Source organism: Pseudomonas sp. LLC-1 (assembly GCF_002992185.1).
Taxonomy (GTDB): domain Bacteria; phylum Pseudomonadota; class Gammaproteobacteria; order Pseudomonadales; family Pseudomonadaceae; genus Aquipseudomonas; species Aquipseudomonas monteilii.
Genome location: NZ_LUVY01000008.1, coordinates 1 through 115,343, shown reverse-complemented (window position 1 = coordinate 115,343; position 115,343 = coordinate 1). Strand labels below are relative to the sequence as shown.

Sequence of the window (115,343 nt, the reverse complement as noted above, 5' to 3'; positions counted from 1 at the left end):
TTCGCGAAAACTCAAAGAAGACTTGATCCAACTTATTCCACCTTCCGCCGACGTTCAAGCCATAAGCATCCTAGGCTGGCCGGAGTATCCTGAAAATGGAAAACCATATGTCATTGGTGTGATGGATGAGTTTACGACCGGTTGCTTCGAGCAGGAAGTAAATCTAATCCAACCACGCCCAGACAATTGGTATGCTTTGGCCGAGAAGTATAAACCTGCTGCCTTCTTTATCGAAAGTGCTTGGAAAGGTAACCAAGGTAGCTGGCAGTTCCGTGTAGCGGAGTACTCGAATAAGCCCGGACCAGAAATAGCACTGATGTCTCAATATGCGAGGGAACGTGGCATTCCCATGGTATTCTGGAACAAGGAAGATCCAGTTCATCATGACAAGTTTATGTGCAGCGCTAAACTAGCCGATCACATTTTCACTACAGACGCTAATACCCGGCCGTCATACCGCAAGAAAACGGGCAATTCCAATATTCATGCACTTCCCTTTGCTGCGCAACCGAAACTGCACAAACCCGCACCGCTGGAGGGGCGTATTCCACGCGCATGCTTCGCAGGTAGCTGGTATGGTAATAGGCATGCTAAGCGTGGTCGCGCCATGCGCTGGCTGCTTCAGGCCGGTAATAAACATGGCCTAGATATCTATGATCGTAACTATGGGACTGGACTGTTCTCATTTCCGGATGAATACCAGGCAGGTATCAAAGGCAGTCTTCCATATAAAGAGCTGTGCGCTGAGTACAGTAGATACCGGCTTTTCCTGAACGTAAACTCGGTCACGGACTCTCCTACCATGTTTTCTCGGAGGGTTTTCGAGTTGATGGCCTGCGGAACTCCAGTGGTAAGTACCTATGCCAAAGGTATTGAAGAGCTCTTTGAGTCCGATGCCGTCTGGATGGTTAGCAGCGAGCAAGAAGCAGAGGAAGCGATCCACACTCTGCTAACTGATGACAAGGAGTGGCGCCGCCGTAGCCTACTCGGAATTAGAGAGGTGTTCTCTAATCACACATATGCGCACCGAATCAATAGCGTTTTCACGAGCGTTGGTTTGCCCGCAGTCAGCGCGATCAACCCCAAAATTCTTCTTATCGCAAAAGCCTATGAAGAAATTGATGTACATAGCCTAATAAAGCTTTGCGATCAACAAATCTATCGTGACTTCTCCATTATAATTGAGTGCCACGGCAATACAGAGCTTTTAAGCCTGCCAAAACCAAATGGAGTTGAGCTAGTTCCTCCAGGATTTTTCTCCAGCCCAGCATTTGAAACACAGGCAAGCCAATTTGACTCCATCGGCTGGTTGAACCCGCTTGCTGGTTATGGTCGTTATTATCTACGCGATTTGGCAAATGCGATGAGCTATCAACCCGAAGCCAAAGGGTGGGCAAAATCGCTCGACCGAGATGCATTCGACTTCAATCAACAGGCTCAACTGGACGGGGCTCTCTGGAGTCCTGAGGAATTTGTAGCAAACTGGCGCTTTGCAGAAGCCAACATACTTATTTCTTCGCCAGAGCTTTACTGCGCCGATAGCAAAGAATTTTACAGAGCAATTAGCAACCAGAAGGTATCGGGTCTTTAATCATGACAACCACAAAAAACTTTCTGGTCTGCGCCGCGCCTGACCTAAATTTTATCGACGGGTCATCTATCTGGGCTCAAACGATAACCTTAGCATTGGCTAGCACACCATTTGCTAACGTGGACTTCATTGCCAAAAGCAAGCCGGAGCGTGACGAGCTTTTCCAGCCTTTAGTTGATTGTCCAAGCATTAATATCATAGATGGCACTCTGCCTGGTTACTGGAAAGGCTCGTCCAAACGACGCCTTGACTTTATACAAATGGTGGATCTAGCCGCCAGATTGAGTAGCACCAAGCAGTATGATGTCTGCCTAGTCCGCGGGCTGGATATCGCTACAAACTTACTTAAACACCCTAAGCTTTTCAGTAAGACTTGGATTTACTTAACAGATATCCCACAAAAAATCTCTGCCTATAGTACTGAGCAGCGTGAAGTCATGCGTAAAATAGCAGGACAATGCGCTAGAATTCTATGCCAAACCGAAGGTTTCGCGTTGTTGTGGAAGCAATTGGCACCAGAGCTCAATGATGCCAAAATTTCGATTTACACGCCGGTAATCAATGATTTTGACACGCCTTCCACTCCAATAGCAGAGCGTGATCAACGCGTCATCTACGCTGGGAAATTTAAATCTCAGTGGAAAACTCTAGAAATGGCTGAAAGCTGGCCAGCCGTCCTTCAAAAAGTTCCAGGCAGTAAGTTTATTGTCATCGGGGACAAAATCCATAACGATGCATCGATAAAAGATTATTCAAATAGAATGAAGTCGGCATTGGAAGCTACCCATGCGCTTTCATGGCTCGGTGCAAAAAGTAGAGAGGATGTTTTTGCGCAGTTAAAAACCGCGCGCGTCGGCCTTTCGTGGCGTGCGGAGAGCATGAACGACACTGTAGAATATTCAACTAAGATCCTAGAGTATGGCGCGGCTGGGTGTGCCGCCATTTTGAACCGGAACCCGTTACACGAGCAGCTGCTCGGGTCTGACTATCCTCTATTCGCCAACGATCAAGCAGAATTTGAGATTCAACTAGCATCGGCTTTGCAAGACAATGAAAAAACCCAGTTAGCCGCTGATAGACTTCAAGCTCTAGCAGCCAAGCATACTTTTTCCGCTAGAGTATCCATGATTAATGACTGGATCACCTCCGACTCAATGGCTGCTCAAGTTGTACTCTCGCCTGGTAAAAAGATCAAAATTCTCGTAGCGGGCCATGATTTAAAGTTCTTCACGCCATTACAAAAAAAACTAAGTGCGACTGGCAGTTTTGAGTTCATTATTGATCAATGGCGCGGCCATGACTCTCACGATGAAAGTGAAAGTCGCCAGCTAATGCAACAAGCAGACATCATTTTTTGCGAGTGGTGCTTAGGAAACGTTAAGTGGTTCTCAAAAAATAAGCTTCCTCATCAAAAACTGATAGCCCGCTTCCATGCCCAAGAGGCAAAGCTTACCTATTTAGCCGAGTCCAATTGGGATGCGATCGATAAAATTGCTTTCGTGAGCGAACATACCCGCCAAATTGCGCTAAAGGTTTTCAAAGGCTTCCCAGTTGAAAAGACGAGCATTGTCTACAATTTCTTAGATGATCAGAAATTTACAAGGAAGAAAAAGACAGGAGATGCTGGCTTCACGCTGGGGATGATCGGAGTAGCGCCAATGAGCAAACGGCTTGATAAAGCCATTGACTTACTTGAAGCACTACTGAAGCTAGATAAGCGCTACTGCCTTAGAATCAAAGGCAAACATCCTTTGGATTATGGCTGGTTGCTGAAACGCAAAGAAGAACGCGAATATTACAAGTCAATTTTTGAGCGTATCAACAAAAGCTCCGAACTAAGACACAAGGTCATTTTCGATCCGCCTGGGGATAACGTAAATGACTGGCTTACTATGGTTGGGTATATTCTGTCACCTTCTGATGCTGAGTCTTTCCATATGGCCATTGGTGAAGGCATGCTAACTGGATCAGTACCAGTGGTATGGAATTGGACAGGTGCTGATCAACTCTGGCCCTGTGAACATGTAGTCGAATCTATCGATCAAGCTGTACAGCTTGTAGTAAAATTTTCTAGTGGCGGCCAACCGGACATTAGTGTCCTGGGGAACTATTCAGCAGGGACGATCTCCAATCAGTGGCATGCTGAACTAGATAAATTGATGAGCAAATCTAATGTACACTGATCAACTCCACAAATTAAAACTCAACCTTCAAGATGAGGCTTTCATTTTTATTGACCGAAACTATGCTCGCGTCAACAAAAATGACTACAAGTCACTAAAATCTGCTGCGTTTGATCACATACTGGAGCTTCGCGGATTTGAAAATCAAAAAATAAACTTAGAAACTTTTGACTGGATTGAAACCGGCAAAGATCGGAGTTGGTGGTGGCAAATTCAGTCCCTTCCTTTTTTGACATGGTTTATCTCAAGTTGCGACCTTCAAACACCGGAAGAAAAAGTTGAGCTTTTCAAATTTTGTGTTAGCAGTGTAATTAACTGGCGGCGTTCTGCGGAACATAACCCGAATTCGCCACTGGCTTGGCATGATCATGCGACCGCTTTTCGAATTCGAAATATCGTCAACTGGTTGGTATTTTGCTGGAACTCTGGATTCGAATCGCTTATTGCAGAGAACAATAGTGAGCTCAACATAGTCCAAGCCATCGAGTCTCATCTTTCATGGTTAGCAGACGATGTGAATTATTCCACCCATACTAACCATGGATTTGATCAATCTCTAATTAGCTATACTATATCACTTTATTTTGGCAATAGATTTGAAGCTTATCGTCAGCAGAGCCTAGTTAGACTGACAGACGAACTTAGTATTGCCTTCACTGACCAAGGCGTGCACAAAGAAAATAGCCCTGGCTATCAGAAGTTTATGCTTGCCAGACTTAACGGTCTCATTAATCTTCGGGGCCTTGGTGATGAGGCCATTTCAGTTAAAGCTGCAGATTATGTAGATAAAGCAAACAAATTTCTTGCTGCCATCACACTGCCAAATGGAATTCTCCCTATCATCGGAGACACACGCTGGGACGATCAGAGTGAGCCTGAACCACTCAGAAGCGAAGTCATAATCCATGATTACTCCAAGTCTGGCTACCTAGTAGCCAAAGGCAAAGACCGGTCTGAAAAAGAATTTTGCTTAATCTTTAAATGTTGCCACGACTCCAACTATCACCGTCATGACGACGATCTTTCGATCGTGCTCTATTACAATGGCAGTATTATATTTGGAGACGGCGGCCTATATAACCACAATGAAAAGGACGCTAAGCGAATTTTCATTAGGTCCCCTCTTGCTCACTCCACGCCAACACTCCCACTTAAGGCTCAAAGAGACAAGAATAAACTCAATGCAATGCCTAGCCTATCGGTGGACGACCAAGGAGTTTTCCATGGTACAAGCTACATGTTCGGCATAAAAACTGAGAGATCTATTGATATTTCTAAAATTCTTGATGGCGTGATTACAATTTGTGACAAAACAGAAGCGAAGAGCCTGCTGACTAGTAACTTCATGATCACGGATAATGCAGAAATAGAAAGCAAGGAAAATATCTTTTCTCTTGATTTTGGCACATGTCAAGTCACCGTAAAAGCAATAAATAGCGATAGCAGCACCGGCGTGCATCGCGGCTGGGATGAGTCAGATGTAAATAAGTGCGCAATATACTCCAAATACCTTGGCAAAGCCGAAGATGCCTCTCGAATTTGGTTTGCTTCTGCGACGCAGAACGTACTCGAAGTATCATTCAAATAAGATAGCCACAAGAATGAACAGCCCTTCAAAAATTGGTATTTGCGACGTTCGCTTCTTCCCTGCCAAAGGCAGCAAAAAGGCGATTGTTTTTTTGCCTTCTGCAAACGATAAAGGCATTCATCCATATTTCCCAAGGCTTAGCTGGCATAATGAACTTTCTCAGCAGGTAAACGTACTGTACATCAACGACCCTTTCCAGCATTTGGATGGATATAAAACGCCAATGGGTAGTTGGTATGTATCGCCAATCGGTGAGTTTGTTCTTCCAGAGGTCTCTTCGTCAATTCAAAGTTTTTTGTTTGAAAACGGTATTGACGAAGTTATATATTACGGCTCCTCAATGGGCGGCTACGCCTCACTAATACTGGCTAGCTTACATCCTGACTCGCATGCAATTGCTGAGTGCCCTCAGCTTTTTATGCTCAAGCATCCAGGCAGTCGATATGTTTCTGAAAACATCCTGAGTAAAGATAGAGCCATCGACTCAATAGAGCCCTTGGCTTACTTAAAAAATTCAAATCATGCCTCGATCAATATCGTCTGCTCGCTGCATGATTATCACTACAAGACTCATGTTGTGCCTTTCGCGGACATTATCTCTTCATTAGACCACTCTATTGGAGAGATTGATTTTACGATTTATAGCAAGCCAAGCTATAAAACAGGACATGTCGCATTAAACAAAATCGACGCATTCTCAATCATTGCAAAAACAATGAAATTTTAAATCAACCATCAACCCTCACTTAATGCATATATCATGAAAAAAAATCTTATTTCTGCAGTACTCATCTCGGCAACGTTGGTAGGTTGCGGCGACTCTAAAGAGCAACCCTCTGCTTCGACCACTGCGGCTCCGGCCAGCTCGATTGTGTCTTCTTCCGACGGAAGCCACCAGCTCACATTGAAAGATGGGGCAAAAATCTCCGTCAATGGCAAGCTCGTACGAAACGTAACCTTCACTAACGAGTCCGGTACGTTCCAGCGCTATATCTTTGATGTAGACGAAAAAACAATGTCAATTGAAGGGACCCTCTTTGCGGATATGGCGAAGTCTGGTTACAATAGAGTAATCAAGACCGACTCTCCCGAGGTCTATGCTGTACATTACCAGAAGAAAGGATTCCCGAGCGTTGGTGCAACTTACACTAGCTTAGAAACTAAGCAGCCGGACGAAAACTCCAAAACTCGACTGATGCTGCTCTGGAAAATCTAACAAGGTTCTGAATGCTTGGAGTCGACGCTTGTTTGACTCCAGGCTTCAAACTTCTGAGGATTACTCACTCAATGCACCATCTTTACCACTCTATCAAATCAAGTATCTTTTGGCTGCTTTCTGTAGGTAAAAAGATCACTCGAACGGTACCGCTCTATACCGCCGCCGTAATATCCGCGACTTTGATATCTCAAACATCGCTCTTGATAGCGTACTTTCTTCCCTTGAAAGTCATCATCCTCATCAGCTCAAGCTCAATCCCTCAGTACTTCCCAGACTCCTGGATTGCTTTCGGCCATAAAAACCTAGTTATAGCACTTAGCATCGCAACAGTACTATTTTATTTCCTGCACATAATTTCAGAATCCATTATTTCTCACCAGTCGGAAAAGGGCGCCCAGCGCTTAATAACTAAAAGCCAAAAAATACTATTGTTCAGCAACCAAAACGATCTCGCTTTTCAGTGCTACCAGCGCTACTCTAAAGGCTTGGCAGCCCTTATATTTATACTTTCATCTATTGCTTTAATGGCATGGGTAGACCCATTACTTTTGTCGATTCTATCGGCCTTTACAGCTTTGACATTAGCAGCGATGCTATTTCACTATACCAAACCAAGTATAGCTGCAAGCCTTTCCAACTCTAAAATCACAAAACTTGGAAATTTTATTTCAGCATCAGGCTTCCTCATCACCTTCGCCTACATAGTAACAAGCTTCCTAGTTAATGGAGCTGTTAATGCATTAACAGCCGTCATATCTATACTAATAGTGAGACAATCTTTTCAGCGGATAGCAAGCCTTACTTTCGATCTATACTTTTTAAACACACACCGCCTACAAGTTAACGCCCTTTTTTTTCATGCCCACACGCTCATCAGTTTACCGAATTCTCAAAATCAAGGCTTCTGGAGTCTTTTGAATGAGTCAAATAGAAACAACTGGATTCAAGAGATTTTAGCTGAAGTCTTAGAGACCTCTATTACAATTAATTCATCTCGCTGGCATCAAACTGCTTACAGCGACGTTGCCGCCATTGAAGCAAGCATTGGTAAACCAGAGCATCCGCTTGACAAGCGATTTCTTCTAAAACTTTTCAATGTCAACCGCAATGATTTAGCGGTCCAAGAGGCCACTGTACTTGCAGAGTGCAAAAAGTTAAACCTTCCCGCTCTACCATTAATTGGCGCAAGCACAATCCAAGGCCTTCACTGCCACGTATTTGAATGGCATGACGAGCAAAAAGTTTCTTCCGCTGATGTCAAACCAAAAGTTCTTGAGGCATTTGGCAAACTGCTATGCATAGAACCTCCAACACAGTTATCCTCACGTTATGTACGATCTAGACCTTTGCTCTGGCAGCGTTTAGATCAGACATTCATCAGCCGCCTTAAAATTGCGGCAAGAGACGAATACGAAGCTGGCTTAATTCAAGACCTCCACGAGCAATACGATTTGATCCAGGCTTGTCTACAGCGTTTGCCGCTGCAACTTATTAACCCGGACATCACCGCGGAGAGCGTTTTAGTAAATGCTGACGGGAAACCAGTATTTAGCCAATGGGGTAGGTGGAGCCTAGATCCAATTGGCGCATCTTGGCCAATTAACCCGATAGAGCTCAAGCAAATATCAAGCGCTTTAGTCCATGCCCGTACAGTTCGAGCATCTCTTGAATTTATTCTTGACGCCGAGGTAATCCTTTCTGCGTTAATGTATGCTTTTGAAAAAGCATGTAATCGCCAGCAAACTGAAACAGCAATTGGCCTACTACCAAAAATTCTGAACTCTACGCAAGAGATTAAGATGCTAGCAAAATGGACAACTGAGGGCATTGTCAGTTAACTTTTAAAAAACTCGAGCTCGATGGCCTGGCTACGCTGATCGAGTTCGATATCAAGGTGGCAGTGTTCGCCCGGTGCTTTTCGTCATTCTGTAAGCGCTCCATGCAACCTATGCGATCCATGACCCCCACCTACCACAAAGTGGGGGTCACGGTTACTGTGGCATCTCCGGTGAGCAGTTCTCCTCGGCACCAAAGTTTGCGCGTGCGGCAGCCGCAGCCACTATAAAGCTCCTGACCGTTGACCTTCGTAGTCTCGACCAGGCTGTAGATCCGGGCACTGCGGTAGGCTCCTTGGGTGCGTCACTGAACAGCCATGCCTTGCGACCAATGACAAATGGCCTGATCAAGCGCTCGACGAGGTTGTTGTTGATCGGCAAAAACCGGCCTCGATGCTAATCATCAATCGGCCCCTGTTGTTGCCCAAGTATTGCACAGCCTTGCAGAGTACACTTTGCGGCGTCACTTGAGACTGTGTCTTCTCCAGTCAGCCTTCCAACGCTATTTCGGTGGCATAAAAAAGGCCGAGGAAATCCTTGCCTGAGTTGCCCGCGCAGCACCAGCATTAAGCAGTTAATTTTCAGTGGTAGTTCTGAGACAACACACCAATTTCAGCACTTTGCGGGGAACACAACAACAAAGGCAGATGGAGAGCGTTCAAATAATGATATTATAAAAACAGCCCTCCCTTAACTGACCGAACACGGCGCCGACAAAAAATCATAAGGGCGCAAGCTTAATAAAACCCACACTAAACAAACCAAACAGCCTAACTTTGCCTCGCAGCCTGGGAAGAAGAATATAAGCCTCCGCTTGCCCCCGAGAAAATTGCATTAATCTTGCGAGTAAAATAACTATCAACATATATGTAATAGTAATGCGAGACCAACAAAGTAACTGGAAGCACCAGAGCAATACTGACGCAGGCTGCCTGAAGACCCGAAAAGTACAAGAATACATAAGGCCCAACAATGGCCAAAACAATCGAATGAAGCAAATAAACCGAAAAGGAAACTTTCCCAAGCCACTCAAACACAGGTGCGCCTAGCGATCTCAAAATCACACTTGATAGAAGCGTACTGTAGAGAAGAATAATAGCTCCAACCTGCGGATATAAACGAGCCCAATTTGTAACATACCCAAACTCTGACTTCATTAAGGCTGCGAACTTCACCAAGCCTTCGTAAGATGAGCTCATAGGATAATAACCCATGAGATAAAGAGAAGTCGCAACCAAAATTACACTTGAAAGCACACCAAAACGACTTGCAAGCTGGTCTTGTTTGAGCGTTGCCAGCACCACACCGGCTACAAACAAGGACATACTGCTTATCTCTCGATCCTGACTATGCAGAGTGCACATAAATATGATTACGCAAACTGCTCTCAGTACATTGATGTTCCCACCGAACAAAGCGATCACTGAGAAAACCAGAAAAGATCCGTACAGCTCAATACTGATGGTCCACAAAACATAATTATAAGTTGTATTTCCATATACAATTGACCCAAAAAGCCCTTGCCCCAAGGCCTGCCAAAAATCAGGTACAGCCTTTGTATATATCAAGGAAAATGGATTAGACACACCAAACTCTTGCGCCTTATAAGCCCCCAACGCCATGGCAATGTAACCTAACATTACGGCAAAGAAGACTGGGACATTTAGCCTGAAATAGCGCTTCACGGCAGCAGTTCGAATTGCGTTCAAGTTTTCCTTACGCTTCAACAAACCGTAAGACAAAACAAAACCACTCAGTATGAAAAACAACCACACAGCTGAGCCGCCTCGGTAAATAAAAGTCAGAGGACTATTAAATATCATTGCTTCAAGAGCAGATGGGTCTGACGTATATCGCGGTCCGGAGTGCACATAAGGCACAAACCACAGCAAACAATGTGACAAGACAACAACAATCGCCGCCAGGCCGCGCATACCGTCTAAATATGTGATCTTTCCTGTGTTTTCCATCTATCCCTTCCCCTCGATGTCGGCGCGAATGATACCGGGGGATACGCGAGCCGTCATTACCTGAGCTCGGCAATTCAGCTAATTTTCTCTTCAATCCAATGATTCGATTGCTGAATTTCTCGATCCGATGGCCTATTAGGCCAAACTTATCGATATGGGCATCGCTCTGCAAGGAGGTAGTCCCGATTTTGCCAGGTGGTGCTAGAAGGTGATCCTGCGTGAAGAATTTTCTGCTAATCCTGCAGAATTTCGGCTAAAAACCGGACAAATAGAAATCCGTAATAGCTATGGAACTCTGTCGAGGAAGCCCTCATAGCCACCACACAAAGTCGTCTTACGCCACAATGATACCAAGCCAGCCCCACCACAAGCTTATTAAGCCAGAAGCGGGGCTTAAATCACTCAATAAACCCTATCCCCCACCAACCGCTTCAAATACTGCCCATACCCATTCTTGGCCAACGGCTCAGCCAGCTTCAACAGCTGCTCCGCCCTAATCCACCCCTGCCTGTACGCCACCTCTTCCGGGCAAGCCACCTTCAGCCCCTGCCGCCGCTCAATCGTGGCGATGTACCCGCTAGCCTCCAGCAACGAGTCGTGCGTCCCGGTATCCAGCCAGGCATACCCGCGCCCCATGATCTCCACCGACAGCCGGTTCTGCTCCAGGTACACCCGGTTCAGATCGGTAATCTCCAGTTCACCCCGCGCAGACGGCTTGATGCCTTTGGCAATCTCGACCACGTCCTTGTCGTAGAAATACAACCCGGTCACGGCATAGCTGGACTTCGGCTTGGCGGGCTTTTCTTCCAGGCTGATCGCCTTGCCCTTTTCATCGAACTCAACCACGCCATAACGCTCGGGGTCATGCACATGGTAGGCAAATACGCTGGCGCCTTCGTCGCGGCCCATTGCATTGCGCAGCAACTGCTGGAAGTCGTGGCCGTAGTAGATGTTGTCGCCCAGCACCAGCGCCGACAGGTCGTTGCCGATGAACTCTTCACCAATCAGGAAGGCTTGTGCCAAACCGTCTGGCGAGGCCTGCACGGCGTAAGTGATGTTAATGCCCCACTGATGGCCGTCGCCCAGCAGTTGCTCGAAGCGGGGGGTGTCTTGCGGGGTGGAGATGATCAGGATGTCCTGGATGCCCGCCAGCATCAATGTGGTCAGCGGGTAGTAGATCATCGGTTTGTCGTACACCGGCAACAGCTGCTTGGAAATTGCCAGGGTCGCTGGGTGCAGGCGGGTACCCGACCCGCCCGCCAGAATGATGCCTTTACGCTTCATAGTGGTCATTTCTCGTGAATTTCCTTGAGCATGCGGGCCACTCCCTGGCGCCAGTCTGGCAGAGTCAGGGCAAAAGCCTTCTGCAGTTTGTTGGTATCGAGACGCGAGTTAGCCGGTCGCTTGGCCGGGGTCGGATAGGCATCCGTGGTCAACGGGTTGACCTGTTCGGCGTGGGCTTTCAGTGCCACGCCTTGGGCTGCTGACTGTTCCAGCACGTAGCGGGCGTAGCCGCACCAGGTGGTCTCGCCACCGGCCGCCAGGTGATACAGGCCAGCCAAAGCCGGATTGGCTCGGGTGGCGGTGATGGCGTGTGCGGTAATGTCGGCGATCAGTTCGGCGCCAGTCGGGGCGCCGAACTGATCGTCGATCACACCCAGGCTGTCGCGTTCGGCAGCCAGGCGTAGCATGGTCTTGGCAAAGTTGTTGCCGCGGGCGGCATACACCCAGCAGGTACGGAAGATCAGGTGCTGGCAGGCGGCAGCCTGGATGGCTTGCTCGCCCGCCAGCTTGCTTGCACCGTAGGTATTCAGCGGGCCGACAGTGTCGTCTTCGCGCCAGGCCTGGTCGCCCTGCCCCGGGAATACGTAGTCGGTGGAGTAATGCACCAGCAGTGCGCCGCAGTCGGCGGCAGCACGGGCGAGCACACCCACGGCCTCGGCGTTTACCTTGAAGGCTAGCTCGCGCTCGCTTTCGGCCTTGTCGACGGCGGTGTAGGCAGCGGCGTTAACGATTACATCGGGGGCATAGGCACGCACGGTTTCGGCCAGGCCTGGCAGGTTGGCCAGGTCGCCGCAGTGCGACTGGCTGCGGCTATTCAGCGCCAGCACCTGGCCCAGCGGGGCCAGGCTGCGTTGCAGCTCCCAACCTACCTGGCCGTCCTTGCCCAGTAGCAGAATTTTCATGCCGAGCGCCCTGCGTAGTTCTTTTCAACCCATTCGCGGTAGCTGCCAGACTGTACGTTCTGCACCCATTCCTGGTTGTCGAGGTACCAGGCAACGGTTTTGCGAATGCCGGTTTCGAAGGTTTCAGCGGGTTTCCAGCCCAGCTCGCGTTCCAGCTTGCGGGCGTCGATGGCATAGCGGCGGTCATGCCCGGGGCGGTCGGTCACGTAGGTGATCTGTTCGGCGTAAGGCTTGCCGTCGGCGCGCGGGCGCAGTTCGTCCAGCAAGGCGCACACGCGGTTGACGATTTCCAGGTTGGGCTTTTCGTTCCAGCCGCCCACGTTGTACACCTCACCGGTGGTGCCGGCTTCCAGCACACGCCGGATGGCGCTGCAGTGGTCCTTGACGTACAGCCAGTCGCGAATTTGCTGGCCGTCACCGTACACCGGCAGTGGCTTGCCGGCCAGGGCGTTGACGATCATCAGCGGGATGAGCTTTTCCGGGAAGTGATACGGGCCGTAGTTGTTCGAGCAGTTGGTGGTCAGCACCGGCAGGCCGTAGGTGTGGTGGTAGGAACGCACCAGGTGGTCACTGGCAGCTTTGCTGGCCGAGTACGGGCTGTTGGGCTGGTACTGGTGGGTTTCGGTGAAGGCCGGTTCGTCGGCAGCCAGCGAGCCGTACACCTCGTCGGTGGACACATGGAGGAAGCGGAACGCGTGGCGAGCCTGTTCGTCCAGGCCTCCCCAGTAAGCGCGCACGGCTTCCAGCAGGCGGAAGGTGCCGACGATGTTGGTTTCGATGAAGTCTTCGGGCCCATGGATCGAGCGGTCGACGTGGGACTCGGCGGCGAAGTTGACGATCGCGCGCGGCTGGTGCTCTTGCAGCAGGCGGGCTACCAGTTCGGAGTCGCCGATATCGCCATGCACGAAGATGTGGCGCTTGTCGCCCTGCAGGCTGCTCAGGGTTTGCAGGTTGCCTGCATAGGTGAGCTTGTCGAGGTTGACCACGGGCTCGTCGCTACCGGCCAGCCAGTCCAGCACGAAGTTCGCGCCGATGAAACCCGCACCACCTGTTACCAGAATAGTCATTGTTCAGTTCTTCCCAATTCCTGCTTTCAAACTTCACAGCGTTTGAAGTTCATGTGGGCGCTCCTGTGCCGGCAACGCCTGTTCTATTTGTCAGTACCGCGTTCAGGGCTCCAGCCGCCGGCGCTGGTACAGCCAGTCCACAATTTCCCCGCCGGGCACGTAGCCGCTCACGGTGTCGCGCAGCAACTGGCGCACGGTGGCAAAGTCATCCGTAGAGGTTGCGGCCCTCAGTGCATCCAGGCGTTGCTTCAGCACATCCCAGGGCAGGTAGTCTTCGTTGGCGCTCATGATCATGGGGTGGCGTGTGGCAATCACGTTGTCGCCAATCAACAATTCTTCGTACAGTTTTTCGCCTGGACGCAGGCCGGTAAAGTTGATGGCGATATCACCCAGCGGGTTTCGCTCGGAGCGGATGCTGAAGCCAGACAGGTGAATCATTTTTTCGGCCAGTTCCACAATTTTTACCGGCTCGCCCATGTCCAGCACGAACACGTCGCCACCCTGCCCCATGGAGCCGGCCTGGATCACCAACTGCGCGGCCTCGGGGATTGTCATGAAGTAGCGGGTGATTTTCGGGTGGGTCACGGTCAGTGGCCCACCGTTCTTGATCTGTTTGTGGAACAACGGAATGACCGAGCCCGACGAACCCAGCACATTGCCGAAGCGCACCATGGTGAAACGGGTTTTGTTCACCTGCGACACATTGCCGGTCTCGCCCATCAGCACCGGCGCCAGCTCGTTGCTGAGGGCCTGCAGCACCATTTCGGCCAGGCGCTTGGTGCTGCCCATGACGTTGGTGGGGCGCACGGCCTTGTCGGTGGAAATCAGCACGAAGTTGGACACGCCAGCCTGCAGCGCCGCCTGGGCGGTGTATAGCGTGCCGAATACGTTGTTCGACAGGCCCTCGGCAATGTTGTGCTCGACGATGGGCACGTGCTTGTAGGCGGCGGCGTGGTATACGGTATCGACCTGCCAGGCACGCATCACGTCCAGCATCTTGGCCTGGTCACGGACCGAGCCCAGTATCGGGATCAGATGCACGGCCAGGCCTTCGCGCAGGATACGTTGCTCCAGTTCGCCAGCAATGGTGTACAGGTTGAATTCACTGTGCTCGAACAGCAGCAGCGTACGCGGTGTTTGCCCCAGGATCTGGCGACACAGCTCGGAACCGATCGAGCCGCCAGCCCCCGTCACCATCACGGTCTGGTCGATGATGCAGTGCTGCAACAGGTCGCCTTGTGCCGGTACCGCGTCACGGCCCAGCAGGTCGGCGATGTCCACTTCCTGGATATCGTCCACCTTCACCCGGCCGCTGGCCAGGTCCATGAAGCCGGGCACACTGCGCACGTGCAGCGGGTAGCCTTCAAGCAGGTTGAGAATTTCGCGGCGGCGGCTGCGGCTGACCGAGGGCAGCGCCAGCAGGATTTCTTCGGCGCCGGTGTCATCGATCATGCGTTGCAGCTGTTCTGGCTGGTACACCTGCAGGCCGGCGATCACCCGGTCGGTGATGCTGGCATCGTCGTCGATGAACGCCACCGGACGCATGGCCTTGCCCATGCGCAGGGCCGCCACCAGCTGATTGCCGGCAGAGCCGGCGCCATAGACGGCAACCCGTGGCAGGCCGTCGTCGCGGTTGGCGAAAGGCACATGTTGCACGGCGGTGGCAAACCAGTCACCGAGGAAGTACTGGCGCATGGCCAGGCGCAGGCCGCCGACCATGATCAGGCTCAGCCACCAGTAGTTGAAGGTGATCGAGCGTGGCACCACGTTCTGGTGGTTGCTGGCCCAGTAAATGATGAAGCCCAGAATCAGCGCCGACAGGGTCACGGCCTTGATGATGGCGATCAGCGCATCATTGCCGAAATAGCGCATCACCGCCCGGTACAAGCCGAAGCGGATGAATAACGGGATGGAGATGATCGGCGCCGTGATGAACAGCCAGGTGTGGTCACGAACAGGATTGGCCAGGTCGTCGATACCCAGGCGCACGACAAACGCCAGCCACAGCGCGAACCAGACCAGAATCACATCAGTCGCTACCTGAATCAGCCGTTTGTGGCGCCGAGGTAGTCCAAGCAGTCTTGAGCGCAGCTTATCCATAGAACCTCTGAGGGCTTTCCAAAGTGACATGTCTACTGTCTTCGTCCTATCACTTTAGCTAGTGTTCGAGCTCACCGGCGCGCCAGCGCACGGCCAGATACGCCAATGGCAGGTAGGCGATGATAACGCCCCACACACCGTCCAGGCCCAGCAACAGCACACACAGGGCCACTGGCAGCAGCCAGAACAGGTTGAGCGCGGCCACCGCCAAGGTCACGGGCAGGTGCTTGCCAAAGTGACGAGAGGCAAACTGGTAGGCGTGGCTGCGGTGCGCTTCGTACACCTTGTCACCGCGCAGCAAGCGGCGGATCAGGGTAAAGGTGGCATCTACCACGAACACGCCCAGCAGAATCAGCCAGCACCAGAACAATTGCGGTGAGGCCCAGGCAGCCTGCAGCGACAAGCCCGCCAGCACGATGCCGAGGAAGCCGCTGCCGGCGTCGCCCATGAAGATCTTGGCTGGCGGGAAGTTCCAGAACAGAAAGCCCAGCGTCGCCGCCGCCAGCAGCAGTGGCAGCACCATCAACTGCGGCGCACCGGCCAAGGCCGATAGCAGCACCATGCCCAGGCAGGCGGTGACCGCTTCGATGCTGGCAATGCCATCGATGCCGTCCATGAAATTATAGAGATTGAGCATCCATACGGTGTAGAACGCCGCCAGAATGTAGCCGAACCACTGCAGGTCGAGGGTAAAGCCAAACACCTGCAGCGGCGCCAGACCACCCAGCCAGTACAGCATCCACACGGCTGCGGCGAAGTGCCCGAGCAGGCGCCAGCGAGCGGCAATGTGGCCGTGGTCGTCCATGAAACCGATGACCGCAATCAGCGCCCCCGCACCACCAATGGCCACCAGTGCCGCCAACGGCACGGCATCGGCCATGCCCAGCACCGGCAGGCTGGCCAGAAAGCTCAGCACAATGGCCACACCGCCACCCCGTGGGGTAGGCACAGTGTGAGAACTACGCGCATTGGGCACGTCGATGATCTGCTTGTTCAGTGCGTAACGCCGCAGCGCTGCGGTCAGAAGCAGAGATGCCCCTGCGACCAGGGGAATAAGCCACCATGCCATCATTTGTCTTGCTCTTTCAAAAAGTTGAGTGCCGTGGCCCGCAGTGCCTGGTCCACATCCAGCGGGGGCTGCCAGCCCAGCAGCGTACGGGCTTTGTCACTGTCTACCTGCAGCGACCCGCACAGCCGCTGAGCCAGGCCACCCTTGCCGGCTAGCGTTGCCGCCCCCTTCAACCAGGCGGCGGGCACCGGCAGCAACCTGGCGGGTTTGCCCAGTGCCTTGCCCAACCGTTGCAGCAACTCAGTGGTGGACAGGTCGTGGCCGTCGCTGGCCAGGAAGGTCTGGTTGGCGGCCGCCGGGTGGTCGATGCAGGTCACCAGCAGGTCCACCAGGTTGTCCAGCGCCACCAGGCTACGCTTGTTGTGTATGGCGCCGAACGGCAGCGGCACACCTTTGCTCAGCCAGTTCATCATGCTGCGGAAGTTGGCTTTCACACCTGGGCCGTATACCAGCACCGGGCGCACGATCACCACTTCCAGGCCGGTTTGGGCCGCCAGTTGGCGCAGACCGTCTTCGGCTTCACGTTTGGAAATGCCGTAGGGGTCCGATGGCGCTGGGGTTTCGTCAGCGGTGAAGGGCTGGCGGCCGTCTGTGGTTTCGCCATTCACCTTCACCGAGCTGACAAAAATGAAGCGCCGAACACCGGCCTGGGCCGCAGCACGGGCCAGGCTAAGGGTGCCCTCCACGTTTACCCGCCGGAACTCGGCCAGGGGGTCGGCGGCGGTTTCGTGCATGACATGCACGCGGGAGGCCAGGTGGATCACGGTATCCACCTGCTCGAAGTGCCCGGATGCCGCGTCCACCGCCGTCAGTTCGCTAAACGACCGGTAGTCGACACCTGCCAGCTGCTGGGCGGGCAATCGCCGCACCAGCGCGCGCGGTGCCCAGCGCGCACCTTCAGCGAGCCGCTGCAGCAACACCTTGCCAACAAAACCGCTACCGCCGGTGGTCAGGACGCCTGGGCGCTGGGCGTTGTCTTGCCCGGCCATCAAGCTCTCCCCACGTGGCCCAGCAGGCGGGTGAACACGCTGCGGTACTGGTCTGCCACCACCGACCAGCGGTAACGGCGGTTGGCAATTTCATGCAGGCGCGCCGACAGTTGCGCCCGCGCGGGCTCATCACCCAGCAGTGCCTGCACGTGCTTGCGTAGCGAGGCGCTGTCGGCAAAGTACAACGCCTGGTCCTCGGTGGTGGCGCGGTTGAACGACACGTCGAAAGCCACCACCGGCAGGCCCAGCCACATGGCTTCGACCAGCGACGGGTTGGTGCCGCCAGCGCTGTGGCCATGCAGGTACACCGTGGCATTGCTGCGCAGCGGGCTTAACTGCTCCACATCGTAGATCGGGTCCAGCAGGTGAATGTTGCTCACCCCCTCATATTGCTTGCGCAGTTGTACGCCGTACTCGCTGTGGTTCCAGTTGCCGATGATCGCCAACGGCATGCCAGACCCGGCAAAGGCCTCGAGAATGACGTGGATGTTGTTCTCCGGTTCGATACGACACACCGTGAAAGCGTATGGTGCCCCCAGGAACGGGTACGCCTGGCGCGCTTGCCCGGTTGGCTCACCCGCACGGGCCTGATCACCACCATAGGCAATCAGTTCGCTGGGCTTGTTGTATTCGGCGGTCACGTACTCCTGCAGCACCTTGTTGTCGGTGATGACCGCATGGGCAAAGCGCACGGCCACGGCTTCAGAGAGCTTCAGGAACCAGCGAGCGAAGTTGGACCATTTGGCGCGTTTCCACTCATAGCCGTCGATGTTCACCACGATCGGCTTACGCGTCAGCAGGCGCATGAATGGCAAGGCGATACAGCCGGAAACACCCAGGATCAGCATCAGATCGTGCTTGCGGTAGGCGTGCAGCATGCTCAGCACGTCGTACGGAATGCTTTGCACGCCATTGGCCTTGAGGTTCAGGTAAACCAGGCGGGCACGCTCGAAAAACTGCGGGCGCTCGGGGTAATGCGGTGCGCTGCAATAGACGGTGAGCTCGCAGTCACCTGGCAGGTTGCGCACCAATTGTTCGGTCAACGTTTCCCAACCACCGTATTGGGCGGGCAAACCTACCGTACCAATTACTGCAATCTTATAGGTCATCAAACACCATCACGATATTTTTCTGGAAGTTGGCGGTGGAAAACTCACTCGCTTTCATGCGTGCGCGCTCGGACAATGCCTGGCACAGCTGTGGGTCCTGCGACAAGTGCGCAACCGTACGCACCAGTTGTTGATGGTTTTTCGAGTCGATCTGATAGCCCTCTACCCCATCACTGACCAGCTCCACCGGGCCGCCTACCGGGGGCACGATAGTCGGGATGCCAAAAGCCATCGCCTCAAGTATGGTCAGGCCGAAGGTTTCTACCCACCCGTCGACATGGGACAGGTTCAGCACCAGGCTCGCCTCACGGTAAAACTTCGCCACGTCGGCACTGGCGGGGCTGAGCGTGAGATTTTTCGGCAACGCCTTGCTGGCGAAATAGACGTCCACTTCCTCCGGGCTGGCATTGAGTACCAGCGTGAACGTCAGTGCCGGGTCCGCAGCCAATGCCGTGGCCAGCGCAACGAACTCGTCCACCCCCTTGTAGCCCTTCAGTGACGCCAGCATCAGTACATTGAAACGGCCACCATGCAGGTGCTGGTATGGCGTGGCCATCGCCTGCTGCTGAAACGCCTCGGCAAGGCCGTTGTACACAGTCACCCCCGGCACCCCGGCTACACCTTCCTGTACCTGCAAGTACTTCGACACATAGACCACCTTGCTGGCACAGCCTGCGATCACCCGGCGCAAAAACGCCTTGAGCACCGCAGGCCGTATGGAGGTTTCATGCACGTGGTAAACCACCTTGGCACCACGCAGGCGGGCAGCGAGGGCAGCGCCAAACGGCAGCATGGTATTGACCAGCACAACCTGCCCCGGCCGCACTTTGTGTAGCAGGCTGAAGAACAGCGCCACTTGCGAACACGCGTAGGCCAGCAGGGTCAACCAGCGGTTGTCGAAGCGTTTGTAGGCGAACTTGCAGGTGCGCACCTGCAGTTCGTCGAGCACACCGTGGCCGCTGCTGCCCACATGCAGGGTGCAGTCAGCACCGCTTTGCTGCAGCGCATTGATGGTCTGGTTCAGTACCCGGGGGCTACCGCTGTAGTCATTCAGCAGATGGACAAAGTGCAACGTTTTCATGCCACCCCTTCTTCAGCGACGCGCGCCTTGATGAACTTGGCCGGCACACCACCGTAAATCGAGTTCTTGCGGTACACGCCCGCCGCTACCACCGCCCCTGCGGCGAACACGCAACCCTCCTCGATTACCGCGCCATCGAGCACGGTCACCTTGGCGCCGATCCAGCAGTTGCGGCCAACCTTGATGCCTTGGCGGGTTACGCCCTGCAGCCGAATGGGTTGCAGCGGGTCTTCGAAATTGTGGTTTTCCGAATGGAAGCTGACAAAGTTGCCGATGATGGTGTCGCTGCCAATCTCGATGCCACCGGCACAACCCAGGAAGCAACCGGCGCCCAGGCCGACGTTGTCACCTATCACCAGGCCCTTGCCGATGTTGGCCAGGCTGCCGGTGCATTCGATGATGATGTGCTTGTTCAACGACACGGCGGTGCCAAAGCGGATGCCGTCATTGGACAAGGCATCGACGAAGCAGCCCTGGTCGATCACCAGCCCCGGGCCATATTCGATCTTGCCCACTTCTTTCAGCGTCACCCCCGAGCCAATGAATGCCAGCCGCCGCCGGCGCAGGCGAATGACGCCGCGGCAGGCCATTATCAGCTTGGTCATGATCAGCCCCAGCAGATAGCCCGAAGAGATACGCCGGTCGATGACCATGGGGCGCTTCTTGATCAGCAACACCAGTTTTTCGAGCAAGGCATGCATCATTTCACGGCCCTCACCTGGGTAAACAAGGCTTTGACAAAGGCCGGGCTGCGGTAGGCCACGGCCTTGCGGATGGCGGCATAGACCAGGTACAGGTCAAGCAGGCCGCGCTGCAGCAGGCTGTGGGAATGGAAGCTGATACGCAGGCCGTGGATCATTTCCTCGAAGCGGAACAAGGCCCGCTCCGGGGTATCGGCACTGTGCTCGGACAGGTCGTGGGCTATTTCCACATCCAGCACGCAGGCTTTGGGGAAATACCCCTCGTAGCGAATGAAAAAGTCGGTATCGGTGGCATAGAAGCGCAGCCGCTCGTCATAGAACGGTTTCATGCGCTGAAAGCACTCGCGGGTGAAGATCAGCCCGCTGTTGATGCCCAGCAGGTTTTTCGACGCCACAAGGCCGGGGGCCACATCCGGCGTAAGGCGGCCCATGAACAACCAGCGCTGGCCGGGGCTGACCAATTGCCCATAGCTGACCAACCGGGGCATGAACACCCCCACCTGCTCGCCCTCCGCTGCGCTGCGCACCTGGCCAATCTGCGCCAGGCAACTGGACAGGCGTATGGTCGAGTAGTTGGTGTCGTCGTCCGAGATCATGAACAGCTCGACCCCGGAGGCGAATGCCTCCTTGGCCACCTGGTTGTAGATCACCGAAAGCCGTTGATTGTCCGCCTCGAACCAGCGTACGCCCGGGCACGGCTGCGCCACGCCGGGCGAGTTGTTCCAGACGTACAGTTGCAAGTCGATACCCTCATCATGCAGCAGTGCCTGTTGTGCGAGCAGCGACTGCAGGGCAATCGAGTCCTGGCTAGTTTTCCGATACAGAACGATCAGTACTGCCAAGCTCAACTTTTGTTCTTCTGTTTTCACCAATGATCACCATCACCACGATCGCGAAAATGTAAAGGACCACGCTGTTCGTATAGGACTGGAAAAAGAACGAGCTCAGGAAGAACGGGTAACTGGCAATCACGAAGTTGCCCAAACCGTTTTTCCACGCACTCGCATGTGGCCTGTCCCGGACGATGATCGCCACCAGCTTGTGATACCAAAGAATCAACCCGGCCATGATCAACGCCCCGACCCATCCGCAGGTGGCCAACAGGTTGAGCCAGAACGAATCGAACCAGTAAGGCTGGCCTGGGCCCACCGAGCCGAAGCCGTAACCCATGGGGTGCGCGTTCAGCACCTGGTACATGTGAAGCCACTGGCGTTCACGGTCCAACGCAGACAAATCCTGGGTGTAGCCCATCGACAGATAGGCGAAGATGGCAACAGTCAGGCCAACGAACTGCAGGTAGCCCAACAGCGAAATCAGCCAAGCCGTACGCAGCACACGGGCTACCACCAACATCGCGCAAATGCACACCAGGCCGATCATGGCCGTGCGTACCGAACCGATCACAATCAACCCGCACAGCAGCACAAACGCAGTGCCTAGCAACAGGCGCCGGGCAAGCGACCAGCTTCGCCCGCTGAGCAGCACGGCCAGCGTCATGGCGGCGGTGTTGAGAATGACTGCGGAAAACTCCAGGGTGCCGGTGAAAAAGCCGGAAACCCGCGGCAACCCATCACGCATCGAGTTGTAGGGCTGCAACTCGTAGCCTTTGGCGGAAAGCAGCGGCCAGTACCAGAACTGCTCGGCCGAAGAGATCGTCAGGTACTGGTACAACGCATACAGGCCGGTCAGTACGCTCATGGCCAGCACCGACCAGTACACATGGCGCAGCTTTTTCTCGGTCGACACCGCCTGCGCCCAGATGGCCACTGCCATACCGACGAACACTGGCACTGCCAATGCCCGGAACATGCGTACCGAACCTGCGCTCAAGTCGCCGAACAGCAGGTACAGGAAGGCGAAGAACAAGACGATCAGCAACGACCGCCCCACCTCGAGGTTGACCGTACCGCGCGCCGTAATGCTGGCCAAGGCACGCAGCAGCAGCCACATGATCATCAGCAGGCTGAGCATTTCGCGCCAACCGGCAAAGGCACTGCCCAGCCCCAGCGTCAGCACGGCAAAGTCGCTGAAGAACAACAGACAGAACAGCACGCCGATAAAGATCTTGATCACACTCACCCTCGCGCTCTGGCAAACCTGGCCAGCCGCAACAGCGTGACCTTGATCAGGATCTTGATGCGCGGCACCCAGGCGTAGGAAAGCAGCGCTCGCAACGCCAGGTTTGTGTCCGTACGGCACAGGGCGTCGAAGACATCCGCAGGGACCATGCTAGTGACCTTACCTGTCGGTTTCATGAAATCGAGGTTGCCCGACCACGGCAGCATGGCCGCCAGCTGGTTTTCGCTGTATTCACCCCGTTCGATGCAAGCCAGGTACCGCGCTTTCACCGCTTCTACCGAGTTCACCTGCTGCACGGCCTCGACCACCGATGCACTGGGCTGCGGCTGCTCGATGCTGGCCAGCAACTGATCGACGCTGGCCACCTTCAGGCTGTCGGCGGGGGAATAGCCCTGGATCGGCGCAACCAGCCCAACACAACGCCGGCCCTTGAGCAATTGCTCGGCGAACGCCGTGCCGCCGGGTATAGGGTAGCTGTCCAGGTAGAAGTCAGCTTTTTCGGCGAAAGCCAGGTAGTCCTTGTATGGCAGATGCCGGCGGATGAAAAAGCGCGTGGGGTAACGCAGTTTCACTGTCCACCACCAGGTGTTGGTCAGTGGGTTGGCACCAATGATCCAGCATTCGGCGTTCGGAAACCTGTCAAGAATAGCCGTGATCGACGGGCGCATGTCCAGGCCACCATGGGGCTTGTACTTGGCAGCAGAGGCTGCGCTGAACACCTTGATCCGCTCATGCGTGGGCACAGCATCCGGTACTTTTGCACCGCTGGTCTCGATCGGGATCGCCAGGAAGCTCTTCTGGCAGGTGAGGTGCTTTTTCTTGTCCAGATGGTGCCCGTAGGCGCTGATCTCGAAATACACATCGGCCACCGAAGCACCGAAGCTGAAGACGTGGTCTGCGTGGTTGACGAAATACACCGTCACCGCAGCGCCACGCTGCAGTTTCAGCAGGCCACACGCCACAGTGGTGATGATGTCGTCCGGGTGGATGTGCAGCACCACCTTGTCGTATTGGGCCAAGGTGTCGACGATGGATTGCAGACGGGCACACGGGTCATCGCCACGCGCCTGTTCGATATGGGCAAAAAAACCGGCCAGCCGTTCGAGCACCTGGGGTTTGGCGCTGCGTGTAACCAACAGGTCCACGGGCCCCTCGTGCATGTGCGCCAGGCGCTCCATCAGCCGGGTGTGCCCGCCTTGCAGGTAGGGCTCGCTGACCACATGCAGGCAGCCCCGCGACAGGCCATTGCTGGCCGGCACCGTGACCAGGCTGGCGCACTGGGCGGTCAGGTGGCGCTCCAGTGACGCTGCCTCGTAGATGTTCAAGTCCACGGCCCAGAGCAGCGCACCATAAACTTGCGCCTGAGCCAATGCCGGCCCGGGTGCGGCGTTCAGTATGCGTGCCTGCAGCTGCTCCACCACTTGTTTCATTGCTCAGCTCCGTGCCGAATCAGCGACAATCGACGGCAACCGGCGAAAGACCGCGAAATACATGACGATCGCGTACAACAGGTAGTTGACGGCGTAGGCAAGTGTGACCTTGTCATAACCCCAGAGTTGCGTGAGGTACACCGTCAAGGCGTAAAGCGAGAGCGTGGCGAGGATTTCCGTCACCAGGTACAGCCGCGTCAATGCCTTGCCCAGCATCAGGTAGGCCATCAGCCAACTGGCAATCTTCAGGCTGTCGCCCACCATCTGCCAGGCGAACAGTTCGCGCATTGGCAGAAACGAATCGGAAAACAGCACCTGGATGATGAAGTCGCGCAGCAGGTAGATAACCAGCCCGGCCAGAATGGTCATGGGCAGGATCAGTTTGTAGCCCTGCAAAATCTCCTTGCGCAGCTCGCCGGCATCCTTGATTTCGGACAACCGTGGCAGGTAATAAACCGCCAGGGTGGTGGTAATCAGCATCAGGTATGCCGAGCTCAGTCGCCACATGGCTTCCCAATAGCCCGCTTGCGCCCAGCCGAAGGTGTTACCCAGGTAGTCGCGCAGGAACACATGGCACACCGGCAGGGAGCAGGCCGTGACCACGGCCATCAACGCAAACCTCGACAACCGCGCCAACGCCTGGCGATCCAGCCGTCCAAAGAAATCGGCAAGCTGGAACCAGGGCGTACGCATGCAGATCAGCAAGGTAGCCACGAAACTCAGCGACTGGTACACCGCCAAGGCCACCAGCGCACCGTACAACCCAAGCTGAATGGTCAGTACACAGGTGACTACCAGCGAAATCAGGCTACCGAAGATGTTGGCCAGCACATAACGCGGCACATCCTTCTTGCCGTTGAGCACGCCAAGCAACAACGAGTTGAAGGCAAAAAACACCAGCGTGGCGGCAAACCACAGCAGCACTGTCGCCAGCGATTCATCGTTGAAGAACCAACCGGCCAGGGGCTTGCGCAGCACGATGATCAGCACCGCGAGCAGCAGCGAGACCAGTACCGACAGTGTACCGGCTGTTCTCCAGACCTTGCGTTGCTCTTCGGGCTGTTCGGCAAACTCCGCCGTGTACTTGGTTACGCCAGTGCTGACGGCACCGCTGGCCAAAGTGGTGAACATGGTCACCGCATTCTGCAGTTGGCCAATGGCCGCATAACCGGCTGGCCCCACATACAGGGCCAGCACTTTGTTCAGGCCAAGCAGGGTGGCCATCTTCACCGCAACCGCTATGGCATTGAGCAGGCTAGTTCTGATCAGGGTCATACCTGGCACTCAAGGACGCGAAAAGCTGTTGCAAGCGTCAATGACATGCTGGATAGAGTCCACAGTCAGGGTCGGGTCCATCGGCAGGCTCAGTACCTGCTCATGCAAACGTTCGGTCAGCGGTAGCGAAAGGTCGGCCAACTGCGGGTAGGCCTGTTGCCGGTGCGGCGGGATCGGGTAATGCACCAGGGTTTGTACCCCCTGTTGTGCCAGATGCTGCTGCAACTGCTCACGGCACTCGCTGCGCACCACGAACAGGTGCCAGGCGTGCTGGCCGGCGACGCCCGGGTCAGGCAACTGGATGGCCGGGTTGTCGATGCCGGCCAGGTACTGCTGTGCAACCTGCTGGCGCAGGCGGGTCTCGCTGTCCAGGTACGCAAGCTTCACGCTCAACAGCGCAGCCTGTAGTTCGTCCAGACGGCTGTTCACGCCCTGGTAAATGTTCATGTATTTCACATGCGAACCGTAGTTGCGCAGCGACTTCAGGGTCTCTGCCAACGCATCGTCGTTGGTGGTGACTGCGCCGGCGTCCCCGAGTGCCCCGAGGTTCTTGCCCGGGTAGAAGCTGAAGCCCGAGGCATCCCCCCAGGCACCCGCCCGCCGCCCGTCCAGCTCGGCACCGTGCGATTGAGCAGAATCTTCCAGCACCAGCAGGCCATGTTGCTTCGCGAACGCGTTGATCGCCGGCATGTCGGCAAGCCGGCCATACAGATGCACCGGCATGATCACGCGGGTGCGTGGAGTCAGTGCTTGTGCAAGGTTGTGCGCCCCCAGGTTGAAGCTGCCTTCATCAGGCTCAACCAGCACGGGCACCAGCTTGTTCTCGGTGATAGCCAGAATGGTGGCAATGTAAGTATTGGCGGGTACCAGCACCTCGTCGCCTTCGGCGATACGCCCCAACTGCTTCCAGGCACGCAAGGTCAGAATCAGCGCGTCCAGGCCGTTGGCTACACCAATGCAGTGCTTTACCCCACAGTAGCTGGCGAACTGGGCTTCGAACTGCTTGAGTTTCTCACCCATGATGTACCAACCCGAGTCGATGACCTCGGTGCAGGCATCGATCAATGCCTGACGGTATTGTGCGTTCACACCTTGCAGATCGAGAAACTTAACCATTGCGGTCTATCACCCTGATAATTTTTGCTGGATTCCCTACGACAACGGCATAAGGCGGGACGTCTTTGGTCACCACTGCCCCTGCCCCCACCATGGCGTACTCGCCAACGACGATACCTGGCAACAACGTGGCATTGGCGCCAATACTGGCCCCACGCTCCAGGGTAATGCCATTGAATTGCTCCGGATAAACCTTGGAGCGCGGCATCGCGTCGTTGGTAAACGTGGCATTGGGGCCGATGAACACGTCATCGGCAATGCGGGTACCGTCCCACAGATAAACGCCGGACTTGACCGTCACGTTATCCCCAAGCACCACATCACCTTCAATCAGGGTATGGGCGCAGATGTTGCAATTACGCCCGATTTTCGCACCGTTCATGATCACCACGAATTGCCAGACCCGGGTGCCTTCGCCGATAGCATCGCTTTTCACATCGGCCAGTTGATGAATGCTAGGCATTGCGCTTCAGCTCCGTGAACGTGGTGTAGTCACGAATGTAGTCACCCTCGTCGTAATGTGCGTCGGCCAACACCAACAGCACGCAGTCGGGGCTGAAATCATGCATTTCGTGCCAGACCATGGGCGGAATCAAAATGCCCTTGTTGAAAGCGTCCAGCCAGTGATCTGTGCGGGTGGTACCGTCATCCATGAGCATCCGGCAACGCCCGGACACGCAGATGGCCAGCTGGTTGAGTGCCTTGTGCGCGTGGAAGCCACGGGAAACCCCTGGCAGCGTCTCGGTAAGGTAGTACACGCGCTGTATGGCGAATGGCACATTGTCCAGGGCTTGCAGGGCCACCAACTGGCCACGGTGATCACCCAGCACCTTGAACAGTTCGATCTGGGCCAGCGCCCCTTCTTCGGCGGAGTTCAGGTGGTGCCGGAACGACGGGGCCTGGTTGTCTTTTTCACTGACGATGAGGCCGTCGCGCATTGGCCAGTCAATGGCCAGGTCAGGGTCATCCCAGTGAATACTGCCTTCGGCGTCCTTGTTGTACACATCCGTGGTTTTGTACAGAAAGTGCGTTTCGTCCTCCAGAGCAATAAAACCGTGCGCGAAACCTTCGGGAATCCACAGCATACGGTTGTTGCGCTCGGTCAACTCGACCCCTACCCACTGCCCGAATGTTGCCGAGCCTGGGCGGATATCGACAGCGACGTCATAGGCCGCACCGCGCACAACCCTGACCAGCTTGCCCTGCGCATGCGGTGCGCGCTGAAAATGCAGCCCGCGCAACACGCCACGATGGGACATCGAGTGGTTGTCCTGGACGAACGCACGGGGCTTGCTCAAGCCAAGCTCCAGCAGAGCGCCATGAAAGCGGGTTTCATTGAAGGTTTCCGTGAACCACCCGCGATCATCCTCGTACACGGCGGGTTCCACTATGACAACATCAGGAATGTTCGTTTGAACAAGCTTCATCGGTAAACCTTTGGCATGATTTTTTTGTGAGGGCCCGTCGCGCCGCCCCCTTTATTCCTGCAGTTTCACCGTTTACACGGCAAAAGTCTCTCGCTAAATGCGACCTGCGCGTTGCTATTCATTTTTGGGTCAGGCCCGGCGCCTTTGCAAATTCTGCATGGCATATTTCAGGGTTGCAATCAGGCAACCGAGGGCCAACCCAACAATTACACCCAAGGCAATGATCAAGTTCCGCTTGGGTTTAATCGGTACATCAGGCTGCTCTATGGTGCCGTCAAGCTGATAAACACTGACATGGCGCTGCGCCCCTACCATCCCTTGATAAAACTGCTGTTTGGTTTGCACTTCCCTGAGCTCGGGAATGAACGCATCTTCACTTTTACGCTGCTGCAAACTGGCAATTTCGGCGGCCAGCGCCTTGCTACCGCGCATGTAAGTCAGCTCGCCGTCCATTTTGCCAGACAGCGCCTTGGAAACTTCACCACTTATCAGCGGCGGGTTTTGCAGGCCAATGGCCGTTGCAATCTGCAACGCCTCCTGTAAACGGGTGATCTTGTCCTCACGTTGCTGCTGGCCGCTTTCACGCAGGTTGTCGAGTTCCAGTTGCAGTGCATTGGCACGTACCTGAGCCTCCCTGGTGGCATCGTGCAGGACTTCGGCCTTGGCGGCGGCGCCGGCCTTCTCGACATAAGCGGTTGCCCACTGGGACGCCACGGCAGGGTCACGCCCACGGAAGGCGACATAGGCGCGCGGAGGCTCACCCGCCAGTTGCACGACATCAAAAGAGCCATTGAACGCAGCATACAATGCCCCTTGCGCCCCTTGCCCCGCCACTGCGGAGGGCATGTAAACTTCTTTGAAAAACTGACGTCGCAGTGTTTCACCGTTCAGATGTTCAACGAAGATGTCAAAAACCTTACGCGACGTGAATGGCTCCAACCCAGTCTGCTTGGTGCGGCCATAGTTGAGATCGGCTATATCACTTGTCGCCGGTGCCGCCAAAAATATTTTGGCCTCATAAACGGGCTTGGCCAACAGCGCATAAGCCAGTGCAACTGCCGTGACGACTACCGTGACCAGAAAGATGAGTAGCTTTTGCCGCCACACCCCTTCCAGAAACTCCAACAGGTCAACTTCTTCACTATTGCAACTGCGGCGCTCAAGGTCATTGCGCATTTCTTGTGTTTTTCCTTGGGTCTGACTGCGTACACGGTTTCTGGCATACCAAAACATCACGAGCGACTGCATCGAACTCGGCAAGGCGCACGCCCTCATGAGGGTAGCGGCATTATGCCAACATCTTACACATCCAGCGCCAGGGTTAGTCGCAGTAGATAAACGCTGCCGGGATTAGTTCCCACCTTGCGTCGGCCAGCTCACCGTTGTCAGACCAAGGGTTCAGGGGACGAAGACCTCCAGACTTTCACCCGCCCGCTCTGCATGCTGCATCAAGGCCTTGTGCAAAGCAGCCTTTGCGCCCCTCTCACCATGCACCAACAGCACCCTGCCAGGCTGCACCTGACCACCCAGCGCAAACTGCACCAAACCTGCCTGATCAGCATGTGCGGAATACCCCGATAGCGTCATGACTTTCGCCCGCACGTCGTACATTCTTCCGTCCAGATCAATCTGCACGAACCCTTCCGCCCCCTCGCTAGCCTGAATCACCGCCCCCGGTGTGCCCTTGGCCTGATAGCCCACAAACATCACCTCGTGCCGTGGGTCCCCCAGCATGGCCTTGAGATAATTGACGATGCGCCCACCCGAGCACATGCCATTGCCGGCGATCACGATCGCCGGGCGCCCGGTGCTCTTGAGGTAGTTGACCACCTGCTGGTGGCGCGCATGGGTGTCTACATTGATCAGCTGGCTGAACCCCAGCGGGTCGCGTCCCTCGGCCAGGCGCGCCCTGGCTTCGGCATTCCAGTAGTCGTGCAAGTTCCGATACACGCTGGTGATGCGCTGAGCCAAAGGCGAGTCGAGGATAATGGGCAGTTGCGACCAGTCAATCGGGTCGCCATCGGGGCCCGGGCCGGCGCTACCCAGCAATGCCTTGCGATGAAGTATGCCTTCCAGCTCGTACAGCAGCTCCTGGGTGCGACCCAGGCTGAACGCCGGAATGAGGAGGGTGCCCTTGTCAGCCAAGGCACGATCGATGGCCTCTTCCAGCCGCTGCCTGCGGTCGCCGACATGCGGATGCAAGCGGTCACCATAGGTACTTTCCAGCACCAGCACGTCGGCGCGCTCTGGCGGCTGTAGCGGGCGCAACAAGGGATTGCCACACGCCCCCAGGTCACCAGAAAACACATAGCGGCTACTGGATTGCCCATGCTGCATGTCGCACTCGACATACGCCGAGCCCAGCAGATGGCCCGCGCGCTGCAAGCGAATGCGACAGCCAAGGCCTGGGCGCTCGACCAGCGTGTGCCACTGCTCGAACGGCAGGGGCACGATAAGGTCGCAGACGAATTCGAGGTACCGCGCCACCTGGGCAGGGTCACTGCTGACGCTCAGCTTGTAGGCGTCTTCCAGCACCAGCGGTAGCAGCTGTGCGGAAGGCTCACTGCAGAGGATGGGGCCGCGGTAACCGGCGGCCAGCAGCGCAGGGATACGACCAACGTGATCCAGATGCACATGCGTGATAATCAGGGCCTCGATGCCCTGCACGTCAAAGCCGAGCGGCGCAGCGTCTGCGCCTTGCGCTGCCTCGGCGCCCTGCTCCAGGCCGCAGTCGACCAGCAAACTGGTGAATGGGGCAAGATGCAGTTGGTGACAAGACCCGGTAACGCTGCGGGTACCACCGTGATGGGAAAGGCTGGGATAGTCCATGCTGCGCACACTCACCTGGGCCGAAAATGAAGTGCGCTATTACTCCACGACGACCAGTGCATGCATAGGTGACGCTTTCCTAAGCGAGCGTAGGAAATTTCCCTAGTTACCGCTCAGTGCCGCCTGCCGGGCAGACGCCCTGATCTTGCGCTTGCTGCGCTGCACGCCGTAGGCACCCAGCAATGGCCCGACTGCCAGGCCAATCACCAGCGCGGCCAGCACCAGCACGGCAACCGGCATTGCCGGGGCAGCCCAGCCGAACAGGACCAGCGACACGGTTTGCTGGTTTTCCAGCACGAAGAACAGCACCACGGCCGCCAACAGCAGCACGAATACCGCCGCCAGGGCGCGCTTGAGGTTACGCATCAGATTGCTCCTTGAGGGATCAGGTATGAACCTCATCATGCTCGTCTTCATTGACCCGATCGCGCAACTCTTTGCCGGGCTTGAAGTGCGGCACGAACTTGCCTTCGAGGCTGACCGACTGGCCGGTCTTCGGGTTACGGCCCACGCGCGGGGCACGATAGTGCAGCGAGAAGCTGCCAAAACCGCGGATCTCGATGCGATCGCCGGTAGCAAGGCATTGTGACATCTGCTCAAGCATGGTCTTGATGGCCAGCTCCACGTCCTTGGACGAGAGCAGCCCTTGATGGGTGACAATACGTTCGATCAGCTCCGACTTCGTCATATTTTTCCCTTCGTTATCAAGCAGCTAGATCATTGCTTAACCAGTTTGTAGCACGCCGGGAAGGTTTTGAACAGGGCGGTTCTTGACTTAATAAAAAAATTCAAGATTGAAGTTTTACAAGAATGGTCTAGCCAAAGGGGCCAACCAACACCGCCCAGCCAGGAGCAAGCCCCTTCATGCCAACTGCTGTCGAGCGCCTGCAGGTGAAAAACGCTTTCGCATTGCGAGCGCAGGCTTCTCCACCAACACCCACGACGCATACCCGGCAACCCAGGAAACGGGTACGGCAGCCAGCATCAACCAATAAGGCCCAGCCCACGGCATCGCCCCCGCCAGAAGCTGCTGGATCGGAAATGCATACAGGTAGATACCGTAGGAATAGTCCTGCACGACCGAAGGCAGCCTCAATTGCGGGCAGTAGGCGAAATAAAACGTGGCGTAAATGGTCAGGAGTGCGAACGTGAATACCTCAAAACGCCCACCTCTGCTCAGCAAGAACAAAGCGACGCAGGCAAACAACAGCCAACCTGCATGCGGAACAACCGCTCGGAACGAATAAAAGACCGACCCTGCCAGGAAACACACCACCAGCTTGAACGGGTACTCCGCAAAAGCCGGGTGCAGCGTATGCAACCCCAGCGCAACCAGCAGTGCCGCAAGCGCCAGCCCGCCTATTGGCCACCGGCAAAGCCTGGCCACAAGCACTAACGCGCCCAGCACCAGGTACATGCGCATCTCGAGCGGGATGGTCCACAAACTGCCATTGACCGAAACCCCTTGGAAACGCGGAGTAAAGGTCACCCCGGGCAGCACGAACTGGGCATCCTTGAAAATCAGCAACGGGCTATAGAAGTATTTAAAGACCTGACCTTGCGAGAAATACTCCACAAGCGTCAGCGAGGTAACGATAGGCCCCAGCACGAACGCCATCAGAAACAGGCACACCAGCAGGCCAGGCACGATCCTGAGTGCACGTGCCAGGTAAAACTCCTTGGCACTATTTCTTTCACCACTGGCAGCGATCAAGAACCCGCTGACCATGAAAAACACTTCCACACCCAAGCTGTGAACGGGCACCGGCAATCCCAGCTGCATCCCCGGGTCAGCACAACTCAGGCACTCCAGATACGAGAGCGCGAAGGAGTGCCCAACCACCACCGCGGTTGCCGCCAGCAACCTGATGATCAGGAAATTATTGTCACGCCCGCGACCTTTTATTACGTCGCCAAACATCAACATACCCAACCCACCCTCGACCAACCCGTTTCAGACACAAAAAAAGGGCGACCCGAGGGTCGCCCTTTTTTACCGATCAAACAGAACTCAGTTCTGCTTGGCCATTGCTTCGCGCAGCAGCGCAGCCATGGTGGTGTCGGCAGCCGCTTCCGGAGCGTTTTTCAGGCTCTGGATGGCTTCGCGCTCTTCAGCGTCGTCTTTCGATTTGATCGACAGGCTGATAACGCGGGACTTGCGGTCAACGCTGATGATCTTGGCTTCGATCTCTTCGCCTTCCTTCAGAACGTTACGCGCGTCTTCAACGCGGTCACGGCTGATTTCGGAAGCTTTCAGAGTGGCTTCGATGTCGTCGGCCAGGGTGACGATGGCGCCTTTGGCGTCAACTTCTTTCACGATGCCCTTGACGATAGCGCCCTTGTCATTGACAGCAACGAAGTTGGAGAACGGATCGTCTTCCAGCTGCTTGATGCCCAGGGAGATGCGCTCGCGCTCTGGGTCGACCGACAGGATGACGGTTTCCAGCTCGTCGCCCTTCTTGAAACGACGTACGGCTTCTTCGCCGGTTTCGTTCCAGGAGATGTCGGACAGGTGAACCAGGCCGTCGATGCCGCCGTCCAGACCGATGAAGATACCGAAGTCGGTGATCGACTTGATGGTACCGGTGATCTTGTCACCCTTGTTGAACTGGCCGGAGAAGTCTTCCCATGGGTTGGACTTGCACTGCTTGATGCCCAGGGAGATACGACGACGCTCTTCGTCGATGTCCAGAACCATGACTTCCACTTCGTCGCCAACCTGAACGACTTTCGACGGGTGGATGTTCTTGTTGGTCCAGTCCATTTCGGAAACGTGTACCAGACCTTCAACGCCTTCTTCCAGCTCAGCGAAGCAGCCGTAGTCGGTCAGGTTGGTAACGCGAGCCTGTACGCGAGTACCTTCTGGGTAACGGGCAGTGATAGCTACCCACGGATCTTCGCCCATTTGCTTCAGACCCAGCGAAACGCGGTTGCGCTCGCGGTCGAACTTCAGAACGCGTACGTCGACTTCGTCGCCAACGTTAACGATTTCCGATGGGTGCTTGATGCGCTTCCAGGCCATGTCGGTGATGTGCAGCAGGCCGTCGATACCGCCCAGGTCCACGAATGCGCCGTAGTCGGTGAGGTTCTTGACGATACCTTTGACTTGCTGGCCTTCCTGCAGGGTTTCCAGCAGGGCTTCGCGCTCGGCGGAGTTCTCGGCTTCCAGCACGCTGCGACGGGAAACGACAACGTTGTTGCGCTTCTGGTCCAGCTTGATGACCTTGAATTCCAGCTCTTTGCCTTCCAGGTGGGTGGTGTCGCGCACTGGGCGGACATCAACCAGGGAGCCCGGCAGGAACGCACGGATGCCGTTAACGTCGACAGTGAAGCCGCCCTTAACCTTACCGTTGATAACGCCCTTGACCACTTCTTCGGCGGCGAAAGCTGCTTCCAGAACAATCCAGCACTCGGCGCGCTTGGCTTTTTCACGGGACAGTTTGGTTTCGCCAAAGCCGTCTTCGACCGCGTCCAGCGCAACGTGCACTTCGTCACCGACCTTGATGGTCAGCTCGCCAGCTTCGTTGTAGAACTGCTCGAGCGGGATGACGCCCTCGGACTTCAGGCCAGCGTGTACGGTAACCCAGTCGCCGTCGATGTCGACAACGATACCGGTGATGATCGCACCCGGCTGAAGATTGAGGGTTTTCAGGCTTTCTTCAAAGAGTTCTGCAAAGCTTTCGCTCATTTTAATTCCTGTAAATTCGGGCGAAACAAACGCCCCTCGCCACATTCCAGACAATGTGGGTCTGTTTTAAGTAAAGGAAAGCCAGCAGGACGTTGACTGGTGCCCCTGCCTGCTCTCCTGGCTATCAGAGGAGGTCGCGCTGGGCGATCTCGCTCCTGATACGTTGCAACACCTGCTCGATGGACAACTCGGTAGAGTCCAACTGAATGGCATCGACCGCTGGTTTCAGCGGGGCCACTGCACGTTGGGTGTCGCGCTCATCACGCGCACGAATCTCATCCAGCAGACTCGACAGACTAACATCTTCACCCTTGCCCTTCAACTGCAGGTAGCGACGACGTGCACGCTCCTCCGCGCTGGCGGTAAGGAAGACCTTCAACGGCGCGTCGGGGAACACCACGGTGCCCATGTCGCGACCGTCGGCGATCAGGCCCGGCGCCTCGCGGAACTCACGCTGACGCACCAGCAGTGCATCACGCACCGCCGGCAGCGAAGCCACCATCGACGCACCCGCACCTACCGTTTCGGTACGGATGACGTTACTGACGTCTTCACCCTCAAGGATGATCTGTTGCAGCTTACCGGGCTCGGCGGCGATGAACTGCACATCCAGATGGGCGGCAAGCTTGGTCAGCAGCTCTTCGTTGGTGAGGTCGACGCCGTGATTACTGGCATTGAACGCCAGCAAGCGGTACAGCGCACCCGAATCCAGCAGCTTCCAGCCCAGCTCGCGAGCCAGCAGGCCGGCGACCGTGCCCTTGCCCGAGCCACTAGGCCCGTCGATGGTGATAACCGGTGCCAGCGAATTCACGACTTGCCCTCTTCCGCCACGCGGATACCCACTTCGGCACACAGCGCCAGGAAGTTGGGGAACGAGGTGGCGACGTTGGCGCAGTCATGGATGCGGATGGGCGCGCTGGCGCGCAGCGAGGCCACGCTGAAAGCCATGGCAATGCGGTGGTCACCGTGGCCATGCACTTCGCCACCGCCCAACTGGCCACCGTCGATGATGATGCCGTCCGGGGTCGGTTCACACTTGATGCCCAGGGTGATCAGGCCGTCAGCCATCACCTGGATACGGTCAGATTCCTTCACCCGCAGCTCTTCGGCGCCACGCAGCACGGTACGCCCTTCGGCGCAGGCGGCGGCCACGAACAGCACCGGGAACTCGTCGATGGCCAGCGGCACCAGTTCTTCCGGGATATCAATGCCCTTGAGTCTGGCGCCACGCACACGCAGATCAGCCACCGGCTCGCCGCCGACTTCACGCTGGTTTTCCAGGGTAATGTCGCCGCCCATCAGGCGCAGGATGTCGATCACGCCGGTACGGGTCGGGTTGATGCCTACGTGCTCCAGCACCAGCTCGGAGCCCTCAGCGATCGAAGCTGCCACCAGGAAGAACGCTGCCGAGGAAATGTCGGCCGGCACTTCGATGCGGGTAGCGGTGAGTTTGCCACCGGACTGCAGCGAGGCAACCGGGCCGTTCGACTCGACCGCATAGCCAAAGCCGCGCAGCATGCGCTCGGTGTGGTCACGGGTTGGCGCAGGTTCGGTGACGGTGGTCTTGCCTTCGGCGTACAGGCCGGCCAGCAACAGGCACGATTTGACCTGGGCGCTGGCCATCGGCAGCGTGTAGGTCAATGCCTTGAGCTTGCTGCCGCCGCGAATGGTCAGCGGTGGGCGGCCTTCCGGACCTGTCTCGACCACGGCGCCCATTTCGCGCAGCGGGTTGGCCACACGGTTCATCGGGCGCTTGGACAGCGAAGCATCGCCTGTCATGGTGACGTCGAACGGCTGGCCGGCCAGCAGGCCCGACAGCAGGCGCATCGAAGTGCCGGAGTTACCTACATACAGTGGCCCGGGTGGTGGCTTGAGGCCGTGCAGGCCAACGCCGTGAATGGTCACGCGACCGTGGTTGGGGCCCTCGATGACCACACCCATGTCACGGAATGCCTGCAGGGTCGCCAGCGCGTCTTCACCTTCGAGGAAGCCTTCGACTTCGGTGGTGCCTTCGGCCAGCGAGCCGAGCATGATCGAGCGATGGGAAATCGACTTGTCGCCCGGTACGCGAATACGCCCGTTCAGGCGGCCACCCGGTTGGGCCAGGAAAATCAGATCGTTGGCGTTCATAGCGTCCACATAGGCCCGGCGGGCCAGGATTTTACTGAAATGCTCGCGGGCAACCCGTGCGCGGGTGAATACACCCAGCAGCTGGTGCCCGTCCCCTTCAGCGATCGCGTCGCGCAAGGCGTCAAGATCGCTGCGATATGTATCTAGCGTGCGCAGGACAGCGTCGCGGTTGGCGAGGAAGATGTCGTGCCACATGGTCGGGTCGCTGCCAGCGATTCTTGTGAAATCGCGGAAACCTCCCGCAGCGTACCGGAAGATCTCGAGGTTTTCATTGCGTTTGGCCAACGAGTCGACCAGGCCAAAGGCCAGCAAGTGCGGCAAGTGACTGGTGGCTGCCAGCACTTCATCATGGCGCTCGACCGACATGTGCTCCACATCGGCATCCAGCGCACGCCACAGGCGATCCACCAGGGCCAACGCGGCCGGGTCGGTTTCGGCCAGCGGCGTGAGGATGACCTTGTGGCGGCGGAACAGGGCAGCGTTGGAGGCCTCTACCCCGCTCTGCTCGGAACCGGCGATGGGGTGGCCGGGGACGAAGCGCGGCAGACGCTCACCGAAGACGGCACGCGCTTCACGGACGACGTTGCCCTTGGCGCTACCGACGTCGGTGATGATCGCGTCACCCAGGTCGAGCTGGGCCAGGCGGGCCAGGACTTTTTCCATGGCCAGGATCGGTACGGCCAGCTGGATGACATCGGCCCCCACGCAGGCGGCAGCGAGGTCTTCTTCGCAGCGGTCGACCACGCCCAGGGCCACGGCCTGCTTGCGCGAGGGGGCGTCCAGGTCGACACCGACCACTTCGCGGCACAGGCCGCTTTCACGCAGGCCCTTGGCGAAAGAGCCGCCGATCAGGCCGAGACCGACCACGACCAGGCGGTTGATGATGGGTGCGGGTTTGGTTTTTGCTGCATTTACCACTGGTGCGAACCCTGTTCTGAAATCTGGACAGTCCGTGAGACCGCTGGGGCTGCTTTGCAGCCCATCGCAGGCAAGCCAGCTCCTACAGGGACCGCGCAAACCTGGAGACTTGCGCTGTACTTGTGGGAGCTGGCTTGCCGGCGATGGGCCGTGCAGCGGCCCCGGCAACCTTGAATCAAAGCACCGCCTTCGGATAAGAGCCCAGCACCTTCAGCGCCACAGCCTCCTGGCTGATCTGCTCCAGCACCGCCTTGATCAGCGGGTCGCGGTGGTGGCCAACGAAGTCGATGAAGAACACGTAGGTCCACTTGCCGCTGCGCGACGGGCGGGTCTCGATGCGGGTCAGGTCGATGCCGTTCTGGTGGAACGGCACCAGCAGCTCGTGCAAGGCACCGGGCTTGTTGCTCATCGAAACGATGATCGAAGTCTTGTCGTCGCCGGTCGGCGGCACTTCCTGGTTGCCGATCATCAGGAAGCGCGTGGAGTTGTCCGGGCGGTCTTCGATCTTCTCGGCCAGGCGAGTCAGACCATACAGGTTGGCCGCCATATCACCGGCGATCGCAGCCGAATTCCACTCACCCTTGACGCGCTTGGCGGCCTCGGCATTGCTCGATACAGCCACGCGCTCCACGTTCGGGTAGTGCGCGTCCAGCCACTTGCGGCACTGCGCCAGCGACTGAGCGTGGGAGTAGATACGGGTGATGCTGTCGGTCTTGGTATTTTCACCCACCAGCAGGTGGTGGTGAATACGCAGCTCGACTTCGCCGCAAATCACCATGTCGTGCTCAAGGAAGCTGTCCAGGGTATGGCTGACAGCGCCTTCGGTGGAGTTTTCCACCGGCACCACACCAAAGTTGACAGCACCGGCCGCCACTTCACGGAACACTTCGTCGATGGCCGCCATCGGGCGACTGATCACCGCGTGACCAAAGTGCTTCATGGCCGCCGCCTGGGTGAAAGTACCCTCAGGGCCGAGGTAAGCGATTTTCAGCGGCTCTTCCAGGGCCAGGCACGAGGACATGATTTCGCGGAACAGCCGCGCCATCTCTTCGTTGCCCAGCGGGCCTTTGTTGCGCTCCATCACGCGCTTGAGCACCGCCGCCTCACGCTCAGGGCGGTAGAACACCGGCTTCTCGCCTTCTTTCAGCGAGGCGGTCTTGACCCGGGCCACTTCTTCGGCGCAACGGGCGCGGTCGCTGATCAGCTCGAGGATTTTCTCGTCGAGGCTGTCGATGCGTACGCGCAGCGCTTTGAGCTCCTGTTCGGACATCAGCCGTGCTCCTTCTCGAATTCAGCCATGTAGCCCACCAGCGCTTCCACTGCTTCCAGGCCCAGGGCGTTGTAGATGGAAGCGCGCATGCCGCCCACCGAACGGTGGCCCTTGAGGTTGAGCAGGCCACGGGCATCGGCACCGGCGAGGAAGGCCTTGTCCAGGCGCTCGTCAGCCAGGCGGAACGGCACGTTCATCCACGAACGGGCGTTGTGGCTGATCGGGTTGGTGTAGAAGTCGCTGTTGTCGATGAAGCCGTACAGCCGCTCTTTCTTGGCGCGGTTGCGCTGTTCCATGGCGTCGACGCCACCCTGCTCTTTCAGCCACTCGAAGACCAGGCCCGAGAGGTACCAGGAGTAGGTGGCCGGGGTGTTGTACATCGAACCGTTGTCGGCCGAGACCTTGTAGTCGAGCATGGTCGGGCAGCTGCTGCGGGCGTGGCCCAGCAGGTCTTCGCGCACGATGACCACTACCAGGCCGCTTGGGCCGATGTTTTTCTGCGCACCGGCGTAGATCAGGCCGTACTGCGACACGTCGATGGGGCGCGAGAGGATGTCAGACGACATGTCGACCACCAGCGGGACGTCACCGGTTTCTGGCACCCAGTCAAACTGCAGGCCACCGATGGTCTCGTTGGATGCATAGTGCACGTAGGCGGCGTTTTTGGTCAGGTTCCACTCGTTCTGGCCCGGGATCGCCAGGTAGTCGTAAGGCTTGGCGCTGGCGGCGACGTTGACATTGCCAAAGCGGCGCGCTTCTTCGATGGCTTTTTTCGACCAGATGCCGGTTTCGATGTAGTCGGCAGTGCCGTTTTCCGGCAACAGATTCAGCGGGATTTCAGCGAACTGCTGGCTGGCACCGCCCTGCAGGAACAGCACCTTGTAGTTGGAGGGGACGGACAGCAGGTCACGCAGGTCCTGCTCGGCCTTTTCGGCGATGGCCACGTAGTCGTCGCTGCGATGGCTCATTTCCATCACCGACAAGCCCTTGCCGTTCCAGTCCAGCATTTCGGCCTGGGCGCGCTGCAGGACAGCGTCAGGAAGCGCGGCAGGGCCTGCGCAGAAGTTAAAGGCTCGTTTGCTCACATCCACTCTCGCTCTAATAGATCTAAACAGCTAGTTCTGCGGGAACCCTGTGGGAGCGGGCTTGCCCGCGAACACCGGCGAAGCCGGTGCCATACACCGCGGCGCCTCATTCGCGGGCAAGCCCGCTCCCACAGGGCCAGGCAATGCCCGGCCTATTCAGTCAAACGGGGCGACCTTGGTCGCCCCGCTCGGGTTTACGCTTGCTTACTCCTGCGGGGCCTCTTCGGCGCCAGCAGCTTCTTCGTTGTCTGGCGCCTCGGCCTCGACACCCTCTTCGTCCGTCTCGATCACATCGTCGAGGTCGTCCTCGGAAGGCTCCTGGATACGCTCCAGGCCCACCAGCGTCTCGTCGGTAGCCAGCTTGATCAAGGTCACGCCCTGGGTGTTACGGCCCAGGCTGGACACTTCACCCACCCGTGTACGCACCAGCGTACCCTGGTCGGAGATCAGCATGATCTCTTCGCCTTCCTGCACCTGGATGGCGCCGATCAGCAGACCGTTGCGCCCCTTGGTACCCATGGCGATCACACCTTGGCCACCGCGACCGCGACGCGGGAACTTGGACAGCGGGGTGCGTTTGCCGAAACCACGCTCGGACGCAGTCAGGATCTGCGCACCCGATTCCGGGATCAGCATGGAAATGATCTGCTGCCCCTTGCCCAGCTTCATGCCACGTACGCCACGGGCGTTACGGCCCATTTCGCGCACCACGCTTTCAGCGAAGCGGATCACCTTGCCGGCGTCGGAGAACATCATGACTTCCTTGGCGCCGTCAGTAATGGCGGCAGCGATCAGGGTGTCACCTTCTTTCAGCTTGAGGGCAATCAGGCCGTTGGAGCGCGGACGGGCGAACTGCACCAGCGGGGTCTTCTTCACGGTACCCGAAGCGGTGGCCATGAAGATGTAGGCGCCAGTCGGCTCGGCCACCCACTCAGGGGTATCGCCGTCTTCTTCGTCGACTTCCTCGGCCTCGACCACTTCGCCTTCGAGCACGGCGTCTTCCGCCTCGTCCAGCTCTTCTTCGGCGCCGGCGCTCTGCTGCAAGGCTTCGAGGTCGATCTGCAGCATGGCGGTGATGCGCTCACCCTCCTCCAGCGGCAGCAGGTTGACCAGCGGGCGACCACGGGCAGCGCGGGACGCTTCAGGGATGTCGTAGGTTTTCAGCCAGTACACCTTGCCCTTGCTGGAGAACAGCAACAAGGTAGCGTGGCTGTTGGCGACCAGCAGGTGCTCGATGTAGTCCTCGTCCTTCACCCCGGTGGCCGACTTGCCTTTGCCGCCACGGCGCTGGGCCTGGTAGGCGGACAGCGGCTGGGTCTTGGCGTAGCCGCCGTGGGAGATGGTGACCACACGCTCTTCTTCCGGGATCATGTCGCCGTAGTTGAGGTCGTGGCGCGCATCAAGAATTTCGGTACGTCGGGCATCGCCGTATTCGGCGCGGATGGCTTCCAGCTCTTCGCGGATCACTTCCATCAGGCGCTCGGCGCTGCTGAGGATGCGGATCAGCTCGCCGATCTGCTCGAGGATTTCCTGGTACTCGGCCAGCAGCTTCTCGTGCTCCAGGCCGGTCAGGCGGTGCAGGCGCAGGTCGAGAATGGCCTGGGCCTGCTCCGGCGACAGGAAGTACTTGCCGTCATGCAGGCCGTATTGCTCTGGCAGGTCTTCAGGGCGGCAGGAATCGGCGCCGGCGCGCTCGACCATGACCTGCACGGCACTGGATTCCCACGGCGTGGAAACCAGGGCTTCCTTGGCTTCGGACGGCGTCGGCGAGGCCTTGATCAGGGCGATGACCGGGTCGATGTTGGACAGCGCAACCGCCTGGCCTTCAAGGATGTGGCCACGTTCGCGGGCCTTGCGCAGCTCGAACACGGTGCGGCGGGTCACCACTTCACGGCGGTGACGGACGAACGCTTCGAGCAGGTCCTTGAGGTTGAGCAGGCGCGGACGGCCATCGACCAGGGCCACCACGTTGATACCGAACACACTCTGCAGCTGGGTTTGCTGATAGAGGTTGTTGAGCACCACCTCCGGCACCTCGCCGCGACGCAGCTCGATGACGATGCGCATGCCGTCCTTGTCGGACTCGTCGCGCAGCTCGGTGATGCCTTCGATCTTCTTCTCTTTTACCAGCTCGGCGATCTTTTCGATCAGGCGCGCCTTGTTCAGCTGGTACGGCAACTCGGTCACGACGATCTGCTGGCGGCCGCCGGCCTTGTCGATGTCTTCGATTTCGGAGCGGGCACGCATGTAGATGCGGCCACGGCCGGTACGATAGGCCTCGATGATGCCCTGGCGACCGTTGATGATGCCGGCAGTCGGGAAGTCCGGGCCCGGGATGTGCTGCATCAGCTCATCGATGGTGACTTCCGGGTTGTCGATCAGCGCCAGGCAGCCGTCGATGACTTCACCGAGGTTGTGCGGCGGGATGTTGGTCGCCATGCCCACGGCGATACCGCTGGAACCGTTGACCAGCAGGTTGGGAATACGGGTTGGCATGACCGCCGGGATCTGCTCGGTGCCGTCGTAGTTGGGCACCCAGTCGACGGTTTCCTTGTGCAGGTCGGCCAGCAGCTCGTGGGCCAGCTTGGTCATGCGCACTTCGGTGTATCGCATGGCTGCGGCGTTGTCGCCGTCCACCGAACCGAAGTTGCCCTGGCCGTCGACCAGCAGGTAGCGCAGCGAGAACGGCTGGGCCATACGCACGATGGTGTCGTAGACCGCAGTGTCGCCGTGCGGGTGGTACTTACCGATCACGTCACCGACCACACGGGCGGATTTCTTGTACGGCTTGTTCCAGTCGTTGCCCAGTTCGCTCATCGCATAGAGAACGCGACGATGCACGGGCTTCAAGCCGTCACGCGCATCGGGCAGCGCTCGCCCGACAATCACGCTCATCGCGTAGTCGAGGTAAGACTGTCTCAGTTCGTCTTCGATATTGACCGGGAGGATTTCTTTGGCCAGTTCGCCCATGAGAAGCCTGATTCCTTTTTCTGGTGAAACTTCGCAGCTCCATCAAGGGCCGAACGAAGCTCGCCGCCGCAGCGCATAAGGGTGCGACGACTTACGACAAATCAATGAGTTGTGCCATGGATCTGCGCAATGAAGGCCGCCGTGATGGGCGGTCTTGGAAACTGCCGGATGTTATCACAAAGGCGGGGGCGGTGGGGAGATCTGTACGGCGGTGCACGGTCATTGTGGGAGCGGCCTTGTGTCGCGAAAGGGCTGCGCAGCAGCCCCGGCAATTTTTGCGTCTTCGCCAAGATCCCGGGGCCGCTTTGCGGCCCAATCGCGACACAAGGCCGCTCCCACAAGGTACGCGTTTTTCAGGCTATCAATGCAACCGCTTGCGGCACATCAACTGCGCCAGTTTGGCGGCATCCGGGCGTTCGACAATGCCTCGCTCGGTCACGATCACGTCGATCAGGTCGGCCGGAGTCACGTCGAACACCGGGTTGAACACCTCGACATCCGGCGCCACCCGGGTACCCGCTATGTCCAGCAATTCGTCGGCGTCGCGCTCTTCCAGCGGAATATCCTCGCCAGTGGCCAGGTTCAGGTCGATGCTGGTGCTCGGCGCCACCACCATGAAGCGCACACCGTGGTGCATGGCGCTGACCGCCATCTGGTAGGTGCCGATCTTGCTGGCCACGTCGCCATTGGCAGCGATGCAGTCCGCGCCCACCACCACCCAGGTGATGCCTTTGGTCTTCATCAGGTGGGCGAGCGCCGAGTCGGCGCACAGGGTGACCGGGATGCCCTCGTTGGCCAGTTCCCAGGCGGTCAGGCGCGAGCCTTGCAGCCAGGGGCGGGTTTCGCCGGCATACACCCGCTCGACCATGCCTTCGAGGTAGCCGGCGCGGATCACCCCCAACGCGGTACCAAAGCCGCCGCTGGCCAGCGCACCGGCATTGCCGTAGGTGAGCAGGGTCTGGGCATTGCCCTGGTGACGACGAATCAGTTCGATGCCTTGCTGAGCCATGGTCAGGTTGGCTTCACGGTCGCTTTCATGGATGGCCACGGCTTCGGCCTCCAGCGCTGCCAGCACGTCTTCATCCGGGCGCAGGCGCTGCAGGCGCTCGCGCATGCGGTTCAGCGCCCAGAACAGGTTGGCTGCGGTGGGACGCGCCTCGGCGAGGCAGAGGAAGTCCTCTTCAAGGTCCATTTCCCAATCGCCACCTTCGGCCAGCCGCTCCTCAAGGGCCAGCACCAGGCCGTAAGCGGCGGCAATACCAATGGCCGAGGCGCCGCGCACCGCCATGTCACGGATCGCCGCCGCCACCTGCGCGACATTGTCGCAGGCCAGCCAGCGTTCATCCGAGGGCAGCAGGCGCTGGTCGAGCAGGTGCAGGACGCCGCCCTGCCAGCGGATCCCGGTCACCTGCTCCGCCGCCAAAAGTCGCTCGCGCATCGCCTCTCCCCGTCGTTCGGATATCAAAAGCCGGCGATTATAGCGACCCTCGGGGCCGAGCGCTCGGGTATACTCCGGCGCAATTTTGCGAAGTTTCAGAGGACTGTTCAATGAGCAACGTCGACCGCGCCGAAATCGCCAAGTTCGAAGCGCTGGCCCACCGCTGGTGGGACCGCGAAAGCGAGTTCAAGCCGCTGCACGAAATCAACCCGTTGCGCGTCAACTGGATCGACGAACGCGCCAGCCTGGCCGGCAAGAAGGTGCTGGACGTCGGCTGCGGCGGCGGTATCCTCAGCGAAGCCATGGCCCTGCGCGGCGCCACGGTGACCGGTATCGACATGGGCGAAGCCCCCTTGGCCGTGGCCCAACTGCACCAGCTGGAGTCCGGCGTGCAGGTGGAATACCGGCAGATCACCGCCGAAGCCCTGGCCGAAGAGATGCCTGAACAGTTCGACGTGGTCACCTGCCTGGAAATGCTCGAGCACGTGCCCGACCCGTCCTCGGTCATTCGTGCGTGCTACCGCATGGTCAAGCCCGGCGGCCAGGTGTTCTTCTCCACCATCAACCGCAACCCCAAGGCTTACCTGCTGGCCATCGTCGGCGCCGAGTACATCCTGAAGATGCTGCCGCGCGGCACCCATGACTTCAAGAAGTTCATCCGCCCATCCGAACTGGGCGCCTGGAGCCGCGCTGCCGGCCTTGAAGTCAAAGACATCATCGGCCTGACCTACAACCCGCTGACCAAGCACTACAAGCTCAACAGCGACGTCGACGTCAACTACATGATCCAGACCCTGCGCGAGGAATGAGCATGCGTTTGCGAGCAGTACTCTTCGACATGGACGGCACCTTGCTGGACACGGCGCCAGACTTCATCGCCATCTGCCAGGCCATGCTCGCCGAGCGCGGCCTGCCGGCCGTTGACGACAACCTGATCCGTGGCGTGATCTCGGGCGGTGCCCGCGCCATGGTAGCCGCCACGTTTGCCATGGACCCGGAAGCCGAAGGCTTCGAGGCCCTGCGCCTGGAGTTCCTGGAGCGCTACCAGCGCGACTGCGCGGTGCACAGCAAGCTGTTCGACGGCATGGCCGAGTTGCTGGCCGACATCGAGAAAGGCAACCTGGTGTGGGGCGTGGTCACCAACAAGCCGGTGCGTTTCGCCGAGCCGATCATGCAGCAGCTGGGCCTGGCCGAGCGTTCGGCATTGCTGATCTGCCCGGACCATGTGAAAAACAGCAAGCCCGACCCCGAGCCGCTGATCCTGGCCTGCAAAACCCTGGACCTGGACCCGGCCAGCGTGCTGTTCGTCGGCGACGACCTGCGCGACATCGAGTCTGGCCGCGATGCCGGCACCCGCACGGCGGCGGTGCGTTACGGCTATATTCATCCAGAGGACAACCCTAACAACTGGGGTGCCGACGTGGTGGTGGACCACCCGCTGGAACTGCGCAAAGTGATCGACAGCGCGCTGTGCGGCTGCTGAACCCCGCCAACGAACACGAAGGACCTACCATGTTCGACTACACCGCCCGCCCCGACCTGCTGCAAGGCCGGGTCATCCTGGTTACCGGTGCCGGCCGCGGCATCGGTGCCGCTGCCGCCAAGGCCTACGCCGCGCTGGGCGCCACCGTGCTGCTGCTGGGCAAGACCGAGGCCAACCTGAACGAGGTCTACGACCAGATCGAAGCCGCCGGGCATCCGCAACCGGTGGTCATCCCGTTCAACCTGGAAACCGCCCTGCCCCACCAGTACGACGAACTGGCGGTGATGATCGAGGATCAGTTCGGCCGCCTGGACGGCCTGCTGAACAATGCCTCGATCATTGGCCCGCGCACGCCGCTGGAGCAGTTGTCGGGCGACAACTTCATGCGCGTGATGCACATCAACGTCGATGCCACCTTCATGCTCACCAGCACCCTGCTGCCGCTATTGAAACTGTCGCAAGACGCCTCGGTGGTGTTCACCAGCAGCAGCGTCGGGCGTAAAGGCCGTGCCTACTGGGGCGCTTATGGCGTTTCGAAGTTTGCCACCGAGGGCCTGATGCAGACCCTGGCCGACGAGCTGGAAGGCGTGGCGCCGGTGCGCTCCAACAGCATCAACCCGGGCGCCACGCGCACGGCGATGCGCGCCCAGGCCTACCCCAGCGAGAACCCGCAGAACAACCCGCTGCCCGAAGAGATCATGCCGGTGTACCTGTACCTGATGGGGCCGGACAGCACCGGAGTAAATGGGCAGGCGTTCAACGCCCAGTAGGTTTTTAGCCTGACCCGGCCCTATCGCCGGCAAGCCAGCTTCCACAGGATTACCACAGGCTCAGGCACTGCGGGGTCTCTGTGGGAGCTGGCTTGCCGGCGATAGGGCCGGTACAGGAGAGCAGATCAGCCCGCTGCCAACGCCGGGCGCAGGCGGCCCTGCTGGCGCCCTTCCAGCTGCATGCACCGCTCCAAAAACAGGAACATGCAGTCGTAACTCTTGCAAATCGCCCTGCGCAGCTCGGTGCGCAGCCCCAGCGTCGGGTTCTCGCCCGCCAGCGTACAGATGATCTCCAGCGCCTCCCACGGGTGCGCGTCGTCATACTGGGCATGCATCTTCAGCCACTTCATCGCCCGCTTGCGCTGGTCCTCCGGGAAACCCAGTGCATAAGTGTCGGTCGAGCACACCACCGCCGACCACTCCCCGGTAGCCCCCTCGATGGCGTAGTTGGTCGCTGCCATGGAAATGGCCAGGTTCTCGGTAGCACACACACGCCAGCACCAGTCGTTCAAGCCGTTCAGCTCGGGCGGCACTTCCTGGGCCTGCAACTCATGCAGGTGTACGCCATGCGCCTGACACCAGTTCACCCAGTAGTCGGCGTGGTTCAGCTCAACCCGGATATTGCGCATCAACCAGCGCCGCGCCATGTCTTCGCCCTGGTGCCGCCCATAACGGGTCTTGGTCAGGTTGTGGGCCATGTACAGCGAAAACTGCTCCACCACCGGCCAGCCACCGATCAGGTACTGGCGAATGGTCGACTGCTTGAGCTGGCCATCGCGCAGGCGCGCATAGAACTCATGCTCGACCACCCGGCGCTTGCTTTCGCGACAGTCTTCAATCAGTTGCTGGGCCCACTGGGGGTAGCTGGCGGGGTCCATCAAAGGCCCGATACGAACGAATGCATCAATCACTTTCAGCTCCTTGATCCTTGTGATTTCTAGCTAGCGAAACGTGCCAGGTGCGCGCTGCAACAGAGGCCGGGCGGCGATCCGTTGGCGCTGCAGACTGTCACAGGTGAACACCTGCGGGCGTTCGATCAGGTAACCCTGGGCGTAATCCACGCCTATTTCCTGTAGGGCCTGCTCGATCAAGGGTGTTTCGACGAACTCGGCGATGGTGCGTTTCCCCATGACATGGCCGATATGGTTGATGACCTCGACCATGGCCCGGTTGACCGGGTCGTCGAGCATGTCCTTGACGAAACTGCCGTCAATTTTCAGGAAATCCACGGGCAAATGCTTGAGGTAGGCGAACGAAGACATGCCAGCGCAAAAATCATCGAGCGAGAAGCGGCAGCCCAGCCCCTTCAACTCGTTGATGAAGCGGATGGCGCTACCCAGGTTGGCAATGGCGCTGGTTTCGGTGATTTCGAAACAGATCATCCGCGGCGGGATGGCGTATTCGACAAACAGCCGCTGCAGGTACTCGAGAAACTTGTCATCGCCGATGCTCGACCCTGACAGGTTGATCGCGCAGATCGACAGCGGCCCTTCACGCCCTTCGTCCAGGCATTGGCGGATGACCTGGAACACATTGCGCACCACCCAGCGGTCCAGCGCGGTCATCAGGCCATAGCGCTCGGCTGCCGGAATGAAGCTGCTGGGCAGAATGGTACGGCCACTTTCGTCGTGCAGGCGCAGCAGGATTTCGATATGGCCCGGGCCTTCGAACGTTTTCAGCGGGGCAATTTCCTGGGCGTACAGGCAGAAGCGGTTTTCTTCCAGGGCCACATGCAAACGCTGGATCCAGGCCATTTCACCAAAGCGCATGGACAGCTCGCTGTCATCGGCGTGGTACACCTGCACGCGGTTGCGCCCCTTTTCCTTGGCCATGTAGCAGGCCATGTCGGCAGCGCGCAGCGAGGTTTCGAGGGTACCGGGGGCCTGGGCCATGTGCACCAGGCCAACACTGACCGTGGTGACGAACGGCCGCCCCTTCCACACGAAATGCAGGCTCTGCACCATCTGGCGTAACTGTTCGGCAATGCGCTCGGCCTGGTCGGGCGGGCAGTTTTCCAGCAGCACGCCAAATTCGTCACCCCCCAGCCGCGCCAGGGTATCGCCTTCACGCAGGCCGGATTGCAGCACGGCGCAGATGTGCCGCAGCAGCTCGTCACCGGCGGCGTGGCCGCAGGTGTCGTTCACCAGCTTGAACTGGTCGAGGTCAAGGAACATCAGCGAATGCCGCCCAGCCTGGCGCGCCAGGCCATTGAGCGCCTGCTCCAGGCGATACTCGAACTCGCGGCGGTTGGCCAGGCCGGTCAGGGCATCGTGAGTGGCCTGCCAGGACAGGTTGGCGATGTACTGGCGTTCCTGGGTCATGTCATGCAGTACCAGTACGATGCCGCTGACCTGGCCATCGCTGACGATGGGCGAACCTACCAGATTGATCGACACGGTACTGCCATCCAGGCGCTGAATCAGCCGGGCGTGCTCCGCGCCGCCTTTGAGGCTACCGCTAAGCACCTGCTCGACCAGGCTGCTGCCATCTTCTTCAGCCTGCTCATCCACCAGGCTGAACAGCGCTGACAACGGCAGGCCCTGGGCTTGACCAGACTGCCAGTGGGTCAGTTGCTCGGCGGCCGGGTTCATGTAGCCGATGCTGCCCTCCACATCGGTGGTGATCACCGCATCACCAATGGCCTGAAGGGTGATCTGTGCCCGCTCCTTTTCCTCCTGCAGCGCACTGGCGAAGGCTTGGCGCTGGGCCAGCAGCTTGCTGGAGCGGCGCCAGGCGATGGTAATCAGGAACATGGCCGTCAGCAGGTTGGTGATCAGCAACACCCGCAACAGCATCCGCGAGCCTTCACCCAGCGCATCACTGAACGCCTTGGCGGCGGGTGTGACACCCTCGTTGATGGTGACGATACGGGCTTTCCAGGCACTCACTGCCTGGGCGTCTACAGAGCCAGTGGCAAAGCTCTGGCGCATCTCGCCAGCCAGCACATCGAGCTTGGCCAGGTAATCGTCGCCGATGTCCCAGTAGTCGATGGCTGTCTGCATATAGCTGATGTTGCGGAAATTGCGGTAGAACCAGATGATCCGCTCGACATCGTCGGGGTGGTTGCCGCCCTGCAGCACCGCCCGGCGAGCGGCATCCAGATCAGGGTTGGGCTGGTCGAGCACCTCGCGCAACTGGTGGTCACCCTGCGGCACGGTAATGGCTTGGCGATAGCGCTGATAGGTGCTGTCGTCGCGGGTTTCGGCGTACAGGTTAAGGTAGTAGATGGCGTCTTTCTGCGCCTTGGACCACAGGCTTTCGCCCGCGACATAGGCGCGCACGGCCGACAGCGTATAAAGGCTGAGGCTGCCCAGCGCCACCTGGAAGACCACAACGGCGATGAAGGGCCAGGTGATGCCGAGCAACTTAGGCGCTTCTAGAGTGCGATGTCCCTTCATGGATTCCCTGTCACAGAGCAGATAAGGCGCAAATCAACCCAGACAAGCACAGCGTAGGCCATTTGCCATCGTTGTGGAGGGGATTTTTATGACAGGGAATCGGGGGATTTGTACAGTTTGAACGTCAGCTCTGCTGCAGGTGCCCATAAAGCTTGGCATACAACCCACCTTCGGCAATCAGCTGCTGGTGGTCGCCATCTTCGGCGACATGCCCACCATCGAATACCAGCACCCGGTCGGCCTGTTTCACCGCCGACAGGCGGTGGGCGATGATCAGCGTGGTACGGCCGCTGAGGAAGCGCGCCAATGCCTGATGCAGGTTGTACTCGGTGGCCGCATCCAGCGCCGAGGTGGCCTCGTCGAGAATCACCACCTTGGGCTCGGCCAACACCATGCGGGCGATGGCCAGGCGCTGACGCTGGCCGCCGGACAAGCGCACGCCAGAGCGCCCCACCACACTGTCCAGGCCCTGCGGCAAGGCCGCAATGGTGGCATCCAGCTGAGCGATACGCAGCGCTTGCCAGCAAGCGTCGTCGCTGCAGTCGCGGCCCATGGTCAGGTTGGCGCGCACGGTGTCGTTGAACAGTGACGGGTGCTGCAACACCACCGCCACGTTTTCACGCAGGGTTTCCAGGCCGATTTCCTGCAGGCTGGCACCGCCAAAGCGGATGGTACCGGCCTGGGCGCTATAAAGGCCCAGCAACAGCTGCACCAAGGTGCTTTTGCCGCCGCCACTGGCACCGACAATTGCCACCTTTTCACCCGGGGCGATGGACAGGTCCAGGTTATCCAGCACTGGCTCGTCGGCATAGGCAAAACGCAAGTCGCGCACCTCGATGCCCACCGTGTCGCGCCCGGCGAACGGGTCGCAGGCGGCCGGGTATTGCGGCTCGTCAGCACGCGCCAGCAGCTCGTTGAGGCGGCTCAGCGCACCGCCAGCGGCGTAGTAGGCGTATTGCAGGTTGAGCAGCTGTTCCACCGGGCCGATCATGAACCACAGGTAGCTGAACACCGCCAGCATCTGGCCGATCGACAGGTCGGAGAACAGCACGGTGAGCATGGCTGCTGCCCGGAAAATGTCGATGCCGAACTGGAACAGCAGGCCACTGGCACGGCCACTGGCATCGCTTTTCCACTGCGAATCCACGGCGTAGTCGCGCACTTCGCGGGCACGCAGGCCAAGGCGGCCCAGGAAGTAGCCCTGGCGGTTGCCGGCACGGATTTCCTGAATGGCATCGAGCGTTTCCGCCAGCGCCTGGGTAAAACGCGCGGTGCTGTCGTTTTCGAGCTTTTTCAGGTGTTTGACGCGCTTGCCCAGCTGCACGGTGAAGTAGATCACCAGCGGGTTGAACAGCAAGATCAGCAACGCCAGCTGCCAGTGCATCCAGATCAGGATCGCCGCCGTGCCGGTCAACGTCAACATGGCCACCAGGAAACGGCTGAGGGTTTCGCCCACGAACTTGTCGAGGGTGTCCAGGTCGGTGACCAGGTGAGTGGTTACCGTGCCGCTGCCCAGGCTTTCGTATTCCTTCAGCGAAATGCGCTTGAGCCGCTCTATAAGGCGAATTCGCAGGCGGTAGACGATGTCTTTCGCCAGGCCGGCAAACAGCTTGGCCTGGATCACGTTGAACGCCAGCGCCGCCAGGCGCAGGCACAGGGTGAGCACCAGCATCAGGCCGATGTAGCCGGCTGCCACCTGCCAGCTGGACGGCAGCAGGTGGTTCATCCACTTCAGCGCGGCATCGCCGTGGCCCAACAGCACTTCATCCACCAGCAACGGCAGCAGCAGCGGAATGGGCACGCTGCAACACGCCGCCAGCACAGCGATGAGGTTGGCGGACCAGAGGTTTTGCTTGTGGTGCAGGGCCAGGCGGCGGATTTCCGCCCAGCTCAGCCGATCGGCCGCAGTGTATGGCTTGCCCGGTACCGGGTCGGGTGACCCAGGCACATCAAGCACAGGCGGCCTGCTGCAGCCAACGGCCGAGCAAGGGTTGCAGGCGCTCCAGCGGCTGGTAGCCGTTGGTCAGCAGGGCCAGTTGGCCGTTGCGCTCGGCCAGCAAGGTCGGGAAACCGGCGATACCCAGGTCCTGGGCCCAGCTGAAGTCGGCCGCAGTGGCCGCACGGGTGTCGGCACGGGCGAAGGTTTCGGCGAACACGGCACGGTCGAAGCCTGCCTGTTCGGCCAGTTCGACCAACTGCGGCGCGGTGGTCACATCCACGCCCTGCTCGTAGAACGAACGCTGAATCAGCGCCAGCAGCGGCCAGACGCGCTCGGCGTCCAGCTCGCGGGCTGTGACCAGGGCACGGCAGGCCGGTTCGGTGTCGTAGACGAAGCCGTCGGGCATGGCCCCCTCGAAGCGGAACGGCTGGCCGGTGGCATCGGCCACCGCCTGCCAGTGTTCGAGGATGTACTTGCGGGTAGAGCTGTCCAACGCACTGCCACCGGTGCGCAGCCCGCCCACCACCAGACGGGTGGCGATACCGGCCTCACGCGCCTGGGCGATCAGGGCCGCCGCTACTGGCGCGAAACCCCAGCACCAGGAGCACATCGGGTCCATCACATAGATCAGGCGTGCAGACATGCATCAAGCCTCGGCTTTGTAGTTGTAACCGATCGGGTGCGGCAGGTTGCGGGCCTTGGCCAGCTCGATCTGCTTCTGCCGGTCGATGGCACTGCGCCGGGTCTTTTCGCTCAAGGTGTCCCAGCAATGCGGGCAGCTGACCCCTGGCGAATAGTGCTCGGACGCGCGTTCCTCTGCATTGATCGGGTGGCGGCAGGCGTGGCACTGGTCGTACTCGCCTTCGCTCAGGTCATGGCGCACCGTGACGCGGTTGTCGAAGACGAAGCAGTCGCCGTCCCACAGGCTTTCTTCCTGAGGCACTTCCTCGAAGTATTTCAGGATGCCGCCCTTAAGATGATAGACCGCCTCATAGCCTTCACCGAGCATGTAGCTGGAGGCTTTTTCGCAACGGATGCCGCCGGTGCAGAACATGGCGACCTTCTTGTGCTTGCTCGGGTCGAAGTTGGCCTTGATGTACTCCGGGAACTCGCGGAAGGTCTCGGTCTTGGGGTCGATGGCGCCTTTGAAGGTACCAATGGCCACTTCGTAGTCGTTGCGGGTGTCGATCAGCAGCACTTCCGGGTCGCTGATCAGGGCGTTCCAGTCCTTGGGCTCGACATAGGTGCCGACCGCCTGGTTGGGGTCTACGCCTGGCACGCCGAGGGTGACGATTTCTTTCTTGAGCTTGACCTTGGTGCGGTAGAACGGCTGTTCGTCGCAGTACGACTCTTTGTGGTCGACATCGACCAGACGCGGGTCGTTGCGCAGCCAGGCCAGCAGGCCATCGATGCCTTCGCGGGTGGCCGACACGGTGCCGTTGATGCCCTCGTGGGCCAGCAGCAGGGTGCCTTTGACGTTGTTGTCGAGCATGGCCTTGAGCAGCGGCTCACGCAGCTCGACGTAGTCTTCCAGGGTGACGAACTTGTACAGCGCCGCGACGACGATGGCTTGGGACATGAAGCAAGATCTCCAGGTGGTTGCCCTCGTAAGGGGCGGACCGGGTTACACAATAAACAAGGGGCCGCTGCGCGCCCCATCGCCGGCAAGCCAGCTCCCACAGGTACTGCACCGTTTTCAAGAAGGGTGCTCTACCTGTGGGAGCTGGCTTGCCGGCGATGGGCTGCACAGCAGCCCCCTTTGGGATGAAGCGGATTCTACCAGAACAACAGAAAGGTTTCAGTGCCCGCCGCCCGCACACACCGGCGAGGCCGGTGCAACGCCGACCTTGGCCCACTCTTCGGCGGTGTAGGTGTGGATGGCCAGGGCGTGAATTTCGCCCATCAGCTCACCCATGGTGGCGTATACCTTCTGGTGGCGCTTGACACTGTTCAACCCGGCAAACTGCTCGCTGACGATCACTGCCTTGTAGTGGGTCTCCTGACCACGACTGTGCATGTGGCTTTCGTTGAGCACTTGCAGGTGTTCCGGCACCAGGGCCGCCAGTTGCTGTTCAATGCGCTGCTGCATGGTCATTGCGGCGTACTCACTTCTTAGCCGGAGCGGCGGCCTTGCCAGCGTTCGGGTCCAGCTCTTTGGTCATGTCTTCCAGCAGCTTGTTTACCACCGGTACTGCGGGTTCCAGGCTCTGCTGGGTCAGCTGGGCCGACTGCTGGGTGACCTTGGGCATTTCACGCAGCACTTTCTTGCCCAGCGGCGATTCGTAGAACTTGACCAGGTCTTTCAGTTCCTGCTCGGTGAACGTCTGGGTGTACAGGTCGACCATCTTCGGCTTCAGCTTGTTCCAGCCGATGGCGTTGTCCAGTGCGGCGTTGGCCTTGGCCTGGTAGCTTTCCAGCACCGGCTGCTTGGCGGCCGGGGCCTTGGTCTGGGCGAAGCGCTGGGCGAACATCTGCTGCACTTGCATGTACACCGGGGTGCCCAGCTTGTCGGCGTTGGCCAGGGTCAGGAACTTCTCGGCAGCAGCGTTATGGCTGGCGGTGGCAGCGAGCACCTGGCCGCTGGCGCAAACCAGGGCAACGGCGGCACAAAGGACACGGAGACGGGTCATTGCATTTCCTTCAAAGAGAGGGAGGCGGGTACCTCAGAGTAGAGCATTCTGCGCCGTGGTGGCGATGTGCTCAAGTGGCACGACGAGCGACGGAACCGCTCTGTCGATTCAGGGCCTAAACTGCGAATTCGAACTACACAGGAGTGAGTACAGAATGAGCCGTATCGAGACAGACAGCCTGGGCCCGGTCGAAGTTCCGGAGGACGCCTACTGGGGTGCGCAAACCCAGCGTTCGCTGATCAACTTCGCCATTGGCAAGGAACGCATGCCCCTCGCGGTGCTGCACGCCCTGGCGCTGATCAAGAAGGCCGCTGCACGCGTCAACGACCGCAATGGCGACCTGCCGGCCGACATCGCCCGGCTGATCGAACAGGCCGCCGACGAGGTGCTGGACGGCCAGCATGACGATCAGTTTCCGTTGGTCGTCTGGCAGACCGGCAGCGGCACCCAGAGCAACATGAACGTCAACGAAGTGATTGCCGGGCGCGCCAACGAACTGGCCGGCAAGGGCCGTGGCGGCAAGGCGCCGGTGCACCCCAACGACCACGTCAACCGCTCGCAAAGCTCCAACGACTGCTTCCCCACCGCCATGCACATTGCTGCAGCCCAGGCAGTGCATGAAAAACTGCTGCCGGCCATCATCGAACTGTCGTCGGGCCTGGCCGAGTTGTCGGCGCGCCACCAAAAGCTGGTGAAGACCGGCCGTACGCACATGATGGACGCCACGCCGATCACCTTCGGCCAGGAGGTTTCCGCCTTCGTCGCCCAGCTCGATTACGCCCAGCGTGCCATCCGCGCCACCCTGCCAGCAGTCTGCGAGCTGGCCCAGGGCGGCACCGCCGTGGGTACCGGCCTTAACGCCCCGCATGGCTTTGCCGAGGCCATCGCTGCCGAGCTGGCGGCGGAATCCGGCCTGCCGTTCGTCACCGCGCCAAACAAGTTTGCCGCCCTCGCCGGCCACGAACCGCTGACCAGCCTGGCGGGCGCGTTGAAGACCCTGGCCGTGGCCCTGATGAAAATTGCCAACGACCTGCGCCTGCTCGGCTCCGGCCCGCGTGCCGGGCTGGCCGAAGTGCGCCTGCCAGCCAACGAACCCGGCAGCTCGATCATGCCGGGCAAGGTCAACCCTACCCAGTGCGAGGCGCTGTCGATGCTGGCCTGCCAGGTACTGGGCAACGACGCGGCCATCGGCTTTGCCGCCAGCCAGGGGCACTTGCAGTTGAACGTGTTCAAGCCGGTGATCATCCATAACCTGTTGCAGTCGATCGAGTTGCTGGCCGATGGCTGTCGCAACTTCCAGGAGCACTGCGTGGCGGGTATCGAGCCGGATGCCGGGCAGATGGCTACGCACCTGGAGCGCGGGTTGATGCTGGTGACGGCACTTAACCCGCATATTGGCTATGACAAGGCGGCGGAGATTGCCAAGAAGGCTTATAGCGAGGGCAAGACCTTGCGTGAGGCTGCATTGGAGTTGAAGTACCTGACCAATGAGCAGTTCGACCAATGGGTAAGGCCGGAGAACATGCTGGCACCGGGTGGCAAGGGCTAAGTTCTTTATTGCCTGTACTGGCCCTATCGCCGGCAAGCCAGCTCCCACAGGTACCCCACAATATTCAGGCCTGTGGTGATCCTGTGGGAGCTGGCTTGCCGGCGATAGGGCCAGTACAGACGATCAATGAGCCTGAGCCAACCGAGCCTTGCGGGCCCGCCACCCGGCCACCAGCGACGGCCCCAGCGCCACCAGCGCCGAGCCGAACACCACCGTCACCGCCCCCACATACCCCAGGGCATTGATGTCCTCAGCCTGCACATACTCAGGCCACACCAAGGCCGCCACAGCCACCGCAACAAAGGTCACCAGCGGCGTCAGCGCCAGCGTGGCACTTACCCGTGATGCCTCCCAATGCGCCAGCGCTTCGGCAAACGCGCCATAGGCCACCAGCGTGTTCAGGCAGCAGGCCAGCAGCAACCAACCCTGCACCGGGGTCAGTTGCAACGCCTCCAGCGGGTGCACCCAAGGCGTCAGCAGGGCGGCGCAACTGAGATAAATCACCATCATCACCTGCTGCGAATGCCACACGGTCAGCAACTGCTTCTGGCTCAGTGCGTAGAACACCCAGATGCTGGTGGCCAGCAAGATGGTCAGCACGCCGGTGGTGTAGGTGCCCAACGAAGTCAGAAGCTCTTCCAGGCGCTGGTTGAAGAACAACCCAAAACCCGCCAGCAGAATCAGCAAGCCCACGCCCTGCCCCAGGCTGAAGCGCTCGCGGAACACGAACACGCTGGCCACCAGCAACAACACAGGGCCGATCTGCACCACCAGCTGCGCAGTACCCGGGCTAAGCAGGTTGAGGCCGATCAGGTACAGCACGTAGTTGCCCATCAAGCCAAGTACGGCGACCACTACCAAGCCTTTGCCCTTGGGCGCCAGTTTGCTGAACGACGGCAAGCGCCGCTGAGCTGCCAGCCAGGCGAACAGCAAGCCACCGGAAACCAGCAGGCGGTACCAGGTGACGGTGACCGGGTCGACCACTTGCAGCACCTGCTTGAGCTTGATCGGCAAAATACCCCAGAGCAGCGCCGTCAGAAGTGCCAGGAACAGGCCATAGCCCCAGCGGCCGGAAGTGGTACGCATAAAGTCCTCGATCAAGCCCGTGGTGGGGGTGATTGAATTCTACGGGGTTGAAGGACTGAGGCGTGGGCGGATGCCGAGAAAATAATTCATCAGGTCATTCTTCCGGGGCATGGCTTGGCAGGTGAGGTGCCTGTACCGGCCTCTTCGCGGGCACGCCCGCTCCCACAGGGACTCCACAACATCCAGCTTTGTGGTAATCCTGTGGGAGCGGGCGAGCCCGCGAAGAGGCCAGTCCAGGCAGCTGAGAACTTCAGCTATTTCTTGTCCTTGGCAAACGCCGCCTCAAGCGCCTGGTTGATGGTGCGCAACACCTTCACCCGCGCCCAGCGCTTGTCGTTGGCCTCCACCAACGTCCACGGCGCGATCTCGCTGCTGGTGCGGTCGACCATGTCGCCTACGGCCTGGACGTAGTCGTCCCACTTGTCGCGGTTGCGCCAGTCGTCCTCGGTAATCTTGTAACGCTTGAACGGGATCTGCTCACGCTCTTCGAAGCGCTCCAGCTGGGTCTGCTGATCAATCGCCAGCCAGAATTTGACCACCACCACGCCGGCATTCACCAACTGCTCTTCAAAGTCGTTGATCTCGCTGTAGGCGCGCATCCAGTCGGCCGGGCTGCAGAAGCCCTCCACCCGCTCGACCAGCACCCGGCCATACCAGGACCGGTCGAAAATGGTGAACTTGCCGCGTGCCGGAATATGCCGCCAGAACCGCCACAGGTAAGGCTGCGCGCGTTCTTCTTCGGTGGGTGCGGCAATCGGCACGATACGGTACTGCCGTGGGTCCAGCGCCGCTGCCACTCGGCGGATGGCGCCGCCCTTGCCGGCGGCGTCGTTGCCTTCGAACACCGCCACCAACGCGTGCCTGCGCATGTGCTTGTCGCGCAGCAGGCCGGCCAGGCGGGCCTGTTCGGTGACCAGCTGTTCCTGGTAGTCGGATTTGTCCAGCCGCACGGTCATGTCCAGGGCACCGAGCAGGCTGCGCTGGTCGATGCTACGGCCCAGCGGGGCGACGTTGCCCTGGTGCTTGCCCTTGGGGTTGTTGGCCAGCGCGGCTTGCAGGCTTTCCAGCAGGATGCGCCCTACCGCCAGGCTACGGTAGTTCGGGTCGACGCCCTCGATGATATGCCACGGCGCGTAGTCGCGGCTGGTGCGGCGCAGCACGCGCTCGCCAAAGCGCACGAAACGGTCGTAGGTTTCGGACTGCTGCCAGTCCAGTGGGCTGATCTTCCAGCTGTGCAGCGGGTCGTCCTTGAGTGATTTCAGCCGCGCCTTCATCTGCTTCTTGGACAGGTGGAACCAGAACTTGATGATCAGCGCACCTTCATCGCACAGCATCTGCTCCAGGCGCTCGGCGCCCATGATGGCCTGGTCGAGCACGGCATCCTTGAATACCCCGTGCACCCGCCCCTGCAGCATCTGGCTGTACCAGTTGCCGAAGAACACGCCCATCCGCCCCTTGGGGGGCAAGGCCCGCCAATAGCGCCAGGCCGGCGGGCGAGCCAGCTCTTCGTCGGTCTGCTGGTCGAAGGTGAGCACATCGATCATGCGCGGGTCCATCCACTCGTTGAGCAGTTTTACCGTCTCACCCTTGCCGGCACCTTCGATGCCGTTGATCAGCACGATCACCGGGAAGCGCGCCTGCTGTTTGAGTTCGTACTGGGCTTCGAGCAGGGCCTCGCGTAAAGCGGGTACCTCGGCGTCGTAAGCCTCCTTGTCGATGCTGTGGCCGATTTCGGCGGATTCGAACATGCACTGGCTCCTTCAATGGATAAGCAAGACTAGCGGATTTGTGGGCCGCCTGTGCCTGCGCAAAATCATCAGATGGCATAAAATCCCGCCCATCTGCTGCAACCGAGCCAACCATGTCCACCCTCTTCCAGCACGCCCAGATCGACTGGGACGACCAGGGCCGCCCCCACTCGCGGCAATACGACGACGTTTATTTCGCGGTCAACGAAGGCATCGAAGAAACCAAGCATGTGTTCCTCGGCCAGACCCGCCTGGCCGAGCGTTTTGCCAGCCTGGCCCCGCACGCCTGCCTGGTGATCGGCGAAACCGGCTTTGGCACTGGCATGAACTTTTTCTGCGCCTGGCAGCTTTTTGAAGAGCATGCCCACAGCAACGCGCGCCTGCACTTCGTCAGCGTCGAAAAATACCCACTCAGCCTGGCTGACATGGCCCGCGCAGTACACCTGTGGCCTGAGCTTGCCGCCTACACCGAACCGCTACTGGAGCAGTACGTGGCGGTGCACCAGGGCTTCCAGCAATTCACCTTCGCCGAGGGCAGGGTCACCCTGACGCTGCTGGTCGGTGATGTACTGGAACAGCTGCCGCAGCTCGATGCGCAGATCGATGTGTGGTTCCTCGATGGTTTCGCCCCGGCGAAGAACCCCGACATGTGGACCCCGGAGCTGTTTGCGCAACTGGCGCGGCTGTCGCACGCCGGCACCGTGCTGGGCACCTTCACTACCACGGGTTGGGTGCGCCGCAGCCTGGTCGAAGCCGGCTTCGCCATGAAGAAGGTGCCGGGCATCGGCAAGAAGTGGGAAGTGATGAGCGGCGCTTACGTCGGCCCCCGGCCCGGCCCCAATGCGCCTTGGTATGCGCGCCCGCCCGCCATTCCAGGGCCACGTGAAGCGCTCGTGATCGGAGCCGGGCTCGCTGGCAGCACAACCGCGGCCAGCCTGGCCCGACGTGGCTGGCAGGTGACCGTGCTGGAACGCCACGATGCGCCGGCCCGGGAAGCCTCGGGCAACCCGCAGGGAGTGCTGTACCTCAAGCTGTCTGCGCATGGCACCGCGCTGTCGCAAATGATCCTGTCCGGCTTCGGCTACACCCGTCGCCAGCTCGAGCGCTTGCAGCGTGGCCGTGACTGGGATGCCTGCGGGGTGCTGCAACTGGCCTTCGACAGCAAAGAGGCCGAACGCCAGGGCAAGCTGGCTGCCGCTTTCGACCACGCCTTGCTGCACACACTGGCGCGCACCGAGGCCGAAGCCATTGCCGGTGTGGCCCTGCCGGCCGGCGGCCTGTTCTACCCCGAAGGCGGTTGGGTGCACCCGCCGGCCCTGTGCCAGCAGCAGTTGCAGCACCCGGGGATTCAACTGGTGACACACCAGGAAGTGCTTGAGCTGCGCAAGGTGGATGGCCAGTGGCAAGCCTGGGCGGGTGAGCGCCTGCTGGCCAGTGCGCCTGTGGTGATCCTGGCCGGTGCCGCCGACGTTCGGCGTTTCGAGCCTTGTGCACAATTGCCGCTCAAGCGCATTCGCGGGCAGATTACCCGGCTGCCGGCCACCGCCAGCAGCCGCATGCTCAGCACCGTGGTATGCGCAGAGGGCTATGTAGCGCCACCCCGCGAGGATGAGCATACCTTGGGCGCAAGCTTCAACTTCCACAGCGAAGATCTGGCGCCGACGGTTGCCGAACATCAGGGCAACCTGGCAATGCTGGACGAGATTTCCGTCGACCTGGCGCAGCGCTTGGGTGTGGCCGAGCTGGACACCGAGCAATTGCAGGGGCGTGCGGCGTTCCGCTGCACCAGCCCGGATTACCTGCCGATCGTGGGGCCGGTGGCTGATGCGCAAGGGTTTGCCGAGGCCTATGCGGTGCTGGCCCGCGATGCGCGGCAAGTGCCGGATGTGGCCTGCCCTTGGCTGAGCGGGTTGTACGTGAACAGCGGGCATGGCTCACGCGGGTTGATCACGGCGCCATTGAGTGGCGAGCTGGTGGCAGCCTGGATATGTGGCGAGCCATTACCGTTGCCTCGGGTTGTTGCAGAGGCTTGTCATCCGAACCGGTTTGCGCTGCGTAAGCTGATCCGCGGAAAGTGACCGGGTTACATATAACAGATTGTTCTAAAACTCTCACAAAGCACACAGGTCAGTTCCTGAAGGTGCCCTGATCCGGGGCACCCCCTCCCCAACGGAAAAACCGGTAAGGACCTATGTGCGGATTAGCAGGAGAGTTACGTTTCACCCCCCTCGACCAAGCCCCTCGCCCAGCCGACCTGGCTGCGGTAGAGCGCATTACCCATCACCTGGCCCCGCGTGGCCCGGATGCCTGGGGCTTCCATAGCCAGGGTCCGATCGCCCTGGGCCACCGGCGCCTGAAAATCATGGACTTGTCCGACGGCTCGGCGCAGCCGATGGTCGACAACACCTTGGGCCTGTCACTGGCCTTCAACGGTGCCATCTACAACTTCCCCGAACTGCGCCAGGAATTGCAGGACCTGGGTTATACCTTCTGGTCCGACGGCGATACCGAGGTGCTGCTGAAGGGTTACCACGCCTGGGGCGCGGCGTTGCTGCCCAAGCTTAACGGCATGTTCGCGCTGGCCATCTGGGAGCGCGACAACCAGCGCCTGTTCCTGGCCCGCGACCGCCTGGGCGTCAAACCGCTGTACCTGTCGCGCAACGGCGAACGCCTGCGCTTCGCCTCGACCCTTCCGGCCCTGCTCAAGGGTGGCGACATCGACCCGGTGCTCGACCCGGTGGCGCTCAACCATTACCTGAACTTCCACGCCGTGGTACCGGCACCGCGCACCTTGCTGGCCAATGTGCAGAAGCTGGAGCCCGGCACCTGGATGCGCATCGACCGCCATGGCGAAGTGGAACGCCAAACCTGGTGGCAGCTGAAATACGGCGCCAACCCGGACGAGCGCGAGCTGGACCTGGAAGGCTGGACCACCCGCGTGCTCGACGCCACACGCGACGCTGTGGCCATCCGCCAGCGTGCTGCGGTAGATGTAGGCGTGCTGCTGTCCGGCGGGGTCGACTCCAGCCTGCTGGTCGGCCTGCTGCGCGAAGTGGGCGTGGACGAGCTGTCGACGTTCTCCATCGGCTTTGAAGATGCGGGCGGCGAGCGTGGCGACGAGTTCCAGTATTCCGACCTGATCGCCAAACACTACAGCACACGCCACCACCAGCTGCGCATTGCCGAACACGAGATCATCGACCAGCTGCCGGCCGCGTTCCGCGCCATGAGCGAGCCGATGGTCAGCCACGACTGCATCGCCTTCTACCTGCTGTCACAGGAAGTGGCCAAGCATTGCAAGGGCGTGCAAAGCGGCCAGGGTGCGGACGAGCTGTTCGCCGGCTACCACTGGTACCCGCAGGTGGACGGCGCCGACGACGCCTATGCCGCCTACCGCGACGCGTTCTTCGACCGCAGCCACGCCGAGTACCGTGACACCATGCAGGCGCCCTGGCTGCTGGAAACCGACGCTGCCGGCGACTTCGTACGCGAACACTTCGCCCGCCCCGGTGCCCGGGATGCAGTGGACAAGGCCTTGCGCCTGGACAGCACCGTGATGCTGGTGGACGACCCGGTCAAGCGCGTGGACAACATGACCATGGCCTGGGGCCTGGAGGCACGCACACCGTTCCTCGACTACCGCCTGGTGGAATTGTCGGCGCGCATTCCGGCGCGCTTCAAATTGCCCGATGGCGGCAAGCAGGTGCTCAAGCAGGCAGCGCGACGGGTGATCCCGCATGAGGTGATCGACCGCAAGAAGGGCTACTTCCCGGTACCGGGCCTCAAGCACCTGGAAGGCGCCACCCTGGGTTGGGTGCGCGAGCTGCTGACCGACCCCAGCCAGGACCGTGGGCTGTTCAACCCGGCCATGCTCGACCGCCTGCTCAGCAACCCGCATGGCCAGCTGACACCACTGCGCGGCTCCAAGCTGTGGCAACTGGCGGCGCTTAACCTGTGGCTGAGCGAACAAGGAATCTGACCGATGAAAGCCCATGAAATCGCTTACGGTCAGCGCCTGTTGCGCGGCCAGGCGCCGTCCTACGAGCGCCTGCAGGCGCGCCTGGCCGGCGACGGCAGCCAGCCCCACGACCAGCCGCGTGCCGTGCATTGTGGCTGGGGCCGGCTGCTGATCGGCCACACCTACCCCAACCCGGTCAGCCTGGCGAACGACCTGCTGGACGAACGCCCCGGCGAACGCGATATCGCCCTGTACGTGGCCGCGCCACAGCAGTTGCTGGCCCAGGCGCCGCAGCAGCTGTTTCTCGACCCGTCCGACACCCTGCGCCTGTGGTTCACCGACTACCGCCCGGCGCAGCGGGTGTTCCGCGGTTTCCGCGTGCGCCGGGCGCAAAACCCCGCCGACTGGCAGGCCATCAACACCCTTTACCAGGCGCGCGGCATGTTGCCGGTCGACGCCGAACTGCTCACCCCCCGTCACCTGGGCGGCCCGGTTTACTGGCTGGCAGAAGACGAAGACAGCGGCGCGGTGATCGGCAGCGTCATGGGCCTGAACCACGCCAAGGCCTTCGACGACCCGGAGCACGGCAGCAGCCTGTGGTGCCTGGCAGTGGACCCACAGTGCACCCGCCCCGGCGTGGGTGAAGTGCTGGTGCGCCACCTGATCGAGCACTTCATGAGCCGGGGCCTGGCCTACCTCGACCTGTCGGTGCTGCACGACAACCGCCAGGCCAAACGCCTGTACCAGAAACTGGGCTTTCGCAACCTGCCCACCTTCGCGGTCAAGCGCAAGAACGGCATCAATCAGCAGCTGTTTTTGGGCCCGGGCCCTGAAGCCGAGCTGAACCCCTACGCCCGCATCATCGTTGACGAAGCCCTGCGCCGGGGCATCGACGTGCAGGTAGACGACGCCGCTGGCGGCCTGTTCACCCTGAGCCTGGGCGGGCGGCGCATTCGCTGCCGCGAATCGCTCAGTGACCTGACCAGCGCCGTGACCATGACCCTGTGCCAGGACAAACGCCTGACCCGGCACGCGCTGCACAACGCCGGGCTGCAGGTGCCGGCGCAGCAGCTGGCGGGCAATGCTGACGACAACCTGGCGTTTCTCGACGAGCATGGCGCAGTGGTGGTCAAGCCGGTGGATGGCGAGCAAGGCCAGGGCGTGGCGGTAAACCTGACCTGCATCGACGACATCACCCGCGCCGTGGCACACGCCCGCCAGTTCGACAGCCGCGTGCTGCTGGAGAGCTTTCATGCCGGGCTCGACCTGCGCATCGTGGTGATCGGCTACGAAGTGGTGGCCGCTGCCATCCGCCACCCGGCCCAGGTACTGGGCGACGGCAGGCATAGCATCCGCCAGTTGATCGATGCCCAGAGCCGCCGTCGCCAGGCGGCGACCGGTGGTGAAAGCCGCATTCCGCTGGACGATGAAACCGAGCGCACGTTACGGGCGGCAGGCTTTGGCTATGACGACGTATTACCTACCGACCAGCGCCTGGCCGTGCGGCGCACCGCCAACCTGCACACCGGTGGCACCCTGGAAGATGTGACCGAACGCCTGCACCCGATATTGGCCGACGCTGCCGTGCGCGCTGCGCGGGCACTGGAGATACCGGTGGTGGGGCTGGACTTCATGGTGCGCGATGCCGGGCAACCGGAGTACGTGATCATCGAGGCCAACGAGCGTGCCGGGCTGGCCAACCATGAACCGCAGCCTACGGCCGAGCGCTTTATCGACTTGCTGTTCCCGCATAGCCGGCCTTTGGCGTAACTGCTAATGGCCTCTTCGCGGGCAAGCCCGCTCCCACAGGTAAAGCGCTGCCCTCAGGGATTGTGAGGTCCCTGTGGGAGCGGGCTTGCCCGCGAAGAGGCCAGCACAGGAGTAAAGGAGTCCCAAACATGTCCAATCAGTATCCCGAACCCGATCTCGACTACCTCAAACGCGTGCTGCTGGAGATGCTCGCCATCCCCAGCCCCACCGGTTTCACCGACACCATCGTGCGCTACGTGGCCGAACGCCTGGACGAGCTGGGCATCCCCTTCGAGCTGACCCGGCGCGGCACCATCCGCGCCACGCTCAAAGGCCGGCAAACCTCCCCCGACCGCGCCGTATCCGCCCACCTGGACACCATCGGTGCCAGCGTGCGCCAGTTGCAGGACAACGGCCGTCTGGCCCTGGCACCAGTGGGCTGCTGGTCCAGCCGCTTCGCCGAAGGCAGCCGGGTCAGCGTATTCACCGATACTGGCGTATACCGTGGCAGCGTGCTGCCGCTGATGGCCAGCGGGCATGCCTTCAACACCGCCATCGACCAGATGCCGGTGAGCTGGGACCATGTGGAAGTGCGCCTGGATGCCTATTGCGCCACCCGTGCCGATTGCGAGGCGCTGGGCGTGAGCATTGGTGACTTCGTGGCCTTCGACCCCTTGCCCGAGTTCACTGAAAGCGGTCACATCAGCGCCCGCCACCTGGACGACAAGGCCGGGGTAGCTGCGCTGCTGGCGGCACTGAAGGCCGTGGTTGAAAGCGGTCAGCAACCACTGATCGACTGCCACCCACTGTTCACCATCACCGAAGAAACCGGCTCGGGCGCTGCCGGCGCCCTGCCCTGGGATGTCAGCGAATTTGTCGGCATCGACATTGCCCCGGTAGCGCCCGGCCAGGCCTCCAGCGAGCATGCAGTGAGCGTGGCCATGCAGGATTCGTCGGGGCCTTACGACTACCACCTTTCCCGGCACCTGCTGAAACTGGCCGGCGACCACGACCTGCCGGTGCGGCGCGACCTGTTCCGCTATTACTTCAGCGACGCCCATTCGGCGGTGACTGCGGGGCACGATATTCGTACGGCACTGGTGGCGTTCGGTTGCGATGCCACCCATGGGTATGAGCGCACGCATATCGACAGCCTGGCGGCACTCAGCCGCTTGTTGTCGGCTTACCTGCTGAGCCCACCGGTGTTCGCCAGCGATTCGCAGCCGGCCAATGCTTCGCTTGAAAGGTTCAGCCACCAGCTGGAGCATGATGCGCAAATGGAGAGCGACACACGGGTTCCGGCGGTGGACAGCCTGGTTGGCAATAAAAGCTGAGGACGTTTGGGGCTGCTGCGCAGCCCATCGCCGGCAAGCCAGCTCCCACACGGACTGCACAAAGGCCGGGCCTGTGGTGATCCTGTGGGAGCTGGCTTGCCGGCGATGGGCCGCAAAGCGGCCCCAAAATATCGAATGTTTCGCGTAGCATGCCTACACCTACTTCAGACAACGCCTACCATGCTGATCCCCTACGACCAACTGCAAGCCGAAACCCTGACCCGCCTGATCGAAGACTTCGTCACCCGCGACGGCACCGACAACGGCGACGATACCCCGCTGGAAACCCGTGTGCTGCGGGTACGCCAGGCATTGGCCAAGGGGCAGGCGTTCATCCTGTTCGACCCCGAAAGCCAGCAATGCCAGTTGCTGGCCAGGCATGATGTGCCCCGCGAACTGCTCGACTAGCAGGCCCGCGACGCGCCCCGGTACAGGCAACATCAGGCCTCGTTCTGCTTGGCTTCCTTGATGCGCTTGTACACCTCGGCCCGATGCACCGGCACCTCTCGCGGGGCCTCCACACCAAAGCGCACAATCCCTTCCCGGACATCCGCCACCATGATCCGGATGTCATCACCAATCACGATGATTTCGCCTACTTCGCGCCCTATTACCAGCATGTTCCGATCCTCCTGCCAACGGGAAAACCAGAGCCTGCCTCGTAGGCATTCGGCTACTCAATAGTTCCATCACTATTCAGAAGAGCCCTACATTGCCGGGTAACTTCTCCTACAGACCATTCATCGCGACTGGGCTTTTGCGCGCATTTTCACCGCCATTTCGGCCATCTCGTCATACAGCCGCTCAGGGGCCTGGCATTTCAGTTGCCAGGCTTGTCGACCTGCCTCGTGCGGCAGGATAAGGAACTCGCCAGCGGCGACCTGTTGATGGATGTAGTCGGCAATGTCCGCCGCGCTGATCGGCGAACCTTCCAGCAGCTTGCCAACCTGCGCTTTCATCGCCGGGTTCGGCCCACGGAACGAGTCCAGCAGGTTGGTCTGGAAGAACGATGGGCACACCACATGCACCGCCACCTCCAGCTGGCGCAGCTCCACCAGCAGGCTTTCCGACAGGGCCAACACACCGGCCTTGGCCACGTTGTAGTTGCTCATGCCCGGCCCCTGCATCAGCGCGGCCATGGAGGCGACGTTGATGATGCGGCCCTTGCTGCGCTCCAGCAGCGGCAAAAAGGCCTTGCAGCCCTTGACCACGCCCATCAGGTTGACCGCGATCTGCCAGTCCCAATCTTCCAGCGACAGTTCGGCGAAAAACCCGCCCGAGGCAACACCGGCATTGTTGACGATCACGTCGATGCCGCCGAACTGCTCGGTGCAGGCCTGGGCCAGGGCTGTCAGCTGGCTATAGTCACGCACGTCACAGCGCTGAACGAAACCATCGCCGCCCGCTTCGCGGACCAGCGCAAGTGTTTCGCGCAGGCCGGCCTCATTGACATCGGCCAGCGCCAGGCGCCAGCCCTCACACGCCCAGCGCAGGGCGATCTCGCGGCCGAGGCCGGACCCGGCGCCGGTGATCATGATGCGGTTTTGCATGGTGGCAGGCCTTGTTCCAAGTGGTTGTGCAGCGAGTCTAATCAAGACCAGGCGGACAGGCAGGGTTCATCAGGGTAGTGAATGGGTGGGCATGACTGCATGGTCAGTTCCGCCCGCCTGGCTGCACACAAATGGAATCTTTCCCGCGCGGCGCCGGTCCTTACTTACAAGAGGCCAGCAGTCAGAGGCCCTTGACCCTCAACCATGCAAGGATTCCGTCATGACCACGATTCTCATCATCATCCTGATCCTTCTGCTGATTGGTGGCTTACCGGTCTTCCCACACTCGCGCAGCTGGGGCTATGGCCCTTCGGGCATCGTGGGCGTGGTGCTGGTGATTCTGCTGGTGCTCCTGTTACTCGGCATGATTTGACCGCAGGGCGTGTGAGGCCAGTTGGCGATTGAGGTACAGCATCGCTTGGCGAAGTGCCTCCACGTCCCTTTTCAGGTTGACGGGTGCGAGCGTGTTGTCGGTACATCGGCGTTCCAGACGCTCGCACTGGTAAACCACCTCCCTGGCGCGGGCGATGCGCGCAGCCCCTTTGATGCGATGGGCGAGCACGCCCAAGGCTTCAACGTTCTCGTGTAACTTGCTCAGCTGCTGAAGGTCTTGAACGTTGCTGGTGCGCAACGCTTCCAGTAACGCGTGCAGTGCTGCCTTGTCGTAACCCACAAGGCGCTGCACATGTTCAATGTCGAGCACGGCAGGGCTGATCGGGGCCAACGTTTGCACCAGGCGCTTCAGGCTCAGCGGCTTCAACAGGCAGTCATCCATCCCGGCTGCCCGGCAACGCGCCCGAACCGCGGGCGTAAACGTAGCCGTCATGCCGATAACCCGGCACTGTGGCCGACCACTGCGCCGCTCGTGCTCCCGGATGGCGCGCGCCAGGGCATACCCGTCAAGCCGGGGCATGCTGCAGTCAGTGATCACCCCATCAAAATGACCACCAAGCCACAGGCGTAGCGCCTGCGCGCCGTCTTCGGCCAGTTGAACCTGATGCCCGAGGTGATCGAGCTGTTGTGACAGCAACAAGCGGTTGATCAACGCATCATCTACCACCAGTACACGCAACGACATGGATCAACGCCAACGACATGGCTTCAGGATCACGCAAAAGCACGTTCAGATCAGTTGATTACGGCGTGCGAAATCCGCCAGGTCAATGACCGAAGTGAGCCTGAGCTTTTCCAGCAGGCGGGTTTTGTAGGTGCTGATGGTCTTGTTGCTCAACAGCATCGCTTCACCGATAGCCTTGTTGCCATGACCACGGGCCAGGTACAGCAGCACCGTCAATTCACGGTCGGTGAGGCTGGCGATGCACTGGGCCTCGCTGGCGCGCAGGTCCTGCCTGCACACGGAGCTCATGGCCACTTCGGGGTAATAAGTGAAGCCCGACAGCACGGCAGCGACGGCCTTGCCCAGTTCGTCCAGGTCATCGGTCTTGGCCACATAACCTGCGGCACCGGCCTGCAGGCAACGCAGCGAATAAGCCTCGGCCAGTTGCGAGGTCAGCACCACGACCTTGCACGAAAGGCCGCAGGCCTTGATGCGGGCAATCACTTCCAGCCCGTCCAGGCCTGGCATCGCGATGTCGAGAATCACCAGGTCCGGCACCAGCTCGCGTACCAGGCGCACGGCGTCTATGCCGTTGTCTGCCTGGCCGACCACCTGCACACGCTGCTGGCGCAGCAGCATGCAGACGGTAGCGCGGATGAAGGGGTGGTCGTCGACCACCAGGGCTGTGTGCATGGGCGTCCTCGTCAAACGGTACGGCTAGGTCATAGTTCAGCATCGAAGACGACTGTGACCTGGCCCGTATAGGTGCTACCTGGGTGCGCCAGCATCAGCGGCACTTGGTCCTTGGGTACAACGAAATGCAACTGGCCTGGGCGGTTGAGGGTAGGCCCGGCCGACTCGAACGCTAGCGCCTGGGCCCGCCCGGTGGGCAGTGGCACCCGCTCCGCCGCCTGGCCTTGGTATTGAATACCGCCAGGCAGACTTAATGCGACCTGCACTGGCACCTCATCGCCATTGCCGTTCCTGATGCCACACCTGATATCAACCTCGTACTGGCATTTCTTGTAGGCTTTGAAAGGCCCGGTAGACCAGAGCCTGAACGGCATGTCTCGGTAGATGCGCTGAGGGGCACGACCACCGCCAAGCCATGCCAGCCACCCACCCGCTGGCTCCAGAACGGCACGGTCCGACCCAGGCGGGAAGCTGAACAGGAACAGGTGCTGGACATCGAGCACGAAGTCCAGGGTCAGGGTGCTCCCATTGAGTTGCGAGACATGATTGCCAAAATCGAAATCACCGCCAGGGCCTATGGTGTAGGTGACGCTACCCCGGTACATGCCTGGCGCCATCCGGTAGGGGGGCGGCATCGAGAGCCTGTAGACGATGCCCATCTCATCGGTATTTACCACCTGATGGTAGCTGGCGTCGCCGTCGTTGATGATGGAGTGACAAGGTGCTGGCGCAATAGGCGTATTGACGTTCCACAGATATCGTACAGTGCCAGAGCCTTGGGAATGCGCAGCCTCAATCGTACATCCCCCCCGCGGAGATGTATAAACAGGATTGAGTGAGGGTGCTGGTCCGCCCACTGCCTGGCTGACACCGCTGATCTCCAACTGGACGCGATGTGGCTCCCCCGTCTGCTCGTGGTAAATGTCCACTTCACGGCGAGAAGGCAGCTGTACGAAGTACTCGTCGCGCGTGTTCTGCGTACCACCGAATACCTCCTTGACGAACGTGATGGGTAAATCAACCACGCCAAACTCCGGGCATTGCTTTGGCCAGCGTTGGCAAAACAGCGCGGGAGGGGTGGTGTTCTCGAAGTGGCCCGAAGCCCCACCACGATATTGCGCCGAAATGGTGACTTGCAACGCCTGAGCCATGGGTAGCGCAAGCATCAGCGCAGCACCAAGAGCCAAGCGTTGCCAAGTGCCTGATATGCTCATCCTTCCGCCACCCATTGCTCACGCTGGTCACCCTGCAACATCTCGAACTGATGCACCTTGTCCTTCTGACCCTCGAACTGGCGACTACGCCCCGGTAGCAAGTGATGCTTGGTGGCCGGCTCGCACGCCTCCTGCGGCGCACGGCACTGACGGAAATGGTCAAGCACCACGGTGGCATTGCCCTCGTTGGCCACGGTCAACAACCCGCCCTCCCGCCTGACCGGCGTCTGGTAGTGCGCCTGCGCAGGCCTGACGAACAGCAGCGAACCAAAACCGGCCAGCAAGTTCACCCCCGCCCTGAGGCTGTCGCGGTACTGTTGCGCCTGCTGCTCATCCACGGCAAAGCCGTCACCCAGCTCCGGCAACACGGGCATGAAGCGCAGGCGGAAGTAGCGTTCCTCGGCCCGCGAGCCGCGATACAGCAGACGCACCGCCTGCATGCCCTTGGCCGGCACGATCAGCCGGGCGGGGCTGGCCACCAGGCCGCGTTGCTCCAGCGGCAGGCCTTCGGTGTCGATCTCCCGCGCTACACCGGCTTCGTCATACACCAGCTCGACGACGCTGACCTTGACGAACGCCGTGCTGTCGCCGCCATTGCGCACCTTCTTGAGCAAGGTACTTTTATTGCCATCAAGGTAGTCATACAAACCGCCGATATTGAGCTCGGGGGCGGCGGCGGCAGCCAGCGGCAGGGACAACAGTACGATGGCCAGTAACTGGGGCACTCTCATTGCAAAGCTCCCTGGGTCCATTGGGTTAGGGTATTGCTCAACGCAGCCAGAGGCCACGATAAAAGCAGTAGGAAATTTCTGAAAAATCGTGCGCAAACACACCTGCAAACGCTCACGGTGCTTGCTCCCCCGTCATGCCCACCGACGTCACATACTCGGGCAGGCAACGCTGATCGCCGGCCAGCAGCACGTCGCCCTCGCGAGGCAGTGCGGCCAGGTCCAGGCGCAGCAGGCACAACGACTGGCCACCCTGGCGTATGTCCAGGGTGGGCGTGCCGTGGCTCATTTCCACGGCGAAAAAGCCATCGGCCTCGCTGACACTGCGGCTGGCGTGGTTGACCACCTGGGCGCCGCGCAAAGGCTGGCCCTGGCCATCAAGCAAACGCCCCAGCACGGTCACCGTACGCAATACCCGCAACCGGCGGTATTCGATGCCCCCGCGGTTGAGGTGATAATCCATGCTCGACGGCTGGATCACCGCCGCCGTGGCGTCGCTACCGTCGAAATCGAACTGCACGTGCCCGGCCTTGTAAGGCGTTACCGGGATAATGTTGCGCCCTGGGTGCAAGTGGGCGCCCAGCGCATCGTCGGCACGCAACTTCAGGCCGTCGATGTCGCTGTCCACATCAACGATCAGTGCCGCCTGGTGAGGCAGGTACTGGCCACTGACGGCGGCTTTGCCGGCACCGATGGCGACCAGGCTCTCCAGGTTAAGGCCACCGCTGAATTCACCGTTGTACGAGGAACGCTGCACGTAGGCATCGCCATGCAGCACTTGGCTCTCGAACTGCGTATCGCCGCCCAGCCCGGCGCCATAGCGGTCGGCACTGAGGGTGGCGCCAATGCTGCGCAGAGGCCCAAGCTCGACGTCCTGCTGATAGCCAAGCGATGCATTGAGATCGCGGCCACCATCGCGTGAGGTGCGGCTGCCAACACTGGCCGAAACACGCCGCCCACTGCCACCCAGGCTCATGCTCAAGCTCAGGTTGACGCCACGGCTGCGTGCATCGCCGGTGGCGCTGTTGCCGGGACGATCGAACAGCGACAGGCGCCAGTTGGCGTCGGAGCCGAGCAGATGGCCAAAGTAGGACCAGCCCAGGTCGACACCGGTACCGGCGTCACCGCCACTGCTGTGGGACACACGCACACTGGCGGTGTTGCGTGGGTCCAGCCGGTGGTTAAGTGACAAGGACGATTGCGTCTGGCGCGTCTGAAACGGCTGCGTGGGCTGACCGTCGCGTCGGTCCCACTCGGGCCGGGCCAGCCAGCTGCGGCTGTGGCTGGCGACCAGCGAACCACTCGCATAGGCATGGATCAGTTGCAGGTCGTAGCCGTTGCCATGGCCTTGGGCCTGGAACAGGTTGCCATACACTTTGAAGCGGTCACGCACGTCCCAATCCAGCGACGTTCCGTACTGCATGGCATCGTCGATACGCTGGGCAGACAACCCAAGGACTGCGCGTGGGTGCAGCAGGTAGTTGGCCAACACACCGGCGGCCAGGGTGTCGTCTTTGTCATGCTGCCAGTTGCTGAACTGGCTGGTCTGCTGGCCGAGGTACAGGTTATAGCGCCAAGGGGCATCGGTGCTGCGCCAGTTGCCTGGCTTGTAGATGAATGCCTGGCTGCGCGAGCTTTCCTGACCATCTTCAACCAGGCGCACCTCGACTTCGTAAATGCCGCCCGGCAGCACCTTGGTATCGAGTGTCTGCAAACCGGGCTGCACGGGCTGGCTGTTGATCAGCACGCCGTTGCGATAAATTTCGGCGATTGCCGGGCGGTTGGGGGTGACATAGATCGGCGTGGCGCTGGGCGCGGCGCTGTCGATCAGCAAGCTGTCGCTGCTGCCGAACATCACCCCCACGGTAGTGTCGGGGCTGGCTCCCATCAGCCTGGGCTGACGGGTCAGCCCTTGGGCGCCCGGGGTGAAATACCCCAGGCGGTAAAAATGGTCCTCTACCAGGCGCTCACCATACAGCTGGTCGACCCGGTAGCGGGTTTCCTGGCGGTTGTCACTGCCACGGTCGAGTTGGCCTTCGGCCAAGGCGGTCCATTGCCCGACACTGCCCTGCCCTTGCAAGGCATAGCGGCCACTGGTTGCCTGGCCGTCATGCAGCAGGTTGAGCTGGTTGCGCAGCAGCAGGCCATGGCTGCCCTGTTCGGGCAGGCGGTGATAACGCTGCGCGGCGTCGGAAACTTCGGCCTGATCGGTCAGCAGGGAGAGTTGCGAGTTGACCAGGCTGTAATGCACTGCACGCAAGCCGTCGGGGCAGTCCGCCCGGCAATCGCCCAGGTCTCGGGGATTGTCCAGCCGCTCCCGCCAACGGCGGCGCAGGCTTTCGGGCTTTCGGCTTTCGAGGGTGTCGGTGAATTCAAGTAGCTGCACACGCTGATCGCGGTCGAGGACTACCATGGCGTCGCCCAAGTAGCGGCCATCCAAGTCAACCCGAACGGCCAATGGTACGTCGAAGAAGTGCGCCTCGAATTCCTTCGGCAATCCTTCGGCCGCACCCAAGGTAGCGCTCACTGCAGCGCCTGTTACGGACCATAGAGCAAGGATGGCCGCTAGCGTCAGCCGGTAGCGTGTGGCAGCGATGAAAGAGTGATCGGTCATGGGCATCGCTTGCAGGCAAGACCTGCCCGCCCCTCGCCAGAAGCGAAGGCCGGTGCAGGAAACATTGATGAACGCAGGGGAAGGAATCAGGGTGCAGTTTCGAAGATCATGCTCACCAAGCCCTGGTAGTTGCCTGGCTCATAACCGGTGGACGGTGCTGCCTGCGCCGCGATACTGAAACCGATGGTCGCGCCGGTAGCTGCTTGCGTAGCGCTGACAACTTCAGTTGGTGTTGTCTGCAGGACGGTGTCGCCCACCGTCACGTCCAGGCCGATGTTGTGGGTGCCGCTGGCAATCACTGCAGGCGATACCAGATAGGCACTGATCGGGCCGACGGTGCTTTTGACCTGCAGCTCCTTGCGGATCGGGTCGAGCTTTTGCTGATAGGAGTTCCAGGCCATTTCTTGCGGGTCGTTCATCCAGTTGCCGCCGACTGGCTCGACGAAGAAGGCATCGGTCGGCACCTGCGCGACGATCTGCACTTGCTTCTCGATAGGATCAACGGCAAAGGCGGCACCGGCAAACAGCAGGGTCAGGGGCAGGGCAAGCAGCGAACGTTTCACGGGGGACTATCTCCTTGACAAAGTAATGCCTACCGGACCTTTCCGGTGAGCAAGGAGATTGTTCAACTTTACAGCTCGCCGCTAACTAGGACCGTTCCGAACGGGCCTCGGAAATTTCCCAGCGGCTTGAATGACGATCAGCCAGAAACAACAACGCCCCGACTGGCGGGGCGTTGTGTATCAGCGTTCAAACGTTAGTGAGACACCGCCCCACTGGCGCCCAGGCCCGTTTGCGAACGCACGAACTGCGGGTAGAACAGCGCACGTTCGTCGTCAGCCGCCTTGGACTTGTCGGTGACCGAGAAGAACCAGATGCTGACGAAGGCAATGGCCATCGAGAACAGCGCCGGGTACTCGTACGGGTAAATCGGCTTCTCGTGGCCGAGGATCTGTACCCAGATGGTCGGGCCGAGGATCATCAGCGTCACCGCACTTACCAGCCCCAGCCAGCCGCCGATCATGGCGCCGCGGGTGGTCAGCTTTTTCCAGTACATCGAAAGCAGCAGTACCGGGAAGTTGCAGCTGGCAGCGATGGAGAACGCCAGGCCGACCATGAAGGCGATGTTCTGCTTCTCGAACAGGATACCCAGGCCGATCGCCAGCACACCCAGGGCGACGGTGGTGATCTTCGATACGCGGATCTCGTCCTTGTCGTTGGCCTTGCCCTTGCGCCATACGCTGGCGTACAGGTCGTGGGACACCGCCGAGGCACCGGCCAGGGTCAGGCCGGCAACCACCGCCAGAATGGTGGCGAAGGCGACCGCCGAGATGAAGCCCAGGAACACGCTGCCACCCACCGCATTGGCCAGGTGCACCGCTGCCATGTTGTTGCCCCCCAGCAAGGCGCCAGCGGCGTCCTTGAAGTCCGGGTTGGTGCTGACCAGCAGGATGGCGCCAAAGCCGATGATGAAGGTGAGGATGTAGAAGTAGCCGATGAAGCCGGTGGCGTACAGCACGCTCTTGCGCGCTTCCTTGGCGTCACTGACGGTGAAGAAGCGCATCAGGATGTGCGGCAGGCCTGCGGTACCGAACATCAGCGCCAGGCCCAGCGAGAACGCCGAGATCGGGTCTTTGACCAGGCCACCCGGGCTCATGATCGCTTCGCCCTTGGCGTGTACCTTGATGGCTTCGGAGAACAGGGTGTTGAAGTCGAAGCCCACGTGCTTCATCACCATCAGCGCCATGAAGCTGGCACCGGACAGCAGCAGCACGGCCTTGATGATCTGTACCCAGGTGGTGGCCAGCATGCCGCCGAACAGCACGTACAGGCACATCAGGATACCCACCAGGATCACCGCAACGTGGTAGTCCAGGCCGAACAGCAGCTCGATCAGCTTGCCGGCACCGACCATCTGGGCGATCAGGTAGAACGCCACCACCACCAGCGAACCGGACGCCGACAGGGTGCGGATTTCCTTCTGCCCGAGGCGGTACGAGGCCACGTCGGCGAAGGTGTATTTGCCCAGGTTGCGCAGGCGTTCGGCAATCAGGAAGAGGATGATCGGCCAGCCGACCAGGAAGCCGATGGAGTAGATCAGGCCATCGTAGCCAGAGGTGAACACCAGCGCGGAAATACCCAGGAACGAGGCGGCCGACATGTAGTCGCCGGCAATTGCCAGGCCGTTCTGGAAGCCGGTGATCTTGCCGCCGGCAGCGTAGTAGTCCGACGCCGACTTGTTGCGCTTGGAAGCCCAGTAGGTGATGCCGAGGGTGAAGGCGACGAAGGCCACGAACATGGCGATGGCCGAAACGTTCAGCGGTTGTTTCTGCACCTCGCCGGTCAGGGCATCGGCAGCCCACACGGCGGGTGCGAAGGCTCCGCAGGCCAGTACGGCCAGGGTTTTGGCGTGGCGAATCATTGTTGCGCCTCCTTCAGGATGGCCTTGTTCAGCTCATCGAATTCGCCGTTGGCGCGGCGCACGTAGATGGCGGTCAGGACAAATGCCGAAACGATCAGGCCGACGCCCAGGGGAATGCCCCAGGTAATCGACGACTCAGGGCTGAGCTTGGCGCCCAGTACTTGAGGACCGTAGGCGATCAGGAGGATGAAGGCGCAGTACAGGCCGAGCATGATCGCCGAGAGAATCCAGGCGAACCGTTCGCGTTTGGTGACCAGCTCCTTGAAACGGGGGCTGTTTTGTATCGAGAGGTAAATGCTGTCGTTCATTGTTTTTGTCCTAGCAGCACAGGTAGGGGATGAAACCCACGCCCTTACTTTATGCGGCTGTTGGACGGCAACCAGACGACCTTAGTCTTAGATGCAACGGTGTTTTACCGATTGCGTAACAAAGTGAAGACCCTTTCGCGGGCTCGCCCGCTCCCACAGGGACATCACTAGGCCTGAGGGCAGTGATATTCCTGTGGGAACGGGCAAGCCTGCGAAGAGCTAAAACTGGCCCTTGATAGTAATTACTTGCCAGTCCACTCCTTCACGCGATCAGGGTGCTTGGCCACCCAGTCCTTGGCCGCTGCTTCAGGCTTGGCGCCTTCCTGGATCGCCAGCATCACCTCGCCAATCTCGTCTTTGGACTGCCAGTTGAACTTCTTCAGGAACTCCGCCACTTCCGGCGCCTTGGTCGCCAGTTCCTTGCTGCCGATACTGTTCACGGTTTCCGCCGCGCCATATACGCCTTTCGGGTCTTCGAGGAACTTCAGCTTCCACTTGGCGAACATCCAGTGCGGTACCCAGCCAGTGACCGCAATCGACTGCTGCTTGGCATAGGCACGGCCCAGCTCCGCGGTCATGGCTGCACCGGAGCTTGCCTGCAGCTTGTAGCCTGTCAGGTCGTAGTCCTTGATGGCCTGGTCGGTCTTGAGCATTACGCCGGAGCCGGCGTCGATGCCGACAATCTTCTGCTTGAAGCTGCTGTCGGTCTTGAGGTCGGCAATGCTCACCGCCTTGACGTACTCGGGCACGATCAGGCCGATCTTGGCATCCTTGAAGTTGGGGCCGTAGTCGACCACGTTGTCCTTGTTCTTGGCCCAGTACTCGCCATGGGTGACGGGCAACCAGGCCGACAACATGGCATCGAGCTTGCCGGTTGCCACACCCTGCCACATGATGCCCGTGGCCACGGCCTGCAACTTGACGTCGTAGCCGAGCTTCTGCTTGATCACTTCTGCAGCCACGTTGGTGGTGGCCACACTGTCGGCCCAACCATCCACGTAACCGATGCTTACTTCTTTGGCCATTGCCTGTGCAGCGCTCATGGCCATTACCAGGGCGGTGCCCACACCCAGTAAACGCCGCATTCTTTTTATCGCAGCCATCAAAGCATCCCCTCGTCAGGTCTAGGAGATTCCATCATCTGCCTGCAACACCGGGCGACCTGATCCAGCTGCGACCTGTAGCCGCCCCATATGCGACAGCACTGTGCCATTAGCGCCATCGGCTTACACCGACCTGCGCGATCCTTGCATGCCAAAGCGTTGGCGCCGGGCTACTATCTACCCTTTTGCGCCTGACGATGGACCGCCCGATGCCCAGCTCTGCCCGCCTGCTGTTGCCGTTGTACCTGCTTGCCTGCCTGTTGGCCCTGCTCGGGCTTGCAGGGCTCTGGTACGGGCTTGGCAAGCCGGTGCACCTGCCGGATGCAGCCAGCCCGACGCACAAGTTGCAGTGCGCGTCCTACACGCCGTTCGACAAGGACCAGTCGCCCTACGACCAGCCGTTTCGCCTGCGCCCGGCACGCATGGACGCCGACCTTGCGTTGCTGGCTGAGCGATTCCAGTGCATCCGCACCTATTCCATGACCGGTCTTGAGGCAATCCCCGCGCTGGCGCGCAAGCATGGCCTGAAAGTGATGCTGGGTGCCTGGGTCAACGCCCACCCGGCCGATACCGACAGGGAAATCGACCTGCTGATTGCCGCCGCCAACGCCAACCCGGATGTGGTCAGCGCGGTGATCGTCGGCAACGAAACCTTGCTGCGCAAAGAGGTGACCGGCGCACACCTGGCCAAGCTGATCGCCCGTGTGAAAAGCCAGGTGAAGGTGCCGGTGACCTACGCGGATGTGTGGGAGTTCTGGCTGCAGCACCCGCAGGTAGCGCCGCAGGTGGACTTCTTGACTATCCACCTCTTGCCCTACTGGGAAGACGACCCACGCGGTATCGACGAAGCCTTGGCCCATGTGGCCGATGTGCGCAGGGTGTTCGGCACACGCTTCGCACCCAAAGACATCCTGATCGGCGAAACCGGCTGGCCCAGCGAAGGGCGCCAGCGGGAGACCGCAGTGCCCAGCCGGGTCAACGAGGCGCGTTTCATTCGCGGCTTTGTGGCCATGGCTGAGAGCAACGGCTGGCGCTACAACCTGATCGAAGCATTCGACCAACCCTGGAAACGCGCCAACGAGGGGGCCGTTGGCGGTTACTGGGGGCTTTACGATGCCGACCGGCAGGACAAGGGCGTGCTGGAGGGGCCGGTGAGCAACCTGCATTACTGGCCGCAGTGGTTGCTGGCCAGTGCATTGTTGATGCTGGCCATGCTGTTACTTGCCGGGCGCCCCGCAACGGTTCAGGCAGCCTTGCTGCTGCCATTGCTGGCGGCATTTGGCGCCGGATGCCTGGGGTTGTGGGGTGAGCTGATGCGCACCCATGCGCGTTTTGCCGGGGAGTGGATATGGGCGGTGGCGCTGGCCGGGTTGAACCTGCTGGTGCTGGCCCACGCGCTGCTGGCCCTGGCGCAGCGGGCCGGCTGGCGCGAGCGCTTGTTCGCCTGGCTACAGGCACGGGCAGGCTGGCTGTTGCTGGCGGCGGGCTTTGCTGCAGCGGTGAGCATGCTGGCGATGGTGTTCGACCCGCGCTACCGCAGCTTCCCCAGTGCGGCGCTGGCGTTGCCGGCGCTGGTCTATGTGCTGTGGCCGGTGCGGGCACGCCGGGCCGAGGTGGCGCTGCTGGCGTTCATTGTCGGGGCCGGCGTGGCGCCACAGTTGTTTGTGGAAGGATTGGAAAACCAACAGGCCTGGGCTTGGGCGGTGGTCAGTGTGCTGATGACGGCGGCTTTGTGGCGAAGCTTGAGGTTGCGCCCGGCTACCTGACCAGCCGCAACCCCGCCAGCACGAGCGCAAACACCGCAATGCTGGCGGTATACAGCACCAGCGCTGGTACCGCAAAGACCAGGGCCAGCACCGCCAGCCACCAGCCGGTGCGGCCGGTCACCACCTGCGCCAGTAACGCAAGGCCCAGCCCGGACCAGGCCATCACCTGATGGTGAATGCCCAACCCCAACAACGACCGCACCTCACACTGCCAGTACGCCGTCGGCACCGTGCACAGCCCAACCCACTGGCCATCCTCCATCAGCCCATAGCGCACGCCATAACTGGCCGCAAGCCACAGCCCCAGAAACAGCACAAGCAGCGCAGCCGGCAGCGTACGAGACATCCCGTTCTCCAATAGCGGTAATCGAAAGCATCCATGATCGCTTATGCCCCGATGTAAGGCAAAATCACAACCCTGCAGCTATGTTGCAGATAACCAGCACACCAAAGGCCACCGCGCCAGGCAACTTTGCCTGCGTTGATGTGGTCCTAGCCTGCACACCGCTCGACCTTGCGTTCTTTTGGGGGACTACATGCTTCGATCTTTGCGCCTCGCTGCCCTGCTCGGCAGCCTGCTCATGGCTGTGGCCGCTTCGGCGCGGGACATCGACGCCGCCAGCTACGGCTTCCCCTTGACCAACCCGTTCGAGGCCACCATCGCCACCACGCCGCCGGACCAGCGCCCGACCCTGCCCAGCGACGACGAAATCACCCAGTCCGACTACAGCCTCAACTTGCGCCCGGAGCGTGAGTTCACCCTGCCCGACAACTTCTGGGCAGTGAAAAAACTCAAGTACCGCCTGGCCCGCCAGGACCGCGAGGCGCCGCTGATCTTCATCATTGCGGGTACCGGCGCACCGTACACCAGCAGCATCAACGAATACCTGAAAAAGCTGTTCTACCAGGCCGGTTTCCACGTAGTGCAATTGTCGTCGCCCACCAGCTACGACTTCATGAGCGCCGCTTCGCGCTTTGCCACCCCCGGTGTCAGCAAGGATGACGCCGAAGACATGTACCGGGTGATGCAGGCCGTGCGCGCCCAGCACCCGCGCCTGCCAGTCAGTGACTTCTACCTCACCGGCTACAGCCTGGGTGCGCTGGATGCAGCCTTCGTCAGCCACCTGGACGAAACCCGCCGCAGCTTCAACTTCAAGCGCGTGCTGCTGCTGAACCCGCCGGTCAACCTGTACACCTCGATCAACAACCTGGACAAGCTGGTGCAAACCCAGGTCAAGGGCATCGACCGCAGCACCACCTTCTACGAGCTGATGTTGCAAAAGCTCACGCGCTACTTCCAGGACAAGGGCTACATCGACCTCAATGACGCCCTGCTGTACGACTTCCAGCAGTCGCGCCAGCACTTGTCCAACGAACAGATGGCCATGCTGATCGGCACCTCGTTCCGCTTCTCGGCGGCCGACATTGCCTTTACCTCCGACCTGATCAACCGCCGTGGCCTGATCATTCCGCCGAAGTTCCCGATCACCGAGGGCAGTAGCCTCACGCCGTTCTTCAAACGTGCCCTGCAGTGCGACTTCGACTGCTACATGACCGAGCAGGTGATCCCCATGTGGCGCGCCCGCACCGACGGCAACAGCATCCTGCAACTGGTCAATCAGGTGAGCCTGTATGCCCTGGAAGACTACCTGCGCAGCAGCGACAAGATTGCCGTGATGCACAACGCTGACGACGTCATCCTTGGCCCCGGCGACATCGGCTTCCTGCGCAAGGTGTTTGGTGACCGGCTGACCCTTTACCCCCATGGCGGCCATTGCGGCAACCTCAATTACCGCGTCAACAGTGACGCCATGCTGGAGTTCTTCCGTGGTTAACAAACTCCTCTTCGCCACTGCCCTGCTTGCCGCCGGCCACGCGCTGGCCGCCGAAACCGCCCCACGGGCCAGCGTGGTCGAAGCCGATCCTCCGGTGACTGCCGCACCGCTGGCGCCCGAAGCAGACGGCTTTCTCGACCCGCTGCGCGAGTTGAAATTCAACCCCGGGCTGGACCAGCGCGAGTTCGAGCGCTCTACCCTGGAGGCGCTGAACGTGTACGACCCGCTGGAGTCGATCAACCGGCGCATCTACCACTTCAACTACCGGCTGGACCAATGGGTGCTGCTGCCGCTGGTGAGTGGCTACCAGTACGTCACCCCGCGCTTCGTGCGTACCGGGGTGAGCAATTTCTTCAACAACATCGGCGATGTGCCGAACCTGTTCAACAGCGTGCTGCAGCTGAAAGCCAAGCGTTCGGCGGAGATCACGGCGCGGCTGATGTTCAACACCATCATTGGTGTGGGTGGGCTATGGGACCCGGCCACCAGCATGGGCCTGCCGCGTCAGAGCGAAGACTTTGGCCAGACCCTGGGCTTCTACGGCGTGCCGGACGGGCCTTACCTGATGCTGCCGGTGCTGGGGCCATCGAACCTGCGTGATACCACCGGGTTGGTGGTGGACTATGCGGGCGAGCAGGCCATCAATTACCTGAACGTGGCCGAAGCCAGCACCGACCACCCGGAAATCTTCGCCTTGCAGGTGGTGGACAAGCGCTATACCACCAAATTCCGCTATGGCCAGCTGAACTCGCCGTTCGAGTATGAAAAGGTGCGGTATGTGTATACCCAGGCGCGCAAGTTGCAGATAGCCGAGTAAACCTGCACTGGCCCTATCGCCGGCAAGCCAGCTCCCACAGGTTCACCACAGGCCCGGGTATTGGTGCGGACCTGTGGGAGCTGGCTTGCCGGCGATAGGGCCAGAACAGGCAACATCAAATCCCCAGGAACTGACACAACTCCCGCTTCTTCGCCAAGGCATCCCGCCGCCCAAGCTCGATCAGCTCACTGCAATAGCTCGCCTCGAACATCAAATAGCTCAACACCCCCGCCCCGCTGGTCCGCGTCGCCCCCGGCCCACGCAGGAACAAGCGCAACGCCGCCGGCAGCTCACGCCGGTGCCGCGCGGCAATCTCGTCCAGCGGCTGGCTGGGCGCCACCACCAGTACGTCGATCGGCGCCAGCCCCAGGCGACGGGCATCCAGGTGCGCCGGTAGCAACCGGCTCAAATGATTGAGCCGCTGCAGCAGTTCGATATCGTCTTCCAGGCTGTCAATGAACGTGCTGTTGAGCATGTGCCCGCCAATCTGTGCCAGGCTCGGCTGCTGCCCGCTGAACACCCGCTGGGTCGGCAACGGCGGCGCTGGCCGCTGCGGGTTGCCACTGACCCCGACCACCAGCACCCGGCTGGCGCCCAGGTGCAAGGCCGGGCTGATGGGCGCCGACTGGCGTACTGCACCGTCGCCGTAATACTCGTCGCCCAGTTGCACCGGGGCAAACAGCAGCGGAATGGCCGCACTGGCCAGCAGGTGGTCGATGGTCAGCGGCGTGGGTACGCCAATGCGGCGGTGACGCAGCCAGGCCTCGATGCTGCCACGGCCCTGGTAGAAGGTGACCGCCTGGCCAGACTCGTAGCCAAAGGCTGTGATTGCCACGGCGCGCAACTGCTCGGCGGCCAGGGAATGGCCGATGCCGTCCAGGTTCAGGTGTGCCTCCAGCAAGCCTCGCAATGGACTGCTGTCCAGCAGCGCCACGGGTGCCGGGCCACCAATGCCTAAAAGGTTGTGGCCAACGAAGCGACTGGCCTGGCGCACCACCCCGGGCCAGTCGCTGCGGATGACCAGGTGGCTGCGAAAGTTCTGCCAGAAGGTGGTAAGCCGTTGCACGGCGTCGTTGAAATGAGTGGCACCGCTGGCCAGGGTGACCGCGTTGATGGCCCCGGCAGACGTGCCGACAATGACCGGAAAGGGGTTGTGCGCACCGGCGGGCAGCAGCTCGGCGATGCCCGCCAGTACGCCGACCTGATAGGCAGCGCGGGCGCCACCGCCAGAAAGGATAAGACCGGTTACCGGGGGTGGGGCCATGGCATCCTTCCTGGTTCAGCTGCTTTCAGCGCTTTTTCTTGTCATAGAGCCGCGGCGCACCCTCAGGCCGCGACTTGAACCGGCGGTGCGCCCACAAGTATTGCTCAGGGCACTCGCGCACCACACTTTCAACCCACTGGTTGATGCGCAGGCAATCAGCCTCTTCACTCTCGCCAGGGAAGTCTTGCAGCGGCGGGTGGATCACCAGACGATAGCCGCTGCCATCCTCCAGGCGCTTCTGGGTGAACGGAATCACCTGCGCCTTGCCCAGCCGGGCAAACTTGGTAGTGGCGGTTACCGTCGCTGCCGGGATACCGAACAGCGGCACGAAAATGCTTTGCTTGGCGCCGTAGTCCTGGTCCGGTGCGTACCAGATCGCACGGCCCGAACGCAGCAGCTTGAGCATGCCGCGCACGTCCTCGCGCTCCACCGCCAGCGAGTCGAGGTTATGCCGCTCACGGCCACTGCGCTGGATGAAGTCGAACAACGCATTGCCATGCTCGCGGTACATACCGTCGATGGTGTGCTGCTGGCCCAGCAGCGCCGCGCCGATTTCCAGCGTCGTGAAGTGCACCGCCATCAGGATGGCGCCCTGCCCCGCCTGCTGGGCGGCCTGCAGATGCTCCAGCCCTTCGACATGGGCCAGGCGCGCCAGCCTGGCCTTGGGCCACCACCAGCTCATGGCCATTTCGAAGAAGGCGATACCGGTGGACGCAAAATTGGCCTTGAGCAAACGCTGCCGTTCGTCGACCGACAGCTCCGGGAAACACAGCTCCAGGTTGCGTGCGGCTATGCGCCGGCGCTCACCGGCAAAGTGATACATCACGGCACCCAACCCGGCACCGATTTTCAACAGCACCCGGTACGGCAACTGGACCACCAGCCACAGCAGGCCCAGGCCCAGCCACAGGCCCCAGAACTTGGGATGAAGGTAATAGGGACGAAAACGCGGGCGTTCCATTGAAGCATCCGGAAAGACAAAGGCCGCGCATTCTACAACGGATCAGTGCATGTTGCGGGCAACCGGTGTTCTCGTTATAAGTCAGGGCACTTTTTTCGCAACAAGCCGTCTATGCAGACCATGAGCCCAAACCACACACCCGACACCGCCTCCGTGTTCCAGCTCAAGGGCAGCATGCTCGCCATTACCGTACTGGAACTGGCGCGCAATGACCTTGAAGCCCTCGACCGCCAGCTGGCGGCCAAAGTCGCCCAGGCACCGAACTTCTTCAGCAACACGCCGCTGGTGCTGGCGCTGGACAAACTGCCAGCCGACGAAGGGGCAATCGACCTGCCCGGCTTGATGCGGATCTGCCGCCACCACGGCCTGCGTACCCTGGCCATCCGCGCCAACCGCATCGAGGACATCGCTGCCGCCATCGCCATCGACCTGCCGGTACTGCCGCCTTCCGGCGCCCGCGAGCGGCCACTGGAGCCCGAGCCCGAGGTGGTCAGAAAGCCCGAGCCGGCCCCGGCCCCGGCACCACCACCGGCACCCGAACCCGAAGTGCGCCCGACCCGCATCATTACCTCGCCGGTACGCGGCGGCCAGCAGATCTACGCCCAAGGTGGCGACCTGATCGTTACCGCTTCGGTCAGCCCGGGTGCGGAACTTCTGGCCGATGGCAACATCCATGTGTACGGCGCCATGCGCGGCCGCGCCCTGGCCGGCATCAAAGGTAACACCAAGGCGCGTATCTTCTGCCAGCAGATGACCGCCGAAATGGTCTCGATCGCCGGCCAGTACAAGGTCTGCGAAGACCTGCGCCGCGACCCGCTGTGGGGCACCGGCGTGCAAGTCAGCCTGTCTGGTGACGTGTTGAACATCACCCGTCTTTAACGGATACTTGCCAGCATTTTTAGAGCAACTTTTTTACCGTTGCCGTTATTTAAGCTATTTCAGTTATTTGCAGGGACCCGTGTCCCGACTATTTTAGGGGTGAAACACCTTGGCCAAGATTCTCGTGGTTACTTCCGGCAAGGGGGGTGTGGGCAAGACCACCACCAGCGCCGCCATTGGTACCGGCCTCGCACTGCGTGGCCACAAGACCGTCATCGTCGACTTCGACGTGGGCCTGCGTAACCTCGACCTGATCATGGGCTGCGAACGCCGCGTGGTGTACGACTTCGTCAACGTGGTCAACGGCGAAGCCAACCTGCAACAGGCCCTGATCAAGGACAAGCGCCTCGAGAACCTGTACGTGCTGGCCGCCAGCCAGACCCGTGACAAGGACGCGCTGACCCAGGAAGGCGTTGAAAAGGTGCTGATGGAGCTGAAGAAAGACTTCGACTTCGTCATCTGCGACTCGCCAGCCGGTATCGAGAAAGGCGCGCACCTGGCCATGTACTTCGCCGACGAAGCCATCGTGGTCACCAACCCGGAAGTGTCCTCGGTACGTGACTCCGACCGCATGCTGGGCATCCTGTCGAGCAAGTCGCGCCGCTCCGAAAACGGCGAAGAGCCGATCAAGGAACACCTGCTGATCACCCGCTACCACCCCGAGCGCGTGGAAAAGGGCGAAATGCTGAGCATCGCCGACGTCGAAGAAATCCTGGCGATCAAGCTCAAGGGCGTGATCCCCGAGTCCCAGGCCGTGCTGAAGGCTTCCAACCAGGGTATCCCGGTCATCCTCGATGACCAGAGCGATGCCGGCCAGGCCTACAGCGACACCGTCGACCGTCTGCTGGGCAAAGAGAAGCCCCTGCGGTTCATCGAAGTGCCGAAGCAAGGATTCTTCGCGCGCCTGTTTGGAGGCAAGTAAACCATGAACCTTTTTGACTTCTTTCGTGGCAGACAGAAACAGACCAGCGCGTCGGTAGCGAAAGAGCGTCTACAGATCATCGTGGCGCACGAGCGCGGCCAACGCAGCGAACCGGACTACCTGCCGGCGCTGCAGAAAGAACTGCTGGAAGTCATCCGCAAGTATGTGAACATCGGCAACGATGACGTGCATATCGAGCTGGAAAACCAGGGCAGCTGCTCGATTCTGGAGCTGAACATCACCCTGCCGGATCGCTGATTCAGCGACCTGGCCTGGATCATTGGGGCTGCTTTGCAGCCCATCGCCGGCAAGCCAGCTCCCACAGGGTCCGCGCTTTACCTGTGGGAGCTGGCTTGCCGGCGATGGGCCGCAACGCGGCCCCAATGGTTTTCCCCGATATCTCAGAGATACTGCAATGCCGCTGTCGAACATCCAGATCCTGCACGAAGACGCCGCCATCCTCGTGATCAACAAACCGACCCTGCTGCTGTCGGTGCCCGGCCGCGCCGAAGACAACAAGGACTGCCTGATCACCCGCCTGCAGGAAAACGGCTACCCCGATGCGCTCATCGTGCACCGCCTGGACTGGGAAACCTCCGGTATCATCCTGCTGGCCCGCGATGCCGACAGCCACCGCGAGCTGTCCCGCCAGTTTCACGACCGCGAAACCGAAAAGGCCTACACCGCGTTGTGCTGGGGCCAACCGGCGCTGGACAGCGGCAGCATCGACCTGCCGCTGCGCTACGACCCGCCAACCAAGCCACGGCATGTGGTGGACCACGAACAGGGCAAGCACGCACTGACCTTCTGGCGCATCGTCGAGCGCTGTGGCGATTACTGCCGGGTGGAACTGACGCCGATTACCGGGCGTTCTCACCAGTTGCGTGTGCACATGCTGTCGATCGGGCACCCGCTGCTGGGTGACCGGCTGTATGCCAACCCCGAGGCACTGGCGGCCCATGAGCGGCTGTGCCTGCATGCATCCATGCTGAGCTTTACCCACCCGGTGTCCGGGGAACGGTTGAAGTTCGAGTGCCCTGCACCTTTCTGATTTCTGCGTGGCTGCACCGGCCTCTTCGCGGGCTTGCCCGCTCCCACAGGAATACCACTGCATTCGGAACCTGTGCAGTCCCTGTGGGAGCGGGCGAGCCTGCGAAGAGGCAGACACAATTTGTCGACTTAATACGCTAAACTCGCGCCACTGCTGTCTGGAGTGAGCTATGCGCGACGTACTGAATTCTGGCCTTATCGACTTCCTCAAGGCCTCCCCCACGCCCTTCCACGCCACCGCCAGCCTGGCCCAGCGCCTGGAAGCGGCCGGCTACCAGCGCCTGGACGAGCGCGACAGCTGGGCCACCGTGCCTGGCGGCCGCTATTACGTCACCCGTAACGACTCCTCGATCATCGCCATCAAGCTGGGCAAGCAAGCCCCCCTGCTGAACGGCATCCGCATGGTCGGCGCCCACACCGACAGCCCGTGCCTGCGGGTGAAACCGCAGCCCGAGCTGCAGCGCCAGGGCTTCCTGCAACTGGGTGTCGAGGTGTATGGCGGTGCCCTGCTGGCGCCGTGGTTCGACCGCGACCTGTCGCTGGCCGGGCGCGTTACCTACCGCCGTGACGGCAAGGTTGAAAGCCAGCTGATCGACTTCAAGCTGCCGATCGCGATCATCCCCAACCTGGCCATTCACCTGAACCGCACCGCCAATGAAGGCTGGGCGATCAACCCGCAGAACGAGCTACCGCCCATCCTCGCCCAGGTGGCCGGAGACGAGCGCATCGACTTCCGCGCCCTGCTCACCGAGCAACTGGCCCGCGAGCACGAGCTGATCGCTGACGTGGTGCTGGATTACGAGCTGAGCTTCTACGACACCCAGGACGCCGCACTGGTCGGCCTGAACGGCGACTTCATCGCCGGCGCCCGCCTGGACAACCTGCTGTCGTGCTACGCCGGCCTGCAAGCCTTGCTGGCCGCCGACAGTGATGAAACCTGCGTGCTGGTGTGCAACGACCACGAAGAAGTCGGCAGCTGCTCGGCCTGCGGCGCCGATGGCCCGATGCTGGAGCAGACCCTGCAGCGCCTGCTGCCGGATGGCGACGCCTACGTGCGCACCATTCAGCGCTCGCTGATGGTGTCGGCAGACAACGCCCACGGCGTGCACCCCAACTACGCCGACAAGCACGACGGCAACCACGGGCCCAAGCTGAACGCCGGGCCGGTAATCAAGGTGAACAACAACCAGCGCTACGCCACCAACAGCGAAACCGCCGGGTTCTTCCGCCACCTGTGCATGGCTGAAGAAGTGCCGGTGCAGAGCTTTGTGGTGCGCAGCGACATGGGCTGTGGTTCGACCATCGGGCCGATTACCGCCAGCCACCTGGGTGTGCGCACGGTCGACATCGGGCTGCCGACCTTTGCCATGCATTCGATTCGTGAACTGTGCGGCAGCCATGACCTGGCGCACCTGGTGAAGGTGCTGACTGCCTTCTACCGTAGCCGCGAGTTGCCTTGATGTAGACAGGTCCGGCCCTATCGCGGTTTTATCCGCAAAGGGCCGGACCTGCTCAAGGTCAATCCCGCCTCGCTTGCCAAGCGCTATGCTTGATACATGGCCCCACTGCAAAAGGATTGCTGTCCATGTCCCCGTTTCTGTCCCTGTTCGTGCCGGTGTTCCTGTTCCTGATGCTGCTGACCATCGGCTTCAGCATGCGCGAACGCAATATCGGTGTACTGATGATGTGGATCGGCACCTTGGGTATCTTCGGCCTCACCTGCTGGAAGATCCTTGAGAAACTGCCGTCATAAACCTCTACACTCGGTCAATCGTTTGACCTGAGGTAGATTTGCCAGTGCCTGCCCTCCTGCGTTACCTGTTCCTGCTGCTGTTGCTGTTCATCACCCCGGTACAGGCGGCGGGCCTGCCTGGCCTGCTGGGTGGCAGTGCGCCTGCGCAACCGGAGGCCACCGAGCCGCTGGGCAAGTCGCTGGACGAGGTGATCAAGAACCTCGAAAACGACCAACAGCGGGCCAAGCTGCTGGCCGACCTGAAAAAGCTGCGCGACGCGACCAAGCAGTCGCAACCCAGCGTCGAACAGGGCGTGCTCGGGCTGATCGGCGGTGCCCTGCATGACTTCGAAAAACAGTTCAGCGGCGACGCCAGCCCGTTCCATCGCTGGGCGGCGGAAATCGAACAGGCCCAGGCGGAACTGACCGAACTGATGGTGCCGGTGCACCAGTGGCCAGCCATCCTGTTCGGCTTTGCCGCTGTCATTGCCGTGTGGAGTGTGCTGGCCTACGCCTTCAACTGGGTCGGGCACCGGATACGCCTGCGCTTTGGCCTGAGCGAAGAACTGCCGCAACACCCGCGCACCTGGGACCTGGTGCGCTTTGCCTTGCGCAAGCTCGGCCCATGGCTGGTGGCGCTGGTATTCACCGTTTACCTGAGCTTCGTGCTGCCGCCGTCGTTAGGCAAATCGCTGGCCATGGTGCTGGCCTACGCACTGGTCGTGGGCACTTGCTTCTCGGCCATCTGCGTCATCGCCTTCTCGCTGCTGGACGGCCCGCACCGCCACCGCGCCCTGCACATCCTGCGGCGCCAGGCATTCCGCCCGCTGTGGCTGATCGGCAGCTTCGCTGCGTTTGGCGAGGCCATGAGCGACCCGCGCATGCTGGTTGCACTGGGTACCCACCTGGCCCATGCCTTGGCCACCCTGGCCAACGTCATCGCCGCGCTGTGCACCGGGCTGTTCATCCTGCGCTTTCGTCGCCCCATCGCCCACCTGATCCGCAACCAGCCGCTGTCGCGGCGCCTGACCCGGCGCACCCTGAGCGACACCATCGAGATTCTCGGCAGCTTCTGGTTCATTCCGGCACTGATTCTGGTGGCCGTCTCGCTGTTCGCCACCTTCGTCTCGGCAGGCGACACCAGCACCGCCCTGCGCCAGTCACTGATGTGCACGGTGCTGGTGGTGGTGTGCATGGTGCTGAACGGCCTGGTACGCCGCCATGCGGCCAACCCCAAACGCGCCAACAAGCGCCAGGCCGTGTATGCCGAGCGCCTGCGCAACTTTGGCTACCTGCTGGTGCACCTGTTCATCTGGCTGGTATTCATCGAACTGGGCCTGCGCGTGTGGGGCCTGTCGATGATCAGCTTCGCAGAGGGCGACGGCCACGACATCAGCCTGCGCCTGCTGGGCCTTGCCGGCACACTGATCGTCGCCTGGCTGGTGTGGATCCTTGCCGACACCGCCGTGCACCATGCCCTGGTGCGCTCGCGTCGGGGCCTGGCCAACGCCCGTGCGCAAACCATGATGCCGTTGATCCGCAACGTGATGTTCGTGGTCATCTTCATCATCGCGGTGATCGTCGCCCTGGCCAACATGGGCATGAACGTCACCCCACTGCTGGCCGGTGCCGGTGTGATCGGCCTGGCCATCGGCTTTGGCGCGCAGTCGCTGGTGGCGGACCTGATCACCGGGCTGTTCATCATCATCGAGGACTCGCTGGCCATCGACGACTACGTCGACGTGGGCGGGCACCTGGGCACGGTGGAGGGGCTGACCATTCGTACCGTGCGCCTGCGGGACATTGACGGCATCGTGCATACCATCCCGTTCAGCGAGATCAAGAGCATCAAGAACTACTCGCGGGAGTTTGGCTATGCGATTTTCCGCGTGGCGATTCCGCACAGCATGAACATCGACCAGGCGATCACGCTGATTCGCGAAGTGGGGCAAAAGCTGCGCAATGACCCGCTGATGCGCCGCAACATCTGGTCGCCACTGGAACTACAAGGGGTGGAGAGTTTCGAGTCGGGGTCGGCGATTTTGCGGGCGCGGTTCAAGACGGCGCCGATCAAGCAGTGGGAAGTGTCGCGGGCCTTCAACCTGGCGCTGAAGCGGCAGCTGGATGAGGCAGGGCTGGATTTGGCGACACCACGGCTGTCGGTGCAGGTGGTGACTGCGGGTGGTGGTGGAACGGCGCAATCCGACGCCTCCAGCTAGGGCCTAACCCGCCACGGCACGAATGCGGATGGCATCATGCCGCCAATACTCCAGGTCACAGTCGATCAGGTGCCCATGCTGGTCGCTGTTGACCCGGGTGATGTGCAGCCCCGGGCTGCCCGCCGACACCTTCAACGCCCCCGCCGCCTCTACCGGCAACGCCGTCGGCAGGATCTCGAAACACACCTGCCCGTACCGGATGCCATACACCCGCCCATATATCTCGGTAAGCGACTGCGCCAGGTCCTGTTCGAGAATCCCCGGAAAGTACCGGGGGTTCAGGTAATGCTCGGCATACAGCACCGCCCGCCCATCAATCCGCCGTAACCGGCAGATACGCACCACACTGGACAAGGCCGGCAGCTGCAAGCGTGCGCAGATGGCAGCTGAGGCTGGCTGCAAGCGCGCCGACAGCAGCTCGGTACTGGCCACCCGCCCCTGGTCGCGCACCATGGCATGGAAGTGACTGCGCTCGATCAGGTCGTAGGTCAGCCGCTCGGGTGCAACGAACCAGCCGCGGCGTTCTTCACGGTAGATCAGGCCTTGGGCCTCCAGCTGCGCCAGCGCCTCACGCAGGGTGATGCGCGTCGTGTCGAACACCTCACTGAGTTTGCGCTCGGCCGGCAGCTTGCCCCCCGGGGCCAGCAGGCCGTGCTCGATCTGCTCCTGCAGGGCATGGCAGATGGCTGTTACCGCACGCGGTGGCATCGACTGCATCAAAGGTTACCTATCTGGACTAGTCCAGCCCCATAACAGGGCACCTGGAGAATAGTGCAAGCCTAGGCAGGGCTGATGAACATCCCGTGACAACGCTGCAACCGTGCCGTTGCCAGAATCGGGCCAGCCCAGCAAAACCGGGGGTTCACCATGGTCTACGCTGTAGAGCCAAGGGCCTTTGACACGCTGAGCGCGCCCTCCCCTACATCAAACTGTCACGCAAGCGGCCTACCTTGGCTCAAGGTTTGCTGACCTAGACCAAAGGTTCCAGGCAACGGCTTCACTCATAACAACGATCGTAAAAAGGCACCCACCCAAGGAGCTACGGATGAAAAAGTTGTTCATGGCGTCACTGCTCGGTTCGGCCATCGCGTTCTGCACCTCGGCCATGGCCGCGGACCTCAAGGCCCTGGAAGACGCCGCCCGCAAGGAAGGCACCGTCAACAGCGTGGGCATGCCCGATGCCTGGGCCAACTGGAAAGGCACCTGGGAAGACCTGGCCAGCAAGTACGGCCTCAAGCACAGTGACACCGACATGAGCTCGGCGCAGGAAATCGCCAAGTTCGAAGCCGAGAAGGACAATGCCAGCGCCGACATCGGCGACGTGGGTGCCGCCTTCGGCCCCATCGCCGTGACCAAGGGCGTCAGCCAGCCGTACAAGCCCAGCACCTGGGACCAGGTACCGGAATGGGCCAAGGACAAGGACGGCCACTGGGCGCTGGCCTATACCGGCACCATTGCGTTCATCATCAACAAGGACCTGGTGAAGGAAGGCGAACGCCCAACCTCCTGGCATGACCTGGAAAAAGGCAAGTACAAGGTCGCCATCGGTGACGTCGGCACCGCCGCACAGGCCGCCAACGGTGTACTGGCGGCGGCCATTGCCTACAAGGGCGACGAAACCAACGTGGCGCCGGGCCTGCAGCTGTTCACCAAGCTGGCCCAGCAGAAGCGCCTGTCGCTGGCCAACCCGACCATCCAGACCATCGAGAAAGGCGAGGTCGAGGTCGGCGTGGTGTGGGACTTCAACGGCCTGAGCTACCGCGAGCAGATCGACCCCAAGCGTTTCGAAGTGCTGATCCCGTCGGACGGTACGGTGATCTCCGGCTATACCACCATCATCAACAAATACGCCAAGCACCCCAATGCGGCCAAGCTGACGCGTGAATACATCTTCAGCGATGCCGGGCAGATCAACCTGGCCAAGGGACATGCCCGGCCGATCCGTGCCGAGCACCTGACGCTGCCGGCGGATGTGCAGGCCAAGTTGCTGCCGAACGAGCAGTACAAGGCCGCGCAGCCGATCAAGAATGCCGAAGCCTGGGAAGCCACCTCGAAGAAACTGCCGCAGATGTGGCAGGAGCAAGTGATCATCGAGATGGAGTAAGGGGCCGGCTTTTGTAGTGCCTGATCCGGCCCATTCGCGGGCACGCCCGCTCCCACAGGGACCGCGCCGCTCTCAAGGGTTGCGCTAAACCCTGTGGGAGCGGGCATGCCCGCGAAGAAGCCAACGCGGTTTACGACTGGAGCAATCATGCAACACAACGTCATCCTGGTCCTGCTCGACGGCCTCAACTACCAGGTCGCCCACCACGCCATGGGCCACCTGCACGCCTACGTCGAGGCCGACCGCGCCGCGCTGTACCGCGTGGAATGCGAACTGCCGTCGCTGTCGCGGCCGCTGTACGAGTGCATCCTCACCGGCGTGCCACCCATCGACAGCGGCATCGTGCACAACAACGTCAACCGCCTGTCCAACCAGCGCAGTGTGTTCCACTACGCCCGCGAGGCCAACCTGGGCACCGCAGCAGCGGCCTATCACTGGATGAGCGAGCTGTATAACCGCTCACCGTTCGACCCGCAGCGCGACCGCCACACCCACGCGCCGAAGCTGCCGATCCAGCATGGGTTGTTCTACTGGGACGACCGCTACCCCGATTCGCACCTGCTGGCCGACGGTGAGTACCTGCGCCGCCGCCACGCACCCAACTTCCTGTTGGTGCACCCGATGAGCATCGACGACGTCGGCCACCGCCACGGCCTGGACAGCAGCCAGTACCGCAACGCCGCACGCAGTGCCGACATCCTGCTGGCCGACTACCTGCCAGGCTGGCTGGAAGAGGGTTACCAGGTGCTGGTCACCGCCGACCATGGCATGAACAACGACCGCTCGCACAATGGGCTGCTGACCGAAGAGCGCGAAGTGCCGCTGTTCGTCTTCGGCGACGCCTTCAGCCTGGATCCGGCAGCCAAGCCGCTGCAGACCGAGCTGTGCGGGACCATCTGTGAACTGCTGGGTGCCGCGCACGACAAAACGGTGTGCCGGGAGTTGCTCAAGTGAACCGTGGCCGCTATCTGGCCCTGCTCTGCCTGCTGCCGTTCGCCGTGTTCTTCGTCATCTTCCAGGTCGCCCCGCTGGCCTGGGTGGCGATCAACAGCCTGCAATCGGAGGCGGGCTGGGGCGTGGACAACTTCAGCAAGGTATTCACCTCGAAGTTCTATTTGCAAGCGCTGCAACGCAGCCTGGAAATCAGCTTCTGGTCGAGCCTGTTCGGCATCGTCATCGCCACCCTCGGCGCCTACTCGCTGCGCCAGGTGGACTCGAAACTGCGCGATTTCGTCAGCGCCTTCGCCAACATGACCAGTAACTTTGCCGGGGTGCCGCTGGCGTTCGCCTTCATCATCCTGCTCGGTTTCAACGGCGCGCTGACCCTGCTGCTGAAGCAGATCGGCCTGCTGGAAGACTTCAGTATCTACTCCAAAAGCGGGCTGATCCTGGTGTACACCTACTTCCAGATCCCGCTGGGTGTGTTGCTGCTGTACCCCGCCTTCGACGCCCTGCGTGAAGACTGGCGCGAGTCGGCCGCGCTGCTGGGCGCCAGCCACTGGCAGTTCTGGCGGCACATTGGTCTACCAGTACTCACTCCGGCACTGCTGGGCACCTTCGTCATCCTGCTGGCCAACGCGCTCGGTGCCTATGCCACCGTGTACGCGCTGACCACCGGCAATTTCAACGTACTGCCGATCCGCATCGCCGGCCTGGTGGCTGGCGACATCAGCCTCGACCCGAACCTGGCCAGCGCCCTTGCGATGGTGCTGGTGGGGTTGATGACGCTGGTCACGGTGGTGCACCAATGGCTGTTGAAGAGGAGCTACCATGCGCGCTGACGCCCGTTCCGGCGGCTGGTACCACCGCGCCGTGGTCTACCTGCTGTTCCTGATCCTGCTGCTGCCACTGGCCGGCACCCTGCTCTACTCGCTGGCCACCAGCTGGTCGGCCAGCCTGCTGCCCAGCGGCCTGACCCTGAAATGGTATGCGGCGCTGTGGAGCGAGCCACGCTTCCTGGCCGCCTTCGGCCAGTCGTTGCTGGTGTGCGTGGGCGCACTGCTGCTGTCGGTGGTGCTGATTCTGCCGCTGCTGTTCGTGGTGCACTACCACTTCCCCAGGCTGGACGCGCTGATGAACATCCTCATCCTGCTGCCCTTCGCGGTGCCGCCGGTGGTGTCGTCGGTGGGGCTGTTGCAGCTGTACGGCAGCGGGCCGATGGCCATGGTCGGCACGCCGTGGATCCTGATCGGCGGCTACTTCACCATCGCCCTGCCGTTCATGTACCGGGCCATCACCAACAACCTGCAAGCCATCAACCTGCGCGACCTGATGGACGCTGCCCAACTGCTGGGCGCCAGCACCTGGCAGGCCGCGCTGCTGGTGGTGCTGCCGAACCTGCGCAAGGGCCTGATGGTGGCGTTGCTGCTGTCGTTTTCGTTCCTGTTTGGCGAGTTCGTGTTCGCCAACCTGCTGGTCGGCACCCGTTACGAGACCCTGCAGGTGTACCTGAACAACATGCGCAACAGCAGCGGCCATTTCAACAGCGCGCTGGTGATCTCCTACTTCGCCTTCGTGCTGGTACTGACCTGGGTCGCCAACCGCCTGAACAAGGACAAGACCTGACATGAGCTTCGTCAGCGTACAGAAACTGCAAAAGAGCTACGCCGGCAGCCCGGTGTTCGAGAACATCGACTGCCAAATCGAACGCGGCGAGTTCGTCACCCTGCTGGGCCCGTCCGGTTGCGGCAAGTCCACCTTGCTGCGCTGCATTGCCGGGCTGACCCCGGTGGACAGCGGGCAGATCCTGCTCGACGGCCACGACATCGTGCCCGTAAGCCCGCAAAAGCGTGGCATCGGCATGGTGTTCCAGAGCTACGCACTGTTCCCCAACATGACTGTGGAGCAGAACGTAGCCTTTGGCCTGCGCATGCAGAAGGTCAAGGCCGACGAAAGCCAGGTACGGGTGCGCGAGGCGCTGGACCTGGTGGAGCTGGGCAGCTTTGCCGGGCGTTACCCGCACCAGTTGTCTGGCGGCCAGTGCCAGCGCGTGGCCCTAGCCCGTTCGCTGGTCACTCGCCCTCGCCTGCTGCTGCTCGACGAGCCGCTGTCGGCACTGGATGCACGTATTCGCAAGCACCTGCGCGAGCAGATTCGGGCCATCCAGCGCGAGCTGGGGCTGACCACCATTTTCGTCACCCACGACCAGGAAGAAGCGCTGACGATGTCCGACCGCATATTCCTGATGAACCAGGGACGCATCGTCCAGAGCGGCGATGCCGAAACCCTCTATACCGCGCCGGTAGACCTGTTTGCCGCCGGCTTCATCGGCAACTACAACCTGCTCGACGCCGACAGCGCCAGCCGCCTGCTGCAACGCCCGGTGGTCAGCCGCCTGGCGATCCGCCCGGAGTCGATCACTCTGGGCATACACGGCGAACTGGACGCCCAGGTACGCAGCCACAGCTTGCTGGGCAACGTGATCCGCTACCGCGTGCAAGTGCGCGACGTGGAGCTGGTGGTCGACGTGCTCAACCGCTCGCCTGCCGACCTGCACGCGGATGGAAAACGGGTAAGCTTGTCGATCGACCCCACGGCGCTGCGGGAAGTGGCCTAAGGAGATTCAACACAATGGCACTGGCAATTTTCGATCTGGACGAAACCCTGATCCACGGCGACTGCGCGTCGCTGTGGAGCGAGCAGATGGCCCGGCTGGGCTGGGTCGACGGCAAGGACTTCCTGCGCCGCGATCGTGAACTGATGGAAGCCTATGGCAAGGGCCACCTGCAGATGGAGGACTACATGGCCTTCAGCCTGGAACCGATGGCCGGGCGTACCCTGGAAGAAGTCGAGCATCTGGTAGAACCGTGGGTTGAAGAGGTGATCGAGCCGATCATCTATGGCGACGCCTGCCGCTGCATTGCCGAACACCGCAAGCGCGGGGACCGCATCCTGATCATTTCCGCTTCGGGTACGCACCTGGTCGGGCCGATTGCGGCGCGCCTGGGGGTGGACGAGTACTTGGCGATCGAGCTGGAGGCGGTGAACGGGGTGTACACCGGCAAGACCCATGGGGTGCTGACGTATCGTGAAGGCAAGATCACCCGGTTGCTGGAGTGGCTGGATCAGGAGCAGGAGAACCTGGAGGGGGCGAGTTTCTATTCCGATTCGCGCAACGATCTGCCGCTATTGCTGAAGGTGGACCATCCGCATGTGGTGAACCCGGATGCGGTGTTGCGGGAGCATGCCCAGATCAATGGCTGGCCGATTTTGAGCTGGTCCTGAGATTTACAACGCCTGTTCCGGCCCTATCGCCGGCAAGCCAGCTCCCACAGGTACGTCACAGGCCTACAACTCTGTGGTGAACCTGTGGGAGCTGGCTTGCCGGCGATAGGGCCGGGCCTGCTTATGCCAGGCTCGGGTCTATGATCATCACCAGCTTGCCCGACACCTGGTTGCTTTCCAGCTCGGCATACGCCGCCTGGGCAAACTCGACCGGGTAGGTATCGACCAGTTGCGGCGACAAGCGCCCTTCGGCAAACAACGGCCACACCTGCTGTTGCAACTCACGCAGCAGCTCGGCCTTGAAGCCGTCATCGCGGTTGCGCAGCGTGGAGCCGGTAATCTCCAGGCGCTTGCCCAGCACCAGCGCCAGGTCCAGCTCGAACTTGCGCCCGCCCATCAGGCCGATGATCACCCAGCGCCCGTCGCGGGCCAGCAGCTTGAGGTTGAGTTCGCCGTAGCTGGCACCCACCGGGTCGAGAATCACGTCGAACGGGCCGAAACCTTCCAGCGCGTCCAGGTTCTCGTTACGTACCACGCCCCCTGTCGCGCCCAGCGCTTCGCAATAAGCCAGGCGGTCCTGCGAACCGACACTGACCCACACCGGGCTGCCAAACGCCTTGCACAGCTGGATGGCGGCCGAGCCAACGCCACTGGCGCCCGCATGCACCAGCACTTTCTCGCCAGCCTTCACAGCGCCGAGCTGGAAGATGTTCAACCAGGCGGTGGCATACACCTCTGGCAACGCTGCGGCTTCATGCAGGCTCAGGCCCTCGGGCACAGGCAGCACGTGACGCGCATCGACCACCACTTCCTCAGCCATGGCGCCGCTGGCCAACAGCGCGCACACACGGTCGCCCACGCGCCAGTCGGCACCGGCGCCCACTTCTTCAATCACCCCGGCACACTCCAGGCCCATGTACGGGCTGGCACCTGGCGGTGGCGGGTACAAACCTTTCATCTGCAGCAGATCGGCGCGGTTCAGGCCCGCAGCAGCCACGCGAATGCGCACTTGGCCCGCGTCACAGGCCGGGCGTTCGGCCTCGACCCACTCCACATGTCCGTCAACGCCTTGCAATGCCTTCACAGTGCCTCCATAGTTGAATCATGACTGGGCCTGGGGTTGCTTACCTCAGGCTTTTTGCAGTATTTGCCCGGCTCCATGGAACCGGCAACGGAAAAGACGGCCTACTATGCGTGATCAATTGCCTCCACGTCGAATCAGCATGAAGCATTTCCTACCAAGCACCGCCCTCGCCGTCATGATCGGCCTTGGCAGCCTCACGCTCGGCGGCAATGCGGCGGCCGCCAACAAATGGGACAGCCTGCAGCCGGACCGCGACGAGATCGTCGCCAGCCTCAACGTGGTGGAATTGCTCAAGCGCCACCACTACAGCAAGCCGCCGCTGGACGATGCCCGTTCGGTCATCATCTACGACAGCTACATCAAGCTGCTGGACCCGGCGCGCAGCTACTTCACCGCCGCCGACATTGCCGAGTTCGACAAGTGGAAAACGCAATTCGACGATTTCCTCAAGAGCGGTAACCTGGACCCGGGCTTCACCATCTACAAACGCTACCTCGACCGCGTCAAGCAACGCCTGGACTTCGCCCTGGCCGAGCTGAATAAAGGCGTGGACAAGATCGACTTCACCACCAAGGAAACCTTGCTGATCGACCGCAAGGACGCACCGTGGATGAAGGACCAGGCCGAGCTCGACGACCTGTGGCGCAAACGCGTCAAAGATGAGGTGCTGCGCCAGAAGATCGCCGGCAAGGAACCCAAGCAGATCCAGGAAACCCTGACCAAGCGCTACAAGAACCAGCTGGCGCGCCTGGACCAGACCCGTGCCGAGGATATCTTCCAGGCCTACATCAACACCTTCGCCCAGTCCTACGACCCGCACACCAACTACCTGTCGCCGGACAACGCCGAAAACTTCGACATCAACATGAGCCTGTCGCTCGAAGGCATCGGTGCGGTGCTGCAAAGCGACAACGACCAGGTCAAGATCGTGCGCCTGGTGCCGGCAGGCCCGGCAGCCAAGACCAAGCAGGTGGCCCCGGCCGACAAGATCATCGGCGTGGCCCAGGGCAACAAGGAAATGGTCGACGTGGTCGGCTGGCGCCTGGACGAAGTGGTCAAGCTGATCCGTGGCCCGAAAGGCTCGGTGGTGCGCCTGGAGATCATCCCCGCCAGCAATGCACCTAGCGACCAGACCAGCAAGATCGTGTCGATCACCCGTGAAGCGGTGAAGCTTGAAGAGCAGGCAGCCAAAAAGTCGGTGCTCAAGCTGAAGCAGGACGGGCGTGACTACAAGCTGGGCATCATCGAGATCCCGGCCTTCTACCTGGACTTCAAGGCCTACCGCGCCGGTGACCCTGAGTACAAGAGCACCACGCGTGACGTGAAGAAGCTGCTCACCGAACTGCAGAAAGAGAAAGTCGACGGCGTGGTCATCGACCTGCGCAACAACGGTGGCGGCTCGCTGCAGGAAGCCACCGAGCTGACCAGCCTGTTCATCGAAAAAGGCCCGACCGTGCTGGTGCGCAACAGCGACGGCCGCGTCGACGTGCTGGAAGACGAAAACCCGGGCGCCTTCTACAAAGGCCCGCTGGCGTTGCTGGTGAACCGTCTGTCTGCCTCGGCTTCGGAGATTTTCGCCGGTGCCATGCAGGACTACCACCGCGCGCTGATCATCGGCGGCCAGACCTTCGGCAAAGGCACCGTGCAGACCATCCAGCCGCTCAACCATGGCGAGCTGAAGCTGACCCTGGCCAAGTTCTACCGGGTTTCCGGGCAGAGCACCCAGCACCAGGGCGTGCTGCCGGACATCGACTACCCGTCGATCATCGACACCAAGGAAATCGGCGAGAGCGCCCTGCCCGAGGCCATGCCGTGGGACACCATCCGCCCGGTGGTCAAGCCTGCGGCCGACCCGTTCAAGCCGTTCCTGGCCCAGCTCAAGGCGCAGCATGAAGCGCGCAGCGACAAGGATGCCGAGTTCACCTACATCCGCGACCGCCTGGCCCTGACCCAGAAGCTGATGAACGAAAAAACCGTCAGCCTCAACGAGCAGGAGCGCCGTGCGCGCCACGATGACATCGAGGCCAAGCAGCTGGCACTGGAAAACATCCGCCGCAAGGCCAAGGGTGAAGAGCCGCTCAAAGAGCTGAAGAAAGAAGACGAGGACGCGCTGCCGACCGAGGATGAAAACACCAAGCCGGAAGACGACGCCTACCTGTCGGAAACCGGTCGCATCCTGATCGACTACCTCAGTGCCAGCACCAAGGTGGCCAAGAAGTAAGGCGTTGCAACGATGATGGCAGAATAATGTGACCTGTCATCAAACAGTCATCGCGCTGTCGTGAAATACGAGGGCCGGGCATGCAGATGCCCGGCCCTTTCATTTTCAGGAATACGTCATGACCGTTGCCGAACAGCTCAGTGCCTTGAGTGCCATCCTGGCTCAACGCAGTATTCACAGCCTGTTCCAGCCGATCATGTGCCTGAGCGAACAGCGGGTGTTCGGCCATGAAGCGCTGAGCCGCGGCCCGTCCAACAGCCCGCTGCACGCGCCGTTGAACCTATTTACCATCGCCCGCCAGGCTGGCCGCCTGACCGAACTGGAAGCCGTCTGCCGGGAAAGCGCCTGCCGGCGCTTCAGCGAGCAGCAATTGCAGGGCAAGCTGTTTCTCAACATCTCGCCAGAATCGCTGCTGGAGCCACACTACCCGTCCGGCCTGACCCTGAAACTGCTGGAGCAGGTCGGTCTGCCGCCCAGCCGGGTAGTGATCGAGCTGACCGAACACACCCCCACCGACGACTTCCAGCTCTTGTCCAATGCCCTGCACCATTACCGCGACATGGGCTTTTCGATTGCCATCGACGACCTGGGGGCGGGCTATTCCAGCCTGCGGCTGTGGTCGGAGCTGCGCCCTGAGTACGTGAAGATCGACCGGCACTTCATCGACGGTATCCACCGCGACCCGCTCAAGCGCGAGTTCGTTGGCTCGATCCTGCAGATTGCCCGGGCGTCGAAGGCGCAGGTGATTGCCGAAGGGATTGAGCTTGCGGAGGAACTGGCGGTGCTGAGGGAGATGGGCGTAGACCTTGTGCAGGGGTACCTGCTGGGGCGGCCGCAGGAGTTGGGGGTGCGCGAGCTACCGGTGCTGACGAGCATGCCGCAGGCCGAGCAACCGACAGTGCGGTTGAATGCCACCATCGGGCAGTTGCTGGAGCTGTTTGGGCGGCATCAGCATCTGGAGGCGTTGGAGGTGGTGGATGCAGATGGCAGGCCTTGTGGGTTGATCCACAGGCATTCTTTGCCTGTTCTGGCCCTATCGCCGGCAAGCCAGCTCCCACAGATTCACCACAGGCCTTGAGCCGGGTGCCGCACCTTGTGGGAGCTGGCTTGCCGGCGATAGGGCCCGAGCAGGCAACCAATCAGGCTGTTTCGGGGTAGCTGTACTCAAACACCCGAACCACTTCGGATGCATGCCAGGAAGCGGCCTCCATGCCATCGACCGGCCCGGCAAACCGCCCCAGCCGTTCGACACATTCAAAAAAGCCGGTACGCGGCAAGCGGCTGGCGCCTTGGCTGATCACCAGCGAGCTGCGCAGCGGCTGCTCGGCACGGGCATCCAGCACTGCCAGGTATTCCAGCGCGGCGGTCAGCGTCTGCATGGCCGGGCTGGGCAGTTGCAAGCGCTCGATCAGCGCTCGGTAGGTCAGCAAGTGACGTTGACGGCGGGCCAGGTCAAGCTCGCCCAGCAGGTTGTCCCAGTGCTGACGGCTGATCCTGACCTGGCTCATGATGGCTCGCTCCAGCCAGCCACCCCCAGGTGCCAGGCCAAGGCGCGGCGGATGGCTGCATCCGGCTGGCGCTCGCCTGATTCGATCATGGCCAGGTAAGCCGGGCTTACCCCGACATTGCGCGCCAGCTGCTCAGGGGCGATGCCCTTGGCCTGGCGAATCTGTGCAACTTCACTGAACGCCGGCAACGGCGCAACGGCGGCGGCCTGTTCGCTGACAACGGCCTCGGCAGGTGCCTGCCCTGCGGCCTTGAGCAGCGCCTGGTACTGCTCCCAGGGAACGACTGCGTACTCGGGTTGACCGTCCCGGCTGATGACCTGAATACCCATTACAAACCCCTTTAAAAAGGATTACAGCATGTAATCCGTAGGCATAACCCTTATGCCAATTATATTACCAACTCCGGGGTCTGTCCGGTTGAGGTGCAGTTCAGGCGTTTTTCACTGCGTATTGCGCTCCAGGCGCAGCGCTTCGGGGCTTGCGGGCAGGCGCTCGACCACACGCAGCCGCTCGGGTGCCTGGCTGTCGCGCCAGGCCCGGAAGCGCGCCAGCTCATCGGCCACGGTCTTCAATACCCAGCCCAACACTGCAATGTCATCAAGGAAGCCCACGCCCAGCAGCCAGTCGGGGATGGCATCGATAGGGCTGACAAAATACAGCAGGCCGGCCACGATGGTGACCAGGGCCTTGGGGCTGATGGCACGGTATTCGCCGCGCCACCATGCCAGGCACAGCGACTGAAGCAGTTTCACGTCCTCGCGCAACTGGCCGATGCGCGGGCCTTTGCGGGCCACGGCGAACAGCAGGGCCGGCAACCGGCCACGGCTGAGCAAGCGCTCGGCCAAGGGCAGGAAACGGGCGAAATTCCAAGGTGCGCTCATGGAGCCTCCACGCGGAACAGGTTATCCACATTTATTGTGGATAACCTTGTGAACAGGGCCACGTTTCTGACCCCGGGTGCCTGCCAGGCAAGGGCCCCGGTCAGATCGGGCGTTTTTTACACAGCCGTTTCAATACGTGGGTAGCTGGCCGCAAACGATTTGCGCCAGAAACATCCTACAGCAACAAGCTGCATTTCCTCGGACAGTATCAGCAGTTACAGGTTCGTCCAATCGTCGTAAACGAAAACGCCCCGTCAGGACGGGGCGTTTTGCAAGAACCTGCCAGTATTACTTGGCGGGTGCTTCAGCGGGCGCTTCTGCAGGAGCTTCGGCCGGGGCCTCGGCTTCCGGCTCGGCGCCTTGCAGCTGGGCCGGGTCCTTGATGGCGATCAGTTCCAGATCGAACACCAGTACCGAGTTGGCCGGGATCAGCGGGCTTGGGCTTTGTGCACCGTAGGCCAGTTCAGCCGGGATGAACAGCTTGTACTTCTCGCCAACGTGCATCAGTTGCAGGCCTTCGACCCAACCCGGGATCACGCCGCTGACGGGCAGGTCGATCGGGCTGCCGCGCTCGACGGAGCTGTCGAACACCTTGCCATCGATCAGCTTGCCTTCGTAGTGGACGGTAACCACGTCAGTAGGCTTGGGCTGAGGGCCGTCGGCCTTCTTGACCACTTCGTACTGCAGGCCCGAGGCGGTAGTGACCACGCCTGGTTTCTTGGCGTTTTCTTCGAGGAACTTCTTGCCAGCAGAGGCCGCTTCTTCGCTGGCCTTGGCCAGGCGTTCTTCGGCGCGCTTCTGCAACGCGGTGAAGGCTTCTACCAGCTCTTCATCCTTGATGCGCTGTTCTTTCTTGCCAACGGCGTCTTCGATACCGAGTGCCACTGCTTTCGAATCAAGGTCTTCCATGCCTTCCTGAGCCAGGCTCTTGCCCATGTTCAGGCCGATACCGTAGGAGGCTTTCTCTGCCGGAGTCTTCAGCTCGGGGCTGCTAGCTTGTTGGTCGCAGCCAGCCAGTACCAAGCCTACCAGGGCAACCGCAGCCGCCAAACGATGCTGTTTCATGCTATTTCCTTGTTCATGCGCCATAAGGGCAATCAGGGTAAAGCCGCGAGCTTAGCAGGCGGCCATGACCAATGGCTACCGGCATAGGAGCGGGTTTTGGTAAGGAAGTTCAGTAGTTAAACGCTTATTCATCCAAGTCAATGCAGCCACTGGCCAGTATTGACGCTTGGCGCACAAATCGCCTGGGGTTTGCCGCAATTTTTTGTCGCGCTGCCCTCCATTCCCGGGGGCAAGAGACCTGTCATTTATGCCAGTAGATCGGATGAGGGTCTGCGCTTTCAATAGTGCGGGTAGTCACAAATCGTGACCAGCCAGAGGTTAACCCCAATGACACGACCAACCATCTCATCTCTTCTTCAACAATCCACGCCTGAGCGCAACTCATTGAAAGCACTTAGTGGTGCCCCTATAGACCAGAGCTTCGGTAAAGACGGCTACGCCTACCTGCTGGAACAGGAGACTAAATCAACTGGCGTGTGCACTGACATCCTGAAAAGCCACGTTCGACAAGACCGCTACTATGCGTGCGCACTTCAATCGCATAAAGAAACCCAGGTGTTCAACAGCGCCGTCTGGCTGCTGGATGGCGACGGCAAGCGAGATCACAGCTTCACTGTCGACTTTGGATCGCTCATGGGCGAGGACAAGACCTTTACGCCCTCCAGCCTCATGGAAGATCACGAGGGCAACCTGCTCTGCCTGGGTGGAGTGTCCGAAGCCGCCAACCGGCTCTGGAGATTCAAGAACACAGGAGAGCTAGACAAGGGTTTCGCCAGCACTGGATTTGTCGATAGCGACCAACTGACCGCCGAGCGGCTGACGTTTCTCTTCGCCGCCACACTCTCTGATGGCTACGTCATTGCCTGCCACACGCCCGGATTCAAGGCCGTCCTCGTCGCCCTGTCAGCGGACGGCGCCCTGAACCCGAACTTCGGTAATGGGGGGGTGCTAGACCTTGAATCGCACTTACCTGGGTACGGTGCCGGCATAACCAGCCTTATCGCTACAAAGCATGCTGAAAGCGATCGCATCCTGTTGCTGAGTTTGAGAGGCGAAGGCGCCGACATGTTTTCGGTCTTGAGCGCCATCAACAGTAGAGGCCAACTGGACACTTCCTTTGGCGAAGGTGGCCATTTCAAATCAGAAAACGCCACCTTCTATCGGGGCCTGTCGTGCAGCAATGTGTCGTCACTGGTCACGCTATGCGGAGGGCATATGCTCGCGGATGAAAGCGTGCAGCCAGAGATTATCCGGTTGACCAGCAACGGAGCGCCCGACCAGGTATTCAACAAGGGGATACCTGTCCGCTTCGACGCCAACGCCGGGATGTGGCACCACATGATCGAGCACGAAGGGCGCCTGGTGGGGGTAGGCAGCTTCTATAACCATAACCGGGCGGTCCGCTACCTGGCCGATGGCACACTCGACACTACGTTCGTTTCGCCTTGGGGACATGGTTCGTTTGGGGCTACCCCACCGAACCCTGGTTTTTACATGGATGGCAACTCATCGATCGCCTTCGTTCCCGCCAGTAAACGCCTGCTGGTTTGTGGCGATGTGAATGTCACAGCGCAAAATCAGGTGGCTGCTGTAGTGCTCGCCTTGGCATTGGGTTAAGAGATACTCAGGGGTAGTTACCCTCGCGGTATTGCCCCGCCACCTCACGCAGCACCTCGCACACCCACTGCCCCGGCAGGCTCTGCGGCAAGGCGGCATTGCGACAAATGCCCACCGAGCCACCTGGTTCACGCACGCCCAGGTCTAGCTCGACCAGCTCGCCACGGCGCAGGTCGAGCAACACCGCATCGCGTGGCGCTACCCACAGCCCATCGCTGCCCAGCAGGTAGCGCCGGCTCAACGCCAGCGACAGGGTTTCCAGGCGCTGCGCCGGCATCTGGATGCCGCATTGCACGAACAGGCTGTCGGCATGCTGGCGGATGGTGGTGCCCGCTGGCGGCAACACCAGCGGATAACGCCCCACCTGGGCCCGCTCGACGGGTGTGCCGGCCAGCAGCGGATGGCCCGGGCGTACCACCAGGCTCATCGACTCGCTGTACAGGTGCTCGAACGACAGGCCCTGGATCTGCGGGCTGTCGGTCATGCGCCCGACCACCAGTTCCAGCTCGCCCAGGCGCAGTTGGCCAAGCAGCTGAGCGCTGACCCCGGTGACTACACTGATCACCAGCGCTTCATGGCGCTGGTGCAGGCGGCACAGCACCTCGGGCATAAGCAGGCCCTCGACCGTCGACAGCACGCCGATGCGCACCTGCGACGGCGCCCGCGCCTCACCACGCAGGCTGCTGACGCCATCGCGCAGGGCCTGCACACTGGGCCCGGCATACCGCATGAAGCGCGTGCCGGCCGGGGTCAGTTCGACACCCTGTCGGCTGCGCGCAAACAGGCGCGTTTCCAGCAGGTCTTCAAGTTCCTTGAGGGTTTTGGAAATGGCCGGCTGGCTGATGGCGAGCACGTCGGCAGCCCTGGCCAGGCTGCCCTGCCGGGCAATCTCCAGAAAGCACAGCAGGTGGCGGTATTTGATGCGGGTGTCGAGGTTCATGCGGCAAGCTTAACGCATTGCCGCATGCAGATGACCTGTGCCGGCCTCTTCGCGGGTAAACCCGCTCCCACAGGGATATCCACAGTTTCAAAGCAGCACAGTACCTGTGGGAGCGGGTTTACCCGCGAAAGGGCCAGCACAGGCAGCCGATGAACATCAGAGCACAGCCAATTCCACAGCCTCACCATTCAACCGTACCGGCCACACCCGCAGTTGCTGCCCCGCATCCTCCAGGCACACCCCGCTCTGTAGGCTGAAATGCTGTTTGTACAGCGGCGCCGCCACCACCAGCTCGCCCTGCACACTGCCCACCAGCCCACGGCCAATGATATTGGCGCCGGAGCGCGGGTCGCGGTTGTCCACCGCGTACAGCGGCTGGGCCTGCCCCGGCAGGTAAAACAACGCCACCTGGGCCCCGTCGAGCCACACCACCACCCCGGAGTCGGCGACCAGGTCTTGCGCGTGGCACACCGCTTGCCAGTTCTCCCGGGTTTGCACAACAGCATTGGACAGGTTCATCAGACAGCCTCCTCTACAGTGGGGATCAGGTGCAGCGGCGCAGCGGGCCGGCGTTGTTCGCGTTCACGCACGAAGTGCACGTCCGGATCGGCGCGCCGGTCGTTGACGAAGGTGCGGAAGCGCTTGAGCTTTTCCGGGTCGTTGAGGGCGTTGGCCCATTCGCATTCGTACTGGTCCACCACATGCTGCATCTGCGCTTCAAGCTCGCCGGCCAGGCCCAGGCTGTCATCGATGATCACCTGTTTCAGGTAATCAAGCCCGCCCTCCAGGTTCTCGCGCCACACCGAAGTGCGCTGCAGCTTGTCGGCCGTGCGGATGTAGAACATCAGCACGCGGTCGATCAGGCGTACCAGGGTTTCGTCGTCCAGGTCGGTGGCGAACAGCTCGGCATGCCGTGGGCGCATGCCGCCGTTGCCGCACACGTACAGGTTCCAGCCTTTGTCGGTGGCGATCACGCCGATGTCCTTGCTTTGCGCCTCGGCGCATTCGCGGGTGCAGCCCGATACCGCGAACTTGAGTTTGTGCGGGCTGCGCAACCCCTTGTAGCGGTCTTCCAGGCGCAGGGCCATACCGACACTGTCCTGCACACCGTAGCGGCACCAGGTGCTGCCGACGCACGACTTCACCGTGCGGGTCGACTTGCCATAGGCGTGGCCGGTTTCGAAGCCGGCCTCGATCAATTCTCCCCAGATCAGCGGCAGTTCGTGCAGCTGGGCGCCGAACAGGTCGATGCGCTGGCCGCCGGTGATCTTGGTGTACAGGTCGTACTTCTTGGCCACCTGGCCAATGACGATGAGCTTGTCAGGGGTGATTTCACCACCGGGGATGCGCGGCACTACCGAGTAGGTGCCGTTCTTCTGCATGTTGGCCATGAAGGTGTCGTTGGTGTCCTGCAGTGGCACCAGCGCCGGGTCCATGATCGGCTGGTTCCAGCACGAAGCGAGGATATTGCCCACTGCCGGCTTGCAGATGTCGCACCCCACATGGCCCTTGCCATGGCGTTCGAGCAGTTCGCTGAAGGTGCGGATGCCCTCCACCCGCACCAGCCCGTACAGCTCCTGGCGGGTGTAGGCGAAGTGCTCGCACAGGCTCTTGTCCACCGCGACGCCACGGGCCGTCAGTTCATGCTCGAACACCTGCTTGAGCAAGGCGGCACAACCCCCGCAGCCCGTGGCAGCCTTGGTGCACCCCTTGACTGCGGCAAGGTCGCTGCAGCCGCTGTCGATGGCGGCGCACACCGCCCCCTTGCTGACGTTGTGGCAGGAGCAAATGGTCGCGCTGTCCGGCAGTGCATCGGCGCCCAAGGCCGGCGCGCCACCGCCTTGCGGCAGAATCAGCGCGGCCGGGTCGGCCGGCAGGGCGATGCCGTTCTGGGCATACTGCAGCAAGGTATCGTAGTAGCTGTTGTCGCCCACCAGCACCGCACCCAGCACATGCTTGCCGCTGGCATCCACCACCAGCCGGCGGTAGGCACTGTTGGCTTCGTCGATGAAGCGGTAGCTGCGCGCACCTGGTGTGGCGCCGTGGGCATCACCGATCGAGCCGACATCCACGCCCAGCAGCTTGAGCTTGGTCGACATGTCGGCACCGGTGAACGCGACCGCTGCTTCCCCCATCAGCAACGCTGCCAGGTTGCGTGCCATGCTGTAGCCTGGGGCGACCAGGCCGAACACGCTGCCGTTCCACGAGGCGCACTCGCCGATGGCAAAGATGCGCGGGTCGCTGCTGCGGCAGTGGTTGTCGATCACCACCCCGCCACGCGCGGCGATGTCCAGGCCACTGGCACGGCCCAGGGCATCCTGCGGACGAATACCGGCAGAGAACACGATCAGGTCGGTTTCCAGGTGCTCGCCACCCTCGAAGTTCATACGGTAGCGATAGGCTTCACCATCGCTGATCGACTGGGTGGCGCGGGACAGGTGCACGCCCACGCCCAGCGCTTCGATCTGTGCCTTGAGCGCGGCACCGCCCTCGCCGTCCAGCTGCACCGGCATCAAGCGTGGGGCAAACTCAACCACGTGGGCTTCCAGGCCCAACGATTTGAGCGCGTTGGCGGCTTCCAGGCCAAGCAGTCCACCACCAACCACCACGCCACGGCGGGCACTGGCAGCGGCAGCCCGGATACCATCGAGGTCGTCGAGGGTGCGGTAGACCAGGCGGGCGTTGCCGCTGGAGCCTTCGATCGGCGGTACGAAGGGGTACGAACCGGTGGCCAGTACCAGTTGGTCGTAGCCGTACCGGCCTTCGGCGGTAACCACTTCGCAGCGTTCGCGGTCGATTTCCAGCACGCATTCGCCAAGGTGCAGGTGCACGCCGTTGGCGGTGTAGAAATCATGCTCGCACAGGGCCAGGGTTTCGGCACAGCTGCCGCCGAAGTATTCGGACAGGTGTACGCGGTCGTAGGCGCGTTGGCGCTCTTCGCCGAACACGTGCAGTTCGAAGCGCTCGTGGGCGCCGCGGCTGACCAGTTGCTCGACGCAATGGTGGCCGACCATGCCGTTGCCGACGATGACCAGTCGCTCTCGTTGCCCGCTGCTCGCTGTTGCCTTCATAAGCCGATCCTCGATCAAAAAAAAAGCGCCTGGAGCCGAAGCTCCAGGCGCCTTTGCCTGTATTCATCACGGTAGGGGGCCCGGGTTGATCGCCGTTGATCAGTGGGCTTTGTTGTAGCTGGGGTAAAGCAGGGAGTGTGCCAATTGCTGTTTCCTGTTCCGGCCCTATCGCCGGCAAGCCAGCTCCCACAAGGTCCGCCTCAGGTTTCAAGGGCAGTGACAAACCTGTGGGAGCTGGCTTGCCGGCGATAGGGCCAGCACAACAAATGCACATTCAAGGTGCAACGCTCCCCATCCTGGAGCACTTCAGTAAACATCCCGCCGATACCGCTTGGCCTTGCTCAAGCCCTCCATATAAGCATCCGCATCCACACCGCCATGCTCGGCAATGACTTCACGCAACGCCGCATCCACATCCTTGGCCATGCGCTGGGCATCACCACACACGTAGAAGTACGCCCCCGCCTCCAGCCATTGCCACAGCTGCGCGCCCTGTTCGAGCATGCGCTGCTGCACATAGATCTTCTCGGCCTGGTCACGGGAAAACGCGGTATCCAGCCGCAGATGGCCGCTTGCCTGCCAAGCCTGCAACTGGTCTTGGTAGTAGAAATCGGTCGCCGCGTACTGCTCGCCAAAGAACAGCCAGTTGCCCCCTTTCGCGCCCCGCGCTTCCCGTTCTTCCAGAAACGCACGAAACGGTGCAATGCCAGTCCCAGGGCCAACCATGATCACCGGCACGCTGTCGTCCTCGGGCAGCCGGAAGTGCTTCGACACCTGCGGGAAGATGGCTACCTTCAGCGCCTGGGCACGGTCGGCCAGAAAGCTGGAACACACGCCTTTACGCTCGCCATAACGCACGGTGGAAACGGTCAGGTGCACCTGATCCGGATGCGCCAATGGGCTGGAGCTGATCGAATAAAGCCGTGGCTGCAACGGCTTGAGAAGGTCGAGCCAGCTGGCCAGCGGCAGTTGCTGGGGGAAGGCACGCAGCACATCGACCAGCTGCCGGCCCCACAGCCAGTCCTGCAGCTCGGCTTTGCACTCGGGCTGTAACAGGCGCTGCAGGTCCGGGGCACTGCCGGCAAAGGCCTGCAGTTGTTGCGGGGTCACCTTGGCAATCTCCAGATGCGCTTGCAGGGCTTCAGCCAGTGGCATGGCAGGCTGGCCTTTCAACTCGACCATGGCCTGGCCATCGAGCTGCGTCAGCGCCAGCAGTTCATCGACCAGCGTCGGGCAATTGCGCGGCCATACGCCCAGGGCATCGCCAGCTGCATAGCTGAAGCCGCTGCCGCTCAGGTCGAACACCAGTTGCCGGGTTTCCTTGCTTGCACCGGGCCCATTGAGCAGGCGGTTTTCCACCAGGGCGGCGGCCCAGGGTTGCTGCTTGCCATAGATCGTGACCGGCGCAGGCTCATTGACCGTTTGTGGTGCGGCAGCAGTGCCCAGCGAGGGCAGCAAGGCTTCGAGCCAGCCGGCGAACGCTTCGTCAAAGTCGGGCTCGCAGTCCACCCGCTGCAACAAGCGCCGCCCACCCAGCTCAGCCAGGCGCTGGTCGAGTTTGCGGCCAAAACCGCAGAACTGGTCGTAACTTGAGTCACCCAAGGCCAGCACAGCATAGGGGAGCTCGGCGCAGAGGGTGCCCTCCTCGCCCTGCAAGGCCTGCCAGAATGCCCCGGCGCTGTCGGGCGCGTCGCCATCGCCAAAGGTGCTGGCGATCAGCAGCACGCTGGCGGCGCCTTGTAGCTGGCGAGGGCTGACGGCCTCCATGCAACTGAGCTGCACCTCCAGGCCGGCACCGCGCAAGCGTTCAGCACAGCGCTCGGCCAACAGTTCGCCGTTACCGGTCTGCGAGGCCCACAGCACTTGATGCGGTGGCGCCGGCAACGCCGCAGCGGACAACGCCGCAGGCTGGGCAAACAGACCGGCCAGCAAGCCGTCGACGAACAACCGACGGCTGGCGGCCAGCGGTGCACTGGCCGGCAGGCTGGGTACGCCTTCGGCATGGCTTTGGTCCAGGCCCAGCAGAAAACCTTGCAGGTAATGGCGCTCTTCTTCTGCCAACACCGGGGCTGGCAGGGTGTCCAGGCCAAGCAGACGAGACAGGGTGGCAGTTGGCATACGGGCTGGCTCCGCAATGGCAGTGTTCAGTTCAAGGGTATCGATGCGTTCGCCTGCGACCCGCTCCAGGGCCACGGCGCAGTGTTTGAACGCGGGTTGCAGCGACAGCGGGTCAACCGCATCGCAGGTGACGGCATTGATTGCCAGTTGCTCGCCGACCACATCGTTCCAGTGGAACGGTGCAAAGCAGTTACCTGGCATGACCCGGTCGCTGACGCGTGCGGGTAGCACGGCCTGGCCACGGCGCGAACGAATGGCCACCTGGTCTTTCTCGGCAACGCCCAGCCGGGCGGCATCTTCGGGGTGAATTTCGACGAAAGGGCCGGGCTCGAGCTTGTTCAATGCCGGCACCTTGCCGGTCTTGGTCAGGGTGTGCCACTGGTGCTGCACACGGCCGGTATTCAGCACCATGGGGTAGTCGTCATTAGGCAACTCCGGTGCCGGCAACCAAGGCCGGGCGAAGAAACGGGCTTTGCCACTGGCGGTGGGGAAGGCCAACGCCGGGCGCTGGCCCTGGGCATCGTGCAGCAGCGCCTGGCTGCTGCCGTCATTCAGGTAGCGCAACGGGCTGCGGTCGCTGTCACGGCCAGGCGCGCAAGGCCACTGGCGCGGTTGCTCACGCAGTTCGGCATACCCGATACCGCGCAGGTCGTACCCGGTGGCAGGGTTATGGAAGCGACGGATTTCCTCGTACACCGCTTCGGCATCGGCGTAATCGAAGGCGTCGGCATAACCCATGGCGCAAGCCACGCGGGCAATGATCTGCCAGTCCGGCAGGCTCTGCCCTGGCGGCTCGACGGCGCGCGGCATCAGGGTAAGGTTGCGCTCGCTGTTGATCATCACGCCCTCGCCTTCGGCCCACAGCGCGGCCGGTAGCAGAATGTCGGCGTAGCGATTGGTTTCGGTGTCGAGGAAAGCGTCCTGAGTAATCACCAGCTCGGCCTGATGCAGGCCGTCGATCACTTGCTGGCGGTTGGCAACACTGGCCACCGGGTTGCTGCAGATGATCCAGCAAGCCTTCACTTCGCCGGCCTTCATCTGTTCGAACAGCGCCACCGTGCCCTCGCCGCCTTCGCGGCGCAGGCTGCCAGGTGCCAGTTGCCATTGCTGTTCGACAAAGGCGCGGTCGTCTTCCGCCAGCGCCGAGCGCTGGCCTGGCAAGCCCGGCCCCATGTAGCCCATCTCACGGCCGCCCATGGCGTTGGGCTGACCGGTCAGCGAGAACGGCCCGCTGCCGGGGCGGCAGATGGCGCCGGTGGCCAGGTGCAGGTTGCAGATCGCATTGGTGTGCCAGGTGCCGTGGATGCTCTGGTTCAGGCCCATGGTCCAGCAGCTCATCCAGTTGCCGGCACCGCCGATCCATTCGGCGGCCTTGATGATGTCGGCCTCGGCCAGCCCGGTGATGGCAGCCACGCGCTCGGGGCGGTAGTCGTCGAGAAAGGCTGGCAGTTCATCCCAGCCTTCGGTGTGGCAGGCAATGAAGTCAGGGTTGGTATGGCCGTTGCGGTGTAGCAGGTGCAGCAAGCCGTTGAGCAAGGCCATGTCGCTGCCGGGGCGTACCTGCAGGAACAGGTCGGCCTTGTCGGCGGTGGCGCTGCGCCGAGGGTCGACCACAATCAGCTTCGCACCGGCCTTGATCCGGTCGAGCAAACGCAGGAACAGGATCGGGTGGCAGTCAGCCATGTTGGCGCCAATCACCAGGAATACGTCGGCGTGCTCGAAATCCTGGTAGCTGCCGGGTGGGCCATCGGCGCCAAGCGACAGCTTGTAGCCACTGCCGGCGCTGGCCATGCACAGGCGCGAGTTGGACTCGATGTGGCGGGTGCGGATAAAGCCCTTGGCCAGTTTGTTTGCCAGGTACTGGGCTTCCAGCGACATCTGCCCGGACACATACAGCGCCACGGCGTCGGGGCCGTGCTGGTCGATGATGCCGCGCAGGCGTGCGGCTGTTTCGGCGATGGCCTGATCGATACCGGTGCGTACCGGCTGCTGGTTACGCTGCTGGCGTACATAGGCGTCTTCCATACGCCCGGCAGCGGTCAGCGGCAGGTGCGCAGTGAGGCCTTTGGTGCACAGGCGGCCGAAGTTGCTGGGATGCTGCTTGTCGCCGCTGACCTTGCTGACCTTGCCGTCGGCAACGCTCATGACGATGCCACAGCCGACGCCGCAATAGGGGCAGACGCTGCGTACTTCGCTGTTGGCCATGGGCGGGCTCCTGTGGGGAACGCAAAAAGGCGCCGGCTGCCCCGGCTTGCTGATGCAAGCGAGGGGCAACACGGCGCCTTTGTCGTGAGGTTTTGTGGGCTGTCGACGTTGATAGCCCTGAATGAAGAGTAAGTCAGCAATTAATGGGCCAGCTGTACCGGCCCTTTCGCGGGCACGCCCGCTCCCACAGGGATATCGCAAGGCCTGAGGGCGGCGCCGTACCTGCGGGAGCGGGCGTGCCCGCGAAAAGGCCGGCACAGGTTTCGCACCACGCGGTGGCAACACGAGGTCCCGTGGCGCTATGCTGGGGCACATTCCAGCATGAGCAACCGCCCTCCCCCCATGTCCCAGGTGATCCTCAAGACCCCCGCCCAACTCGACCTGATGCGCCGCGCCGGCCAACTGCTGGCCCAGGTGTTCGCCGACCTCGACAGTTTCATCCGCCCTGGCATCACGACGATGCAAATCAACGACCGCGCCGAGGCGTTCATCGTCGATACGCTCAAGGCGCGGCCTGCGAGCAAGGGCCAGTACGGCTTCCCCTACTCACTCAATACCTCGGTGGATCACGTGGTGTGCCACGGCATACCCAAGGTCGATGAAGTGTTGAAGGAAGGCTCGATCGTCAACGTCGACATCACCCTGGAGCAAGGCGGCTACATCGCCGACTCATCGAAGATGTACTGCATCGGGAAAATCAGCGACGAAGCCCGGCGCCTGGTCGACACTACCTACGATGCGCTGTGGAAAGGCATCGAACAGGTACGCCCCGGGGCCACGCTCGGCGATATCGGCCATGCCATCCAGGCCCATGCCGAAGCAGCGGGCTACAGCGTGGTGCGCGAATACTGCGGGCACGGCATTGGCCAGCAGATGCATGAAGCGCCGGAAGTGCTGCACATCGGCCAGCGTGGCATGGGTATGAAGCTCAAGCCGGGAATGGTGTTTACCATCGAGCCGATGATCAATCAGGGTGGGCGTGGGACGCGCACGTTGAAGGATGGCTGGACGGTGATTACCCGAGACCACTGCCTGTCGGCCCAGTGGGAGCATACGGTAGCGGTGACTGAGGAAGGGTTTGAGGTGCTGACGCTGCGGGAAGAAGAACACTGACACCTGAAATTCAGGCACAAAAAAAGCGACCCTAAGGTCGCTTTCTTTGTTACTTCCGGGTGTTCAGTAGG

98 protein-coding genes and 2 pseudogenes (1 of these 100 running past the window's edge) are annotated in these 115,343 nt (G+C 60.8%); 36 read left to right on the top strand and 64 right to left on the bottom strand.

Features of this window, described 5'->3' with window-relative positions; all coding sequences use genetic code 11:
• From A0O30_RS06990 to A0O30_RS27665, 6 genes are all read left to right on the top strand, one after another.
• On the top strand, nucleotides 1-1,591 hold the 3' portion of the coding sequence (locus A0O30_RS06990) for a glycosyltransferase (RefSeq protein ID WP_105946002.1). Its footprint begins 500 nt before the window's first position; 1,591 of the gene's 2,091 nt are visible here — the last part of the coding sequence; the start codon falls outside the window, past its left edge; its stop codon occupies nucleotides 1,589-1,591.
• A gap of 2 nt (nucleotides 1,592-1,593) precedes the next feature.
• Complete coding sequence (locus A0O30_RS06985) at nucleotides 1,594-3,774, top strand: hypothetical protein (protein ID WP_105946001.1); 2,181 nt, start codon at nucleotides 1,594-1,596, stop codon at nucleotides 3,772-3,774.
• Nucleotides 3,764-5,362 carry a heparinase II/III family protein gene (locus tag A0O30_RS27675; protein WP_146256304.1) on the top strand — a complete coding sequence of 533 codons (1,599 nt, stop codon included), beginning with the start codon at nucleotides 3,764-3,766 and terminating at the stop codon, nucleotides 5,360-5,362. The genes A0O30_RS06985 and A0O30_RS27675 overlap by 11 nt, the downstream gene beginning before the upstream one ends.
• A 13-nt stretch (nucleotides 5,363-5,375) precedes the next feature.
• On the top strand, nucleotides 5,376-6,089 hold the full coding sequence (locus tag A0O30_RS27670; RefSeq protein ID WP_146256303.1) for an alpha/beta hydrolase: 714 nt from the start codon (nucleotides 5,376-5,378) through the stop codon (nucleotides 6,087-6,089).
• A gap of 33 nt (nucleotides 6,090-6,122) precedes the next feature.
• A complete protein-coding gene (locus A0O30_RS06975) occupies nucleotides 6,123-6,578 on the top strand; it encodes a hypothetical protein (protein ID WP_105945999.1) in 456 nt (151 codons plus the stop codon).
• A gap of 71 nt (nucleotides 6,579-6,649) precedes the next feature.
• Nucleotides 6,650-8,419, top strand: a complete 1,770-nt coding sequence (locus A0O30_RS27665; RefSeq protein WP_146256302.1) for a hypothetical protein — start codon at nucleotides 6,650-6,652, stop codon at nucleotides 8,417-8,419.
• A gap of 153 nt (nucleotides 8,420-8,572) precedes the next feature.
• On the opposite strand, the pseudogene A0O30_RS06970 reads toward A0O30_RS27665, so the two are convergent.
• From A0O30_RS06970 to mtnA, 31 genes and pseudogenes are all read right to left on the bottom strand, one after another.
• Nucleotides 8,573-8,904 (bottom strand): annotated as a pseudogene (locus A0O30_RS06970) (transposase); the annotation flags it as partial.
• A 282-nt stretch (nucleotides 8,905-9,186) separates the two neighbouring features.
• Nucleotides 9,187-10,386: an acyltransferase gene (locus tag A0O30_RS06965; RefSeq protein ID WP_105945998.1), complete on the bottom strand. Its 1,200-nt coding sequence runs from the start codon at nucleotides 10,384-10,386 to the stop codon at nucleotides 9,187-9,189.
• A gap of 402 nt (nucleotides 10,387-10,788) precedes the next feature.
• Complete coding sequence (rfbA, locus tag A0O30_RS06960) at nucleotides 10,789-11,670, bottom strand: glucose-1-phosphate thymidylyltransferase RfbA (protein WP_105946110.1); 882 nt, start codon at nucleotides 11,668-11,670, stop codon at nucleotides 10,789-10,791.
• Between the two features lie 5 nt (nucleotides 11,671-11,675).
• Complete coding sequence (rfbD, locus tag A0O30_RS06955) at nucleotides 11,676-12,572, bottom strand: dTDP-4-dehydrorhamnose reductase (protein WP_105945997.1); 897 nt, start codon at nucleotides 12,570-12,572, stop codon at nucleotides 11,676-11,678.
• Complete coding sequence (gene rfbB / locus A0O30_RS06950; RefSeq protein WP_105945996.1) at nucleotides 12,569-13,639, bottom strand: dTDP-glucose 4,6-dehydratase; 1,071 nt, start codon at nucleotides 13,637-13,639, stop codon at nucleotides 12,569-12,571. Before rfbB ends, rfbD begins: the two co-directional genes overlap by 4 nt.
• 102 nt (nucleotides 13,640-13,741) lie before the next feature.
• On the bottom strand, nucleotides 13,742-15,739 hold the full coding sequence (locus A0O30_RS06945) for a nucleoside-diphosphate sugar epimerase/dehydratase (protein ID WP_105945995.1): 1,998 nt from the start codon (nucleotides 15,737-15,739) through the stop codon (nucleotides 13,742-13,744).
• Nucleotides 15,740-15,797: 58 nt separating this feature from the next.
• A complete protein-coding gene (locus A0O30_RS06940; protein ID WP_105945994.1) occupies nucleotides 15,798-16,811 on the bottom strand; it encodes a glycosyltransferase family 4 protein in 1,014 nt (337 codons plus the stop codon).
• Nucleotides 16,808-17,797 carry an SDR family oxidoreductase gene (locus A0O30_RS06935; RefSeq protein WP_105945993.1) on the bottom strand — a complete coding sequence of 330 codons (990 nt, stop codon included), beginning with the start codon at nucleotides 17,795-17,797 and terminating at the stop codon, nucleotides 16,808-16,810. The genes A0O30_RS06940 and A0O30_RS06935 overlap by 4 nt, the downstream gene beginning before the upstream one ends.
• Nucleotides 17,797-18,906, bottom strand: a complete 1,110-nt coding sequence (locus A0O30_RS06930; protein ID WP_105945992.1) for a DUF1972 domain-containing protein — start codon at nucleotides 18,904-18,906, stop codon at nucleotides 17,797-17,799. Before A0O30_RS06930 ends, A0O30_RS06935 begins: the two co-directional genes overlap by 1 nt.
• Nucleotides 18,896-19,987 (bottom strand): glycosyltransferase family 4 protein, encoded by a 1,092-nt coding sequence (locus A0O30_RS06925; protein ID WP_105945991.1) that lies wholly within the window; start codon nucleotides 19,985-19,987, stop codon nucleotides 18,896-18,898. The genes A0O30_RS06930 and A0O30_RS06925 overlap by 11 nt, the downstream gene beginning before the upstream one ends.
• Nucleotides 19,984-20,691 (bottom strand): acyltransferase, encoded by a 708-nt coding sequence (locus A0O30_RS06920; protein ID WP_105945990.1) that lies wholly within the window; start codon nucleotides 20,689-20,691, stop codon nucleotides 19,984-19,986. Before A0O30_RS06920 ends, A0O30_RS06925 begins: the two co-directional genes overlap by 4 nt.
• Nucleotides 20,688-21,530: a hypothetical protein gene (locus A0O30_RS06915; protein ID WP_256589626.1), complete on the bottom strand. Its 843-nt coding sequence runs from the start codon at nucleotides 21,528-21,530 to the stop codon at nucleotides 20,688-20,690. The genes A0O30_RS06920 and A0O30_RS06915 overlap by 4 nt, the downstream gene beginning before the upstream one ends.
• Complete coding sequence (locus A0O30_RS06910; protein ID WP_177410258.1) at nucleotides 21,496-22,761, bottom strand: hypothetical protein; 1,266 nt, start codon at nucleotides 22,759-22,761, stop codon at nucleotides 21,496-21,498. Before A0O30_RS06910 ends, A0O30_RS06915 begins: the two co-directional genes overlap by 35 nt.
• A 2-nt stretch (nucleotides 22,762-22,763) precedes the next feature.
• Entirely contained in the window at nucleotides 22,764-24,197 is a 1,434-nt protein-coding gene (locus A0O30_RS06905; RefSeq protein ID WP_105945987.1) for a hypothetical protein, read from the bottom strand.
• Nucleotides 24,198-24,200: 3 nt separating this feature from the next.
• Nucleotides 24,201-25,472, bottom strand: coding sequence for an O-antigen translocase (locus A0O30_RS06900; RefSeq protein WP_104834156.1), 1,272 nt, complete (start codon nucleotides 25,470-25,472; stop codon nucleotides 24,201-24,203).
• A 9-nt stretch (nucleotides 25,473-25,481) separates the two neighbouring features.
• A complete protein-coding gene (locus tag A0O30_RS06895) occupies nucleotides 25,482-26,588 on the bottom strand; it encodes a DegT/DnrJ/EryC1/StrS aminotransferase family protein (protein ID WP_105945986.1) in 1,107 nt (368 codons plus the stop codon).
• Nucleotides 26,581-27,051, bottom strand: coding sequence for an acyltransferase (locus A0O30_RS06890; RefSeq protein WP_105945985.1), 471 nt, complete (start codon nucleotides 27,049-27,051; stop codon nucleotides 26,581-26,583). Before A0O30_RS06890 ends, A0O30_RS06895 begins: the two co-directional genes overlap by 8 nt.
• The gene (locus A0O30_RS27950; RefSeq protein WP_225850706.1) at nucleotides 27,044-27,418 is read right to left on the bottom strand and encodes an FdtA/QdtA family cupin domain-containing protein; all 375 of its coding nucleotides are present in this window, start codon (nucleotides 27,416-27,418) and stop codon (nucleotides 27,044-27,046) included. Before A0O30_RS27950 ends, A0O30_RS06890 begins: the two co-directional genes overlap by 8 nt.
• Nucleotides 27,419-27,475: 57 nt before the next feature.
• Nucleotides 27,476-28,015 (bottom strand): annotated as a pseudogene (gene rfbC, locus A0O30_RS27945) (dTDP-4-dehydrorhamnose 3,5-epimerase); the annotation flags it as partial.
• Nucleotides 28,016-28,144: 129 nt separating this feature from the next.
• Nucleotides 28,145-29,191, bottom strand: a complete 1,047-nt coding sequence (locus A0O30_RS06880; RefSeq protein WP_105945984.1) for a Wzz/FepE/Etk N-terminal domain-containing protein — start codon at nucleotides 29,189-29,191, stop codon at nucleotides 28,145-28,147.
• A gap of 222 nt (nucleotides 29,192-29,413) precedes the next feature.
• On the bottom strand, nucleotides 29,414-30,844 hold the full coding sequence (locus A0O30_RS06875; protein ID WP_105945983.1) for an MBL fold metallo-hydrolase RNA specificity domain-containing protein: 1,431 nt from the start codon (nucleotides 30,842-30,844) through the stop codon (nucleotides 29,414-29,416).
• A gap of 102 nt (nucleotides 30,845-30,946) precedes the next feature.
• A complete protein-coding gene (locus A0O30_RS06870) occupies nucleotides 30,947-31,210 on the bottom strand; it encodes a lipopolysaccharide assembly protein LapA domain-containing protein (protein WP_016715026.1) in 264 nt (87 codons plus the stop codon).
• A gap of 19 nt (nucleotides 31,211-31,229) precedes the next feature.
• Nucleotides 31,230-31,532: an integration host factor subunit beta gene (gene ihfB, locus A0O30_RS06865; protein ID WP_016715025.1), complete on the bottom strand. Its 303-nt coding sequence runs from the start codon at nucleotides 31,530-31,532 to the stop codon at nucleotides 31,230-31,232.
• Between the two features lie 174 nt (nucleotides 31,533-31,706).
• On the bottom strand, nucleotides 31,707-32,771 hold the full coding sequence (locus A0O30_RS06860; RefSeq protein WP_105945982.1) for an acyltransferase: 1,065 nt from the start codon (nucleotides 32,769-32,771) through the stop codon (nucleotides 31,707-31,709).
• Nucleotides 32,772-32,855: 84 nt separating this feature from the next.
• Nucleotides 32,856-34,532 carry a 30S ribosomal protein S1 gene (gene rpsA / locus A0O30_RS06855; RefSeq protein WP_003252673.1) on the bottom strand — a complete coding sequence of 559 codons (1,677 nt, stop codon included), beginning with the start codon at nucleotides 34,530-34,532 and terminating at the stop codon, nucleotides 32,856-32,858.
• A 124-nt stretch (nucleotides 34,533-34,656) separates the two neighbouring features.
• Nucleotides 34,657-35,343 carry a (d)CMP kinase gene (gene cmk, locus A0O30_RS06850; protein ID WP_016715023.1) on the bottom strand — a complete coding sequence of 229 codons (687 nt, stop codon included), beginning with the start codon at nucleotides 35,341-35,343 and terminating at the stop codon, nucleotides 34,657-34,659.
• On the bottom strand, nucleotides 35,340-37,547 hold the full coding sequence (locus A0O30_RS06845) for a bifunctional prephenate dehydrogenase/3-phosphoshikimate 1-carboxyvinyltransferase (RefSeq protein ID WP_256589632.1): 2,208 nt from the start codon (nucleotides 37,545-37,547) through the stop codon (nucleotides 35,340-35,342). The genes cmk and A0O30_RS06845 overlap by 4 nt, the downstream gene beginning before the upstream one ends.
• A gap of 208 nt (nucleotides 37,548-37,755) precedes the next feature.
• A complete protein-coding gene (gene pheA / locus A0O30_RS06835; protein WP_016715021.1) occupies nucleotides 37,756-38,850 on the bottom strand; it encodes a prephenate dehydratase in 1,095 nt (364 codons plus the stop codon).
• Nucleotides 38,850-39,935: a 3-phosphoserine/phosphohydroxythreonine transaminase gene (gene serC, locus A0O30_RS06830; protein ID WP_026020335.1), complete on the bottom strand. Its 1,086-nt coding sequence runs from the start codon at nucleotides 39,933-39,935 to the stop codon at nucleotides 38,850-38,852. The genes pheA and serC overlap by 1 nt, the downstream gene beginning before the upstream one ends.
• A 204-nt stretch (nucleotides 39,936-40,139) precedes the next feature.
• A complete protein-coding gene (gyrA, locus tag A0O30_RS06820) occupies nucleotides 40,140-42,905 on the bottom strand; it encodes a DNA gyrase subunit A (RefSeq protein WP_105945979.1) in 2,766 nt (921 codons plus the stop codon).
• A gap of 361 nt (nucleotides 42,906-43,266) precedes the next feature.
• Nucleotides 43,267-44,343 (bottom strand): S-methyl-5-thioribose-1-phosphate isomerase, encoded by a 1,077-nt coding sequence (gene mtnA / locus A0O30_RS06815; RefSeq protein WP_105945978.1) that lies wholly within the window; start codon nucleotides 44,341-44,343, stop codon nucleotides 43,267-43,269.
• A gap of 110 nt (nucleotides 44,344-44,453) precedes the next feature.
• On the opposite strand from mtnA, the gene ubiG reads away from it, so the two are divergent.
• Genes ubiG through A0O30_RS06800 form a run of 3 tightly spaced genes read left to right on the top strand, consistent with a single transcriptional unit; the run spans nucleotide 44,454 to nucleotide 46,596 of the window.
• The gene (gene ubiG, locus A0O30_RS06810; protein ID WP_016715017.1) at nucleotides 44,454-45,152 is read left to right on the top strand and encodes a bifunctional 2-polyprenyl-6-hydroxyphenol methylase/3-demethylubiquinol 3-O-methyltransferase UbiG; all 699 of its coding nucleotides are present in this window, start codon (nucleotides 44,454-44,456) and stop codon (nucleotides 45,150-45,152) included.
• Between the two features lie 2 nt (nucleotides 45,153-45,154).
• On the top strand, nucleotides 45,155-45,826 hold the full coding sequence (gene mupP / locus A0O30_RS06805) for an N-acetylmuramic acid 6-phosphate phosphatase MupP (RefSeq protein WP_016715016.1): 672 nt from the start codon (nucleotides 45,155-45,157) through the stop codon (nucleotides 45,824-45,826).
• A gap of 29 nt (nucleotides 45,827-45,855) precedes the next feature.
• Nucleotides 45,856-46,596 carry a YciK family oxidoreductase gene (locus A0O30_RS06800; protein ID WP_020371284.1) on the top strand — a complete coding sequence of 247 codons (741 nt, stop codon included), beginning with the start codon at nucleotides 45,856-45,858 and terminating at the stop codon, nucleotides 46,594-46,596.
• 125 nt (nucleotides 46,597-46,721) lie between these two features.
• Here A0O30_RS06800 and A0O30_RS06795 read toward each other — a convergent pair whose 3' ends face one another.
• From A0O30_RS06795 to A0O30_RS06765, 7 genes are all read right to left on the bottom strand, one after another.
• On the bottom strand, nucleotides 46,722-47,507 hold the full coding sequence (locus A0O30_RS06795) for a TenA family transcriptional regulator (protein WP_016715014.1): 786 nt from the start codon (nucleotides 47,505-47,507) through the stop codon (nucleotides 46,722-46,724).
• A 30-nt stretch (nucleotides 47,508-47,537) separates the two neighbouring features.
• A complete protein-coding gene (locus A0O30_RS06790; protein WP_105945977.1) occupies nucleotides 47,538-49,994 on the bottom strand; it encodes an EAL domain-containing protein in 2,457 nt (818 codons plus the stop codon).
• A 124-nt stretch (nucleotides 49,995-50,118) separates the two neighbouring features.
• Nucleotides 50,119-51,951 carry an ABC transporter ATP-binding protein gene (locus A0O30_RS06785; RefSeq protein ID WP_105945976.1) on the bottom strand — a complete coding sequence of 611 codons (1,833 nt, stop codon included), beginning with the start codon at nucleotides 51,949-51,951 and terminating at the stop codon, nucleotides 50,119-50,121.
• The gene (locus tag A0O30_RS06780) at nucleotides 51,944-52,576 is read right to left on the bottom strand and encodes a DsbA family protein (protein ID WP_016715012.1); all 633 of its coding nucleotides are present in this window, start codon (nucleotides 52,574-52,576) and stop codon (nucleotides 51,944-51,946) included. The genes A0O30_RS06785 and A0O30_RS06780 overlap by 8 nt, the downstream gene beginning before the upstream one ends.
• A gap of 3 nt (nucleotides 52,577-52,579) precedes the next feature.
• On the bottom strand, nucleotides 52,580-53,512 hold the full coding sequence (locus A0O30_RS06775; RefSeq protein ID WP_105945975.1) for a rhodanese-related sulfurtransferase: 933 nt from the start codon (nucleotides 53,510-53,512) through the stop codon (nucleotides 52,580-52,582).
• Between the two features lie 219 nt (nucleotides 53,513-53,731).
• Nucleotides 53,732-54,028: a BolA family transcriptional regulator gene (locus A0O30_RS06770; RefSeq protein ID WP_105945974.1), complete on the bottom strand. Its 297-nt coding sequence runs from the start codon at nucleotides 54,026-54,028 to the stop codon at nucleotides 53,732-53,734.
• A 10-nt stretch (nucleotides 54,029-54,038) separates the two neighbouring features.
• The gene (locus tag A0O30_RS06765; RefSeq protein WP_003252642.1) at nucleotides 54,039-54,563 is read right to left on the bottom strand and encodes a DUF2059 domain-containing protein; all 525 of its coding nucleotides are present in this window, start codon (nucleotides 54,561-54,563) and stop codon (nucleotides 54,039-54,041) included.
• A 154-nt stretch (nucleotides 54,564-54,717) separates the two neighbouring features.
• On the opposite strand from A0O30_RS06765, the gene A0O30_RS06760 reads away from it, so the two are divergent.
• Nucleotides 54,718-56,112 carry a class II fumarate hydratase gene (locus A0O30_RS06760; RefSeq protein ID WP_105945973.1) on the top strand — a complete coding sequence of 465 codons (1,395 nt, stop codon included), beginning with the start codon at nucleotides 54,718-54,720 and terminating at the stop codon, nucleotides 56,110-56,112.
• A 123-nt stretch (nucleotides 56,113-56,235) separates the two neighbouring features.
• On the opposite strand, the gene A0O30_RS06755 is transcribed toward A0O30_RS06760, so the two are convergent.
• Complete coding sequence (locus A0O30_RS06755; protein WP_105945972.1) at nucleotides 56,236-57,198, bottom strand: DMT family transporter; 963 nt, start codon at nucleotides 57,196-57,198, stop codon at nucleotides 56,236-56,238.
• Nucleotides 57,199-57,452: 254 nt separating this feature from the next.
• A complete protein-coding gene (gene pap / locus A0O30_RS06750) occupies nucleotides 57,453-58,946 on the bottom strand; it encodes a polyphosphate:AMP phosphotransferase (RefSeq protein WP_060497562.1) in 1,494 nt (497 codons plus the stop codon).
• A 113-nt stretch (nucleotides 58,947-59,059) separates the two neighbouring features.
• Here pap and mnmC point away from each other — a divergent pair, with 113 nt between their 5' ends.
• The 5 genes from mnmC to A0O30_RS06720 all read left to right on the top strand — a co-directional run bounded on the left by mnmC (nucleotide 59,060) and on the right by A0O30_RS06720 (nucleotide 66,395).
• On the top strand, nucleotides 59,060-61,024 hold the full coding sequence (gene mnmC / locus A0O30_RS06745; RefSeq protein ID WP_105945971.1) for a bifunctional tRNA (5-methylaminomethyl-2-thiouridine)(34)-methyltransferase MnmD/FAD-dependent 5-carboxymethylaminomethyl-2-thiouridine(34) oxidoreductase MnmC: 1,965 nt from the start codon (nucleotides 59,060-59,062) through the stop codon (nucleotides 61,022-61,024).
• A 113-nt stretch (nucleotides 61,025-61,137) separates the two neighbouring features.
• Nucleotides 61,138-62,925 (top strand): N-acetylglutaminylglutamine amidotransferase, encoded by a 1,788-nt coding sequence (locus A0O30_RS06740; protein ID WP_105945970.1) that lies wholly within the window; start codon nucleotides 61,138-61,140, stop codon nucleotides 62,923-62,925.
• 3 nt (nucleotides 62,926-62,928) lie between these two features.
• The gene (gene ngg / locus A0O30_RS06735) at nucleotides 62,929-64,674 is read left to right on the top strand and encodes an N-acetylglutaminylglutamine synthetase (protein ID WP_105945969.1); all 1,746 of its coding nucleotides are present in this window, start codon (nucleotides 62,929-62,931) and stop codon (nucleotides 64,672-64,674) included.
• Nucleotides 64,675-64,802: 128 nt separating this feature from the next.
• A complete protein-coding gene (locus A0O30_RS06725) occupies nucleotides 64,803-65,987 on the top strand; it encodes an osmoprotectant NAGGN system M42 family peptidase (protein WP_105945968.1) in 1,185 nt (394 codons plus the stop codon).
• Nucleotides 65,988-66,167: 180 nt separating this feature from the next.
• A complete protein-coding gene (locus A0O30_RS06720) occupies nucleotides 66,168-66,395 on the top strand; it encodes a YheU family protein (protein ID WP_051099660.1) in 228 nt (75 codons plus the stop codon).
• 32 nt (nucleotides 66,396-66,427) lie between these two features.
• Here A0O30_RS06720 and csrA read toward each other — a convergent pair whose 3' ends face one another.
• Both csrA and A0O30_RS06710 read right to left on the bottom strand, forming a co-directional pair.
• On the bottom strand, nucleotides 66,428-66,607 hold the full coding sequence (gene csrA / locus A0O30_RS06715) for a carbon storage regulator CsrA (RefSeq protein ID WP_060497567.1): 180 nt from the start codon (nucleotides 66,605-66,607) through the stop codon (nucleotides 66,428-66,430).
• 120 nt (nucleotides 66,608-66,727) lie between these two features.
• Nucleotides 66,728-67,537: an SDR family oxidoreductase gene (locus A0O30_RS06710; protein ID WP_105945967.1), complete on the bottom strand. Its 810-nt coding sequence runs from the start codon at nucleotides 67,535-67,537 to the stop codon at nucleotides 66,728-66,730.
• Nucleotides 67,538-67,757: 220 nt separating this feature from the next.
• Here A0O30_RS06710 and A0O30_RS06705 point away from each other — a divergent pair, with 220 nt between their 5' ends.
• Nucleotides 67,758-67,910 (top strand): DUF3309 family protein, encoded by a 153-nt coding sequence (locus tag A0O30_RS06705; protein ID WP_012271016.1) that lies wholly within the window; start codon nucleotides 67,758-67,760, stop codon nucleotides 67,908-67,910.
• Here A0O30_RS06705 and A0O30_RS06700 read toward each other — a convergent pair.
• From A0O30_RS06700 to A0O30_RS06660, 9 genes are all read right to left on the bottom strand, one after another.
• The gene (locus tag A0O30_RS06700; protein WP_105945966.1) at nucleotides 67,893-68,615 is read right to left on the bottom strand and encodes a response regulator; all 723 of its coding nucleotides are present in this window, start codon (nucleotides 68,613-68,615) and stop codon (nucleotides 67,893-67,895) included. The two genes, A0O30_RS06705 and A0O30_RS06700, sit on opposite strands and share 18 nt — an antisense overlap.
• A gap of 45 nt (nucleotides 68,616-68,660) precedes the next feature.
• The gene (locus A0O30_RS06695; protein ID WP_105945965.1) at nucleotides 68,661-69,287 is read right to left on the bottom strand and encodes a response regulator transcription factor; all 627 of its coding nucleotides are present in this window, start codon (nucleotides 69,285-69,287) and stop codon (nucleotides 68,661-68,663) included.
• Between the two features lie 29 nt (nucleotides 69,288-69,316).
• A complete protein-coding gene (locus tag A0O30_RS27835) occupies nucleotides 69,317-70,501 on the bottom strand; it encodes a hypothetical protein (RefSeq protein WP_256589624.1) in 1,185 nt (394 codons plus the stop codon).
• Nucleotides 70,498-71,232, bottom strand: coding sequence for a pilus assembly protein (locus A0O30_RS06685; RefSeq protein WP_105945964.1), 735 nt, complete (start codon nucleotides 71,230-71,232; stop codon nucleotides 70,498-70,500). The genes A0O30_RS27835 and A0O30_RS06685 overlap by 4 nt, the downstream gene beginning before the upstream one ends.
• A gap of 112 nt (nucleotides 71,233-71,344) precedes the next feature.
• On the bottom strand, nucleotides 71,345-73,843 hold the full coding sequence (locus A0O30_RS06680; protein ID WP_105945963.1) for a CS1-pili formation C-terminal domain-containing protein: 2,499 nt from the start codon (nucleotides 73,841-73,843) through the stop codon (nucleotides 71,345-71,347).
• A gap of 86 nt (nucleotides 73,844-73,929) precedes the next feature.
• Complete coding sequence (locus tag A0O30_RS06675) at nucleotides 73,930-74,406, bottom strand: CS1 type fimbrial major subunit (protein WP_105945962.1); 477 nt, start codon at nucleotides 74,404-74,406, stop codon at nucleotides 73,930-73,932.
• A gap of 194 nt (nucleotides 74,407-74,600) precedes the next feature.
• Nucleotides 74,601-76,265: a cation acetate symporter gene (locus A0O30_RS06670; protein ID WP_105945961.1), complete on the bottom strand. Its 1,665-nt coding sequence runs from the start codon at nucleotides 76,263-76,265 to the stop codon at nucleotides 74,601-74,603.
• Nucleotides 76,262-76,573, bottom strand: coding sequence for a DUF485 domain-containing protein (locus A0O30_RS06665; RefSeq protein WP_016715535.1), 312 nt, complete (start codon nucleotides 76,571-76,573; stop codon nucleotides 76,262-76,264). The genes A0O30_RS06670 and A0O30_RS06665 overlap by 4 nt, the downstream gene beginning before the upstream one ends.
• 242 nt (nucleotides 76,574-76,815) lie before the next feature.
• Entirely contained in the window at nucleotides 76,816-77,676 is an 861-nt protein-coding gene (locus A0O30_RS06660; protein ID WP_019096998.1) for a glycine betaine ABC transporter substrate-binding protein, read from the bottom strand.
• A 197-nt stretch (nucleotides 77,677-77,873) separates the two neighbouring features.
• Between A0O30_RS06660 and A0O30_RS06655 the strand changes: the two genes are divergently transcribed.
• Nucleotides 77,874-79,442 carry a beta (1-6) glucans synthase gene (locus A0O30_RS06655; protein WP_105945960.1) on the top strand — a complete coding sequence of 523 codons (1,569 nt, stop codon included), beginning with the start codon at nucleotides 77,874-77,876 and terminating at the stop codon, nucleotides 79,440-79,442.
• On the opposite strand, the gene A0O30_RS06650 is transcribed toward A0O30_RS06655, so the two are convergent.
• Entirely contained in the window at nucleotides 79,435-79,788 is a 354-nt protein-coding gene (locus A0O30_RS06650) for a hypothetical protein (protein ID WP_105945959.1), read from the bottom strand. The two genes, A0O30_RS06655 and A0O30_RS06650, sit on opposite strands and share 8 nt — an antisense overlap.
• Before the next feature lie 190 nt (nucleotides 79,789-79,978).
• Here A0O30_RS06650 and A0O30_RS06645 point away from each other — a divergent pair, with 190 nt between their 5' ends.
• Entirely contained in the window at nucleotides 79,979-81,277 is a 1,299-nt protein-coding gene (locus A0O30_RS06645) for a serine/threonine protein kinase (protein ID WP_105945958.1), read from the top strand.
• The gene (locus A0O30_RS06640) at nucleotides 81,270-82,094 is read left to right on the top strand and encodes a VacJ family lipoprotein (protein WP_105945957.1); all 825 of its coding nucleotides are present in this window, start codon (nucleotides 81,270-81,272) and stop codon (nucleotides 82,092-82,094) included. Before A0O30_RS06645 ends, A0O30_RS06640 begins: the two co-directional genes overlap by 8 nt.
• A 115-nt stretch (nucleotides 82,095-82,209) precedes the next feature.
• Here the strand turns inward: A0O30_RS06640 and A0O30_RS06635 are convergent, their stop codons facing one another.
• Entirely contained in the window at nucleotides 82,210-83,358 is a 1,149-nt protein-coding gene (locus tag A0O30_RS06635) for a patatin-like phospholipase family protein (RefSeq protein WP_105945956.1), read from the bottom strand.
• Nucleotides 83,359-83,383: 25 nt separating this feature from the next.
• A complete protein-coding gene (locus A0O30_RS06630; RefSeq protein WP_105945955.1) occupies nucleotides 83,384-84,319 on the bottom strand; it encodes a lipid A biosynthesis lauroyl acyltransferase in 936 nt (311 codons plus the stop codon).
• Nucleotides 84,320-84,430: 111 nt separating this feature from the next.
• Between A0O30_RS06630 and minC the strand changes: the two genes are divergently transcribed.
• The 7 genes from minC to A0O30_RS06600 all read left to right on the top strand — a co-directional run bounded on the left by minC (nucleotide 84,431) and on the right by A0O30_RS06600 (nucleotide 91,121).
• The gene (minC, locus tag A0O30_RS06625; protein WP_105945954.1) at nucleotides 84,431-85,198 is read left to right on the top strand and encodes a septum site-determining protein MinC; all 768 of its coding nucleotides are present in this window, start codon (nucleotides 84,431-84,433) and stop codon (nucleotides 85,196-85,198) included.
• Between the two features lie 109 nt (nucleotides 85,199-85,307).
• Nucleotides 85,308-86,120 carry a septum site-determining protein MinD gene (gene minD, locus A0O30_RS06620; protein ID WP_016715526.1) on the top strand — a complete coding sequence of 271 codons (813 nt, stop codon included), beginning with the start codon at nucleotides 85,308-85,310 and terminating at the stop codon, nucleotides 86,118-86,120.
• 3 nt (nucleotides 86,121-86,123) lie between these two features.
• Nucleotides 86,124-86,378: a cell division topological specificity factor MinE gene (minE, locus tag A0O30_RS06615; protein ID WP_003252572.1), complete on the top strand. Its 255-nt coding sequence runs from the start codon at nucleotides 86,124-86,126 to the stop codon at nucleotides 86,376-86,378.
• Nucleotides 86,379-86,535: 157 nt separating this feature from the next.
• Entirely contained in the window at nucleotides 86,536-87,171 is a 636-nt protein-coding gene (locus A0O30_RS06610) for an RluA family pseudouridine synthase (protein WP_011532730.1), read from the top strand.
• 169 nt (nucleotides 87,172-87,340) lie between these two features.
• Nucleotides 87,341-88,630, top strand: coding sequence for a M18 family aminopeptidase (locus tag A0O30_RS06605; RefSeq protein WP_105945953.1), 1,290 nt, complete (start codon nucleotides 87,341-87,343; stop codon nucleotides 88,628-88,630).
• A 125-nt stretch (nucleotides 88,631-88,755) separates the two neighbouring features.
• Nucleotides 88,756-88,923, top strand: coding sequence for a hypothetical protein (locus A0O30_RS27830; RefSeq protein WP_016715524.1), 168 nt, complete (start codon nucleotides 88,756-88,758; stop codon nucleotides 88,921-88,923).
• Nucleotides 88,924-88,967: 44 nt separating this feature from the next.
• The gene (locus A0O30_RS06600; RefSeq protein WP_105946108.1) at nucleotides 88,968-91,121 is read left to right on the top strand and encodes a mechanosensitive ion channel family protein; all 2,154 of its coding nucleotides are present in this window, start codon (nucleotides 88,968-88,970) and stop codon (nucleotides 91,119-91,121) included.
• 3 nt (nucleotides 91,122-91,124) lie between these two features.
• On the opposite strand, the gene A0O30_RS06595 is transcribed toward A0O30_RS06600, so the two are convergent.
• A complete protein-coding gene (locus A0O30_RS06595) occupies nucleotides 91,125-91,838 on the bottom strand; it encodes a UTRA domain-containing protein (protein ID WP_105945952.1) in 714 nt (237 codons plus the stop codon).
• Nucleotides 91,839-92,166: 328 nt separating this feature from the next.
• On the opposite strand from A0O30_RS06595, the gene A0O30_RS06590 reads away from it, so the two are divergent.
• From A0O30_RS06590 to A0O30_RS06565, 6 genes are all read left to right on the top strand, one after another.
• On the top strand, nucleotides 92,167-93,225 hold the full coding sequence (locus A0O30_RS06590) for an ABC transporter substrate-binding protein (protein WP_016715521.1): 1,059 nt from the start codon (nucleotides 92,167-92,169) through the stop codon (nucleotides 93,223-93,225).
• Nucleotides 93,226-93,372: 147 nt separating this feature from the next.
• Nucleotides 93,373-94,179 (top strand): alkaline phosphatase family protein, encoded by an 807-nt coding sequence (locus A0O30_RS06585; protein ID WP_027609476.1) that lies wholly within the window; start codon nucleotides 93,373-93,375, stop codon nucleotides 94,177-94,179.
• Nucleotides 94,176-95,006: an ABC transporter permease subunit gene (locus A0O30_RS06580; protein WP_105945951.1), complete on the top strand. Its 831-nt coding sequence runs from the start codon at nucleotides 94,176-94,178 to the stop codon at nucleotides 95,004-95,006. The genes A0O30_RS06585 and A0O30_RS06580 overlap by 4 nt, the downstream gene beginning before the upstream one ends.
• The gene (locus tag A0O30_RS06575) at nucleotides 94,996-95,790 is read left to right on the top strand and encodes an ABC transporter permease (protein ID WP_105945950.1); all 795 of its coding nucleotides are present in this window, start codon (nucleotides 94,996-94,998) and stop codon (nucleotides 95,788-95,790) included. The genes A0O30_RS06580 and A0O30_RS06575 overlap by 11 nt, the downstream gene beginning before the upstream one ends.
• 1 nt (nucleotide 95,791) lies before the next feature.
• Nucleotides 95,792-96,781, top strand: coding sequence for an ABC transporter ATP-binding protein (locus tag A0O30_RS06570; protein WP_105945949.1), 990 nt, complete (start codon nucleotides 95,792-95,794; stop codon nucleotides 96,779-96,781).
• Nucleotides 96,782-96,795: 14 nt separating this feature from the next.
• On the top strand, nucleotides 96,796-97,449 hold the full coding sequence (locus A0O30_RS06565; protein ID WP_105945948.1) for an HAD family phosphatase: 654 nt from the start codon (nucleotides 96,796-96,798) through the stop codon (nucleotides 97,447-97,449).
• Nucleotides 97,450-97,570: 121 nt separating this feature from the next.
• Here the strand turns inward: A0O30_RS06565 and A0O30_RS06560 are convergent, their stop codons facing one another.
• A complete protein-coding gene (locus tag A0O30_RS06560; RefSeq protein WP_105945947.1) occupies nucleotides 97,571-98,533 on the bottom strand; it encodes an NAD(P)H-quinone oxidoreductase in 963 nt (320 codons plus the stop codon).
• Between the two features lie 139 nt (nucleotides 98,534-98,672).
• Here A0O30_RS06560 and A0O30_RS06555 point away from each other — a divergent pair, with 139 nt between their 5' ends.
• Together A0O30_RS06555 and A0O30_RS06550 are read left to right on the top strand one after the other, a co-directional pair.
• Nucleotides 98,673-100,754, top strand: a complete 2,082-nt coding sequence (locus A0O30_RS06555; protein ID WP_177410256.1) for a carboxy terminal-processing peptidase — start codon at nucleotides 98,673-98,675, stop codon at nucleotides 100,752-100,754.
• 118 nt (nucleotides 100,755-100,872) lie between these two features.
• Nucleotides 100,873-101,832 carry an EAL domain-containing protein gene (locus tag A0O30_RS06550; RefSeq protein WP_105945945.1) on the top strand — a complete coding sequence of 320 codons (960 nt, stop codon included), beginning with the start codon at nucleotides 100,873-100,875 and terminating at the stop codon, nucleotides 101,830-101,832.
• A gap of 61 nt (nucleotides 101,833-101,893) precedes the next feature.
• Here the strand turns inward: A0O30_RS06550 and A0O30_RS06545 are convergent, their stop codons facing one another.
• From A0O30_RS06545 to A0O30_RS06530, 4 genes are all read right to left on the bottom strand, one after another.
• A complete protein-coding gene (locus tag A0O30_RS06545) occupies nucleotides 101,894-102,262 on the bottom strand; it encodes a hypothetical protein (RefSeq protein ID WP_016501064.1) in 369 nt (122 codons plus the stop codon).
• Complete coding sequence (locus tag A0O30_RS06540) at nucleotides 102,259-102,591, bottom strand: helix-turn-helix transcriptional regulator (RefSeq protein ID WP_016715512.1); 333 nt, start codon at nucleotides 102,589-102,591, stop codon at nucleotides 102,259-102,261. The genes A0O30_RS06545 and A0O30_RS06540 overlap by 4 nt, the downstream gene beginning before the upstream one ends.
• A gap of 111 nt (nucleotides 102,592-102,702) precedes the next feature.
• Nucleotides 102,703-103,143 carry a YkvA family protein gene (locus A0O30_RS06535; RefSeq protein WP_104834133.1) on the bottom strand — a complete coding sequence of 147 codons (441 nt, stop codon included), beginning with the start codon at nucleotides 103,141-103,143 and terminating at the stop codon, nucleotides 102,703-102,705.
• 288 nt (nucleotides 103,144-103,431) lie between these two features.
• A complete protein-coding gene (locus A0O30_RS06530; protein ID WP_019097094.1) occupies nucleotides 103,432-104,208 on the bottom strand; it encodes an FKBP-type peptidyl-prolyl cis-trans isomerase in 777 nt (258 codons plus the stop codon).
• A gap of 327 nt (nucleotides 104,209-104,535) precedes the next feature.
• On the opposite strand from A0O30_RS06530, the gene A0O30_RS06525 reads away from it, so the two are divergent.
• Entirely contained in the window at nucleotides 104,536-105,825 is a 1,290-nt protein-coding gene (locus A0O30_RS06525; RefSeq protein ID WP_256589622.1) for a delta-60 repeat domain-containing protein, read from the top strand.
• A 7-nt stretch (nucleotides 105,826-105,832) separates the two neighbouring features.
• Here A0O30_RS06525 and pcaQ read toward each other — a convergent pair whose 3' ends face one another.
• The 4 genes from pcaQ to A0O30_RS06505 all read right to left on the bottom strand — a co-directional run bounded on the left by pcaQ (nucleotide 105,833) and on the right by A0O30_RS06505 (nucleotide 114,159).
• Complete coding sequence (gene pcaQ / locus A0O30_RS06520) at nucleotides 105,833-106,765, bottom strand: pca operon transcription factor PcaQ (RefSeq protein ID WP_105945944.1); 933 nt, start codon at nucleotides 106,763-106,765, stop codon at nucleotides 105,833-105,835.
• A gap of 156 nt (nucleotides 106,766-106,921) precedes the next feature.
• Entirely contained in the window at nucleotides 106,922-107,284 is a 363-nt protein-coding gene (gene nirD, locus A0O30_RS06515; RefSeq protein WP_105945943.1) for a nitrite reductase small subunit NirD, read from the bottom strand.
• Nucleotides 107,284-109,836, bottom strand: a complete 2,553-nt coding sequence (nirB, locus tag A0O30_RS06510; protein ID WP_105945942.1) for a nitrite reductase large subunit NirB — start codon at nucleotides 109,834-109,836, stop codon at nucleotides 107,284-107,286. The genes nirD and nirB overlap by 1 nt, the downstream gene beginning before the upstream one ends.
• Nucleotides 109,837-110,142: 306 nt before the next feature.
• The gene (locus A0O30_RS06505; protein WP_105945941.1) at nucleotides 110,143-114,159 is read right to left on the bottom strand and encodes a bifunctional nitrate reductase/sulfite reductase flavoprotein subunit alpha; all 4,017 of its coding nucleotides are present in this window, start codon (nucleotides 114,157-114,159) and stop codon (nucleotides 110,143-110,145) included.
• Nucleotides 114,160-114,480: 321 nt separating this feature from the next.
• Between A0O30_RS06505 and map the strand changes: the two genes are divergently transcribed.
• Complete coding sequence (map, locus tag A0O30_RS06500; protein ID WP_105945940.1) at nucleotides 114,481-115,272, top strand: type I methionyl aminopeptidase; 792 nt, start codon at nucleotides 114,481-114,483, stop codon at nucleotides 115,270-115,272.
• Nucleotides 115,273-115,343: the final 71 nt, after the last annotated feature.

Bases quoted from the DNA above. Each gene is read 5' to 3' on its own strand.
- ngg (WP_105945969.1), top strand. From the start codon at position 62,929: ATGAAAGCCCATGAAATCGCTTACGGTCAGCGCCTGTTGCGCGGCCAG.
- A0O30_RS06790 (WP_105945977.1), bottom strand. From the start codon at position 49,994: ATGAAGGGACATCGCACTCTAGAAGCGCCTAAGTTGCTCGGCATCACC.
- A0O30_RS06665 (WP_016715535.1), bottom strand. From the start codon at position 76,573: ATGAACGACAGCATTTACCTCTCGATACAAAACAGCCCCCGTTTCAAG.
- A0O30_RS06935 (WP_105945993.1), bottom strand. From the start codon at position 17,797: ATGGCCGGGCAAGACAACGCCCAGCGCCCAGGCGTCCTGACCACCGGC.
- A0O30_RS06585 (WP_027609476.1), top strand. From the start codon at position 93,373: ATGCAACACAACGTCATCCTGGTCCTGCTCGACGGCCTCAACTACCAG.
- A0O30_RS06535 (WP_104834133.1), bottom strand. From the start codon at position 103,143: ATGAGCGCACCTTGGAATTTCGCCCGTTTCCTGCCCTTGGCCGAGCGC.
- A0O30_RS06895 (WP_105945986.1), bottom strand. From the start codon at position 26,588: ATGGTTAAGTTTCTCGATCTGCAAGGTGTGAACGCACAATACCGTCAG.
- pcaQ (WP_105945944.1), bottom strand. From the start codon at position 106,765: ATGAACCTCGACACCCGCATCAAATACCGCCACCTGCTGTGCTTTCTG.
- A0O30_RS27675 (WP_146256304.1), top strand. From the start codon at position 3,764: ATGTACACTGATCAACTCCACAAATTAAAACTCAACCTTCAAGATGAG.
- rfbB (WP_105945996.1), bottom strand. From the start codon at position 13,639: ATGACTATTCTGGTAACAGGTGGTGCGGGTTTCATCGGCGCGAACTTC.
- A0O30_RS06655 (WP_105945960.1), top strand. From the start codon at position 77,874: ATGGACCGCCCGATGCCCAGCTCTGCCCGCCTGCTGTTGCCGTTGTAC.
- ubiG (WP_016715017.1), top strand. From the start codon at position 44,454: ATGAGCAACGTCGACCGCGCCGAAATCGCCAAGTTCGAAGCGCTGGCC.
- A0O30_RS06755 (WP_105945972.1), bottom strand. From the start codon at position 57,198: ATGCGTACCACTTCCGGCCGCTGGGGCTATGGCCTGTTCCTGGCACTT.
- A0O30_RS27665 (WP_146256302.1), top strand. From the start codon at position 6,650: ATGCACCATCTTTACCACTCTATCAAATCAAGTATCTTTTGGCTGCTT.
- A0O30_RS27835 (WP_256589624.1), bottom strand. From the start codon at position 70,501: ATGAGCATATCAGGCACTTGGCAACGCTTGGCTCTTGGTGCTGCGCTG.
- rfbA (WP_105946110.1), bottom strand. From the start codon at position 11,670: ATGAAGCGTAAAGGCATCATTCTGGCGGGCGGGTCGGGTACCCGCCTG.
- A0O30_RS06860 (WP_105945982.1), bottom strand. From the start codon at position 32,771: ATGTTGATGTTTGGCGACGTAATAAAAGGTCGCGGGCGTGACAATAAT.
- A0O30_RS06720 (WP_051099660.1), top strand. From the start codon at position 66,168: ATGCTGATCCCCTACGACCAACTGCAAGCCGAAACCCTGACCCGCCTG.
- A0O30_RS06780 (WP_016715012.1), bottom strand. From the start codon at position 52,576: ATGTCTGCACGCCTGATCTATGTGATGGACCCGATGTGCTCCTGGTGC.
- A0O30_RS06570 (WP_105945949.1), top strand. From the start codon at position 95,792: ATGAGCTTCGTCAGCGTACAGAAACTGCAAAAGAGCTACGCCGGCAGC.
- A0O30_RS06740 (WP_105945970.1), top strand. From the start codon at position 61,138: ATGTGCGGATTAGCAGGAGAGTTACGTTTCACCCCCCTCGACCAAGCC.
- rpsA (WP_003252673.1), bottom strand. From the start codon at position 34,532: ATGAGCGAAAGCTTTGCAGAACTCTTTGAAGAAAGCCTGAAAACCCTC.
- A0O30_RS06680 (WP_105945963.1), bottom strand. From the start codon at position 73,843: ATGACCGATCACTCTTTCATCGCTGCCACACGCTACCGGCTGACGCTA.
- A0O30_RS06765 (WP_003252642.1), bottom strand. From the start codon at position 54,563: ATGACCCGTCTCCGTGTCCTTTGTGCCGCCGTTGCCCTGGTTTGCGCC.
- A0O30_RS06760 (WP_105945973.1), top strand. From the start codon at position 54,718: ATGAGCCGTATCGAGACAGACAGCCTGGGCCCGGTCGAAGTTCCGGAG.
- mnmC (WP_105945971.1), top strand. From the start codon at position 59,060: ATGTCCACCCTCTTCCAGCACGCCCAGATCGACTGGGACGACCAGGGC.
- A0O30_RS06710 (WP_105945967.1), bottom strand. From the start codon at position 67,537: ATGCAAAACCGCATCATGATCACCGGCGCCGGGTCCGGCCTCGGCCGC.
- A0O30_RS06555 (WP_177410256.1), top strand. From the start codon at position 98,673: ATGAAGCATTTCCTACCAAGCACCGCCCTCGCCGTCATGATCGGCCTT.
- A0O30_RS06880 (WP_105945984.1), bottom strand. From the start codon at position 29,191: ATGCGCAATGACCTTGAGCGCCGCAGTTGCAATAGTGAAGAAGTTGAC.
- minC (WP_105945954.1), top strand. From the start codon at position 84,431: ATGCAGACCATGAGCCCAAACCACACACCCGACACCGCCTCCGTGTTC.
- A0O30_RS06540 (WP_016715512.1), bottom strand. From the start codon at position 102,591: ATGGGTATTCAGGTCATCAGCCGGGACGGTCAACCCGAGTACGCAGTC.
- nirB (WP_105945942.1), bottom strand. From the start codon at position 109,836: ATGAAGGCAACAGCGAGCAGCGGGCAACGAGAGCGACTGGTCATCGTC.
- A0O30_RS06870 (WP_016715026.1), bottom strand. From the start codon at position 31,210: ATGCGTAACCTCAAGCGCGCCCTGGCGGCGGTATTCGTGCTGCTGTTG.
- A0O30_RS06925 (WP_105945991.1), bottom strand. From the start codon at position 19,987: ATGAAAACGTTGCACTTTGTCCATCTGCTGAATGACTACAGCGGTAGC.
- A0O30_RS06610 (WP_011532730.1), top strand. From the start codon at position 86,536: ATGCCGCTGTCGAACATCCAGATCCTGCACGAAGACGCCGCCATCCTC.
- A0O30_RS06770 (WP_105945974.1), bottom strand. From the start codon at position 54,028: ATGACCATGCAGCAGCGCATTGAACAGCAACTGGCGGCCCTGGTGCCG.
- A0O30_RS27830 (WP_016715524.1), top strand. From the start codon at position 88,756: ATGTCCCCGTTTCTGTCCCTGTTCGTGCCGGTGTTCCTGTTCCTGATG.
- A0O30_RS06565 (WP_105945948.1), top strand. From the start codon at position 96,796: ATGGCACTGGCAATTTTCGATCTGGACGAAACCCTGATCCACGGCGAC.
- mtnA (WP_105945978.1), bottom strand. From the start codon at position 44,343: ATGCGCGAGCGACTTTTGGCGGCGGAGCAGGTGACCGGGATCCGCTGG.
- A0O30_RS06525 (WP_256589622.1), top strand. From the start codon at position 104,536: ATGACACGACCAACCATCTCATCTCTTCTTCAACAATCCACGCCTGAG.
- A0O30_RS06975 (WP_105945999.1), top strand. From the start codon at position 6,123: ATGAAAAAAAATCTTATTTCTGCAGTACTCATCTCGGCAACGTTGGTA.
- rfbD (WP_105945997.1), bottom strand. From the start codon at position 12,572: ATGAAAATTCTGCTACTGGGCAAGGACGGCCAGGTAGGTTGGGAGCTG.
- A0O30_RS06940 (WP_105945994.1), bottom strand. From the start codon at position 16,811: ATGATGGCATGGTGGCTTATTCCCCTGGTCGCAGGGGCATCTCTGCTT.
- A0O30_RS06505 (WP_105945941.1), bottom strand. From the start codon at position 114,159: ATGGCCAACAGCGAAGTACGCAGCGTCTGCCCCTATTGCGGCGTCGGC.
- A0O30_RS06945 (WP_105945995.1), bottom strand. From the start codon at position 15,739: ATGGATAAGCTGCGCTCAAGACTGCTTGGACTACCTCGGCGCCACAAA.
- A0O30_RS27670 (WP_146256303.1), top strand. From the start codon at position 5,376: ATGAACAGCCCTTCAAAAATTGGTATTTGCGACGTTCGCTTCTTCCCT.
- A0O30_RS06930 (WP_105945992.1), bottom strand. From the start codon at position 18,906: ATGACCTATAAGATTGCAGTAATTGGTACGGTAGGTTTGCCCGCCCAA.
- pheA (WP_016715021.1), bottom strand. From the start codon at position 38,850: ATGTCCGAACAGGAGCTCAAAGCGCTGCGCGTACGCATCGACAGCCTC.
- A0O30_RS06985 (WP_105946001.1), top strand. From the start codon at position 1,594: ATGACAACCACAAAAAACTTTCTGGTCTGCGCCGCGCCTGACCTAAAT.
- A0O30_RS06725 (WP_105945968.1), top strand. From the start codon at position 64,803: ATGTCCAATCAGTATCCCGAACCCGATCTCGACTACCTCAAACGCGTG.
- A0O30_RS06890 (WP_105945985.1), bottom strand. From the start codon at position 27,051: ATGCCTAGCATTCATCAACTGGCCGATGTGAAAAGCGATGCTATCGGC.
- A0O30_RS06645 (WP_105945958.1), top strand. From the start codon at position 79,979: ATGCTTCGATCTTTGCGCCTCGCTGCCCTGCTCGGCAGCCTGCTCATG.
- A0O30_RS06630 (WP_105945955.1), bottom strand. From the start codon at position 84,319: ATGGAACGCCCGCGTTTTCGTCCCTATTACCTTCATCCCAAGTTCTGG.
- A0O30_RS06670 (WP_105945961.1), bottom strand. From the start codon at position 76,265: ATGATTCGCCACGCCAAAACCCTGGCCGTACTGGCCTGCGGAGCCTTC.
- minE (WP_003252572.1), top strand. From the start codon at position 86,124: ATGAACCTTTTTGACTTCTTTCGTGGCAGACAGAAACAGACCAGCGCG.
- A0O30_RS06800 (WP_020371284.1), top strand. From the start codon at position 45,856: ATGTTCGACTACACCGCCCGCCCCGACCTGCTGCAAGGCCGGGTCATC.
- A0O30_RS06685 (WP_105945964.1), bottom strand. From the start codon at position 71,232: ATGAGAGTGCCCCAGTTACTGGCCATCGTACTGTTGTCCCTGCCGCTG.
- A0O30_RS06550 (WP_105945945.1), top strand. From the start codon at position 100,873: ATGACCGTTGCCGAACAGCTCAGTGCCTTGAGTGCCATCCTGGCTCAA.
- map (WP_105945940.1), top strand. From the start codon at position 114,481: ATGAGCAACCGCCCTCCCCCCATGTCCCAGGTGATCCTCAAGACCCCC.
- A0O30_RS06775 (WP_105945975.1), bottom strand. From the start codon at position 53,512: ATGTCCCAAGCCATCGTCGTCGCGGCGCTGTACAAGTTCGTCACCCTG.
- A0O30_RS06705 (WP_012271016.1), top strand. From the start codon at position 67,758: ATGACCACGATTCTCATCATCATCCTGATCCTTCTGCTGATTGGTGGC.
- mupP (WP_016715016.1), top strand. From the start codon at position 45,155: ATGCGTTTGCGAGCAGTACTCTTCGACATGGACGGCACCTTGCTGGAC.
- csrA (WP_060497567.1), bottom strand. From the start codon at position 66,607: ATGCTGGTAATAGGGCGCGAAGTAGGCGAAATCATCGTGATTGGTGAT.
- A0O30_RS06650 (WP_105945959.1), bottom strand. From the start codon at position 79,788: ATGTCTCGTACGCTGCCGGCTGCGCTGCTTGTGCTGTTTCTGGGGCTG.
- A0O30_RS06965 (WP_105945998.1), bottom strand. From the start codon at position 10,386: ATGGAAAACACAGGAAAGATCACATATTTAGACGGTATGCGCGGCCTG.
- A0O30_RS06905 (WP_105945987.1), bottom strand. From the start codon at position 24,197: ATGAAACAAGTGGTGGAGCAGCTGCAGGCACGCATACTGAACGCCGCA.
- A0O30_RS06530 (WP_019097094.1), bottom strand. From the start codon at position 104,208: ATGAAACAGCATCGTTTGGCGGCTGCGGTTGCCCTGGTAGGCTTGGTA.
- A0O30_RS06900 (WP_104834156.1), bottom strand. From the start codon at position 25,472: ATGACCCTGATCAGAACTAGCCTGCTCAATGCCATAGCGGTTGCGGTG.
- pap (WP_060497562.1), bottom strand. From the start codon at position 58,946: ATGTTCGAATCCGCCGAAATCGGCCACAGCATCGACAAGGAGGCTTAC.
- A0O30_RS06595 (WP_105945952.1), bottom strand. From the start codon at position 91,838: ATGCAGTCGATGCCACCGCGTGCGGTAACAGCCATCTGCCATGCCCTG.
- A0O30_RS06920 (WP_105945990.1), bottom strand. From the start codon at position 20,691: ATGATGCATGCCTTGCTCGAAAAACTGGTGTTGCTGATCAAGAAGCGC.
- A0O30_RS06875 (WP_105945983.1), bottom strand. From the start codon at position 30,844: ATGGACTATCCCAGCCTTTCCCATCACGGTGGTACCCGCAGCGTTACC.
- A0O30_RS06695 (WP_105945965.1), bottom strand. From the start codon at position 69,287: ATGCACACAGCCCTGGTGGTCGACGACCACCCCTTCATCCGCGCTACC.
- A0O30_RS06575 (WP_105945950.1), top strand. From the start codon at position 94,996: ATGCGCGCTGACGCCCGTTCCGGCGGCTGGTACCACCGCGCCGTGGTC.
- A0O30_RS06605 (WP_105945953.1), top strand. From the start codon at position 87,341: ATGCGCGACGTACTGAATTCTGGCCTTATCGACTTCCTCAAGGCCTCC.
- gyrA (WP_105945979.1), bottom strand. From the start codon at position 42,905: ATGGGCGAACTGGCCAAAGAAATCCTCCCGGTCAATATCGAAGACGAA.
- A0O30_RS06700 (WP_105945966.1), bottom strand. From the start codon at position 68,615: ATGTCGTTGCGTGTACTGGTGGTAGATGATGCGTTGATCAACCGCTTG.
- A0O30_RS06635 (WP_105945956.1), bottom strand. From the start codon at position 83,358: ATGGCCCCACCCCCGGTAACCGGTCTTATCCTTTCTGGCGGTGGCGCC.
- nirD (WP_105945943.1), bottom strand. From the start codon at position 107,284: ATGAACCTGTCCAATGCTGTTGTGCAAACCCGGGAGAACTGGCAAGCG.
- A0O30_RS06660 (WP_019096998.1), bottom strand. From the start codon at position 77,676: ATGGCTGCGATAAAAAGAATGCGGCGTTTACTGGGTGTGGGCACCGCC.
- ihfB (WP_016715025.1), bottom strand. From the start codon at position 31,532: ATGACGAAGTCGGAGCTGATCGAACGTATTGTCACCCATCAAGGGCTG.
- A0O30_RS06590 (WP_016715521.1), top strand. From the start codon at position 92,167: ATGAAAAAGTTGTTCATGGCGTCACTGCTCGGTTCGGCCATCGCGTTC.
- A0O30_RS06545 (WP_016501064.1), bottom strand. From the start codon at position 102,262: ATGAGCCAGGTCAGGATCAGCCGTCAGCACTGGGACAACCTGCTGGGC.